Source organism: Rhizobium sp. 57MFTsu3.2 (assembly GCF_012932765.1).
GTDB lineage: Bacteria > Pseudomonadota > Alphaproteobacteria > Rhizobiales > Rhizobiaceae > Rhizobium > Rhizobium altiplani.
The window spans coordinates 1-115,343 of the sequence record NZ_JDWI01000012.1; the positions used below are offsets into that span (position 1 = coordinate 1).

A 115,343-nucleotide genomic window follows, 5' to 3' on the forward strand; every position below is an offset into this window, starting at 1 on the left:
CGGTCGAGCGCTCGTTTGCCGATGCCAAGCAGCTTCACGGGCATCGCTATGCCCGCTTTCGAAGTCTCACCCGCGTCGCATGCCAGTGCCTGCTGGCTGCAGCCGCCCAAAACATCAAGAAGATCGCCATGGCGCTCACCAAGCCACCCAGACCAGCCATGGCATGAGGGCCAGAGGCCGCCAACTTCGCCCCGCCTCAGAACCCAACTAAAACAACCAACGTCCAAAAAACAAACCCGCCGAAAATATCGACGGGTTTGTCAGCAGTCTGAGGGCGGCCCGAAGGCCGCCCTCTTTTTGTCCTTCGCATCTTCGTCAGCCCGCGTAGCTGACCAACAGATCCTTGGCGTCGATCTGGTCGCCGGCTTTGACAAGCACTTCCGCGATCGCACCGTCCTTTTCGGCGTGGATCGCCGTTTCCATCTTCATAGCCTCGATGGAAACAAGCACGTCACCGGCATTGACCGCCTGCCCGGGCGAGACAAAGACGCGCGAGATGACGCCTGGCATCGGCGCACCGACATGCGCGGCATTGCCCGGTTCCGCCTTGCGGCGGGCGGCGGCACCGGTCGCACCATGGGCGCGATCCGGCACCTTGATGCGGCGCGGCTGGCCGTTGAGTTCGAAGAAGACAGTCACCATGCCTTGCTCGTCGGTCTGGCTCATCGCCTGGTTGACGACGACAAGCGTCTTGCCCTTTTCGATATCGGCAAACAGTTCCTCGCCATCGGCAAGGCCGTAGAAATAGGCCGGCGTCGGCAGGACGGAGACCGGGCCGTAGGTGTCGGAGGCCAGCGCAAAGTCGGTGAAGACTTTCGGATACATCAGGTAGGACGCGAATTCGAAGTCATTGACCTCGCGCTCCAGCTTGGTCTCGATCGTCTTGCGCTCGGCATCGAGGTCAGCGTCGGCAAGCAGCGAACCCGGACGCACCGTATAGGGCGCATCGCCCTTCAGTGCCTTCTTCTGCAGCGCCTCCGGCCAGCCTGATGGAGGCTGACCGAGATCGCCCTTCAGCATCGAGACAACAGATTCCGGGAAGGAGACTTCCTTGTCGGCGCTGACGACATCGGCAACCGTCAGGTCTTGCGAGACCATCATCAGCGCCATGTCGCCGACGACCTTCGAGGACGGCGTCACCTTGACGATATCGCCGAACATCTGGTTGGCGTCGGCATAGGCCTGCGCCACTTCGTGCCAGCGCGTCTCGAGGCCGAGCGAACGGGCCTGTTCCTTGAGGTTGGTGAACTGGCCGCCCGGCATTTCGTGCAGATAGACTTCGGAGGCCGGTCCCTTGAGGTCGCTTTCGAAGGCCGCGTACTGATGGCGCACCGCTTCCCAATAGAAAGAGATCCGACGGATCCATTCCGGATCGAGACCGGGATCGCGCTCGGAGCCGCGCAGGGCCTCGACGATCGAGCCAAGGCAGGGCTGCGAGGTGTTGCCGGACAGTGCATCCATTGCCGCATCGACCGCGTCGACGCCGGCATCGACCGCCGCGAGAACCGTCGCCGCTGCAATGCCCGAGGTGTCGTGCGTGTGGAAGTGGATCGGCAGGCTGGTGGCGTCGCGCAACGCCTTGAACAGCACCTTGGCGGCAGCCGGCTTCAGCAGGCCCGCCATATCCTTCAGCGCGATGATATGCGCACCGGCCTTTTCGAGCTCAACGGCGAGGTCGGTGTAGTACTTGAGATCGTACTTCGGGCGCGCCGAATTCAGGATATCGCCGGTGTAGCAGATCGCCGCTTCGCAGAGCTTGTTCTCCTCGGCCACCGCATCCATCGATACGCGCATATTCTCCACCCAGTTCAGGCAGTCGAAGACGCGGAAAAGGTCGATGCCACCGGCAGCAGCCTGCCGGACGAAGTATTTGACGACGTTGTCAGGGTAGTTCTTGTAACCGACGCCGTTTGCGCCGCGCAGCAGCATCTGCAAAAGCAGGTTAGGCGCGGCTTCGCGCACGAGCGACAGACGTTCCCATGGATCTTCCGTCAGGAAGCGCATCGAAACGTCAAACGTCGCGCCGCCCCAGCATTCGAGCGACAGGAGGTTCGGCAAAGCGTGCGCATAGGTGCCGGCGATCCGCGCGATGTCATAGGTGCGCATGCGGGTCGCAAGCAGCGACTGGTGGCCGTCGCGCATCGTCGTATCGGTCATCAGGATGCGCTTTTCGTTGCGCATCCACTCGCCGAACTTCCTCGGGCCGAGCTTGTCGAGAAGCTGCTTGGTGCCGTCGGCGATGCCGCTGCCGTTGGTATAAGGGACGATCGGCTCGGCGATATCGGCGGACGGCTTCGGTCGATCCTTGGCTTCCGGATGGCCGTTGACCGTCACATCAGCGAGGTAAGTCAGAAGCTTCGTCGCGCGATCCTGTCGCTTGACCTGCTGGAAGAGCTCCGGCGTCGAGTCGATGAAGCGCGTGGTGTAGCTGTTATCCTTGAAATTCGGATGCGTGATGATCGCTTCCAGGAAGGTGAGGTTCGTCGCAACGCCGCGGATACGGAACTCACGCAATGCACGGTCCATGCGGGAGATCGCTTCCAGCGGGTTCGGGGCCCAGGCAGTGACCTTGACCAGCAGCGGATCGTAGTAGCGGGTGATGATCGCGCCGGAATAGGAGGTGCCACCATCGAGACGGATGCCGAAGCCGGATGCCGAACGATAGGCGGTGATGCGGCCGTAGTCCGGAATGAAGTTGTGCTCCGGATCCTCTGTCGTGATGCGGCACTGCAGGGCATGGCCGTTGAGGCGGATGTCCTTCTGCTCGGGAACGCCCGATTCCGGTGTACCGATCGCAAAGCCATCAAGGATGTGGATCTGCGCCTTGACGATATCGATGCCTGTAACGACTTCGGTGACCGTGTGCTCGACCTGGATGCGCGGATTGACTTCGATGAAGTAGAATTTGCCGGTGTCGGCATCCATCAGATATTCGACGGTGCCCGCACCGATGTAGTTGGTGGCACCCGCGATCTTCAGCGAGTACGCCGCCAGTTCCTGGCGCTGGGCTTCCGACAGGTAAGGCGCCGGCGCACGCTCGACGACCTTCTGGTTGCGGCGCTGGATCGAGCAGTCGCGCTCGAAGAGATGAACGACATTGCCATGCGTGTCGCCAAGGATCTGGCTTTCGACATGGCGCGCACGCTCGACGAGCTTTTCGAGATAGACCTCGTCCTTACCAAAAGCCGCCATCGCTTCGCGCTTGGCCTCCGTCACCTCGCGTGCAAGGTCGGCTTCCGAGCGGATGACGCGCATGCCGCGTCCGCCGCCACCCCAGGAGGCCTTCAGCATCACAGGGTAGCCGATCACCGCCGCCATCTTGGCGACCTCAGCCATATCATCCGGCAGTGGCTCGGTTGCCGGCACGACAGGCACGCCGACCGAGATTGCCAGATTGCGTGCTGCGACCTTGTTGCCGAGCTGGCGCATGGTATCGGCCGTCGGGCCGATGAAGATGATGCCCGCCTTGTTGCAGGCATCGACGAATTCCGGACTTTCCGACAGCAGACCGTAGCCGGGATGGATCGCATCGGCGCCGGAAAGCTTGGCGACGCGGATCACCTCATCGATCGACAGATAGCTCTCGATCGGGCCGAGGTCGCGGGCGAGATGCGGGCCGCGGCCGACCTGATAGCTTTCGTCTGCCTTGAACCTGTGCAGCGCCAGTTTGTCTTCTTCCGCCCATATCGCGACCGTTTTTATCCCGAGCTCATTGGCCGCGCGAAACACGCGGATGGCAATTTCCGAACGGTTGGCAACAAGTATCTTGGATATGGGCAATGCAGTCTCCTCACGGCATCGAAACGGGCAATGCTGCACCCGCGAAGAGAAGTCTTAACGCGCTGTCACGGAAAGTTCAATTTCCGGAGCCGTCCGAAATAGAATTTCTCTAAGACTAGGTGATCAGCCCATGCCGGAAGGCGACAGCGACCGCGTGCTGTCTATTCTTTGCCTTCAGCTTGTCTTGCAGGCCGTTCATGTACCAGTCGACGGTGTGGTTTGAAATCTTGAGGCGTTTGCCAATCTCAACCGAGGTCATGCCTTCCGCGAGATATTGAAGTATTTCCATCTCCCGGCGCGTCAAACGCGTGTCGATGCCGGAAACTTCTTCAAGCGCATCCGCCTCCCCCTTAAGCTCAAGAAGACGCCAGAAAGCCTTTCGGGCAACGGCATCAAAGAGCGAGATCTCGACAGGAGAGAGGTCTACCGGTGTCCCGCCTATGCTCATATTACCAAGGATGCCGTTTCTGCCCTGGATGGGGAAAATGTAGCCGTCCTTCAGGCCATGGCTATGCGCGTCGGCCATCATTTGCTCCATCCGGCGGTGATGCGGGTCCTTCCGGAAGGCCGCCAGACTATCCTTCCAGCGAAACGGCCTTTGCGCATATGCGAGATAGCGAACCGTCGGATCGCTGAGAACGTATTTTTTCGAAATATAGATCTGCGGCCATTTCTCTGGCCAATGACCGGCAAACATCAGACTGATTGGATCTTCAGTCGCTTTCAGGTGTCGCAAAAGGCCATAATACTGGAAGCCGTAGGCGTGGATGACATGCTCCAGTTCGCCAACAACTCCTTCGGGTCTTCGACACTCTTCCAGAACGACAAGCAATTGAATTAATGAATGAATACTCAAAATAAATGCCCCTACGCCAGTTGGGCTCCTAGCGGAATGATCACGACCAAGGGAAGTGTTTGGTTGGGCGCCCCTGCGACGCATTTAGACGTCAATCTATGGTGTGCCAGCGCGACCATGCAACGCAAGTGAAAATTGCGAGATTTGCGATACGTCCCAAAAAAGTTCAGTCCCTCGGAATGGATTGCTGTGGGTGCGCTCCGTAAAAGAATCTTGCCGCGACCGCTCGTCTGAACGCTTCGTTAATCGCTGGTTCAGGTATCTTTTTGTAGCGTTGCAGCGTCCATTATTTCGCAAATGCACAAGAGGTATCGCCGTGTCGCTATTCAAGGTCTATGCTAGAGCTTTGCGCTATCTCGGCGCCTACAAGCTCCGCGTATCCCTGGTCGTTATTGCGAACATCGTGCTTGCCGCGATCACAATCGCCGAACCGATTTTGTTCGGTCGCATCATCGATGCAATTTCAGGCAAGGGCGAAGTCAAACCCATCCTTTTCATGTGGGCCGGCTTTGCCGTTTTCAACACCATAGCGTTCGTTCTTGTCGCTCGTGAGGCCGACCGGCTGGCCCATGGCCGCCGCGCCACACTGCTGACGGAAGCGTTCGGCCGTATCATCTCCATGCCGCTGTCCTGGCATCATCAGCGTGGCACGTCGAATGCGCTGCATACGCTGCTGCGCGCATGCGAAACGCTCTTTGGCCTTTGGCTCGAGTTCATGCGCAACCACCTGGCGACTGCCGTTGCCATCGCGCTTCTGGTGCCGACTGCGATGTCGATGGACCTGCGTCTTTCGGGCGTGCTGGTCGTGCTCGGCGTCGCCTACTGGCTGATTGGTCGTCTCGTCATGAGCCGCACCAAGGATGGCCAGGCGTCGGTCGAAAACCACTACCACACCGTTTTCTCACACGTCAGCGACTCGATCAGCAACGTATCGGTCCTCCATAGCTACAATCGCATCGAAGCAGAAACCAAGGCACTGAAGTCGTTTGCCGAGCGCCTGCTGCAGGCTCAGTATCCGGTTCTCGACTGGTGGGCTCTCGCGGGCGCCATGAACCGCATGGCTTCGACCATTGCGATGATGATCATCCTGGTCATCGGCACGCTCATGGTTCAGTCCGGCGAGCTGCGCATCGGCGACGTGATTGCCTTCATCGGCTTTGCGAACCTGCTGATCTCGCGTCTCGACCAGATGCGCCAGTTTGCCACGCAGATTTTCGAGGCCCGTTCGAAGCTCGAGGATTTCTACTCGCTCGAAGACTCCGTGCGTGAACGCGAAGAGCCTGCCGGCAATGACGATATCGCCGACGTGAAGGGTGAAGTCGAATTCCGCAACGTGTCGTTCCGCTTCGGCAACACCGCGCAGGGCTTGCACAACGTGTCCTTTACCGCCAAGGCTGGTCAGACGGTTGCGATCGTCGGTCCGACCGGTTCGGGCAAGACCACGATGATCAACCTGCTGCAGCGCGTGTATGACCCGGATAGCGGCCAGATCCTCGTCGATGGTCACGACACGACGAAGATCACCCGCAAGTCGCTGCGCCGCTATATCGCGACGGTGTTCCAGGATGCCGGCCTGCTCAACCGCTCGATCAGCGACAACATTCGCCTCGGCCGGGAAGGCGCCTCGGATGAGGACATGCGTCGAGCAGCTGAAGCGGCCGCTGCCGCCGACTTCATCGAGACGCGCGAAGAGCAGTACGACACCCATGTCGGCGAACGCGGCAACAGGCTCTCTGGCGGCGAACGTCAGCGTGTGGCGATTGCCCGCGCCATCCTCAAGGATGCCCCGATCCTCGTGCTAGACGAAGCGACAAGTGCGCTTGACGTCGAAACCGAAAATCGCGTTAAGGCCGCAATCGACAACCTGCGCCAGAACCGCACGACATTCATCATCGCGCACCGTCTTTCGACTGTTCGCGAAGCGGACAAGGTCCTGTTCCTGGACGGTGGCCGTGTCGTCGAAGAAGGCAGCTTCGATGAGCTCAGCCATAGCAACGGCCGGTTCGCGGCGCTGCTGCGCGCCAGCGGCATCCTCACGGACGAAGAAGTTCGCAAGGCACACACGACCGAGGCCGCATAAGACGGATCGCTCAAGGGAAAAACAGAAGCCGGACGGTACCTGCCGCCCGGCTTTTTTCTTGCCCGCGGGGAGTTCGCGCATAGCTTAAGGGAAACGGTATTGCCGGAGGCGATATGAAGGTCCTGCGAATCGTAGCGAACATCGAAACAGCCGATCCGGCCGCTGCCAAGGTCTTCTATAAGGATATCCTTGGCCTCGACGTACTGATGGATCACGACTGGATCTCCACCTATGGCTCAAACCAATCAATGCGGGTCCAGGTGGGCTTTGCGAGCGAGGGCGGCTCAGACACACCGGTTCCAGGCCTCTCGATCGAGGTCGACGATGTTGACGAGGCCTTCGCAGCCATGAGTGCATCAGCCTTCGAAATCATCTATGGGCCGGCCAATGAGCCCTGGGGTGTTCGGCGCTTCTACGTGCGCGACCCCTTTGGAACAATCGTGAATATTCTTTCTCATAGACCGTGAAGCCGGCAACGCCCGACTCCTCGGGCGGGACGCGCTGCGCCATCCAGCGGCAATTCGCGCGAAGGTGTTAGACTAAAGTCATAATCCCAAAGCCGCTCTCTGTATGGATGAGCTTTTCTGTCACACTCTTGTCAGGCGAACCGCGACCCGAGGGTATGCTTTGAGGAGAGCATGGTGGTCGCGCGCCGCGTTTCACATCATTCTGTGGAGGACAGAAAATGGCAAATATCGCAAGCGTCGACGGCCCCAAGGCCGGTCCGATGACGGGCGAGGAGAAGAAGGTTATCTTCGCTTCATCGCTCGGCACCGTTTTCGAATGGTACGACTTCTACCTTTACGGTTCGCTCGCAACCTATATCGGCGCGACCTATTTTACCCAGTATCCGGAAGCAACGCGAAACATCTTCACGCTTTTGGCCTTCGCTGCCGGCTTCCTCGTGCGTCCGTTCGGCGCACTGGTCTTCGGGCGTCTCGGCGATCTCGTCGGACGCAAATACACGTTCCTGGTGACGATCCTTATCATGGGCCTCTCCACCTTCCTCGTCGGCATCCTGCCGGGTGCGGCGACGATTGGTATCGCAGCACCGATCATCCTGATCGGACTTCGCCTCTTGCAGGGTCTTGCGCTCGGCGGTGAATATGGCGGTGCGGCGACTTACGTGGCCGAACATGCCCCGCATGGACGCCGCGGATACTTCACGTCGTGGATCCAAACCACGGCTACGCTCGGCCTCTTCCTGTCACTTCTCGTCATCGTCGGCGTCCAGTTCCTGATGGGCAAGGAAGCCTTTGCGGCATGGGGCTGGCGCATTCCGTTCCTCGTCTCCGTCGTGCTCCTCGGGATTTCCGTCTGGATTCGACTGAAGATGAACGAATCTCCGGCATTCCAGCGCATGAAGGCCGAAGGCAAGGGATCCAAGGCACCGCTGACGGAAGCTTTCGGTCAGTGGAAGAACGCCAAGATCGCCCTGATCGCGCTTCTCGGCGCAACGATGGGTCAGGCGGTCGTCTGGTACGGCGGCCAATTCTATGCGTTGTTCTTCCTGCAGAACGTGCTCAAGGTTGATCTGCAGTCGGCAAACATCATGGTCGCCATTGCGCTCTTCCTGGGCACGCCCTTCTTCGTCATCTTCGGCGCCCTGTCCGACAGGATCGGCCGCAAGCCGATCCTGATGGCCGGCCTCTTGATCGCCGCCGTTACCTACACCCCGTTGTTCAAGGCCATGACCTGGACTGCCAATCCGGCGCTTGCGGAAGCCCAGGCTTCTATCCGTGCAACCGTGACGGCCGATCCGGCGGATTGCAAATTCCAGTTCAACCCAACTGGAACGTCGAAGTTCACCAACTCTTGCGATGTGGCCACTGCCTTCCTGACCAAGAACTCGGTGCCTTATGATGTCGTGCCCGGCCCGGCAGGCCAGCCTGCCACGATCAAGATCGGTGACGAAACCATCCCCAGCTTCGACGTCGTCGCCGCCGGCGACAAGGCAAAGGCAATGACGGGCGCGTTCGAAAAGGGCGTCAACATCGCCCTTCATGATGCCGGATACCCGCTGAACCGCGGCGCCATCAAGGTGCCGGATGCGAAGCTGGACGCCTTCATCGCGGCCAACCCTGAGCTTGCCCTCAACGCTGACGCAGTACGCGCCGGTGAAAAACAGACCGTACCGGTCGACAAGCTGGTTGCCGACAAGCTGCTGACGGCCGATGAAGCAAAGGGCGCCACCGACATGGCGGTCTATAACATTGCCAAGGGTGGCAGCTTCTCCATGGTAGCCGACCCTGCCCGTGTCAACTGGATCGGCACGATCGCCATTCTGTTCGTGCTCGTTCTCTATGTGACGATGGTCTATGGCCCGATCGCAGCCCTGCTGGTCGAACTCTTCCCGACCCGCATCCGCTACACCGGCATGTCGCTGCCTTACCATATCGGCAACGGCTGGTTCGGCGGCTTGTTGCCGGCGATGGCCTTTGCAATGAGCGCGGCCAAGGGCGATATCTACTTCGGCCTCTGGTATCCGATCGTCTTCGCAGCCATCACGCTGGTCATCGGCCTGATCTTCCTGCCGGAAACGAAGGACCGCGATATCCACGCCATGGATTGAGCCGATTGAGGACTGCAAACATCTGCCCGGCGCTCTCAAGGCGCCGGGTTTTTTATTTATGGAAGGCTAGAGAAGACGGCTCAGCCGCGGCGTCGGCCAGCCGCCATCGCGATCGATGGAGAACACCAAGCCGAAGCGCGCGAAGAGGACCGAGGTGGCAAAGGCGAACCAGGCGCCCAACGCAAGGCCGGCCACGACATCGCTTGGATAATGCACGCCGATGATGACGCGTGTGGCGCCAAGCCAAAGGCCTATGCCGATAAAACCAAGGCGAAAGCGCGGGAAGAGAAGTGCGAGCGCCACGAACAGCGCGCCGATGTTGGCCGAATGGCCCGACGGAAAGCTCTGATGCAGGAAGTCAGCATTGAAAGGCGCGAAGCTGAAGATACCCTCCTGCTCATAGATCAGCGGTCGGGCCCGGCCGATTGCAAACTTCAACACGTTGGCAATGATGCTGGTGACCAGCACAGACAACCCGACATAGGCCGTCATCTGTGTGAAATAGACCATGCGGAACCGCCTGCGCACCTTCCAGAGTCGGCGGCGAACGAGATAGCCGGTGGCAAAGATCGTGCAGAGGCCTGCCAGGATCCAGGCGAGCCTGCCGATATCGGTAATGTCCCCGGCAACGGTGATCAGCCGCGGCGCCAGGTCCTTGGCCGCCTGTCCGAGCGGACGGTCGAAGACGAAGAACGCAATGGCAACCGCGTTGATGGCGGTGAACACGAAGCCCTTCCAGGGAACCCGCCGATGGATCGTACGCCGCGCCTCGTAACGCCTTCGCAGATAGTTCCAGAAACTTGGCTTGCGATCGACGGTCCCGCTCATTCCACTCCGCTCTTTCCTCAATGCAGAAGGGAGATAGGGGCGACAATAACTGCCTTCAAGCAAAGGCCCTCCGCATCAACAGATGCGAAGGGCCAAAAGCGTGTTTCACGTGAAATATCAGGCAGAAAGCGCCTTGAACTCGGCGAGGATCGCGTCGCCCATCTCAATGGTTCCAACCTTCGTGCAACCTTCGGCCATGATGTCGCCGGTGCGGATGCCCTTGTCGAGGACGTTGGCGATCGCCTTTTCGAGGTTGTCGGCTTCCTTCACGAGGTTGAAGGAATAGCGCAGGCACATGGCGAAGGAAGCGATCATCGCGATCGGATTGGCGATGCCCTTGCCGGCAATGTCAGGAGCCGAACCATGCACCGGCTCATAGAGCGCCTTGCGCTTGCCGGTCTTGGCATCCGGGGCGCCAAGCGAAGCCGAAGGCAGCATGCCGAGCGAGCCCGTCAGCATGGCGGCAACGTCGGACAGCATGTCGCCGAACAGGTTGTCGGTGACGATGACGTCGAACTGCTTCGGCGCGCGCACCAGCTGCATGCCACCGGCATCCGCTAGCATGTGCTCGAGCTTGACGTCGGAATACTTGTCCTTGTGCGTCGCTGTGACGACCTGGTTCCACAACACGCCCGACTTCATGACGTTGCGCTTTTCCATCGAGCAGACGCGATTCTGACGCGTGCGGGCCATTTCGAAGGCCACGGCCGAGATGCGCTCGATTTCGTATGTATCGTAGACCTGCGTGTCGATCGCGCGTTTCTGGCCATTGCCGAGATCGGTGATGGTCTTCGGCTCGCCGAAATAGACGCCGCCTGTCAGTTCGCGGATGATCAGGATATCGAGGCCTTCGACCAGCTCCGGCTTCAGCGAGGAAGCGGAAGCGAGCGCCGGGTAGCAGATGGCCGGACGCAGGTTGGCGAAAAGCTCCAGATCCTTGCGCAGGCGCAGCAGGCCGGCTTCGGGGCGTACTTCATAGGGAACATCATCCCACTTCGGACCGCCGACGGCGCCGAAGAGAACGGCGTCGGCTGCGAGCGCCTTCTGCATGTCGCCTTCGGAGATCGCCGCGCCGTGCGCGTCATAGGCGCTGCCGCCGACCAGACCTTCGTCGGTGACGAAGCCGGCATTCATTGCCTCGTTCATATAGGCAATGATCTTGCGGACCTCGCCCATGGCCTCTGGGCCGATGCCGTCGCCCGGCAGCAGGAAAAGATTGCGCGCTGTCATGAAACCCTCCGCGGAAAAACAAGTTGCGGCTTCTTAGACCTGCAAAAACGGCATTTCAAGCGAGTGGGCGGCCGATTCGGTACGGTTGCGGAATTACTGCCGCGATCCCTCGTTGACCGATCGGCGCATGCGGGTCCACAAGAAGAGCCTCCATCGCCACGGTCATCGGACACCGTCATGCCATCTGCACCGCTCCACCTCGACACGCCGCTTTTCCGCACCTCCGCCGACTACAGCGCAAGCAACAAGCCGCTTTGGCTGAAGCTCGACGCGCTGCAGCCCTCTGGAAGCTTCAAGCTTCGCGGTGTTGGCAGGCTTTGCCAGCACGAGATCGAGAACGGCGCACGGGAGATCTTCTGCGCCTCCGGCGGCAATGCGGGGATCGCCGCCGCTTATACGGGACGGGCGCTCGGCATTCCGGTGACGATCGTCGTACCGGAGACGACGTCGCCGGAAGTGCGCCAATCGATCGAAGCAACCGGCGCCACGGTTCTCGTGCATGGATCGGTGTTCGACGAAGCGAATGCCTTCGCAATAGAACACGCGAAGGCCAGAAACGCAGCCTACGTGCACCCATTCGATCATCCCCTTCTGTGGGAGGGGCACGGCACTTTGATCGACGAGGTTGTCGCAAAGGGCGCCGAGTTTGATTGCGTCATCACGAGCGTCGGCGGTGGCGGCTTGCTGGCGGGCATCGTAGCCGGTCTCGAGCGAAACGGCCTGTCTGATGTGCCGGTCATTGCCGTCGAGACCGAAGGGGCCGCTTCGCTTTATGCCAGCCTTGCTGCAGGCGAGCGCCTTACCTTGCCGGCGATCACCTCAATCGCCAGTTCGCTTGGCGCACGTCAGGTGGCGCAGCACGTCTTCGATCTGCCGAAGCACCACCCGATCGAAAGCGTCACGGTCACGGATGCGCAGGCGGTCACCGCCTGCCTGAAGTTCGCCGATGCCTATCGCATTCTGGTCGAGCCCGCCTGCGGGGCCGCCCTGGCGGTGGCCGACGTGCATTCCGATATTCTCGCCCGCTTCAATAATCCGCTGATCGAAGTCTGCGGCGGCATCGGTGTCTCGCTGGAAAAGCTGAAGGTTTGGAAAGAACGGTTGCTGTAAGCAGCAAAAGAAAAGCCGGGCGAAAACCCGGCTTTCTCGAATGCTATGTTTTTAAGACTTAAGCAGCCCAGGGGCGCGATGCCGCGTTCTTGGCTTCGAAGCTGTCGATTGCCTTGCCCTTCTCGAGTGTCAGGCCGATATCGTCGAGGCCGTTCAGCAGGCAGTGGCGCTTGAACTCGTCGAGATCGAACTTGATCGAACCGCCGTCCGGACCGGTGATCTCAAGGTTTTCCAGGTCGACCGTCAGGATCGCATTGGAGCCGCGCGAGGCGTCGTCCATCAGCTTGTCGAGGTTTTCCTGGCTGACCTTGATCGGCAGAATGCCGTTCTTGAAACAGTTGTTGTAGAAGATGTCGGCGAAGCTGGTCGAGATTACGCAACGGATGCCGAAGTCGAGAAGCGCCCATGGCGCATGCTCGCGCGAGGAGCCGCAACCGAAATTGTCACCGGCAACCAGGATCTTCGCATTCTGATAGGCCGGCTTGTTCAGCACGAAATCCGGGTTCGGAGAACCGTCTTCATTGTAACGGGCTTCGGCGAAAAGACCCTTGCCAAGACCGGTGCGCTTGATCGTCTTCAGGTAATCCTTCGGAATGATCATGTCGGTGTCGATGTTGACAACAGGCAGAGGGGCAGCAACGCCCGTCAGCTTTACGAATTTGTCCATGGCCTGGCTCCAATGTCAGCAGACGTAGTTTTGTTGATCAGCGTTTAGTCCAGATTTCGGCCAAAATGAAGGAAAATTTACACCGCGGAAAAGGCTGCGCGCGGATTCGACGCGCAGCCATCCATGGATATCGTGAGATCAACTTGCATTCGCTGGCGCATTCATTGCCCAGAGAACCCCGAACGGATCGCGAAGCTGGCCATACCGATCGCCCCAGAACATCAGCTGAACGGGCATGATCACCTCTACGCCAGCCTGAACCGCGCGCTCCCACCAGAAATCGATATCGTCGATAACAAGCTGGAGACTGAAGCCCTGGTGCTTTTCGAAGGGATGACCATGCTCGGGGTAGGCATCGCAGAGCATCAGCGAGCTTCCGTTGACGTAGAGGTGAACATGCATCGTCCGCCCGTTTTCGTCAGGAGGAACGACAAAAGCCTCCTCGGCGCCGAACGCACGCTTGTAGAATTCCGCCGCCTTCAAAGCACCGTCGACGGTGACATAAGGCAACAAGCCATTCTTGACCGGCGGCATTTTCGTTGCGCCGGTTTCCGTTGCGGTATCCATTCTGTCCTCCATTGTTTGATTTGGTTTGGGCAAAAGCCCTGGCCTTTCAAAGACGCGGGAAGATCAGCCGAGCCGACAGCGATGTCGAAATTTTTCTGGAAACGACCCGACGGTCAGAGGTCGATGATCGTGCCGCGCCCGTCATTCCAGATACGCATGCTCTCGCCGGAATGTGACTTCGTTCTGGCGGTGGCGCGAACGGGGGCCGGTTTCATCTTCAGCGAAAGCGCGCGGCCAACCATGAGCACCGTCAGGATACCGCCAACTGCGAGCGTCACAGAAAATGTGAGGAGCGCCAACGCAATGAAGGCTGTGATGCCTGCGAGCAGGAGGAAGACGGAACGAATGCTTTGCATGGTTTAGACCTTTCTTCGGAAAGGAATGTGGTCCTTCATTTCTTTCTCTGCAAGGTGAGCATGGCTTTTTGTTGTCTTGCCACCCATCACAAAGCTTGGCACAGATTTGTGATGACCCGCAACTCTCCGACTCGTTCCTTGAATCTCCGCCGTTCGGTGCTAAGCGTTCCGGCCATCAATGCACGCGCCTTGGAAAAGACCCATGCGCTCGATTGCGACGCCGTGATCTTCGATCTCGAGGACTCGGTGGCGCCGGAGCGAAAGGCGGAAGCCCGCGACAATCTGAAAGCCTTTTTTTCGGGCCCTCCTCTGGTGAACAAGGAGCGGATCATCCGCATCAATGCGCTGGCTTCCACATTCGGCAATGCCGACATGGAGCTGGTCTTGGCATTGGAACCGGATGCCGTGCTTCTGCCGAAAGTGGCCGAGCCTCAGGATGTGATGTCCATCAGCGACCGGCTTGCCGATGCCGATGCGCCGGAAAGCCTCCGCATCTGGGCGATGATCGAAACGCCCCGCGGCATTCTGAACGCGGCGGCGATCGCCGAAGCCGGACGCACGCCGGGCTCAAGACTCGATTGTTTCGTCGTTGGCCTCAACGACCTGCGCAAAGAGACCGGTGTCTTGCCGCAGCCCGGCCGCACCTATCTCGTGCCCTGGCTGATGCAGGTGGTACTTGCCGTGCGTGCCTATGGCCTCGACGCGATCGACAGTGTCTTCAATGATTTCAAGGACGCAGATGCCTTCGACGCCGAATGCGCGCATGCCCGGGCCATGGGCTTCGACGGCAAGATGCTGATCCATCCTGCTCAGATCGAAGCGTCAAACCGGCATTTCGGCCCGGACAATGCGGCAATTGCCGAGGCGGAGGCAATCATCGCCGCCTTTGCCGACCCGGCTGCCGAAGGTCTGAACGTCATCAATGTCAATGGACGGATGATCGAGCGGCTGCATCTTGTCCAGGCGGAAAGTCTGGTTCATAAAGCCCGCCTGATTACTGAGCGCCAAACGGCGAAGTGAAAGACGACTCTAGATGAAGCTTTATCGCCTTCTGACCGGCCAGGATGATGCCGCTTTCTGTCATCGCGTAACCGACGCCCTCAACAAGGGCTGGTCGCTGAACGGCTCGCCGTCGCTGACCTTCAACACCCAGACCGGCCAGGTGATGTGCGCTCAGGCGATCGTCAAGGAAGTCGAAGGCAAGGACTACCACCCGGACATGAAGCTATCCGAACAGTAAGCGAAGGCTTAGCGTTCGGCCGCCTCTTCGGCACTTGCCTCGATCCGTTCCATGTCGTCGTCGCTGAGACCGAAATGGTGGCCGATCTCGTGGATGAGGACGTGGGTGATGATATCGCCCAGCGTCTCGTCGTTCTCGGCCCAGTAGTCGAGGATCGGCCGCCTGTAGAGGCGGATACGGTTCGGCAGTTCGCCGGTTTCCATCGTGAAACGCTCCGAGATGCCCCGGCCTTCAAAGAGGCCGAGAAGGTCGAATGGCGTTTCCAGCGCCATGTCCTCGAACACGTCGTCGTCAGGGAAATCCTCGATCTCGATGGTCAGATTGGTGGTCAGCGAGCGGAATTCTTCCGGCAGGTGGCTATATGCCTCCATCGCCAACGACTCGAAGGTACTGATCGTCGGCGCGTGGCGATCCCGCCAATCCTCGCTCTGGTCTATGCGGGCCATTAATATTCCTTCCTTTGCCGCCCATATAGAACCTTTGCGCACGATTTTCGAGAGCGGAATCAAAGGCAGGAATAAATTCACATCAAATGCCTGTTGACTCTTTCGCCCGCCTCTGGAATCCATAAGAACATAACAGGAACATCTGAGACTTGGAGAACGTCATGGCACAGTCGGCCGTGACGCGCGAGCGGCTTTTTGCGCTCCGCGAAACCATTGCAAAGCTTGAAGGGAAGCCCGCGCCGGCCTTGGCGGCCGCGCAAAGCGAAGCCTTGGCCGACAAAGGCCTCGCCGCCAAGAACGACAGCGGCCCGCGTCTTCCTCTTGGAATACCCGCACTCGACGAGGCGATCGATGGCGGCTTGCCGCTCGACGGGATCACCGAGGCTCGCACCGACCTCTTGCGGGAGGCCGGTGCCGGCAGCGGCTTTGTGCTGGCGCTTGCCGCCATGCTGCAGCGTCAAGTCGAGGAGAGCCACAGTGCGCCGCTACCGATCCTGTGGATCGCGGACATGGTTTCCACGATGGAAGCAGGCGTCCCCTACGCCGTAGGGTTACGAGATTTCGGTCTGAAACCGGACCAGTTCTTCTATGCCAGTCCGCGCAAGCTTGAAGACGCTCTCTGGCTTGCGGAATCTGCAGTCGAAAGCGGCGTTTTTCCTGCGACGGTTCTGGAGATCCGCGGCAACCCAAAGCCCTTCGGCCTGACGGAGAGCCGTCGTTTGAGCTTGCGGGCGAAAGCATCGAAACGCCCGCTTTTCCTGTTGCGGCAGGCTGGAGAGGAAGAAGCCAGCAGCGCTTATTTCCGCTTCCTTGCAGCACCCGCGCCGGCACAGGCGCGCCCCTTGCCGGATGGCACGATGCTGGGCGGTAGCATCGGCAATCCGGTTTTTCATCTCACCCTGGAGAAGAGCCGCAACCCGGCTCCCCTCTCCTTTCTACTGGAGTGGAACCCCCATGACCGCCGTTTTTTCGCCGTCTCCCAATCAGCCAACCCTCGCCTTCCAGACGAACGCGCAACGCATTCTGGCACTCCACTTTCCGCACCTTCCAACCGACCGGATCGCAAGAAAGAAATGGGGGCTCTCCTGGCGTTCGCACGGACGTCCTGAAGCCGCACCGATCGTCTGTTCCAGCCGCCTCAACAATACGATGCGGCTGACGGCACTGGACGAGGCTGCCGAAACACTCAATCTCCGAAAGCATATGGGTGTCGCCGAAGCCCGCGCCATCTACCCCACGCTTGATGTGATCGAGGACGACCCAGCCGCCAACCGGCGCTTCCTGGAAGCGATCGCCGACTGGTGCGATCGCTATACCCCGCTTGTTGCTCTCGACGGCGTCGATGGCTTGTTCCTTGACACTACCGGGTGCGCCCATCTGTTTGGCGGTGAGACGCCCCTTCTCAAGGATATTCTCGCACGGCTCTTCCAGATGGGAATTGACGCCCGCGGCGCCATCTCTTCCTCGCCTGGATTGTCCTGGGCCATCAGCCGTTTTGGCCAAGGCGGCATCATCGAGCATGGGGAGGCAGAACAGGCGTTGGCTCCCCTGCCCGTCGCGGCCCTGCGTCTCGAGGACGAAACCATAGGGGGCCTGGACAAGATGGGCCTCAAATATGTCGGCGATTTGCTGACCGCGCCCCGCGCCCCCCTCGCCCGCCGCTTTGGGGGAGCTGTGCTCTTGAGGCTCGATCAGGCGCTTGGGACCGATGAAGAGCCGGTCTCTCCACGCCTGCCGGTCGCAAGCCTCTCGGTCGAACGTCGCCTGATTGAGCCGATCGGAGCCGAAGACGATATCCTCGCACTCACGGGTCAGGTTGCCGTCTCCCTGAAGCCCTCGCTGGAAGCCCGCGGTGTCGGCGGCCGTATCTTCGAGTTGGTCCTGTTCCGTGTCGACGGCAAGGTTTTTCGCATTTCTGCCGGGACCGCGCAGCCCTTGCGGGAGCCCAAGCGCATTGCCGCCCTCTTTGCCGAACGCCTGCAGGCAATTCACGACGATTTCGATGCGGGTTACGGATTCGAGATCCTTCGTCTCAACGTACTCCTGCACGAAGATTTCGTGACGTCACAGGGAGACTTCGAACACCGCCAGCGGAAGGACGCGTCTCTTGCTGCCTTCGTGGATCGGGTTTCAGCTCGCCTCGGAGAAGACTGCCTGCAAACCTTCCAATTGCGGGAGAGCCACATACCGGAAAGAGCCTACACTACAGTGCCGGCAATCGAACATCTGTCCGCCCCGAAAACCCGGGAGGGGCATCTGCCACCAGCCAGGAGCGAACGGCCCATCCGGCTATTGCGGAAAGCGGAGCCGATGGATGCCTTTGCCATCGAAATCCCTGATGGCGCACCAGCGAGCTTTCACTGGCGGCGCATGCAGCACCGTGTCTTGAAGAGCGAGGGCCCGGAGCGGCTGGCAATGGAATGGTGGCTCGATGGCGTAGATGGAAAGGATGCTGGGGATCGGGACTATTTCCGGATCGAAGACGATAAGGGGCGCCGCTTCTGGATCTATCGCCAGGGTCATTATGAGCGTGACACAACACAGAGTTGGTTCATGCACGGGGTCATTGCCTGATGTCCGCCTTCTTCGAAATCGGCGCCAAGACCAATTTCTCGTTTCTGGAGGGCGCCTCCAAGCCCGAGGAAATGGTCGTTCAGGCTGCCGTTATGAAGCTTGGAGGCCTTGGCATTGCCGACCGCAACTCAGTTGCAGGTGTCGTCCGGGCCCATGCCCAGGCAGAGGCGATCCGGAAGAAGTTCGAACGAATGAAAGCCGGGCTTCTGGAGGAGCGCGAGAAGAAGGACATCATTCCCGACCCGATCCGTTTCCAGCCGGGAGCCCGCCTCGTCTTTGCGGATGGAACGCCTGACATTCTTGCCTACCCCCGAGATCGCCAGGGCTGGGCGCATCTTTGCCGGTTGCTGAGCGCTGGAAACCTGAGAGCCGAGAAGGGTAAGTGCATTCTGTCGGAAGCAGATCTGATGGAATGGGGCGACGACATGATGCTTGCAATCATTCCGCACCCGTCCATTGCCGACGATAACAATCACGCCGCGTTCGAAGCCTGTCTGGAGCGCTTCAGAAAACGCTTCCGGAAAAACATCCACATGGCGCTCGCTCCCGCCTATGACGGCCGCGATAGGCGCATGTTTGCGACCATCTCCATGCTAGCTGACCGTAGCCGCATCCCGCTGATCGCCACCAACCAGCCACTCTACCACGATACGGCCCGCCGCCCCCTCGCCGATATCGTTACGTCGATCCGGGAGCATATTCCCATTCCCGAGGCTGGCTTTCTCCTGGCTCCGAATGCCGAACGCTATCTCAAGAGTGGCAACGAAATTCTGCGCCTCTTCAGAGACTATGCGCACGCCGTAACAAACACAGGGAAGTTCTTTGAAAGCCTTTCCTTTTCGCTCGACGAACTGGAGCACAACTATCCCTCCGAGAATGACGAGGGGGAAACACCCTATGAAACACTGGAACGCCTTACCAATTCAGGTGCAGCAAAGCGCTTCCCCAACGGCGTGCCTGAGAAAGTTCAGAATAACATCGAATACGAGTTGGATCTCGTTCGTCGTAAGCAATATGAACCATACTTCCTGACGGTCCACAGGATCATCCAGTACGCCAGGCATGAGAAAAAAATCCTCTGTCAGGGTCGCGGCTCCGCGGCAAATTCCGTCATTTGCTACTGCCTTGAGATAACCGAGGTGAATCCCGAGAAAAGCACCCTGCTTTTCGACCGCTTCCTGTCGATGGACCGCGACGAACCGCCGGATATCGATGTCGATTTCGAGCATGAGAGGCGCGAAGAGGTCATCCAGCATATCTATGAGAAATACGGCAAGGAGCATGCGGGTCTCACCGCAGGGGTGACCACTTATCGCACCCGGTCCGCCGGACGTGAGGTTTCCAAAGCCTTCGGTCTCTCAGAAGATGTCCAGTCCGCGATCGGCAGCTTGGTCTGGGGCTGGTCGGAAGAGAAGCTATCCGAACGGGAAGCAAAGGCGGCCGGGCTCGACATTTTCGATCCCATGACCAAAAACGTGCTGAAATATGCATCCGAGCTTCTCGGTTTTCCCCGCCATCTCACCCAGCATGTCGGGGGGTTCGTCATCACTAGGGACAGGCTGGATGAAGTCGTTCCGATCATGAAGACGGCAATGCCCGGACGCTACATGGTCGAATGGGACAAGGATGATCTCGACAATCTGAAGATCCTCAAGGTCGATATCCTGGCGCTCGGAATGTTGACCGCCCTGAAGCGGGCATTCGATCTGCTTCTCCTGCATTACGACGTGAAGAAGACCCTCGCCGATCTCGGCAACGATAAGCATGAGGATGAGGAGCCCGTCTATGCGATGATGTGCCGGGCCGACACGCTTGGCGTCTTTCAGATCGAGAGCCGAGCGCAGATGAGCATGCTGCCGCGCCTGAAACCCCAAAAATTCTACGACCTCGTCATCGAAGTCGCCATCGTCAGGCCAGGCCCCATTCAAGGAGACATGGTCCACCCCTACCTGAAACGCCGGGAGGAAAAAGCGCGCGGTATCCCAACGACATATCCAAGCGAGGAACTGAAGGGAGTTCTGGAGCGAACGCTCGGCGTGCCGCTCTTTCAGGAGCAAGCCATGCAGATCGCAATCACCGCTGCGGGATTCAAGCCGGCCGAAGCAGACCAACTGAGGCGGGCCATGGCGACCTTCAAACGAACAGGCACCATCGGCAATTTCGAAACGCGGTTCATCGAAGGCATGGTCGCGAAGGATTACCCCCGCGACTTTGCCCAGCAATGCTTCAACCAGATCAAGGGTTTTGGCGAATACGGCTTCCCGGAAAGCCACGCGGCCTCGTTCGCACTACTGGTATATGCCTCTTCCTGGGTGAAAGCCTACTATCCTGATGTCTTCTGTGCTGCGATGCTGAATTCGCAGCCAATGGGTTTTTATGCCCCCGCGCAGCTCGTCAGGGATGCAAGGGAGCATGGGGTTGATATCCGGCCCGTCGACATCAATGAATCGAACTGGGATTGCTTGCTTGAGGAGGCAGAATTTAACAAGCGTTCAGTCGATTTCCGGCATGCCAGCATGCGGGATGTCATCAAGACAAAGCGAGCCGTTCGGCTTGGCTTCCGGCAGATAAAGGGCCTTTCGGAAGCGAGTATGGAACAACTCGTCGCCAACAGAGGCAGGGGCTATTCTTCCATTCGCGATCTCTGGCTACGCTCAGGCCTGCAGAAAGCGGATATAGAGCGGCTTGCTGATGCGGATGCCTTTCGTTCCATAAAACTGTCGCGGCGGGAAGCGCTCTGGGCGGTGCGGGCGCTTGATGCGAAGAGCGCTGCCGAAAAGCTTCCTCTGTTCGACCAGGTGAGCCACATCGACTTGCAGGTCGAGCCTGAGACGCGGCTGCCGCAAATGCTGCCTGGCGAACAAGTCATCGAGGACTATCGCTACCTCTCGCTTTCCCTGAAAGGTCATCCGGTCTCGTTCCTCCGCGACGAATTCCGCAAAGCCGGGGTCGTGCGGAGTGTCGATCTTCTCACCGTCCCGAACGGCAGAAGGGTGACGATCGCCGGCCTGGTTTTAGTGCGTCAGCGCCCGGGCTCCGCCAAGGGCGTCATCTTTATGACACTGGAAGACGAAACGGGCGTTGCCAATGCCATTGTCTGGCAAAGGGTCTTCGAGAAATATCGCCCGATCGTCATGGGAGCACGACTCGTGAAGATTCATGGCAGGCTTGAGAGCCAGAGCGGCGTGATCCACACCGTCGTCGATCATATCGAGGATATGACCCCCGCGCTCGGCATCCTGCAGAAGGAAGCCCGTCGTTTTGGCGTTAGCGATCGTTCGGATCAAGCGCTCAATCCGACGATGGATCCGCGTCAAAGGAAACTCGCAAACTCAGTTGAGAACGCCGTGATGGAGAAGAGCCTCATCTCCGGCAGTTATGGAGCACGGGAAACAGCTCAGATCATGCCAAAGGGCCGCAATTTCCATTGAGAACGCGCATCAGAACGCCGGATTTGAGGCTTTGCAATGTAGCGGAGAGTACCTTCGACAGTCCCACAATGTGCGACGAATGGCCTATTCCGCGAGTCGATTTTTTCTTGACACCTATCATCTTCTTTTGCAGAAAAGGGGATAGTGAATGTCATGTTTGGAATGACGCCGTGCTTGTCTGCAGCTGCAACTACATAACCGATCACGAAATCCGGGAAGTCATCAAAGAACTTCTCGATGAGGATTGTTGGCAGCTTATCGTGCCTGCAAAGGTATACCACGCCATGGGGAAACGGGGCCGCTGCTGTGGCTGCTTCCCGAACGTGGTCGACATCATCATCCAGACGACCGAGGAATATCACGCCCGTCACCACTCGACGGAAGCCGAAATATTTGATTTCATGTCCCGCCTCAGAGAATTCCATGAAGAAAACAGGAGAGCGGACATTGAAAGGCGACAAAAAAGTCATCGAGCGGCTTAACGAGGCCCTCTTTCTCGAGCTCGGCGCCGTCAACCAATACTGGGTCCATTACCGACTTCTTGAAGACTGGGGCTACACCAAGCTCGCCAAGAAGGAACGGGCAGAATCCATCGAGGAGATGCATCATGCCGATCGTCTGGTCGCGCGCATCATCTTCCTCGAAGGTCATCCCAACCTTCAGACTCTTGCCCCGCTTCGGATCGGCCAGAACGTCAAGGAAGTTCTGGAAGCCGACCTCGCCGGCGAATACGATGCCCGCACGGCCTACAAGAAATCACGCGACATCTGTCATGAGGCCGGGGACTACGTCTCGATGAAGCTTTTCGAGGAGCTCCTGGCAGACGAGGAAGGTCACATCGACTTCCTCGAAACACAGCTGGAGCTGCTCGGCAAGATCGGCGAATCGAAGTACGGCCAGCTCAATGCCGACTCCGCCAACGAGGCCGAATAACGATTGACATGACCGGCAGCCCTGGCCGCCGGTCATTCACTCTGCGGCGCTTAGGCCAGCCAAGTGCCTGAACTCGTCGACCACCTGCTCATAGACCGCCCGCTTGAAGGGCACGATGAGACCGGGCAGGCTTTCCATCGACTTCCAATCCCATGCATCGAATTCCGCCGCATGGCCGCCGGGCGGCGGATTGATTGCGATCTCCTTCTCATCTCCATCGAAACGGAAGGCAAACCAGCGCTGCGTCTGACCCCGGAATTTCCCCTTTAGCCCAATGCCCACCAATTGGGGTGGCAAATCGTAGTTGATCCAGTTCCTGGCTTCCGCAAGCAGCGTCACCGTGCGAATGCCCGTTTCCTCGTAGAGTTCCCGATAGGCGGCATCCAGCGGATCCTCGCCCTTGTCGATGCCGCCCTGCGGCATCTGCCAAAGCTGCGGCGATCCATCATATTCGGAATTCTCTTCCGGAATCCGCCGCCCCGCCCATACGAGACCCTGGCGGTTGAGGATCATAACGCCGACGCAGGGGCGATACGGCAGGTCTTCGGCGTTGACGATCAGCTTGCTCATCAGCTCTCTCTATTTCAGGGTCTCTTCGGGTCGTTGGTCAGCGCAGCGACACCGACGATCTCAATGCCTCGCATCGCGGCCTCCTGCGTCCATTGCGCGATGGCATCAATACTCTCATCGAAGGCGGCGGCAACACCGATTGCCTGGCCATTGCGCTTTGCGACGCGTTCAAGCTCGTCCAGCTTCTGGATGATGGCGTTCACATCAAGCTGCTTGTCCAACTGCACATCAGCAAAGGCGTAGGGCGCCTCCGTTCCCTTTGCGACTGCCGCGGTTTTGGACTGGGCCGACGTTCCGTCGTCAAGAAACAGCAACCCGCGCTTTCCGATATCCCGCATTACCGGCTCCATGGCGTTGGGGTCGGAAAGGAAGCGCCCGCCCTGATAATTCATGATGCCCGTATAATTGGTGATCTCGCCCATCGCCCGGTGCAGGCTTTCAATATTCTTCGCAGCCGACGTCGACGTCAGCAACGTATCCGGCCCGGGATCGTTTGCCGGGTAATCAAAAGGCTCGAATGGAACCTGCAGCAGGATTTCGTGGCCGCCGCGGCGCGCTTCCTGCATCCAGCGCTGCAAGCTGTTGCCGCTGGCGGCAAAAGCGAAGGTGACCTCCTCCGGCAACTGCTGGATCGCCCGCTGCGTGCCTGTCTGGCTTAACCCTAATCCGCTCACAACGATCGCGATACGTGTTCCGTGTGCACCGGACCATGGTCGCGCGTACTGGTCCATCGGGCGACGTCCGTCCGGCCCGACGATCGGGAGCCGCCCCAACGGCGTATTTTCCAGAAGCGCATCGTTCGGCAACGCCGCCATCCGTGGGTCCTGCCCGACCTGCGAGGCATCAACTAGCACCGGGCCATTTCCGTCGCGTTGTCTCGGGGAGTATTTCGTGACGACAGATCCATCGCCCGTGACCATCTGCTCCACATTGGCACCCGATCGGGGATCGGATGGCACCATACCATTTGGAGCGGCAGGGGTCGAAGACCGCGACGGCACCTGATTCTGAATAGTATCGGATGGCGGCAAAGCCGCCTGGTCTTGAACTGGCGGCTTCTCGCGCTTCAGCCCATCTCCGCGGAATGCCGTATAAAGCGACGAAACCCCGATCAGAACGAGGCAAATCCCGGCGACGACACGGCCCGTCCGCAGAATACCCGGCCGCTGCCGCTTAACCTTACGGCCCTGTCCTAGTGGTGCGTGCAGATCGGTATTCAAGCTCGTTTCCGCTTCAGAATCAGGACAGCAAAAAGGCGTCAGGCCGGATACACCATCCGGCCTGACGCCTCAAATTGCAATTACTTGGCGCTAACGGCCTTGTCCGGATTGGGCGGGAAGGACGGGTCCGTCTTCTTGCCGCGAAGCAGGTCAAGCGCGTAGTTGAGCTGAACGTCGTCCTTCGGATCCGGCGGAATATAGGCAACCGAACCGGAGCCTTCGTCCGTCTCGCTCTGGCCCTTGATGTGCCCACGCAGGCTGGACTCGCCTTCGGTGGTCATCTTGCCCTTCAGATCGTCCGGCAGCGGCTCTTCGACCTTGATATCCGGCGTGATGCCGGTGCCTTGGATCGAGCGGCCCGACGGCGTGTAGTAGAGCGCCGTCGTCAGTCGCAGCGCGCCGTTTTCGCCAAGCGGGATGATCGTCTGAACCGAGCCCTTGCCGAACGAGCGCGTTCCGAGAACGGTAGCACGACGCAGGTCCTGCAACGCGCCGGCAACGATTTCCGAAGCAGATGCCGAACCGCCGTTGATCAGGACGATTACCGGCTTGCCGTCCGTGAGGTCACCCGGACCAGCGTTGAAGCGGCGGGTCTCATCGGGATTGCGGCCGCGGGTGGAAACCACTTCGCCACGCTGCAGCAGCGCATCCGACACCTGGATCGCCTGGTCGAGCAGACCACCCGGGTTCAGACGAAGGTCGAGGACGTAGCCCTTCAGCTTGTCAGCCGGAACCGTCTTCTTGATCTTCTCGATCGCCTTCTCGAGATCGGGGTAGGTCTTCTCCGTGAAGGAGATGACGCGCAGATAGCCGACATCATCCTCGACGCGCGACTTCACGGCCTGCACAGCCACAACGTCGCGAACGATCGTCAGCTCTATAGGCTTGTCGGCACCCTTGCGGATCAGCGTCAGCTTGATCGGCGTGCTGACCGGGCCACGCATCTTTTCGACCGCGTCTTCCAGCTTCAGGCCGCGAACGGACTGACCGTCGATCTCGGAAATGTAGTCGCCAGCAAGAACGCCAGCCTTTGCCGCCGGCGTGTCGTCGATCGGCGTGATGACTTTGACGAGCTCGTCTTCCATGGTGACCTCAATGCCGAGACCGCCGAATTCACCCTTCGTCTGGGTCTGCATGTCAGCCGCATCCTTGGCATTCATGTAGCTCGAATGCGGATCCAGCGAAGAAAGCATGCCGTTGATGGCATTTTCGATGAGTTTGTCCTCGGCCGGCGGCGTCACATACTGTGCGCGCACACGCTCAAAAACGTCACCAAAAACGGAAAGCTCCTTGTAGGTGGAGGCTCCGGCCGCTTCCGCAGGCACGCCTGCCGAATAGATGACGCTCATCGCGGTCGCACCCATCAATGCGCCGACCAGAACAAGAGAAGCCCTACGAATCATTGCGTGCCTTTCCAGTGTCTTTAGCGGTCCACCAAGGCCGGGAATCGACCGGTTTTCCATCTTTTCGAAATTCAATGTAAAGCGTCGGACGGTTGGTTTCCAGCGCCAATGCTGTCGCGCTCGCCACTCTTTTCGCGCCCATGGCTGCAAGTGGCTCGCCGGAGAAGACGAACTTCCCCTGGCGCGTGCTGATCGTCTCCATTCCGGAGAGGACAAGGTGGTAGCCGTTGCCGGCATCGAGGATGATCATCTGGCCGTAGCTGCGAAAAGCACCCGCGTAAACGACAAGCCCATCTGCGGGAGCGGTAACCACCGTTTCCGGATTGGTGGCAAGCGTCATTCCCATCGCCTCATGGCCGGTTCCGTCGGCATCGCCGAACTGGCGGAGGATATCGCCTGCCACAGGCAATTCCAGCTTCGCCTTCAATTCTCCGAAGGGATATGCGGGCGCAATGCGGTTTTTATCAGGCACGCCGCTCTCCGCGAGGGCCTTGGCCTGGGCACGCTGCTCGTCGGTTAAGAGCTTGCGGTTTTCCTCGGCCTGGCGGGCCGCGGCGGCGGCGTCGCGAACCGATGCGATCTCGGTTTCCATCGATGCCACCAGTCCCTCGAGACTTGTTGCCTTGCTGGCAAGAACCTCCGACCGCTTCTTCTCCGCATCCAGTTCCGCCACGCTGCTGCGGCTCAGCTTCTCGTTTTCAGCGAGAAGCAAATCCATCCGGCGCTCTTCCTCGATGCTATTGGTCATCGTCGTGGTGAGCGCCGTTTTCTCCGCAGCGCTTGCCGTTTGCAACGCAGACAGGTTGGCAAGATCGGCGACGAGCTTGTCAGTTTCCTTTCGGATACCGGGAACCACCGCGCCGAGCAGGATTGCGCTGCGAACCGAAGCGAGCGCGTCGTCAGGTGTCACGAGAAGGGCCGGCGGCGGATTGCGGCCCATCCGCTGCAGGGCACCCAGCACCTCGGCCAGCAGGCCACGCCGCTCATGCAATGACCGGCGGACCGCGTCTTCCTTGACGCCGAGATCGGCCAGTTTCTTCTCGCTCTCCAGGATCTGCTTCTCGAGCGACTTGCGCCGCGCCGCGGAATCGATCAGCGCCTGGCGAACGCTGCTGGTGCTCTTGTCCAGATCCGCGATGCTCTTCTGAAGCTCCGCAACCTTATCGGACGAGAGGCTGATGGTCTTCGATAGGGCTTCAAGCTCGGCGCGCGTCTCGTCTTGCTTCTTCGCAAGGTCGGCCGCCGGATCGGGCGGCGGCTGGGCAACCGTTGCGCTTGCCAGGGCAGGGGCCTCCGGCGGCGAGATCCGCGCAGCTTCCGGCGCATCCTGCGCGAAGGCGCCGGAAGCGAAGGGGCGGTTCGCAACTGCCGCCACAGACACGCTCAAGCCTGCAGCCAAGGCCGACAGAATGATGTATTTTGGCTTGAACGCGCGTGTCGGCATACGAGCTTGAAATCCCTTCAAATCGCGCGGAGATTAAGCTGATTTGACATTCTTTGCCAGATCGATTGAGGGACTGAGCACACCAGGACGGACACGCTCACGTGAGCAACGCAATCCATCAGACGCGATGATAGGGGTGGCCGGAAAGGATCGTGACGGCTCGATAAAGCTGCTCGGCGATGAGCGTGCGAACCAACTGATGCGGCCAAGTCATCTTGCCGAGACAGAGGGTTGCATCGGCAACGTCGTATAGCGACGGATCGAGGCCATCGGCACCGCCGATGGCAATCATCAGGTCGCGCTTGCCCTGGTCGCGATAGTTTCCAAGGAGATTGGCAAAGCCTTCACTGTCCAGCGCCTTGCCGCGCTCGTCCAACAGGATGAGAACACTCCCCTCGGACAACGACTTCTGCAGCATCGCCGCTTCATCGCGCTTGCGCGTATCGGCATTCGACGCACGACTTTCAGCCACTTCGGCCACGCGGGAGAATTCGAGGCCGACCGCAGGACCGGTCTTGGCAAAGCGATCGAAATAGCGGGCCGCAAGATCCTTCTCGGGGCCGGACTTCAGCCGCCCCACCGCAAAAAGACCAACACGCATCATCCGCTCCCGCAGTTCGGCAACCGGCGGCACACACCTGCCGCCAGCCGGATTCGTCCGGCCAATAAATGCCGTCTATCAGGCCGCGGACACAGCGTCCAGCAGCCTGTTAGTGCACCGTTTCCTCGTCCATATCGGGCGCGGCCCACATCTTTTCGATGTTGTAGAACTCGCGTATTTCTGGACGAAAGACATGGACGATGACATCGCCGGTGTCGATCAGGATCCAATCGCCGCCTTCCTGACCCTCGACGCGGGCGCTTCCAAGGCCCTCGTCTTTGAGATCAGACAGCAGGTGGTCCGAGATCGCCATGACATGCCTGCTCGAGCGCCCGGAGACGACGACCATGAAGTCTCCCAGTGCCGATTTTCCAGCAATGTCGATGGTGACGATATCTTCAGCCTTAGAGTCCTCAAGGCTAGTGAGGACGGCGTGCAGGGCGCGGGCGGCAGCATCGGCGCCACGTTCCGGGCTCTTCGGGACAACGGCAAGCGTTTTTCCCTTGGCGTGTACTGTTGTCAGTGCTTTCCCTTTCTCGGAATGACAAAACATGCACATCACTGATTTGGTGACCAAATCATAGTTAAGATAGGCACCAAACCATTAACGTTTCAAGACGCGCACAATCACAAAGCGTGAACGACCATTTGACGCGATAGATCATCTGTGGATGAAAGACCGAATGTGGCCCGGCTGTGTACAGTCCTTGCAACCACACGTAAAGTAAGATCGTTTTCGACTATAGAAGACTTGCCGATGAAAAGCCCCGCCGTTGATACGCTCACACCGATACTCCGCATCAGTTTTCCTCATGAAGACCGCCTCGGGCGCGGCAAGATGGAACTGCTCGAACATATCAGGGAAACGGGATCGATTTCCGCGGCAGGCAGGGCGATGGACATGTCCTATCGTCGCGCCTGGTTGCTTGTCAGCGATATGAACCGGATGTTTCGCGAGCCCGTCGTCGAGTCCCAGCGCGGCGGCCCAAAAGGTGGAGGTGCGGCGCTGACGCCGTTCGGCGATGAGCTCCTCGCCCGCTTTCGCAAGATGGAGCAGATGATGAAAACCACTCTTGCGGAAGAACTGGCATGGCTGGAGGCCAACCGATCGCCTGAAAGCAATCGCTGATCATGGCTCAAGCGCGACCGTCTTTATCACAGCAAAAACAGGCGACCCAATCCGCACGCCCAGCCGCTCTGCCGAAAAGCTTGTGATCCGGGAAAGAATGGTGTCCCCACCGCAATCGACGAGAACGTCAATGGTCGCGTCGTCTGCCTGCGTCATGTTCTGAACGGTACCTTCAAGCACGTTGAGCGCGCTCAGCGCTTCCGGCTTTCTCATCGCCAGCATCACGTCGCGAGATGGAATGCGGACGCGAACGGGCTTACCGAGGTTTAGCATCGCTCCCGGGACGTGAAGCCGAGCTGATTTCAGGGCAATTGTCGCAATGCGGTGCTGCACGTCGAGGCTCTCCACCGTCCCTTCAAGAAGAGCCCCCGCATCACGCCGCTCGAATGATGCAGGCGGATGGCTTAGCACATCCACGGCTGAGCCGACTGCCTCCACCTTTCCGTCGCGCATGACCACGACCTGATTGGCGAGGCGGGCGACTTCGGCGATCGAATGACTGACATAGACGATCGGAATGTCCATCTCGTCGCGCAGGCGCTCGAGATAGGGCATGACCTCGGCTTTCCGGGCGTCATCCAACGCCGCCAGCGGCTCGTCCATCAACAGCAGACGGGGAGCCGAAAGCAGGGCTCGCCCAATGGCAACGCGCTGCTTCTCGCCACCGGAGAGCTTTTCCGGCCTGCGCTCGAGCAGGCTTTCGATGCCCAGCAACGAAACAATATGATCCAATCCCTCTGCCGAACCGGTGGCTCTGGCAAACCACCGGCCATAGGACAGGTTGTGACGGACACTGAGGTGCGGGAACAGCCGCGCCTCCTGGAAGACATAACCGAACCTCCGTCGATGCTTGGCGACAAAGATCCGCCGCTCGGTATCTGTCAGGACTTCGCCATCGAGGACGACCTGGCCCGCGTCGGGCCGCGCCAACCCGGCAATGATACGGATCATAGAGGTCTTACCAGAGCCGGAACGGCCGAAAAGCGCGGTGATCCCGCGCCCCGAGGTAAACGCGGCATCGAGCGCGAATGCACCAAGCCGCTGTTTTGCTTTCACGACAAGCGTCATTCCGGATCAATCCTCCGGCCGACGATGCGCGACAGCAATTCCGAGGCAAGCAAGGCAGCCATTGAAATCACGATAGCGACGAGCGTCAACCGCAGGGCGCCGGCATCACCACCCGGGACCTGCGTGAAGGAGTAGATCGCCGCCGAAAGCGTCTGCGTTTCCCCCGGGATGTTGGAAACGAAGGTGATGGTCGCTCCGAACTCCCCCATGGCCTTCGCAAAGGAAAGGATCATTCCTGCTATGATGCCAGGCAGGGTAAGCGGCAATGTTATCGTCATGAAAACCCAGAATGGGCTGGCTCCCAAGGTGCCGGCTGCCTCTTCCAGCTTTCGATCGACCGCTTCGATCGACAGCCGGATGCTGCGCACCATCAACGGAAAGGCCATGACCCCGCAGGCGAGCGCGGCACCCGTCCAGCGAAACGAAAACACGATGCCGAAGTAGTGATCGAGAAAGCTGCCGATCGGTCCGCGCCGCCCGAAAAGGATCAGCAAAATGAAGCCCGTGACGACAGGCGGGAGGATCAGCGGCAAATGAACGACACCGTTGAGAACGGACTTACCCCAAAACCGCCCCCGCGCCAGCAGCAGCGCAACGCCGATGCCGAATGGCAGGCTGGCCAGCATCGCCACCACCGACACGCGCAGGCTGAGCAAGATTGCCGTCCATTCATCATCGCTCAGGCCGAGTGCGTCCAAGCCATTCTCTCCAAAAATAGAAGGCCCGTATCGACGGGCCTTCTCACGCTATGTCTTCGTGCGAGAATTCGCAATCATTTCAAGATGGTGAAGCCCTGCTCGGTAAAGAAATGAGCCACCTTTTCCGATTTCAGGAAGTCGAGGTATGCCGCGGCGTCTGGGTTCTTGCTCTCGGACAGAATAGCGACCGGATAAATGATCGGCGGGTGCGAATCCGCCGGGAAGGTGCCGACAACGGCAACGCCCCGGTCCGCGGAGGCGTCGGTCTGGTAGACAACGCCATAGGGCGCCTCGCCGCGCGATACCAACGCGAGCGCGGCGCGAACGCTTTCAGCTCCGGCAACCTTCGCCTCAACCGAGGGCCAGACGCCCAGCGCTTCAAGCGCAGCCTTGCCGTACTTGCCGGCCGGAACCGACTTCACCTCACCCATGGCGAGCTTGCCATCACCGAGCAGCGTGGCGAGCTCGAAGCCCTTTTTGATCTCGACCGGCTTGGCGTGGTCCCTGGTTGCGACAAGTACGATTCGGTTGCCCAAAAGATTGGACCGGCTGTCGGCCTTGATCAGATTCTTCTTCGCAAGATAGTCCATCCAGTCCAGGTCGGCGGAGATGAAGATGTCGGCGGGTGCGCCGCCTTCAATTTGCTTTGCAAGCGCTGAGCTCGCAGCATACGAGGCGACGGCCTCCTTGCCGGCTTCCTTCGCCCACGCGGCATTCGCTGCATCAAGGGCGTTCTTCAGGCTGGCCGCTGCAAAAACGCTGACCTTTTCCGCAGCGGCGGCTGGCGTTGCGGCAACGCCTAAGAAGACAGCCGAAATGGCTGTGACGGCAAACTTCATCCATTGGCGACGACTGTGCATGATCTCTCCCGAAGCTTTGGAAATATCTGTAGAAATATAACGTCGCTTGCGACTTGGCTAGCGCTATATTTTGGCAAGCATAACCGTCTGCGCGTCTCAGACTTCACACATACGTGATGCGCATGACTGCGGAGATCCCAGTTCCAAAAACGGCGAAAATTCCCCGCCATTTTAGGGGGGAAACCGACAGGAGTTTGAAATCTCGACGAAAATCGTCTCGAATGCCAAAGAATTGGGCAAAATAGAGGAGGGTTTTGGCTACGGCCATGCTTGTAGCGCATTGCTGCAATGCAATGGACCCGCTTCAAGAATCCGGGGACTATGGTACAACACAATCATCGAACGGCGATCTCCTCCTCCCAAAGCCGTTGGATAGGATCGACAACACTCCTCCTCCCAGTTGTCGATCGAGTTTACGAAGCCCGACGGATCTCCTCCCCCGTCGGGCTTTTCATTTGTACGTCTTCCCTGAAAAGTCGAACTATTTTACGGCGCTGTTGGTCGCGCGGATAGCGGTCGAGCTATGACCGGAGCGGGGACCGTGTATGAAGGTCCAGGCTGGTGCCTGGCGCTTCCAGAGCGCGCGGGAATCGTCTTCGTCAACGCGGGCAAAATCGAACGTCCTCGCCATCTTCGATGACAGGAACGACAGCGTGGAGCCCGGGCGGTCGATCACGGCAATCGGAAATGTGTTGACGATATCCTGCCAGCGTTGCCACTGATGGAAGGTCTTCAGGCTGTCGGCCCCCATGATCCAGATGAAATGGACATGTGGGTTGCGCGCCTTGACGCGCGCCAGCGTGTTTGCCGTGAAACTCGTCGCGAAATCGCGTTCGAACGCGGTGACCTTGATCGAAGGGTGTCGGGCTAGCCGCTCGCTCAGAGCGATGCGCTCGGCAAGCGGCAGCAGATGTCGCCGATCCTTCAGCGGGTTCCCGGGCGTGACCATCCACCATAGCTGGTCGAGGCCGAGCCGCTTGATCGCGATTTCGGCGACCAGCGCATGTCCGTCATGCGGCGGATTGAAGGAACCGCCGAAAAGACCGACCACCATGCCCCGCTCGCTATGTGGCATGCGAAGATGGCGCCGGTCGATTTCGTCGTTGATCACGTCAGGGCCGGGTCTGTCCGGTGCCGTGCACGCGGTATTTGAAGGAGGTGAGCTGCTCGACGCCGACAGGGCCGCGGGCATGCATCTTGCCGGTCGCAATGCCGATCTCGGCACCCATCCCGAACTCGCCGCCATCGGCAAACTGCGTCGATGCATTGTGCAGCAGGATCGCGGAATCAACCTCGGTGAAGAACCTCTGCACCACATCGGGATCGTCGGCAATCACCGCCTCGGTGTGGTTCGAGGAATAGGTCTGGATGTGCTCGATCGCACCCGAAATGCCATCGACGACAGCAACCGAAACGATGGCATCCAGATACTCGGTCGACCAGTCCTCCTCGGTGGCTGCCTTCGCGCCAGGCATTGCCTGGACGACCGCAGCCGAACCGCGGATTTCGCAACCGGCTCCAGCAAGGGCCTCCAGCAGCGGGCGAAGATGGCTCTTGGCCACGGCGCTGTCGACGAGAATCGTTTCCACCGCACCGCAGATACCGGTGCGCCGCATCTTGGCGTTGACGACGATCTCCTTGGCCATGCCGAGATCGGCCGATGCATCCACATAGATATGGCAAAGCCCCTCAAGGTGCGCGAAGACGGGCACCCTCGCCTCGTTCTGGACACGCGCAACAAGGCTCTTGCCGCCGCGCGGAACGATAACGTCGATCGCACCATCCAATCCGCGCAGCATCGCGCCGACGGCAGCTCGATCGGTTGTCGGCACGAGATGAATGGCATGCTCTGGAAGTCCCGCGGCCTTCAGGCCCTGCACGAGGCAGGCATGAATTGCGTGCGATGAGCGCCGGGAATCCGAGCCGCAACGCAGAATGACCGCATTGCCGGCTTTCAGGCAGAGCGCGCCGGCATCCGCCGTGACGTTCGGACGGCTCTCGAAGATCACACCGATGACACCGAGCGGCGTCCGAACGCGCTCGATCTTCAGTCCATTCGGGCGTTCCCAGGCGGCGATCACCTCGCCGACCGGATCCTTCAGCGCCGCGATCGCGCGGATACCCTCGGCCATCTCGGCAATGCGCTTGTCGGTCAGTGTCAGACGATCGACGAAGGATGCGAGCATGTCCGTGCCGGCGACATCTTTCAGATCCTTGGCATTCTCGGCGAGGATGTGATCCTTGTTGGCGAGGATCGCATCCGCCATGGCGTTCAGCGCCTTGTTTTTGGCTTCAGTGGACGCAAAGCCTAACGGTCGCGCCGCGGCCTTGGCCTTGCGGCCGATGTCATTCATCAGCGCGTCAATGTCAGGGCTCGGCGCAACTGTATCAAGCATAGCTTGTGTCCTTCTTCTGCCTTTCCGATTTTGAACTGATCTGCGACGTCATCACCATGTCATCGCGATGGATCATTGCCGCACGTCCCGCGTAGCCGAGGATTGCCTCGATCTCCGTCGACTTGCGGCCGGTAATCTGCCGCGCCTCTTCGGCATCGTAGCCAGCAAGTCCGCGCGCGATCTCCCGGCCATGCGGGCCGACGATCGCCACCGTATCGCCGCGGCTGAAAAGCCCGACAACCTTGCGAACCCCGGCAGGAAGCAGGCTCTTGCCGGCGCCGAGCGCAACAACGGCACCCTCGTCGACGTGGAGTTCGCCCGCCGGCTGCAACTGACCAGCAATCCAAGTCTTTCGCGCCGTGACGGGCGTCCCTGAAGGAGCAAACCAAGAGGAGCGCGCCCCATTCTCGATCGCCGAGAGCGGGCTGTCCGCCTTGCCTGAGGCGATGATCATTGCGCAGCCGGCCGTCGTCGCAATCTTGCCGGCGTCGATCTTGGTGCGCATGCCGCCACGCGACAGCTCGGACGCAGCGCCACCCGCCATCGCTTCGATTTCAGGCGTGATCTCGGCGATCGTGGCAAGAAATTCCGCCTGCGGATCGAGGTGCGGCGGCGCCGTATAGAGACCGTCAATATCGGACAGCAGAATCAGCAGATCAGCACCGGTCATGGTCGCGACCCGCGCAGCCAGGCGATCATTGTCGCCGTAGCGAATTTCGCTGGTAGCAACGGTATCATTCTCGTTGATAATCGGCACGGCGCCGATCTTCAGGAGCTGATTGATGGTGGCACGCGCGTTGAGATAGCGACGGCGCTCTTCCGTATCGCCGAGCGTCAAAAGGATCTGACCAGCAACGATCTCGTCGCGGGACAGACTTTCCGACCAGGCACGCGCCAGAGCGATCTGGCCGACGGCTGCCGATGCCTGACTTTCTTCGAGCTTCAGGGCTCCCGAAGGAAGATCGAGGACCGATCGGCCGAGAGCAATCGCGCCGGACGAAACAACAAGGACGTCGACGCCCTTGGCCTTCATGGCCGCAATATCGCGGCACATTGCGTCGAGCCACGCCTTCTTCAGACCGGTCTTGCGATCGACGAGGAGAGCCGAGCCGATTTTAATGACGATGCGGCGATAGCGCTCAAGCGACCTACGCGTCGTCATGGGCCTCGCCTTCATCATCCAACACCGTATCGCGATGGCGGAGCTTCGGTGCCTTGGCGAGCTTTTCCGCCCCGCCGGCATTCGCCTCGACAATGACATCCCGCAAGGCTCGCAGCACTTCCGTCATGCCCTTGCCCGTCGCCGCGGAAATCTGGAACGGCGTCTTGCCGCAGGCCTTGGCCAGTTCCCTCGTCTTCTTCTTCAAGGTGGCGTCATCGAGAACGTCGATCTGCGACAGGGCGACGATCTCGACCTTTTCGCCAAGATCACTGCCATAGGCCTCGAGTTCGCGCCGGACGGTCGTGTAGGCCTTGCCGACCTTTTCCTCTTGCGAGGAAACGAGATGCAACAGAACGCGCGTACGCTCGACGTGGCCGAGGAAGCGGTCACCGATCCCGACGCCTTCATGCGCACCTTCGATCAGCCCCGGAATGTCGGCAAGGACGAATTCCTGACCGTCAACGGTCGCGACACCCAGGTTCGGGTGCAACGTCGTAAAGGGATAATTTGCAATCTTCGGCCGGGCACGGGTGACGGCTGCAAGGAACGTGGACTTGCCGGCATTCGGCAATCCAACAAGGCCAGCGTCTGCAATCAGCTTCAAGTGCAGCCAGATTGTCTTTTCCTCACCGGGAAGACCGGGATTGGCCCAGTCCGGCGCCTGGTTGACCGAGGATTTGAAGTGCGCATTTCCGAAGCCACCATTGCCGCCGGTAGCGAGCCGGTAGCGTTGGCCTTCCTCGGTGAGGTCGCAAATGAGCGTTTCCTTGTCTTCCTCGAAAATCTGCGTGCCGACGGGCACCTTAAGCGTCACGTGCTCACCATTGGCGCCGGTACGGTCCCTGCCCATCCCGTGCGTACCGATCTTGGCCTTGAAGTGCTGCTGGTAGCGGAAGTCGATCAGTGTATTGAGACCGTTGACCGCCTCGACCCAGACATCACCGCCGCGTCCGCCGTCACCGCCATCGGGGCCACCAAACTCGATGAACTTCTCGCGTCGGAACGAGACGCTGCCCGCGCCGCCGTCTCCGGACTTGATGTAGACTTTTGCTTCGTCGAGAAATTTCATCTTACTTCCATTGTGGCCGTTCATCGCTCCTCTTGCCGCTTTCGATATAGGCGGTTCAATCGGAGGTCAAAGGATTATCGTGAGGTTTGCGAGCTATAGCATACAGTACGGCTGCGGTCTTGATGGTATCTACGACCTCGACCGTTCGGCAACATCATCGCATCCAGCAACCTGAAATCCGCGAAGATCGACATAGCTCCGACCATTTCCGCATCTGGGTCGTTATTCGGTAGTTGGGGTTGAGGCGCCCCGACGATCGGGACGCCTCGCGTTCGTCTCAAGCAATCCTGGCCTGTTGCAGGGCACCCGGCTTCAGCATCGTCTCGACATGCGTGACCATGGTGTTGCGGGCGAAGCTGTAGATTTCGCTGCAACCGGTCATGCGGAAGCCGAGCCTTTCCTGCAGCTTCAACGAAGCCGGGTTGTCCGCGAAGACCCCGGAATGAACCGTCGTCTCCGGCATACGGCGCGAAAAGCGCTCCAGCACCGCCGTTACCGCCTCGCTCATATAGCCGCGCCGCCAGTAGAAGCGGTTCAGCCAGTAACCGAGGTGCCAAAGGCCATGGCGAAGCTCGATGGCGGCGACGCCGATATGAGCGTCGTCGCCAGTCGTGATGGCAAACTGCCAGTCGGCCATGCCACCCGCCGTCACCGGAACCAGCCAGTCGAGTGCGTCCTGCCTGTCATAAGGCGCAGGAACGCGCGCGAGCATGCGGGTAACGGCGAAGTCGGACAGCGTGTCCGCGATCGCATCGGCATCGCTCAGCCTGTGCGGGCGGAGCACCAGCCGGTCGGTGGTGATGACCGGCAATGGGCCGGGCGTCATCGACTGGCTCCTGGGTCTCTGAAGGCTGATCGCGTTCATAGGACGCTCCCCCAGCTTCTCAGCGACATCCAGGTCTTGCGGTCGAGCCTGTACCATTCGACGGGCACATTGCTGCCGAGAGCCAGCGATGCCGCCAACCCCGATCCCTGGAACTGGAAACCGCACTTCTGGATGACCCGCCGCGAAGCGACGTTCATCACCCGGCAACGAGCATCGATCTGATCGACATCCTGCCGCGTGCGAAAGACCATATCGACCAAAGCATGGCATGCCTCGGTCATAAAGCCTTGATTCCAGTACGGTTCTCCAAGCCAGTACCCGATCTCGACGGTCCGCCCGTCAAGATGCGGTTCGACCCCGCAGCACCCTACAAAGGCGCCGTTCTCGGCTTTGGTGATCGCATAGACGCACTTGCCAATCTCGCCGTTTTTCGTGCGTCGCACGAAGTCGGCGGCATCATTGGCCGTATACGGGTGCGGCATGCGCGACACCATGGTGGCGACTTTGGCGTTGTTGGCGAGATGGGCAAGGGCGTCGATGTCTTCTTCGTGCGGTGCGCGCATGACGAGCCGCTCCGAGAGTAAGACAGGGCAATCGGTCCTTAACCGCTCCGGCCTCAGCCGTTCCTTGGGAGACCGCTGGTCTTCCCTGAAAGACCGCGATTGGCCTTCCCTCAATAGTTCGCCTTGCATGTTCAGTCCTCCTTCGTTGGACAAGAAAAAAGGGGAGATGGCGCCCCATCTCCCCTGTTTTCTGGACTGAACCTGATACGCTCAGCCGGGTCGATGAGACGCCGGCTGTTTTAGAGCGCTACCGGCTTATTCCGCTGCTTCCGCTTTCGGCATTACAGACACGTACACGCGGCCATTGGCCTTCGTACGGTAGTTCACATTGCCGGCCGTAAGCGCAAAAATGGTGTGGTCCTTGCCGAGGCCGACGTTGGCGCCCGGATGCCACTGCGTACCGCGCTGACGCACGATGATGTTGCCTGCGATGACGGTTTCGCCACCGAACTTCTTCACGCCAAGGCGCTTGGATTCGGAATCACGACCGTTGCGCGATGAACCGCCAGCTTTTTTGTGTGCCATTGGTGTTCTCCTTTAAACCTAAAAGTCCCGTGATCTTACTTGGCAGCCACGATGTCCGTGATACGGACAACAGTGTGGTGCTGGCGATGGCCGCGCGAACGCTTCGAGTTCTGACGACGGCGCTTCTTGAAGGCGATGACCTTCTTGCCGCGGTTGTGCTCGACCACTTCGGCCTTGACGGAAGCGCCCTTGACGAAGGGAGCACCAATCGCAGCATCGGCGCCTTCGCCGATTACGAGGACTTCGGTGAATTCAATTGCGTCGCCAGCGGTTGCTTCAAGCTTCTCGATGGTCAGCACGTCGTTTGCCGCCACACGGTACTGCTTACCGCCGGTCTTGATGACTGCGAACATTTTTTATCCTTTCATGTTCGTTCCGGCTCGTGCCCGCCAATCAGCAGGTGGCCGTCTTTTTATCAGTCGAGGTTAAGCAGGGATTTCAAAGGCTTTGACCCAGAACTCTCGCTGCCGGTGATCTGCCTCGCGAGCGCGAAGCAGGCAAGGCGCGGACTTATCCACACCTATTGCGCAGCCGAGATACGCGAGCATAAAAAAACTGTCAAGGCAAAAGGATGAAAAGCTTTGAGATTTCGTCTTGCCAGCCCGTCATTCTGTCGCTATGTAGCCCCCCGCGCCGAATAAGCGCCGACCTGACCGCGGAGAGGTGGCAGAGTGGTCGAATGCACCGCACTCGAAATGCGGCATACCTGCAAGGGTATCGTGGGTTCAAATCCCACCCTCTCCGCCATAATCTATCATCCCGTCATATACTTATCGTTAAGCCGCTGCGGGCTGGCTCATGGTATTGCGCTAGTGTGCGACTGAGTCTTTGGTAGGGCCACGCTATAGGCGCGTCCCGGGTAGATATCACCGGGCGGGACGCCTCTCATTTAAAATCTCGGTTGCGATCAATTTTAGCGAAACTCGCATGGGTTTTGTAATTGACGTCATTTAGTTCACGCGGCAGTTTTGATGGAGCTTGATATTGTATGGCTGATGAAAAGGATTATCCGGCGGTTCTGGGAGCTAAAGCTTTCTCTGAAAATCTAACCGACCGTTATAATAGTCTAAAGTATGTATCCGACTACGCGGGTGCCCTAACCCGATTGGCTTTTCTGATCGCGGCCATCAATGTTATTTGGATCAGACTTGTATGGTCCGAGGGGGTTTTCGAGAATCATACGTGGATCTGGTATGTTGGCCTGGTTGCCGCCGCATTTTTATCTCTCCTGGCTCTGGCCCTTGCCCTATCCATGGTATCCCTTTCATGGGCGATTTTGTCGGACTGGCTGATTGGAAAACCTCCCAAGGTGCCCCACAACAGCTGTGTGAGAAAATTTGCGGTCGGAGCGCTGACCACTCTACTGGCGGTTCTTGTCCTGTCTGTAAGTGCGTGCTTGTTTGCCTTGTTCATATATCAAGCGCAAAAAATCTCTTGAGAGGTGGCTATAGCTTGCTTCCCGCAATAGTCCTCGGCTCTCCGCTCGGAGCATCATACGCGTGATCTTCAATAGTCGTTGGAGATCAAATGGCAATGATCCTGAAGCTCTGAAGACGCTGACAAGCTCAGGTTCGCCATGTCGCCGCCCTCATAGCTCGCTATTCGCTATTCGGCTTCCCAGTTCTGCTCCAGGCGGCGTCTCGCAAGCCGATTCTCTAGGGCTGTCTGTAGATGGGGATATCTATCGAGGACGATGCCTGCCGATAGAAACGCTCCCCTGACACGATCGGGCGTAACTATTGCGGGAATGGGCGTTCTCGAACCTCGAGCAAACCCATATGCGTCAGATATCAGACCATATATGACCGCCCACCCGATTGCATTTGAGATCGCAGTTAATTCATTTGCACTGGCTGGGGGTGGCTCATCAACGTAACAGGGCCGTAGTGTCCCGCGTGTCCTATTTCCACGCCGCGCATCGTAGACCTGAAAATGGCGGAGGATGTTCGCTAATCTTTCTTGTGAGATTGGGTCAGCATGTTGAATGCATTCCTTGTATGCGGGAAGCAGTTCTGCCGGTAACCGACGGAAATCTGTCGGTATTGGCGTGTCGTTTCCGATCGGGGCCGTATTGTTCGGAAAGAGGAGCAGTAGGTTATTTTGAGCTATCGCTGTGAACTCAGAAAGGATCCCCGGCAGGACCGCCTTTGCGGCGATGAGGGAATTCAGTCGTCGCTCATCTTCCAGGTCGTTGGTCTGTGCGATTTGGATGCGGTTACCTCGAAGGGCCACCCAAGCAGCAGCAATTGTAAGGGCTGCGACCACAAAGCTTCCGAAGACTCCAACCCAAGCCTCACTGCCGATCTTGAAGTCAATGAGAAGAAATAGAAAAAGGAAAAGGACTGTTGTTGAGAACATACCGTCGATAAATCGTCTAAGGGATGATAGTTCAGTTTCTCTTTTTTTGGGGTTCATTGATCGGCCTAGAATAATAGCGAAGAGATTGTTGTTCGGTTCGATGCTGATGCTGACGCTTCCACATCGTTTTTATCTATGAGCGCATGGAAGGACGATGAGCGCGCCCCTGTTCGAAAGAGACTGCGGACTTGGCGGGCATCAGCCCGGGAGTCAGCGGACTTTGCCCCATTTTTCGTGAGCGTTCTGCCGGTGCCTCGCTAAAAACTCATGGTGTTTCGGCTGCAGACCGACAACTTTTCGCTGCTCCAGATTGCGCAGACCGGCCCGTTCTAGCTCATCGTCACTTAGGCCTGCGACATTTTCCCATTTCCCAGTGGCGGAAAGGGTAATGAGATGAGCATCGAACGCCGCGTCGAACGCCGCAGACAGAAGAAGGCCATTATAAGGGTTTAGCCGTTCCTCCTCGGTCCCGGCGGCCCACCCAACAATATGAGACGCACGAAGCAATCGAAGTTCCTGTAGTCCTGTGGTGCAGCATCTGCCTGACCACATATCTATGAGCGACTGGCGAAATTGCCCCTGACCAATTCGGGCCTCGACCAATGCGCTCCGCGTCGTGGCCTTTTGCTCTTTTGTAGGGTCATCCTGGTCTTTTGCCGCTCTTTCTAGAGCGCGATCAAGCTCTCCTGGACGTTGTATCTCAAGAGCTATCCGAACTCGTTCAAAAAACTCCGGCGCATCTGCGCCGGGTAGCAGTGCTAAATAAACTTGATTTCCCTCTAGGACGCCGTCTTCGTTGACAAAGAATGGGCTGCGATGCGCTTTGTAGCGGAACAGCCCTTCGATCAAATCCGCCCTGGAGACTCGCCGATCGAAACGCACAAAATCGATAGGCAACGACCAACCAATGGAATTCCAGGTGTCGGTTTCAGGAAACGTCGCCGGCCTGACGCTGTCTGGTGTCGCGACGCTTTTTGCGATCGCTATCCCCTCAATAAATCCGTCTCGCGCTACGATTACGAATTCACCGGCTCTAACGTCTTGGATAATTGCCCAATGCCATTGCGGTGAACCTAGTGTTTGATCCTTGCGCACAGTCCTATTGGGGCACCATAAGACCCCGGCGTCCATTTGCGCTTTGAATCGTGCGCCAGTGTTTACCCACCAAATGCTCATCCCTGCCCCTGCAAATTCTCACTACTTTGTTGTTAACCGAGAATACAACCTCTAGGAGACGGTTCGGCTGACTTCAAGCTGATATTTGCCCCGGGATAATCCTTGGCTCCCTGGCGGGGGCATCCTACGCTTTTGATCAACGACATCGAATGAGGACCAGCGTGGCGACGATCAGAAGCTTAGAGGCCGCTGGCAAGCACAAGTGCCGCGACGCGGTATGAAACCGCGGGCAAAAAGCTTTGACAGCAAGGCGGAAGCAGAGAAGTGGGCAATCGCTTCGAGAGCAAATACCTCGGGCCGTTGCACGGTGAACGACCCGAGGCATTGCGTTATTTCTTCACAGTCTCGACAGTATGCGTGCGGGGCTTCGCTTTGGCCGTGGAGACCTTGGTAAAGCGACCGGTGACCGCGCTGCGGCCGATTTTCGTTGATTTAGCCACTCTGAATTCACCTCCTTCCGGCAAGTATCTGTTACTACCCTAGGAGACACGGAACGATCGCCGTCTCTCCAGTTAAGTTGCCGGAAAGTCTGGAGGTAGTTGTTTTGCTGGGGGGATTTCAGGGAACATCCGCCCCTTCATAACATCGGCAATGCGGCCGAAGTTCAGCCCTGCGTAATAGCCCGAGATCCAAGAGTATGGGATCTTCTTTATCCGAGCCAATTTGATGACCGGAACCATGTCCGGAGTCACCCTACGGTCGTGCATATCCTTTCCTTTCTAGAAAGGCTGTGACCGAATAACGGTTGACGAGATTCCCAAAATGAATCATGGTCAAATTGCAAATATGTCCGTTACGCGGTCATTGTTCTGACCCCAAACCATTTTGGGATCAGTTTTGAATCGAGGCGCACACGCCCCGGCTCCGACGCCCTTGTGGCGACTGCTGAAATAACCGGGTGGCTAGACCCCGTTAGATCAGGAAGCGGTTTACACATGGGAACTAACGCTTTTCGGAGGACTGCTGGCCCGGTCTACCTGCTTTCAGTCCTCCGAATTCATCTCATTTGATTCTTCCCTCTTTCACGTATTTTGACCACATGACGCGGGCAGCGGCAGGGTTCATGTTGCAGCCATCAGCCGCAGCGTCAGCATTAGCGAACAGGTGGACGTGTCGCGACGATAGCATCAACGTTCCAGCGAACTCATCCGCTTGCCATTCGCTATCTGTGTAAATCTTGTCCGTATCCTCTCGCGATCTCGCAAACTTGATATCCCGATGCATAAGGAAGTGTGCAAACTCATGACACGCGGTAAATCGATCGCGCCGATTTCCTCGGCATGCGCCTTCATAGACGTCTTCCCGAAAGATTATCGAATTTGAGCCGGCTAATACCCGACCCTCGTCGTCGCCCATCACCGCCGCCGTTTCGACGTCTATGAAGAAGTCGGGAAGGATCTTGTTAAGCTTGAATTCCAGAACCTCCATAATTGGAAACTCAACCTGGTCGTCGGAAACGAAAACGTCCCGAATCTTTTCCGCAAATCTCCGCAGCTTGTCGGTTGACATAGGGGGCACCACGATCCCCCGACGCTTCCGAAAGAATGGCAATTCCCCGCCGATCGACTTCAAGACAATTTTCTTCAAAGCCTCCATGAGATCGTTAGGAACGTCGTCAAGCTTGCGAGCAAATGCCGCGACTAGCTCGCGTTGTTCTCCGCGCAAGTTGTCGACTCTGACTTCTTTCCGAGTCTTCTCAGCAGCCCCACGCAGCCGACGGATCTCCTCGGCCGACAAATTCATCGCCTGTGAGATCTTGTGAAGATAGCCGTCCGGGATCTGTTTGCGCCCCGTCTCAATCGCGGAAACAAATGCTGTGCTCTGGTCGAGCTTCACAGCAAGGTCCAAGAGGCGCATGTCTCTGTCAAGGCGTAGCTTTCGAAGCTCGACGCCGAATGGCGTAAGCTTTGCCATGGCGAATCTCCTTACAATCGTTCTCTTGGACAGAAGAAACCATCCGCGGAGAAAAATCAACCCAAAAGGAAGAAAAGTATTTGTGTGCGGTTGAGGCACCTTAAGCGATCAACAACCAATTCGTCACAGGGCTTATCAGTCGGAGCCGCCCCTTGCGTGTTCGACGCTGGCTTTCGCATCGCCGCTTTTGACCACTCATATAACCGTCTCGATCTGTCGGTAGATTCCCATCCGGGAGAATCCTTGGCTCACCCGCCGGGGCGTCCTACGCAGGTCTTCAGCTGCAACTGGAGACAAACATGGCGACGATCAGAAAGCTTAGGGGACGCTGGCAGGCGCAGGTGCGGCGGCGAGGGATGAAGCCTCGCGCCAAAAGCTTTGACAGCAAGGCAGAAGCCGAAAAATGGGCGCGCGATCTGGAAACTCAGGTCGACCGCTTCGGCGCTGCTTCGGATACCAAGATCTTGGAGAGAACGACACTCGACGACCTGCTCAAGCGCTATAAGATCGAGGTATCTCCGACGAAACGCGGCGCCGTCCAGGAGATCCAGCGTATTGATGTGCTTCAGCGCCACGATATCGCACACCGGACGCTAATAGGGCTTTCTCAGCAGGATATGGCGTCGTTTCGTGATGAACGACTTCGTTCGGTAGCTCCATCAACCGCCGTCCGTGAAATGGCCATTCTTAGCCACGTTCTTGAAGTGGCGATCCGCGACTGGGGAATGCCGCTCGCAAAGAACGTCGTGAAGCTAGTGCGGCGTCCAGTGATACGGAACGAGCGCAGCCGCCGGCTTACCGGCGATGAGGAGCAGCGCCTGCTCGGCAGCTGCGAAGGCGGAAAGATCCCCTTTTTCAAAACGCTGCTCGTCTTAGCGATTGAGACCGGGATGCGTCGCAGCGAGATTCTCGGATTGCGATGGAGCGACGTCTCGCACAATCGCCGTGTAATCACGTTGACGATGACTAAAAACGGGTCTGGACGCGAGGTGCCGCTTTCACAGCGAGCATTCGATGCACTTACCGAATGGAAGACACTTGCCGAAGACGATCGGCCAATGGTTTTTCCGATGAAAGCTGGTTCCCTGGAGCAGGTCTGGCGCCGTCTCCTTGTTCGTGCCGAGATTAAAGGACTTCGGTTCCATGATTTGCGACACGAAAGCGTCAGTCGAATGTTCGAGCGTGGTTTGAACATGATTGAGGTAAGCAGCATCTCCGGTCACAAGGAGCTCCGGATGCTAAAGCGCTACACCCATCTCAGCGCAGATGACCTGGTCGGACGTCTCGGATAGATTATGTCCGCCAACACCCACACACGCATAGGGATGTTGCGAAAAGTTGACACTCTCTCTGTGATTGCGACAAAAGCGACAACTTTTGAGACCGCAAGCCACTGAGACGTCAACTTTTCATCCATTCTTGTGCTCAAGATCGCCAATTTGGTTGCGCTAAGTTGACAGAGCTTTACGTTTGGTTGGCACTTTTGCGCCGAAATCGTGGTTTTCCGAAAGTGTCAACTTGAGTGAAATCTAAAATACCCTTTAGCACCGGCGACACACCTGAGGGGCTGAGGTGGTCGGTTATGATTCATCTGAAACCGCGTGGAACAGAGTAACCGCTCGCTCACCACCATTGCCGGAAACCTTGGCTGGTCGCACCAAAAACGTATTCATCTGTCTATCCGGGGCGCTTTCAAGAATGACGTGCCGAGCGCGCTTGGCTAGCTCTTAGGTCAGGGTCATTGTCTCGAGGGACACCATTGCCCGATGGGATCTCACCTTCCGTCGCCAACGAGGACGTTGCGGATTTCGGCACCTTCCTTCTCTGTGCAGCCTGCTGGGCGCCGCTAACCTCCCTCACCGGCGAGAGCTGGGCTTCCTTACCGCAGACTTGGCGTCGCCGAAATCGAAGTCCTAGGGAAAATCAACAGACTCGATGGGGATGGCTTTTGCGTCCACCGTGGCCCGGCGACCAAACCTCCCATATCACGAAAATCGATAGAGGAGCTCGTAGGCGCGCTCGAGGCTGCTGCGAGTGCTGATCTGCGAAAAGAATCAACGATCGCGCCAGGGCGAATCCTCGAGTCACAGTCAGCGATCACACGTGACGGTGCTGGTCGCCGTGCGGCGTCGGTGCCGCGACCCACTGGCGAGTTTAGTGTGCGACGCGATGCATCCTCGTCATCCGGCATGTTGAACGCCTTCAGGTGACGCTCTACGGCGGAAGCGCGGAGCAACCCTCATCGGCCGGAGATGGGGTTCCGACCGGGAGCATAGCAACCGGGCCGGAACGCTCTCATGCCGGGAGGTTGCTATCGTTTGCAGTCTGGCTTGTCGTTCGCCGAAGCGGATCTTCAAAAGCGTGACCAAATAACCGTGACGTCTATATATGTATATATACATTCTTACTTACAAACTTATGGTAGCTAGAACGGTTTCTCCGTCACGTTTTAACAATCAGACCCCAAAACGCTGTTCTCGTCACTCTCTCGAGTGCCGGCAAACCAAGAAGCTTTCCCGGTCACGTAAAAAATAGTTCCGGCTATTTGTGCGTTCGCATGTAGCGGTTCGCTATAAAGAAAATGTGACGAAGAGCAGGAGACACTATTGCCTAGACCGAAGCTGAATATGACGATTGAAGAACGGAGGGTATACGACCGTCAGGAGGCAACCAAGCGCAAGCGTAAGCAGCGCGAGAACGAAGAGAAGTTGCGGACTGTCGTCATGACGCCTGAACTTGAAGAATTTGTTGATGAGCTGGTGTCGCTGCGGCTGGATGTTGCGTCGATGGCCCTGGCGATTTGGCAGAATGAGAACCGGCAGAAGTTTCCTTTGCTGGCGAAGCCTGAATATCGAGCGGGCGAAGAACAGGCGGCCTTCACCGCGCGCTCGAAGCGCTGGGAGCGCTGGGGGCTTATTCGCATGTTCGCAACAAACGCCATAGCCCGATACAAAGGCCGCGATCGCAAGAAGCGCTTTGACGACAAGGAAGCAAAAACGGCCGCTGAACTTGGCATGACCGTCGATGCCTTTCGCAAGCACAAGCGCGGTCAGAAGCTCGCGGAAAAGATGGCGCAGATCGCGGCGAACCACTACGTGGTGTAATTAAGGAAACTGAAAATGCTGAGCGAAGAATTGAAGATGCGCGTCAGGATGATGGCTGAAAAGTATCGCCAGCGCGAACTGGATTTTCTGGAAATGCTTGGGAAGATCCCGAACCACGTGCCGGTGCCGCGGAAGCCTCGGATCCGAGTAAAGGCGATTTCTCAGGCTTGGTCGCGGCCGACCGAGTCATAGTCCCGGATCTCGGGGGAGGAGCACACTTCGCTTCATTCCCCGCAAGAGAGTGCGGGAGTGAACCTTGTAGCGCTCGGCGAGGTCGTCGAGCGAGACCTTGTCGATCATGAAGGCGTCTCTCGCCTCGAGGATCTGCTTCGGCGTGAGCGCAGGCGGCCGGCCGATGAAGCTTCCCCTGGACCGCGCGGCAGACATTCCCGCCTTTGTGCGTTCGCTGATGATGGAGCGCTCGAATTCGGCCATCGCCGCCATAATGTGAAACGTCAGCCGGCCGCCGGACGTAGATGTATCAATGGCCTCATTGAGCGAACGGAATTCGACCTCTCGTTTTCCAAGATCGTTGATGACCTGGATCAGGTCTATCAGCGACCGGCCCAGCCGATCGAGCCGCCACACTATCAGCATGTCGCCGCTCTGCACTGTGCTCAGCGCTTCAACAAGACCAGGCCGATCGAAAGTCGAGCCCGAAACTCCCTGGTCGGTGAACACGAGCTCACAGTCATCCGCTTCCAGCGCTTTCAATTGGAGGTCCAGGTGCTGCTCGTTCGTTGAGACCCGAGCGTATCCAATTTTCCGCATCACATGCCTACAATTCCATGACGTTCCAGCGGGCATAATACCCGGTAACCCATTGACTTAAAGGAACCTTTTTGTCCGGCGCGGGGTTTTCTGTAGGCCGTTGAAGCGACCTGAAAAGAAACAGTGGCTTATGGCGGGCCGGATTCGTGAGAGCGAGCTATGGGATAAAGGTTCCCTTTTGTCGGCGTGATAACAGCAGAAAACCGTATGAGATCCGTCATCACAATTGCCGCCATTGCGACGCTCATCTGTTCGGTCTCGATCGCCAACGCTGGAAGCGCCGATGTTTTTCTCTTCATTGATGCCGGCACCGTGGAGACCAAAATCGAGGGGCTGGACGTCCGCCTAGGAGGAGAACTCACCGACAAGGACCAGACTGAGCGGGATTTCATGCGCCGTCCACGTTTCAGGATTAGCTGCCAGGATGGTGGTCGGCAGCTCCTCTTCATAGACACGGCCGACGACCTGGACCCGTGGCCCGATCTCAAGAGCGACGCATCGATGGATGCCGACGCAAAGCTCGTGTCACAGACCGGTGCTTTCGAACCGCTTGCCACGCGACTTAGAGCTTATCGAGTAAACGACCTTTTGACACTCGCTGTGGACATCACCGGTCGAGCCGCAGAGATCGTTCAAACATGGGCGCAGGGTCTCCCAATCAAATTGACGAGCTCGCCGGGTAATGCGTTGTCGAACTTGAATCTCGTGGTCTTCCCCGGTGAAAACAATGCTCGTTTCCGCACCGAGGTCAGCACTGCCGCAAAGGCGTGTGCGTTATTGTCCGGTTCTTGACCTCGACGCTTCGACATTACCCAGGTTGGTGTCGCGATGAAGTGCATCCTGGGCCACAGTGCGCCTGCTCACGGCTCATTGAATTATCCCGTCGTGCATCGTCGCCCAATCGATAGAGAGACTCGCTGGCGCGTTTGGCATGTTGGACGCTGCGACGCAACGTTAGATCGCGTGGTGCGAGCCAGCAAGCTTCCGTGAGTCAAAGAACGCATGTTAGCTGGCGGTCTTCCGGCTCTGCGACTTCAAACGGATTCGGAGAGGTTTGCCATCAAGCTGGTCGAGCTCGAAGGCCCCAGTCTTTCGGATAAGATCGCTCAGCTTGCGAAAGCCGTAAGTTCTCGGATCGAAGTCTGAAGCCAGATTGGCGAGTTGGGTTCCGACCGCTCCAAGCGTCACCCATCCATCCTCGCTCTCCATCTGCGCGAGGACCTTCTTGATGATCGGAGTGGCCGCACTCGGTGGCTGAAGCGACTTCAAACCGCCGCCGTCGTCATCGCTCTGGGGTGCCGTGGTCGGCAGTAGGTTCTCCGTGTAGATAAATCTACGACATGCTTGCCGAAAGCTTTCAGGCGTCTTCTGTTCGCCAAAGCCGAAGACGTCGACGCCCTGCTCGCGGATACGCGATGCGAGGCGCGTGAAGTCGCTATCGGATGAGACCAGGCAGAAACCATCGAAGCGTCCGCTGTGCAGCAGGTCCATCGCATCTATCACAAGGGTGATGTCGGACGCGTTCTTTCCGGTCGTGTAGGCGAACTGCTGCTGCGGAATGATCGCATGCTTTGCGAGCACATCGATCCAGGCCTTTGAGCGTGCGCTAGCGAAGTCGCCATAGATCCGACGGACGCTCGCCTCGCCGATCTTCGCTATTTCCTCGAACAGGCCGTCGACGATCTTGGCTGACGCATTGTCGGCGTCAATCAAGACGGCAAGTCGTGGTAAGCGGGGTTCAGCTGGCATTGTGCGGCTCCAATTTTTCCCACCCAAGCATATGCTCATTCTGATCGAGCCAGGCTTTCCTCGTCTCCCAGTCCGGCAATATCGAGCCGACGAGCTGCCAGAACTCCGGATCGTGGTTGCGATACCGGAGGTGGCACATCTCATGGACGACGGCATATTCGAGAACCGGCTTCGGCGCGAAGATCAGGTGCCAGTTGAGATTGATTTGCCGATCCTGGCCGCAACTGCCCCACATGTGCTTCTGGTCCTTGATCTGGATGCCGAGCGGCTTCGGGCCTTGGCTTTCGCCGTGGCGCCGAACGAATTCGCGTGCGTCGTCTCGCACGCGACGCTTCAGCCACAGTCGCAGAGCGCTCTCAATCACGGCATCGGCGGAGTCGGGCGTGAGATGGGCAGGCTTCCGGATAAGGAACCCGCTTCGATAGCTGACCTCGACGAGGGAGCCGTCGAAGGGCTCGATCGTCAGCTTGGTCATCCGGCCACGATACGGAATCTTGGCACCTGTCACGAAACCGTAGACGCGCACTTGGGCCTTGGCGCGCGTCTTCATATGTCGGGCTGTCTCCAAGATCCAGGCGCGGCGACGATGTAGCACGGCCTCGATCTGGCTCTCGGTGGCGTCCTGCGGCACAAGCAACTCAAAAGACTGAGGCGTGACGGTCAGGCTCGCCTTCTTCGCCGTCGGCGAGCGTCGCAGGGAATAATCGAGCTCGGTCTCGCCGATCCGGAATACGGGCATGATCAGTCGTCCACGAAGTGCTTCAAGGCATAGGCCTCGACCTGGTCCGGAATATCCTTCAGCTGCGTGAGGCCGGCATGGTGTGCCATCGAGCGCACCTGCTGACGCAGGTTCTTCTTCAGCCCGTCCTTCTCCCACCAGCCATTGGGCGCCGTCTCCGGGCTCGTGTAGAGCCCCTCAAGCCTAATGGCGAGATCTTCGGCCCCATCCACGGCGCCGAATGTTGTAAGGATCCGCATCACCCCATAGGCGCCAGGTGACAGTCCTGCGTTGACATGTGCCGCGTCCTCGGCGGCTATGTCCTTTGCCAGCTCTTCGGCAGCCTTGAGCTTGTCTGCCCAACCCAGCTGCGCGCTCTCCAGGCGTTCGAGCAACTGCCGCAGCCGCTCGGAGAACTTGCCATATTGATGAGGGCTGTCGTCGATCCGTTCGCTGACGGTTTTCCGCAGCTCGGTGGTCTTGCGGATCGCCGCGGTCATCAGGTCTTCGTCGGTCTTGCCCTCGATGTCGAAATCTTCCCAGAAGTCAGGATCGGTAATGTGGCGCAGCTTCACGGTGACGCTCAGCCCCGTTGCCTTGAGATGCGTGTCGAGCATCTCGCGGATCTTCTGGCTGTAGTTCATCTGGTCGAAGGCCTGGCGCTTCTCGAAATGCTGGGTGCCATAGAGCAGGAACGTCGCCACCCATTTCAGATCCTGGGTGAACTCGAGCACGCTCGGGTCCGGGCTCAGCGTCTCGTAGAGCGCGATGAAGCTACGTGCACGAGCCTTGAACTCGAACCACTTGTCCTCGCTGCCCAGCGCCTTGACGAAGGCATCATACTCCTTCTTCAGGCCGGCCTTGTCAGCGGCAGCTCGCTTGATCGGCTTCAACATCACGACCACGGCGGCATGCGCCGTGCGCAGCTGGCTGCGCAGATCGTCGAGATCGCGCATGGCATTCTTCACATCGTCGGCGCGGTAGCTGGCCAGCGCCTCCTCGAGATGACCCGACACGCCAATGTAGTCGACAATCAGACCGTTGCGCTTCTTGGCGTCGGAGACACGGTTGGTGCGCGCGATCGCCTGCAGCAGTCCATGCTCCTTCAGCGGCTTGTCGAGATACATCACGCTCTCGATCGGGCAATCGAAGCCAGTCAGCAGCTTATCGCAAACGATCAGGAACTGCGGATCGTCGCCTTTGCGGCCGAAGGCCTTTTTCGCCAGCTTCTCTGCCTCGGCATCCACATAATTGGCCCTCAATTCCTCGCGGATCACCTGCTTTACCGGGTCTTCGCTCGGCTTGCCGTCTTCCTGGTTGATCGAATAGACGCACGCAGACATCGCATCGGCTCGCGCAAGAGCTTCAACAGCATCCACGCCCTCGGCCTGCAATTCGTCAGCGATCACCTGGGTCAGAGCCCGCTTGAAGAGGATCACCGCCTCGCGATCGATGGCGACAATCTGCGCCTTGAAACCATCTGGCTGGGCATAAGCCTTGAAATGGGTCCAGATGTCATAGGCGATCAGTTCGATCCGGCGCGGATGTTTGACGAGGTCCTCAAGGCGGACGCCGTGCTTCTTGATCTCGTTGAGCTTGTCGTCATCCAGCTCGGCAAACCAGGTGTCGAACAGTATGTCGATCCTGGCCTCGTCGACATGCCAGTCGGTCTTGCGGCCGGTATAGTAGATCGGCACCGTGGCGCCATCGGCCACGGCATCGTCGATGCCATATTTGTCGAGATAGCTCTCGCCGGCCACGCCAAAGTTTCGATAAGTGTCCTTGTCGTCCTTTTTGACAGGTGTGCCGGTGAAGCCGAAGAAGCGGGCATTAGGCAGCGTGGCGCGCAGATAGGCGCCGAGATCCTTTTCCTGGGTGCGGTGGGCTTCGTCCACCATCACGATCCAGTTTTCGGAATTCGGGATTGCCTGCTTCGAGCCCTGGAACTTGAAGATAGTCGAGAGCGCCGTGTGTCCGTCTTTGCCGCTGCCTATCAGCGCTTGCAGATCTTTGATACTCTCGATCGGCGTCGGATTCGGCAGGCCGCAGGCGATGAACGTGCCGCTGATCTGGCTGTGCAGGTCGACGCGGTCGGTCAGCACCATGATATTGGGGTTGGCCAATGCCGCGGACTGGATGGTCCGGTGCGTCTTCAGTTTCAGCGCTGCGAATACCATGGTCAAGGATTTGCCGCTGCCCTGGGTGTGCCAGATCAGCCCCTGTCGGTGCTTTCCGTCGATCACACGTTCGACGATACGGTTAACGGCGCGGAACTGCTGGTAGCGGCAGATCTTCTTGATCGTGCCGTCCTCGGTCTTCTCGAACACTGTGTAGTGGGCGATGAGATCGAGCAGCCGCGGCGGCTCCAGCAGGCACCAGAGGCCCTTGGCGAGCGTATCGGGGAAATCGGCGTCCAACTTTGGCCAGGGATCACGCCATTCGGCATAATATTTCGAGCTGGAGCCGGTCGCGCCATAGAGCACCAGGGCGCCACCATCAGTGACGATGTTGAAGACATTGGAGAAGAACAGGCGTGGAATGTCCTGCTCATACTGTTTGATCTGCTCGAAGGCCTCGCCGGTCTTGTCCTTGATGTTGAGTGGGCTCTTGGCCTCGATCACCACAAGCGGGATACCGTTGACATAGACGACGACATCGGGCTTGCGCGTCTTCTCCGCCTTCACCCTGAGCTGATGGGTGACGGTGAAGGTATTGTTGTTTGGATCGAGAAAATCGATCACCCTCAGCGTCAGTCGCGTGTCATGGCCGGAGACCTTGCGGCTGTAGTCGCCACGCAGCACCTTCAGCCAGGCCTCATTGTCGTTGATCGCGGCCAGCTCGCCATAGGCGGCCTCGGCAGAGGCGCGGTCGATGCCGTTGATCCGCATCAGCGCCTCGATCAGATGCGGCCGAAACAGCACCTGGTTTTCGCTATCCCGCAGTCCGGCATGCTCCGCCGGTGCCACGAAGCCATAGCCCATGGCCCGCAAATGCTCGATCGTCGGGCGTTCGGCGAAATGCCATTCGGGACCGTGGCTCATCGGCAGCTCACTCCGCCGCTATGGTCAGTGCGTCGGTGACGCGCTTGCGGCCGGTGAGAAGGTCGGACATCAGGGCGGATTTCGCCTCCAATAGAGAAAGCAGTGAACGTTCAGAGCTTCGCAAACCTGCTTCAATGTCCTCAATGCGATGGGCTAATAGCTGTTGCTCCTCTACCGGAGGTAATGGCACCCGGATCTTCTTCAATGAGCCTAGGGTAAGCTCTTGAAACGTGGAGCCCTTGATTTCACGTTTATATTGTCTTTCAGACTGTGGGGAGCGCAGTGCCCACAGAAGAAACTCGCTTATGATCCGTCCCCCGCAAGCAATTCTGGCGGTTCCTTGCGTGAGATTCGCACCTATTAAGGACTCTGGTGTCCTCAGAACATGCCCAACTTTCCCTCTGAGGGCGAACACAATGTCGTCACGCTGCAACTCTGATCGAAGATACTTGCTTGCTATTTCGGGAGACGTTCGAAGCACGCTCCCTTCGTCGATCTGATATTCCCCCATATCGCTTACCCGGATGTAGGGAACACCTTCAGGGTAATCCGGTCCAGCCTGGACGATCCCATAAGTGATTTTCCGGTCCGGTGGAGTGATGCCATCCAATTCGACAACCCCCCACCCCTCCGGGATCTCCCCGATCTCCGTCTGCTTGAAGCGCGTGTGGCCGATGCCTTTGGTGAGCAGGCGCTCCAGCACGCCCTGCTTGACCTTTCTGGTCTGCTCGATCACCGCCCGCGTTGCAGCAATGGCTCCATCAACGCTGGACAGGATCTCGGCGACGCGGCGTTGTTCGTGGAGTGATGGGAGATGGATCTTAAAGTCCAGCCAGCGCTCGCAATCAAAGATCATTTTCTCAACATCAACGCCTACGCTTGCGTGGAAGCATGTCTGCTGAAAGTAGATCGAGTGACTGAGGTAGGCCAAGAATTCGAGCAAGAGCTTCGAATTCGGTCTAAGCACCGAATATTCGTTCGACACGACAGCGCCGTCGAGGGCAGGAGGAACGATGCCGCAGCCTCCGTGGATAATCTGACGGTTCGACATCAGAAAATCGTCTCGCGCGATCTGGAACTGCGTCTTCGTGAGGACGTCGCGACCCAGGAGGCGGCTACGTGCCACCACGCCACCGCGCGAGCGTTTCGCCGTGACAAGCTGATATTCCACATCATCGTTGAGATTGACCGGCCGTTCCACGACTTCCAGAACATCGCCGAATGTCACGGTCGTCCACCCAGGTGGGCAGGGGGGAAGGATGGGCTTGCCCGGTTGGACACTGGCCGGGAACAATGAACTACGCGCCATAGCCGAGCTCTCGCAGGTGCATGTCCAACACGGCTTCTGCATCGTTCCGCTCGGCACGCAGCTCTAGCAGTTTGGCATATTCCGTCGCTATGTCTGCCGTGTCTTTATCGCTTCCCAAATCCACGTATTGCGGAATGTTCAGACTGAAATTGTTGCCCTCGATTTCAGCATAGTCCGCGACGTAGGAGAATTGCTCAATGACTTTAAAGCCGTTCAGGCAATCCACGATATGACCAAGGTTTTCCGTCGTCAGCAGGTTCTGCTTCTTGCCCGCGATGAATTCGTCGGCCGCGTGGATGAACAGCGTCTTGCCCTTGCGCGCCGCCGACTTCTGTTTGCGCAGGATCAGGACGCAGGCCGGAATGCCCGCGCCATAAAACAGGTTGGGTGCAAGGCCAATGACCGCCTCGACCAGATCATCCTTGATCAGCCCCTCGCGGATCTTACCCTCCGCGCCGCCGCGAAACAGCACACCATGCGGCAGCACCACGCCGCAGACGCCGTCTTCCTTCAGGCTCGCCACCATATGCTGCACGAAGGCGAGGTCGCCGTAAGATTTCGGCGGGCAGCCATAACGGTCGCGGCCATAGGCATCGCCCTTCGACCACATATCATGCCCCCAACTCTTCAGCGAAAACGGTGGGTTGGCCAGCACCCGGTCGAAGGTGCGGATGGCCTTCACGCTATCGCCCGTCAGATGTTTCGGCTCCAAGAGCGTATCGCCGCGCGCCACAGCTGCGTCGTCGATATCATGCAGGAACAGGTTCATCTGGCAGATGGCCCAGGTGTTGAGGTTTCGCTCCTGGCCGAACAGCGACAAGCTCTTCGGGTTCTTGCCCTGCCGCTCTAGGTGATGCACCGCCTCCAAGAGCATGCCGCCCGAGCCGCAGGTGGGGTCATAGATCGACATGCCTTCTTCGGGCTTCAGGCATTCGACGATCAGCCGGACGACCATCTTGGGCGTGTAGAACTCGCCCCCCTTCTTGCCGGCATCATCGGCAAATTGCGCGATGAGATATTCATAGGCCTGGCCCAGCACGTCCGGCTCTACATCTAAGTTGCGCAGGCGATAGGTCTCGAAATGCTGGAGCAGCTTTTCCAGCCTGGCATCTGGAAAGCGCTCCTTGTTGTTGAAGTCGACATCCTGGAAGACGCCGCGCAGCTTCATGTTCGCATCTTCAATGGCGCGGAAGGCGGCGTTCAGATGCGTGCCGATGTCGGTCGTGTGCTTGCGCACATCCCTCCAGAAATGGCCCTTCGGTATATCGAAACGGTGCTCGTCCGGATCGGCAGCGAGATCCGCGTCGCGATAGCGCGCCAGCCTCTCTTCATACTCTTCTTCCCAGACATCCGAGAGGCGCTTGAAGAAGAGGAGACCGAAAATGTAGTGCTTGTAGTCGCCGGAATCGATCGATCCCCGCAAGATATCCGCCGCCCGCCAGAGATGGGTTTCCAGCTGCGAGAGGGTGAGTGTGGTCATCATTCAAATCCAAATATCTGTGCGGGCAGTCGAAAATGCATTACGCGGCAATCTCCTGTGAGATCCCCGCTTCGTCCAGCCACTCGTTCCAGGCATACAGAAAATTGCGGAAGTCCTTGGTCGAGATTCTTAACAACCGCAGCGCTTCGGTGACGGGCTGCGGAACCACAATTCTCTTGGTGCTTTCATCAAAAAATGGCTCAGGGCGTGATTGCTTGGCGCTGACAAAAAGCAACATCTCAGCAGTCGAGCGCGAAGTGTATCCATTCTCGTCGAGATACATCACACCTCCGTGCGCCAGCGAGTTCCGCAAGCAAGACACGAACTGATCCATGGACATATGTTGTGCGGCCTGTTGACTGGGCCCGCCACTTAATAGGTCCGCTACATCGTCTGGGATCCCTTTTGAGGTTGGGAACACTTCAGCCTTAGGTATGAATGACCAACTGAATTCTGCTAGTTGAGCATTGTCACGCAGACTTCGTCCGCGGATCTTCTTCCGGAGAGCCTCGCTTACTTTCGGCGATAGCTGGCGATCATCTGTATAGCCTACCACCTCGTCGCCCAAATGTTTCACAATGCGCTCGATCGGTAAGAGTATCATCTGAGATGCCAGCGCAATAAGAAGCGTAGTATCCAATGGCCCACCATATCGACGGGCATGCGCTTCGTTTACTGCAATCTGTTTCTCACATGCATCAAGCAGAGCAAGGCAGCGTGTCGGAATGTCCAAGCTATACTGTAGTGGTATCCCCATCGTTTCCCCCCAAGCGGTATCGTCATAAGCTATGAATGCGAAAACATCCATCATCGGGTTTGATTCTGCGTGGACCGACAATCCCAAAGCTCCCGGGGCAATATGCGTCATCCGTCTGGATCATGGCCGCATCGATCTTCATCTTGCGCCTAGGCTTGCCTCGTTTGCGGAAGCGCTCTCTGTTATCAAAGACGAGACAGATGAAGCGCGAAAGTGTGTGATAGCTCTCGATCAGCCGACGATAGTTCCGAACCTTACCGGCTCGCGCCCGGTCGACAAAGTAGCGGGGTCGTTAATTTCCTGGATCGGAGGCGGCGTCCAGCCTGCAAGCCGGGCGAAAATAGGTATGTTTGATGACGCTGCACCAATCTGGACCTTCAAGGAGGCTTTGGGTGCGGCAGAGGATCCTGAGCTGGCACGAATTGCGCCGAGCGGCACGTTCCTGCTCGAAGTCTTCCCGGCTTTGGCGCTCGCAGCAGTCGAACGCGCTTTTTGTTCTCGGCTAGCAGCCCCGAAATACAACCCCGCCAACCGCAAGCGTTTCAAGCTCACGGACTGGCAGGCGGTCGTTGAGGCAGTCCGTCGCTTCGGTTCATCAGCCTCTTTGCGGCACCTGGATGAATGGTGCTCGATCGCGGCGAGACACGAGACGCCGAGCAAGAGCGATCAAGACAAGCTTGACGCATTGCTATGTGGTCTGATCGGGCTGCATTGGATGGTCGCACCTCGCGATCAATCGGTGATGATCGGAGATTTGCGGCGTGGCTACATGATCTCGCCGGCGATCGGCGGCGTTCATGAGCGTCTGATTGCGGCTGCAAAGCTTCGAGGCGTTCCTCTTTCTTGAGACGGCACGCTTCGGCCACATCGCCGGTGCCGGAACACAAATTGCCAGCCCGTCATTCTGTCGCTATGTAGCCCCCCGCGCCGAATAAGCGCCGACCTGACCGCGGAGAGGTGGCAGAGTGGTCGAATGCACCGCACTCGAAATGCGGCATACCTGCAAGGGTATCGTGGGTTCAAATCCCACCCTCTCCGCCATTTTCCCCAATTAGCTGCCTTGTTGTGGTTTTCTCTAACTCCGGCGGCGGAGCCCGTCTTGGTAACGAGTCGGATCCAGCGCGTGAAGTGCGCCCGGCGACCATGCTCGCGGCGACCGCGTGAGCTGCACGCTGAATGGCACCGCTCACGCCAACATGCATGCGCCAGCAGAACAATCCTCGTTATCGCTAGTCGACGGTATCAGGATGCGTCGATGCCTTCAGATCGGCCAGACCGCGGTTTGCATCCTTGTTGCCGATCGCGGCCGCGGCAGTGAATATCCGCTCGGCGTCGCCGTACATCTTCATGTTCAGGTAGGCATATCCGCGGAGCACCATCAGATCGATGGGTTCCTGGCGAAGCTGGGCGCGCTGATCGAGGTATATCAAGGCCTCACGATAACGCTTTGCGTCGAAGGCGGCGAGAGCCCGGTCGGCCAGGATCGCAATCTGCAATTCGGCCGCGCGCTGTTGCGTCTGCGGTGCCTTCGTCGCGGCGACGGCAGCATTGTTGGATAGGCCGGCGCGCAGGTAGGCGAGGCTCTGGCCATAGGCTGCGTCCTCGCGCGTCTTGCGGTTTGGACTGGCGAGCGCTGCCTCGAAAGCCTTGGCTGCCTCCATCGGACGATTGATGTCCATCAGGCACCAGCCACGTGACAGTGCGGTTTCCGGATCGAGCAGTTGCGCATTGACCGTGGTCGTACATCCGCGCAGTTGCCGTGCACCGCGACGAACCGTAACGGTTTGCATCGGAGGCTGGCGTACGACCTCGGTGACGGCTGGCGGGTTTGCACTTTCGATGCGCTCCGGCGGTGCCCGGACGATCTCCGGTGACGCGGCCGTTGGACCTTGCGGCACCATCTGCCCGGGAGGGGCGGGCAGGGGAGGTGTTGTGGTCCGTTGGTTCGTGGCCTCACCCAACTGTGCGATGCGCTCGGACCTGCCAGCCCACAGGCGCTGGATCTCAACTACGCCCGCCCGGTCCCGCAACTGCTGGCGCGTGATGGCCAATCCGTAAGCGGACGGTTCGTCATCCGGCTTCCAGCGTAGCGCCGTCTCGAACCAGCGCGCCGCTGTTTGCGGTTGATTGAGAGTGCGGGCAAACCAGCCGAATTGCTGTGCCGTCGGCACATATTTCTGGGCAATGATTTCGCTGGCGATGCGCGAAAGTACCTCTTCGCTGAGGTTGGCAGGCGGCTGCAGGGCCATCAGGTTCGCCGTCGCAGCAAGATATGTCGCGGTCGCATCCTTGGAGGCACCACGCCACTTGTACATGACGCCCTCCGCCTCTTGCGGTTTCTTCTCGGCAATCAGCGCCAGCGCCAGACCCTGGGAAGCGATTGCCGAGTCTTCCTTCTCCCGCGCTGCCCGAAACCATCTTTCCGCATCGGGATAGTTTTCCCGGCGAAGCTGGTACCAGCCGAGAAGAAGGCTGTCGGATGCCAGCCGCTCCGTTTCAGCAAGTCGTTGCACGATTGAAAGATAAGCCGGCGCCACAGCCAGATCGGGGTCATCGTTGCCGGCGGCGACAAAGCGGCGGGCAAGCTCATTGCGAATGCCATCGAATTCGCGGCCGCCGTTGCCATCGGGGCGTTCAAGCGCCAGGAGATCCTGCATCACTGCGTAGGAAAGCAAGGCGGCCGCCTTCTGAATGGTCGCCACACGCTCTTGCGGATTTGTGCAATTCTTCAGGATATAGACATAGGCATCCCGGGCGCGCGGTGCGCGATCGGTCTTCGCGAAAGCTTCGGCAACCCGCCATAGCACGTCGATGTCGCTGCATGTCAGGAGGCTCGGTGTATTGGCGCCGATCTGGACGACGGTTGCATATTGCTTCAGGTCCGACGCATTGACGAGGCGCGCGCGGGCCTCGGCGACATCCAGTCGGTCAAGCAGGTCAGGCGGCGGCTGCCATCCCGATTCGGACGCCTGCCGGTCGGCAATCGCCTTGCGGAGTTCCGCGTAGCGTCCCTCCGAATACAGTTGCCACATCTGCTCCAGCTGCCTGTCGCCACTCTGCGGAACGGCCAGAGGATCGGCGGGCGGCACCCAGTTCGGGTACAGCGCCTGAAGCCGCGCGATCTCGGCCTGCAGGCGCGCCTTGTCGCCGCGGCTGGCGAAATAGCGCAAGGCACTCTCATCGACTTTCGGCTGGGCTGACTTGGCTGGCTGAGCCGCCGTAGGCTGCTGTTGAGGCGCCTGCGCGACCATCAACGACTTTTCGGCCTCGTCACCGGCGGTCTCACCCTGTTGAGGAAGCGGCGGAACCAGTGTTGCTGCGTGTAGCCGATCGGCAATGGCCTGGACGTCGATCTGCGGCTTGGGACTGGTTTCCGGTCCCGTGACACGACCCATGAGCATGAATTGTGGCGCAGCTGCGTGACCCGACTGCCCGAAGCCCAGCATCTCCTGAAGTGCCACGCGGTCCCTCAGGGCGGTCACCAGACCAGCCACCGCCACCGCAACGACAATTGCAACGGATGAGGATTTCACAGACACTCCGGATGCTTCTCCCCGACAAATGCCAACCCAAGAAGATGAAGGGTCGATGGATAGTAGAGCGACGGCTCAAAATGCTGCGACGACTCAGGCAGCTTGGTTCCTTCCGTCACACAGGCCACGACATCGTTAACAATTCGATAACCCGGGTCCGACAGCAGCGCCTTCGGCTTGCCGGACGAGAGGTCGATTGTCGCCGGAGTGCCCTCCTCGGCGGTCATTCCCTTTCGCAATCTTGACAGCAGAGCCTTGTCCGAAACTCCCGCGCGCACGAGATAGAGCGGGATGCGCAGGCTGTTGTATCCGAATTCCGCGTCGAAGCCGGCTGCGGGCTCCGGCATGCGATTGAGGCTCACCCAATCGGCGGGCAGTTTTCGTGGTCCGAACTGCATGGCCTGCAGCAGCTGCAGACCGTCGTCCGACAGCTTCTGCCAGGCGTTGGACGGGGCCAGGAGCGCCATGACCGGGATCGCCTCATACACCCAGTAGGAGGGATTGATGACGGGGCCGTCCTTGCGATCAGGGGAATTGAAACCGCTGACGCCAGGGAGCAACAGGGTGTGTCCGTTTGAACTGATGACGACATGCGAAAGAAGGGCCTGAGCCATCTTCGCAGCCGCCTCCATATAGTCGGTCTTGTTCCACGCAGACCCCGCAAGGGCCAACGCATAGGCGATCAGCAGATCGCCATCCGATGCATTGTTGCTATCGGTGACATGCGGCGTGACGGCAGGATCCCATCTCCAGGCGGCCAGGCCGTCATCGCGCAGCAACAGTTCGGTGCGCGTGAAGTACCATATCTGTTCGAAGTCAGCTGGGTTGTTGGCAAGGTAGGCAAGCAGCAGGCCGTAACCCTGGCCTTCGCTGTGGCTGATATTGCCGTTGCCATCATCGACGATGCGGCCGCTGGCATCCAGGAACTTCGCCTTGTAGGCGCCCCATGCCTGCGGGCTAATTCCGGGACCTTGCGCCTGCGCGGGCTGGCAGACAGCAACAACCGCGAAGCTTGCGGCGCAGAGCAGTTTCAGCAACCTCTTCATTCGCGCCTGCCCAGCCGGGAAAGCATGCTTGCCGTGGTAACACCGATCAGCAGCGAAAGGACGACCAGAAGGAAGGCGTAGGACAGTATGTTCGTTGATAGCCAGTTCGCAGCAATCAGGCGATAATTTGAGAGGGACCAGGGCTGAGAGGCCACGAAATCGAAGCGACCGACCGGGACGCTTTCGACCTTGCCGGTCTTGCTGGAATAGGTGGTGATATGACCTGCGATCTGCGGCCAGTTGACCTGTGTGGTCACGGCTTCGGCGCCCTCGCGCAGGTCCTTGGCGGAAGGAGCCGTTACAATCGTCCAGGAGGATCCCCCGGCAGCGCTCTTGCCCTGAGCGATCAAGAAGCTGTCGTCGTTCGAGGGCGTGAAGACTTCCTCGGACCCTGGTACGAACTGCAGTGAACTCAGCGAAATGTCGAAGTTGCGGCGCAGCCACTCCTGAAATGATGTGATCTGCCCGCGCCATACCCCGCCGCTGACCTTGGAGCGCCAATCGTCAAAGGTCACAGAAGGCTCGGTCTGGTTCGATTGGACGGCGGCGGGCGGTCGCCAGGACGCCTGACTGGTCGTTGCTACATTCAACTGCGTCAACACGGCCGGCGGCATCTGCGAGATCGAGCCGATGAAAATCGCATCCCGTTCGCCGATGGCGCCCGGTGTCGCCGCCGGTTCAATGTCGAGCGGGCGGCCGGCAACCACTGCCATTTGCCCGAGTAGCGTGGCCGTCGCCGACAGCGTGTCGCTATCAATCCGGTCGATGAACAGCGGAATGGGCTGTGTCGCGCGATTGTAGGGATAGCCAGTCCCTGACAGTCCGGCGAGGTTCGGTCGCTGCCCGATGCGGGCAAAGTCCGGAATGTGAATCTCGCTGGTGTCGAAGAGCGCAAAGCGCGGCGTGGTACCGGCCGTCGTGCCCGGCACGCAGATGTCGTCCTCTTTCGTCATCAGGATGGCTTCGAGGGACAGTGTGTTTAAGCCCGGTTTGAAATGCCGCATCGTCACGCGAATGGGCAAGTGCCGGAAGATGCCCCCACCCGTTGATGAAATCGGCACCGTTGAAGCGATGTTGCCGTTGACGTAGATGTCGATATGGCTGCCGGGCAGGACATTCTGCGTGAAGGCGGCGTCCAGCAGTACCGTCGCATCGCCATAGGCGTTCGCGTAGAAATCAGACGGCACGGCGATGTTGAAACTGGTCCGGAAGCGTCGTCCCGAAAACTCCGTTGTCTTCACGCCCAACTGCGCAAATGTCAGGTTTGTGGCCGAGAGAACAAGCGGTGCATCCGGTGCGCTCCAACGCTGGGTTACCAACGTATCGCGAATGGCGGTCGCGGGCCGGTCCACCGTCGACACAATGGTTTCAATCGCGGCCGAAATTGCGGGCCAGGACGGGCCGCTGATCAAAAGAACGGGTGCCCCCGACTTCGGGTCGGTCACAAAGGAGGCCAGCGGCGCCGCTTGCGCGGCCGGCGGGGGGGCGAAGAACGGTTGGAGCTCTGCCGGCGTTCCGACAACCACAGTCATGCGCCCGGGACCAGACTGGGGCAGTGCATCCGCGCTGAAGGAGAATGTCTCGTTCGGCATGCCGCTCAGAACCGAGAGTCCCTGGGCAAGGCGCAGAAGAGGTTTTGTCGTGCCTGGCTGCTCGAGTGCCGGTACGACAAAATTGAACTGCGTCCTGCCGGTTTCATCGACGCCGATCGCGCGAATGGCGTCCGTGCTGGAAAACTTCGCTGCCTCTTGACCGCTGAAGCTCAGATAGGTCTTTGCCGGGTCGATATCCGTCCAAAGCTCGTAGGTCGATTCAATGGTACAATCGGTGCGGTGGCGTTGTGTGGCTTCGAATGTCAGAAGATTTGCGCCCGGTTGCAGCAGTCCCGCTGGGACATCAAACGAGACATTCGATGGTGCATCCGGTGAGGCGATCGCCTGTTGGCCGACGATCCGATTGTTCAGAAGAACGGTCAGTTGTGACGCCTCCGGGGCGACAACAACCGCATTCTGATAGGCGAAGTTGAACTTTGCAGGCGCGGCGGCCTGCTCCGGCGTGATGTAGACCGACCACGACTTGCGATCATACTCGCCATCCAGGCCGAGCTTGGCGAACGGAACAACATATCTCCGAAGCGCGGCGCTTAGGCTTGATTGGACGGCAGGCAGAGGGGGTGGCGTGGCAGTTTGTGGGCGAGGCGCTTCCACCTGCGCGGGCGGCGGTTGAGCCGCGGCTGGCGGTGAGGCGGGTGCGATGGCGAATGGTGGCGTCGGGTTAGCAGCGGGTGCAGGCGGCGTGGGGGGTGATGTTTGCGGGCCGGTCGCCGGCGCAGGCGTGGCCGGTAATGTCAGGCGCGGCACCATCGGGGCGCTCCCTTGCTCACGCTCGCCCGACATGTCGAAGGGCGCGGTCTGTGCATAGGCAACCGCGGGGGCGGAAAGGAGAAACGCCAGGATTGATGTGATCTTCCTCATCAGTTTCCTGCCTTCGCGACCTGATGCGGGCGCTCGCGCTCAGATCTCGTGCTCCGGAAGAGGTACACGAGGCCACGGCTTGTCTGATAGAGCGAAAGGCCGAGAAACCAGATTGTTCCTCGAATGAGGCCTGGGTTATGGCGTCGCGCCTGCTGGAACTGTGTCCACTGATTGGAATTCGCAAAGATCAGGTCGGCGATCAGGCGGTGGTCGAGCGCGCGCTTCGGAATGTATTGGCAGCCAACGGCCAGGATCTCGCCGGACGGCTGGATATTGCGGACGATTAGGGGGAGTGTTTCCATGCTTGCGCCGCTATGAGGCTGAAAGCGAATTTCCCCCTCGGTCCCGATCACCATGGGATCCAGCTGCTTGTTGAAAACATGCAGTCGCGCGCCGTGCACCGACACGTCTTCGATCGATGCCGTGTACCACTTGCCACCGACCCCGAATTCACAACGCCGGTTCACACGCACGCGTCGGGACGCAGCCCGCTCGCCACGTTCGGACACGACCCCGAGGGCACAGCCGGCCATAATGAGGTTGATGACGTTCCAGCCACCGACCACCAAGGTCACATCGGCCTTATATGGCTCGGCATAGATGCGATAGATGGTCACCGCCAGAGCAATCAGCTGGACAGCAAAGATCACGAAGAACGGCCGGCTGATTTCCGATAAGCGGCTGACGGCAATCGACTCGTCCTTCGCCGTCACCTTGAAGGTTGGCTTGCGCGGATTGAGCATGACCGAAACCACCGCCGGGAGCAGGTGGACCGTCTGGACATACTCGTAGAGCTCCGAGATCCACGGCCAGCGGAAGGACCCGTAGAGGTAGTTCTGCATCATCAGGTTCACGAGCATATAGGCAAGCGTATAGGCCAGGAACTCGCCGCCCGATGCCGTGAAGATCTCAAGATCGAAGAAGAGATAGAAAAGCGGCGCGAACAGGAAAATCGTACGCGGGAAGGGGAAGAGCCAGAAGAGCGTCGACGACATATAGCAAAGGCGTTGCGGCAGTGTCAGGCCACGCTTCAGCAGCGGGAAACGGAAACGCAAGATCTGCATCATTCCCTGCGCCCAGCGGCTGCGCTGGCCGATGAAGCTCGCAAATGTCGCGGGCTGCAGCCCGGCGATCAGCGGCTTGTCCACATAGATGCTGTTCCATCCGCTGCCATGAAGCGCAAGCGCGGTTTCGCAATCCTCGGTGATGCTGATGCCGCTGAAGCCTCCCTGGGATTCGAGCGCCCTCCGGCTAAGGACGGCGGCTGAACCGCAGAAGAAGGCGGCATTCCATTTGTCGAGACCGCGCTGGATGATGCCGTAAAACATCTCGTTCTCGCTCGGCATCCTCTCGAAGGTTCTAAGATTTCGTTCGAGCGGATCCGGATTGATGAAGAAATGCGGGGTCTGGACAAGAAACAGCTTCGGATCGTCGTCGAAATAGCCGACGGTTTCGAGCAGGAAGTCGCGTGCCGGCGCGTGGTCCGCATCGAACACGGCGATCAGCTCGCCGCTTGATTGCTTCATTCCGTTGTTGAGGTTGCCCGCTTTGGCATGCTCATTGCGGTCACGCGTGAGGTAGCGGACGTCGAGATCCTCGCAAAGCTTCTTGAGTTCGTCATGGCGCGCCACCGCGGCCTGGGCTTCGAGAAGCTTGTTGGAATTGCGCTTCTGCAGTGTACCACCGTCATCCAGCAGCCAGACGTGCAGTCTTTCGGCCGGATAATCCATGGCCTTTGCCGCAGCCAGCGTGTTGGCGAGAAGGTGGGAGTCCTCGTTGTAGGAGGGGACGAACACGTCGACATGCGGAAACCGCTCTTCCTTGCTCGCGCGCGATGGACGCGGAGGCAAGGGCGTGGCGACGATGAACAGGCTGAGCGCCAACATCGCCACGCTATACATTTCCGCGAGATAGAGCAGCAGGCCAGGGATGAAATTCTCCGGCTGGTTGATCGGCGGCAGCGTATTGGTCGTTCGCCAATAGACATAGCGAAGAACGATGGAGGTGCCAAAGGCAAGCGCAATCAGTCTCCAGGTGCCTTCAGCCTTCAGCCCCTTGATGATCGCCATCACGGCGACGACAACAAAGCTCGCGATCAGCTGTGTCTGCAGGTTCACAGGCAATGTGATCAGAACGATCACGCACAGAGAAACGAAGGCCCACGTAATGATGCTTCGGGCTTTATGCATCAACATCCCTTTGACAATGCGGGCCGGGCGCTTAGGAACACCGCAGCCGTCTCACGTCTACTTCTTCTGGCACGCGGCCGTCATGGCCGAATCCCCTATGCACTCCGGTGACGGCACCGTCAGGCCGCTCGCCACCGCGGTTCTCGGTTGCGTCTGTTCGGCCGAAGGCGCGGCTGACATGTCTGGCTGCGGCAGACTGCTCGAGCCATCAGGCAACGGAACGCGAGGGCCGGTCGGCGGCGGCAATTGCACGGGCGCCTCCTCGACTCTCGGCTGAACGCTGCGTACGCGAACGACACGAGATTGGATTTCCGGACGGGCTGGTTCATAGCCAAAAGCCATCGGCGTGTTTCTATAGCCGCCCTCGTCTGGATAGATCGGATTGCCGGGGCGCCCGAGCGTCGGATCAGTGCCCTGCGGATGCCCGAACGGATTCCAGATTTCTCCATCCAGCATCCCAACGATCGTGTAGCCATACATGATTCCGAGCAACTGTCTTTCGGTTGCCCGGGCATCACAGAGGCGCAACCGTACCTGGATCATTCCGAAGTTGCGCACTTGCGTCTGCGCGGATCTGCTTGAGCGGATCTGCTGCCAGCCATAAATACAGGTATCGCCCGAACCGCTCTGGCCCGAGGCATAGCCGAACGGTCCATAGCTGTTTTGCAGATAAGTCGCCGAGCGCGTCATCTGCACGCCGGGAACGGCCGCAAAGGCTTCGCGGATTATCCCGTCCTCGCTGACCATCCTAAAGGAGGCGTTTCCGATGCCAGGATTGGCTCCTGATGCCCCAAAAAACTGCACCCCGAGAAAATTCTGACCGGACACGGAAGACGACGTGTAGAGCGAAATCGTCTGCTCTGTGCCATTGCCACGCTTGCGCTCGACGACACTGACGATCGAGGGACCACCAGGCGGAGGCAAGGCCAGCGCCCTTTCGGCGGGCACCGTCTCGGAGACGTTTGGGCGCCTGACATTTCCTGACGACTGACATCCGACCACAAGCCCGGCAAGCAGTGCCAAGCATGACGCCTTCAGTACACTGGACGTTTCGGGTCGCCGCAATCGTCTTTCCTCACGCCCATGCGAGATTACGCATTGGACTTCCGAATCAACGACCCTTGAGGCCGCTACCTATGGTAAACGACGATTATGGTTAACCCATAGTTAATGTGCGACAGCGAGTGTTGATCTGGGAAGGGAATGGCACTCGGTGCAGCTGTCCGGCAACGTCGTCGACGGATTCCGATCCTCGCGGTGTTCTCCGTCTGGCGTTGAACACAGTGTGTCGATCATCCTGGATAGACTGCGAAATCATCTCGCGAAACTGATTTGCATTTTATTAAACATGTAACCAAATCGCATTCTTCCTTGAGGACCGATTTGCTCTCCTGGCGCGTTAGACCGGCATCCGAAACGGAGTATGCGAGTAGTGGCAAAGATCCTTATCGTGGAAGATGAACCCCTCATTCGCTTCGTGCTGGCAGACCAACTGCTTGAGGAAGGTTATAGCGTCATCGAATGCGGGAACGTGCTTGAGGCGATCGCGGCACTTGGAGTGAACGATGACGTTGATGCGATCGTGACCGACGTGGAGATGCCTGGGGCACTCAACGGCCTGGATCTCGCGAGGCTCATCAAGGCGACAAAGCCGTTCATCCACGTCTTGGTGACGTCTGGTCGTGAAATCGATCTTACTGACCTGGATTGGGACGCGAGCTTCTTTCCCAAGCCTTACGATCTAAAGGCTATCGCCAACGAAATCGGGCGACGGGTCGGTTCCCACGCGTCGCGTTCTTTGCCGAAGCGGCCAAACGCTGCCAGATAGCGCGAGGATGTCGTGACCATCCTGAAGGTCATGCGGACGCGGAGTCTGGCTGCCCCCATACAATTGATGCCAGCGCCACAACAGAAGCGTTAGCGATGCTGGCGCGAACTCTCAAATCCCTGACCCGTCGAGCTCCTGTGCGTCGTCGCCTTCCCAGGGTGAGGGCATCGACGCACGATTGAGATTGGCCGAGGGCATCGGCATCCAGCACTTCATTTCCGGCTCGGCATATTCAATGATTCGGCCTGGCGAGGAATCAGAGGCACGCCAGCCTTCCGCACCGAACTGATCGCCATTCGACCAATAGGCGAGGTCGACTTCTGCCGGCCCCTGTTCGGACTGGCGGATCGTGACGAGGATCCGACTGCCGTCTTTCGGCGCGCTTGCCATGTGACGCCAGCGGTCTTGCTCGTCCATCGTTCTCTCTCTCCCACCTTGCTGCAGGTTGCAAGTGTCGTCCCGCCATCGAAAACGGTCAACTCATTCTTTGTGGAATCCGTCCTCTATCGGATCTGCTGGTTTACGATCTCCACTGTGACGAAGATGAACGGTTGCGGAGGGGCGGGGGTGCACCAGCATGCTTTCACCTTTCTCACAAAAAAAGCTTGCCAGAATCTCCGGCTCCTCCCAGCAATACCCCGGCGACGGGTGCACTTACTGTCCGTCGAACGGACTTTCCGCCGCAGGAAATTGGCGATTTGATCGATTCGATTGTCAAAAAACCATAATTTGCTTGACCTAGATCGCACATTGACTCTCGGCATTAAGAATTGGATCAACGCTGAATGCGCATAACCTATGTTTTCCTTGGTGCAGTTCTTGCAATCGTACAGCCTGCATATGCTGACGTCGCGTCCCCGCCTGTTTTGCACCCGCAAAAGCAACAGGCACAAGCCGCTCAGCTAAGTGCGCAATTCCTCACGCGGTTCAGCTATAAACCCATTCCTCTTGACGACGCCTTGTCGGCCAAGGTCCTGGATCGGTACATCAAGTCCCTCGATCCGGACCACATGCTCTTTCTGCAAGCGGATATCGACAAGTTCATGTCTGAACGGAACGAGATCGACGATTCCATCAAACGGGAGGACTTGAAGATCCCGTTTGCGATCTTCAACGTGTATGAGAAGCGCGTTGTCGACCGCATGAACTACGCGCGCACCTTGATTAAGCAGGACTTCGATTTCGGTGCGAAGGAAGATTTTTCCGTCCTGCGCGATAAGGAACCTTGGCCGCAGTCGGAAGCCGACAGCAACGAGCTTTGGCGCAAGCGCGTCAAAAGCGACTGGTTGCGGTTGAAACTAGGCGGTAAAGCCGACGCGGCTATTCGCGAGACGCTCGACAAACGGTACGCAAACACGCTCGAGCGCGCTTACAAGTACAAGAGCGACGACGTTTTCCAGTCGTTCATGGACGCCTATACGACCTCGGTCGACCCGCACACGGACTATTTCGGCGCGACCGCTTCCGCCGACTTCGATATCGCGATGAAGCTTTCGCTGGTTGGCATCGGTGCGGTGCTACAGGAACGCGACGACTACACGACAATCCGTGAACTCGTGCCTGGGGGGCCGGCGCAGCTATCCGGTAAGCTCTCGGTTGGAGACCGCATCACCGGTGTCGGTCAAGGCAAGGACGGGGCGATAAAGGACGTGATGGGTACACGCCTCGATGAAGTCGTGCAATTGATACGAGGCAAGAAAGGCTCCGTCGTGCGCTTGGACGTCCTGCCGGCGGATGCCGGAGCAGATGCCACCCATCGCACTATCAGCCTGGTGCGCGACAAAATCAGCCTCGAGAAGCAGGCTGCCAGCAAGACCGTGCTGCCCGCGAAAGTGGGCGACGCCACGCGTAAAGTCGGGGTGATCACCCTACCGGCATTCTATGAGGATTTTGAAGCCAAGCGCAAAGGCGACAAGGACTATAAGAGCGCAACCCGCGACGTCGCAAAGCTTCTCGGCGAACTGGAGCAAGAAAAGGTCGACAGCGTTCTTATTGACCTGCGCAACAATGGCGGCGGCTCACTAGACGAAGCGGTCGATTTGACCGGTCTGTTCATCGGCAAGGGTCCGGTCGTTCAACAACGCGGCAGCGACGGCAAGGTCGCGGTGAGACGCGCTGATTTTAAGGCGCCAGTCTGGACAGGCCCCGTGGGCGTCCTGATCAATCGCGGATCAGCATCGGCGTCGGAGATCTTTGCCGCGGCGATCCAGGATTACGGTCGAGGCGTGATCGTCGGCGAACCAAGCTTCGGTAAAGGTACCGTTCAAACCGTCGTCGATCTTGATGACATGGTTCGCAACAGCAAACCGGAATTCGGCGAGCTGAAAGTGACGATTGCCCAGTTTTTCCGGATCAATGGCGGTACGACGCAGCTGCGGGGCGTGACGCCTGATATCAGCTTGCCGGGGTTCTCGGATCCGACAAGCTTCGGCGAAACAAGTTATGATAACGCCCTGCCCTGGGCGCAAATCAAGCCTGCGAACTATACGCCCGCAAACGTTGTAGCGGCATCGCTGCCGACGTTGCAAAGCCGCCATGATGCACGGGTCGAGAGCGACCCGGACTTCCAACGACTGTTGAAAGACATTGCTGACCTGAAGGCGCAGCGCGAGAAAGGGGTTATCTCCCTGAATGAAGCCGAACGTCGCAAGGAAGCGGCTGCTCGCGAGGAGCGGCTCAAGTCTCAAGCGCAAGCAAGCGATAGCGAAGATCCTGGTTCAGATGATGGACTGCAGTCAAACGAGCGCAGCCTGAGCGCTGATATTGCCATGGAAAATGCCCGCAAGAACGCAAAAGACGTCTTGCTGAACGAGACCGCCGCCATTCTTGCCGATGAGGCCGACTTACAGGGGAAGGCAAACACTGCGGCAAAACTATCGGGAAGGACCGACGGAAAATAGCTCTATCCGATGGCGTGGCAGGCGGTAAACCGAACCGAGTTCGGCAAGCGAGATCTCGTGACTGCCTGCGGCCCCATCGGATACACTTGCGGCTGCCCGCGCTCGTAGCTGGCCGAACGGTAGGCGAAGCCGATTTTATCTTGAGCTGCATTGCTCTAAGCTGTCGGCTGAGCACTCCGTTGGGTTAGTGTATCATGGTCGGCCAGCTAACCATCAAGGTATTGGGCGAACTTAACGTCACGCAGCAGGGACAGCTTTTGCCTCTGCCGCAGTCAAAGAAAACCCGTGCCCTTCTTGCCTATTTGGCTGTCGTCGGAAGAGCCCAACGTCGCGAGCATCTTTGCAAGATGTTCTGGGAAGTTCCGGACGACCCTCGGGCTTCCTTAAGGTGGAGCCTTCACAAGCTGAGGCCAATCGTGAATACGGAAGGTCATGTGCGTCTGCATGCGGACCACAATTCCGTTCTCCTCAGCCCCCAGACGGTCGAGGTGGACTTCAAGGGTATGGCTTCTCTGAGGCCCGCGGACCTCGACCGCTTGGACACGGAGAGATTGGAGTCGCTTGCCGCGACATTTCGTGGTGAATTTCTCGATGGCCTATGCCTCCCGCACTGCCCAAACTTTGAAGCGTGGCGGCTATGTCACCGGGATATTGCGCTTCGGGTGCACATGGAGATTCTGCGCGCCCTTGTTCGACGCCTGCAAGACCGACCTGAGCGAGTAAACGTCTATTCCCTGGTGCTCGATCGCCTTACCAACGAGATTGCCGCCGTCGATCGCCCCGAACAGTGGCCGGAGCCTTCAGTCTCCGGCGTGAGCAACGGGTCTCGCGATGTCCCACTCCGGTCACTTCCACCTTCACAGCCTGGATCAGCTTTCATCTCGCGGAACTTTGAAACGGATGTCCCGTGGCCAGCAGTGACGCCCAGCAAAAGATCGCAGGAAATTCGCTTCTGCAAAACCGCGGATCGGGTAACAATCGCTTACGCGGTGTGTGGGCGGGGATCACCGATCGTAAGAGCCGCACATTGGATGTCGCATCTCCAGTATGATTGGGAAAGTCCGGTGTGGACGCATTGGATCGACGCCCTGTCGGAGAAGACGAAGCTGATACGCTACGACGAGCGCGGCACCGGACTCTCGGACTGGATTGCCGAGGATATCTCGTTTGCGGCGATGATTGCGGACCTGGAGAGCGTGGTCGACGCGGCGGGCCTCGATCGGTTCACGCTGCTGGGCGTATCGCAAAGCTGTGCCGTCTCCGTTGCCTACGCTGTCCGACACCCCGAACGGGTTTCGGGGCTCATCCTGTACGGAGGATTTGTAAAAGGCTGGCGAAAGCGAAGCGACAGCCATGAGGTGGCCACGCATGAGGCAATGACCGCTTTGATCAGGGAAGGATGGGGTCAGAACAATCCGGTTTTTCGACATCTGTTCACTGCAATGTTCATTCCAGGGGCGGACGAGGTGCAGATGGATTGGTTTGACGAATTGCAGCGCATTTCTGTCTTGCCCAGCAACGCAGGTCGCCTGCACGAGGCGTTCGGAGAGATCGACGTTTCGGATGTCCTGTCGCAGGTGACGATTCCGACGCTGGTCTTGCACGCAAGAAAAGACATGGTCGTTCCCTTTCAGTGCGGAAGGGAGTTTGCGACCGGCATCCCCGGGGCTCGATTTGTCGATCTCGATAGCGCCAACCACATTCTCCTCGCCAACGAACCCGCCTTTGAGCGGTTTGTACGTGAAGTAACGCGCTTCGTCGCCGAAACAGCGTAGCCTTGTGACTGGCGCCTTGGCGCGCCCGACGGTCTTGGAGACGCTATCAACCGAGTTTGGCTCCCGCCTCTCGTTCAAGCGCGATCGCAGCCGAGGGGCGCATTTTCAACGATCCGCCCGGCATTTTCAACGATTCCTCCCACACTCCTTCTCACGCCGGCAGAATAAAGTGCTTCCTACAGTTCTCGACGCTGACGAGGAGGCACGACGATGAAGGTTCACACTGTAACCGGCGGCGCAGGATTGCGACTGCATGTTCGCGAGTGGGGAAAAGAGGACGCTCCTTCGATCCTCTTCATCCACGGGTGGTCGCAGAACCATCTCTGCTGGAAGAACCAGTATGAGAGCATGCTTGCCGAGGATTTTCGCCTTGTAGCCCTGGACCTGCGCGGTCACGGCATGTCGGAGGCCCCGCTCGAAACGGAGTATTATACTGAGCCGCAGCTTTGGGCCGACGATATCGCCGCTGTCGTAGATCAACTCAACCTCGGCAGTCCCGTTTTTGTGGGCTGGTCCTACGCCGGCTTCATTATTTGCGACTACCTCCGCGCCCATGGAACGGCGAAGGTTGCGGGCATCAACTTTGTAGGCGCGGCGACCACGCTCAATAACGCCGGGTTCGGCACCTTGATTGGCCCGGGCTTCCTTGATCATGTAATTGGTGCCACGAGCGAGGACCTGCCTGGCAACATCGAAGCAATCCGCAATTTCGTGCGCGGGTGTACTTATTCGCAACTGCCTTCCGAGGTATTCGAAACGGCGATCTGCTGGAACATGGCCGTGCCAGCGAAAATCCGGGCTGCGCTGCTGGCCCGCGAGATCGATTCTGACGATGTACTGACCGCTCTTGCAGTGCCCGTCCTTGTCACGCACGGCCAAGAGGACACGGTGATCCTGCCGGCGATGGGGCGGCACCTTCTAGCGTTATGTCCTGAAGCCACGGCATCGTGGTATGCGGCAACGGGGCACGCACCTTTTTTGGAGAACCCTACCAGGTTCAACGATGAGCTATGTCGTTTTGCAGATGACGCAAAGGTGTCCCGGAAAGGTATCTCTTCGAGGCTGGAAGGGAGCACATTGGCTGGAACAAGTCCCGCTTACAATCGCACTTGACCGCGCGGACGAGTTTCAGTTCCTCCAACGGCGAAGGATACGGCACCAGTACACACACAGCTGGCTTCGAATGTCGGATAACTGGCGCGCCCTCTCGGCCATCCGACCTCACACGCCGCCTTCACCGTGCCGCCACTGACCGGTCTCGAAGCTTCCCGTTATGGATTCGACCGCCGCTTTTCGAAGAAGGCGGTTATGCCCGCCTGCGCCTCTGTGGTCTCCCAGCTATCTGCAAGCTGGGAAATCACGCTCTCGATGATCTTTTCCGTGATGGGCGGCGCAAGAGACCGCGCAAGGGCCTTGGCGCGTGTCGCTGCCTCCGGTGAGGCCGCGATGAATTCCGCGATCTCGAGGTCGACAGCACGGTCGAGGTTCGCAGCGGGAACAACAGAGGCGACGAGACCGATGGATTTGGCATGGGCAGCATCGAAGGTTCGACCGGAGACGAAGAGGGATCGTGCCGCAGAGCTGCCGATCCGCGCTACGACGTAAGGGCTGATCGTTGCCGGTATCAACCCAAGCCGAACTTCCGTCAGGCCGAAGCGCGCCGCCTCCGAGGCAATCACTGTATCGCAGACGCTGATCAGCCCGATACCGCCGCCAAAGGCGCTCCCGTGGACGCAGCCAATGAGCGGCTTCGGAAGCTCGTTCAGGGCCTTGAACATCATCGCCAGCCGCCGCGCTTCGGCGATTCTCTTCGCCCGGCTCGCCTTGAACTGGGCTCTCATCCACTCCAGGTCACCGCCGGCACAGAAGCTCTTGCCCGCTCCAGCAAGCACGACGACTCGCACCCGTCCATCCGACCCGAGCGCGCTTGCGGCCTCCGTCAACTCGTCGATCATTTCGGCGGACATGGCATTGTGCTTGTCCTCACGGGTGAGCGCAAGCCGCGCAACGCCGCGTTCGTCGATCGAAATCATCAGCGTTTTCGGCATTATGCCTCGCTCCTTAGGCTCTGGGCAAAATCGGCGGCCTCTTCCAGCTTCTCGGGCGCGAGCCCGGTCCGATAGCCCTTGCGGGTAAGGAACTCAGCGACAGCCAAAGTATCGACATTGCCCTTTGCGCCCGGAGCATAGGGGCAACCGCCCAATCCGCCGACCGACGCGTCGAAAACCCGCAGCCCGTGCTTCAAGGAAACCCCGATATTGTCCAAGGCCCAGCCGTCGGTGTCGTGGAAATGACCCGCAAGCATCGTCGCCGGCGCACAGGAGAGGACCGTTACCAGCATCTGATCGACCTCTTCCGGTCGTCCCTTGCCAATCGTGTCGCCGAGACTGATCTCGTAGCAGCCCAATGCATGCAGGCTCTCGACGACGCGCGCCGTCGCATCCGGCGAAATGGCCCCCTCATAGGGACATTCGACCACGCAGCTGACATAGCCACGCATTGGAACGCCACGTGCACGGCTTGCTTCGGCAACCGGCTTGAAGCGTTCGATACTCTCGGCGATGGAACAGTTGATATTCTGTTGCGAGAAGCTCTCCGAGGCGGACGCAAAGATCGCGACTTCGTCCGCGCCCGCGGCCATTGCAGCCTCAAACCCCTTCATATTCGGGGTCAAAACGGCATAGCGGACCCCCGGCCGGCGCTTGATGCTGGCCATCACTTCGGCGGCGTCAGCAAGTTGCGGCACCCACTTCGGGCTGACAAAGCTCGTCGCCTCGATCCGCTCGAAACCACATTCCGAGATCATGTCGATGAGGGCGATCTTCGTCGCCGTCGGGATCAGGTTCTTCTCGTTCTGGAGGCCATCGCGCGGTGCCATCTCGACGATCGAGACGTCCCGGGGCAGCAATGACGATTCTCCGGGCTGCATCACGTCTCCTCTACCCGCAGCGTCAGAAGTACGGCGCCTTCGTCGACTTGCTGCCCTTCGCTCACCTCGACGGCTTCCACCGTCCCATCGCGGGCTGCGACAAGCGTCAGCTCCATCTTCATGGCTTCCATGACGACAAGCGCATCACCCTTGGCGACCTCCGCCCCCGAACTCGTCCGCACGATCTTCACAAAGCCCGGCATCGGCGCGATCAGTCTGTTGCCATCAGCAACATCCGTGGCACTGAAATCGAGCGGGTTACCGAGATGGAACACATGCGTTCGGTGGTCGACGCTGACGACCAGGTGATGCGCCGCCATACTGGCCTTGACCTGCACCTGCCGGGCATCGACCTCCACCCGGCAACCATCGTCCTGCCGGCTGACGATCTTCACGGGAATGACCCGCCGTCCATCATGCACGGCGAAGAAATCGAAACCCTTGGCCGCAATCCGTAGCGTTGAATGCCCTCCTTCATAGGTCAGAACGACGATGCGCTGCATCTCGCTCCAAAGCTGCCAATGTCCCAGCGTCAGCCAGGGATCGCCATCCGATGATCGCGCAAGCGTACCCAGTGACAACACGCCAGCAAGCGCGATCACCGTGTCCGCAGGCGGCTCGAGCGCGGTCAGAGATTGAAGATTGCGATCGATCAGCCCGGTATCCGGATGGCCAGCGACAAATTCGTCCTGCTCGCTCAATCTGGCGAGGAAGTCGAGATTGGTGGTGACACCGACGACATGCGAGCTCTGCAAGGCCCTGGTCAGTCGCAACAGGGCGACACTCCGGCTGGGCCCGTGTACGACCATCTTGGCGATCAGGGGATCGTAGTGAGCCGAGACGGTATCGCCCGGACGGATCCCGGCATCGATCCGCGCCGTAACCTCCGGAAAATCCAGATGCCTGATCGTCCCCGTCGCGGGCAGGAAGCCTTTGGCCGCATCCTCCGCGTAGATCCGGGCCTCGAAGGCCCAGCCATAGATCTCAAGCTCCGACTGCTTCTTCGGTAGCGGCTCGCCGAACGCCACACGCAATTGCCACTCGACGAGATCGACCCCGGCAATCGCTTCGGTAACGGCATGCTCGACCTGAAGACGGGTATTCATCTCCATGAAATAGAAACGATCCGGCCAGAGGCCGTTCGAGACATCCGCGATGAACTCGACGGTGCCGGCACCACGATAAGAAATGGCACGCGCCGCGCGTACCGCGGCTTCACCCATGGCACGACGCATCTCCGGCGTCATTCCCGGCGCCGGCGCTTCTTCGATCACCTTCTGATGGCGGCGCTGGAGCGAACAATCACGTTCGAAAAGATGCACAACATTGCCGTGCCGATCGCCGAAGATCTGAACCTCGATATGGCGCGGGCGAATGAGGTAGCGCTCGATCAGAACGGCATCGTCGCCGAATGCGGCCTTCGCCTCTCGCCGCGCAGCAGCAAGTGCTTCGGGAAAATCCTCCTCGCTGTCGACGCGGCGCATGCCCTTGCCGCCGCCACCCGCGCGTGCCTTGATCAGCACGGGGTACCCGATCAGGGTCGCCTGATCGGCGAGAAACCCGTCGTCTTGTTCCTCGCCATGGTAGCCGGGAACGACCGGCACGCCCGACTGATCCATCAACGCCTTTGCGGCATCCTTCAATCCCATGGCACGAATGGACGACGGCTGCGGCCCAATGAAGACAATGCCTGCCGCCTCTACGGCTGCGGCGAAGTCTGCATTCTCCGAGAGAAACCCGTAACCAGGATGAATGGCTTCGGCGCCAGTTCGCTGCGCCGCAGAAAGGATCCGCTCGATCGAGAGGTAACTCTCCTGCGCGCTCGCGGGCCCCAGCCGAACCGCTTCGTCGGCCATCTCGACGTGCAGCGCCCCAACATCGGCATCCGAATAGACCGCCACCGTGGCGATCCCCATGCGCCTGGCGGTTCGGATCACCCGGCAAGCAATCTCGCCACGGTTTGCGATGAGAATTTTCTGGAACATCGCTACCTCACATCCGGAACAGGCCGAAGCGCGTCTCTTCAATCGGTGCATTCAGCGCCGCAGACAGCGAGAGACCGAGCACGTCGCGGCTCTTGGCCGGGTCGATCACCCCATCGTCCCATAGCCGCGCCGACGCGTAGAGCGGATGGCTTTGCCGTTCGAAAAGATCGAGCACCGGCTGCTTGAAACTGGTCTCCTCCTCCGGTGTCCATGGCGTGCCGGCACGGGAGAGCGCCTCGCCCCGCACAGTCGCAAGCACGCCGGCCGCCTGCTCTCCGCCCATGACCGAGATGCGGCTGTTCGGCCATGTCCAGAGAAAGCGCGGCGAGAAGGCGCGACCGGCCATCCCATAGTTGCCCGCACCGAAGGAACCGCCAACCAGCATCGTCACCTTTGGCACCCCGGTCGTTGCGACCGCGGTAACGAGCTTCGCACCATTCTTCGCGATGCCTTCGATTTCGTATTTGCGGCCAACCATGAAGCCGGTGATGTTCTGCAGGAAGACGAGCGGTATCCTGCGCTGCGAGCAGAGCTCCACGAAATGGGCGCCCTTCAGGGCCGACTCGGAGAACAGCACGCCGTTGTTGGCGACAATGCCCACCGGGATACCATGGACATGTGCAAAGCCGCAGACCAGCGTCGTCCCGTAGCGCGCCTTGAATTCATCGAAACGCGAGCCGTCGACGATACGGGCGATAACTTCGCGCACGTCGTAGGGCACGCGCAGGTCGGCCGGGACGATCCCTGCGATTTCCGAGGGATCGAACAGTGGTGCCTCAACCGCCTGGCGCTCGACGCCACCCGCCTTGGATCGATTGAGATTGGCGACGGCGCGCCTCGCCAATGCCAGGGCGTGCGCGTCATCTCGCGCAAGATGGTCTGCGACACCGGAGAGCCTTGTGTGCACATCGCCACCGCCAAGGTCCTCGGCCGAAACGACTTCGCCCGTTGCGGCCTTCACCAGCGGCGGGCCGGCGAGAAAGATCGTCCCCTGCCCCTCGACGATGATTGCCTCGTCGGACATGGCTGGCACGTAGGCACCACCTGCCGTACACGAGCCCATGACGACGGCGATCTGTGGAATTCCTGCCGCCGACATATTGGCCTGATTGTAGAATATCCGGCCGAAATGATCGCGATCCGGAAAGACCTCGTCCTGATTCGGCAAGTTCGCGCCGCCCGAATCCACCAAGTAAATGCAGGGCAGATTGTTCTGGGCCGCGACTTCCTGCGCGCGCAGGTGCTTCTTTACCGTCATCGGAAAGTAGGTGCCGCCTTTGACGGTCGCGTCGTTGCAGACGATCATGCAATCGCGCCCTGAAACGCGGCCGATGCCGGTTATCAGCCCAGCACCCGGCGCCTCATTGCCGTACATGCCGTGGGCTGCGGTCAATCCGATTTCGAGAAAAGGCGTAGCCGGATCGAGCAGGGCGGCGATCCGATCCCGTGGTAGCATCTTGCCGCGGGCAACGTGACGCTCGCGCGCTGCAAGTCCGCCCCCATTCGCCGCACTCAAGGCTGCGTCCTCGATGGCACGGATAGCTTCGGCCATCGCCGCGCGATTTGTCCTGAAGCTCTCCGAATTCGTCGAAATCTGCGACTTCAAAACCGTCATTGGTCACCAGGATGGTTGTCGGATGAAACGTTCGGATCAGGCCGTTTCGGAAAAGAGCTCGCGGCCAATCAGCATGCGTCTGATCTCAGAGGTTCCGGCACCGATCTCGTAGAGCTTGGCGTCACGCAGCAACCGGCCGGCGGGATAATCGTTCGTGTAGCCATTCCCCCCGAGCGCCTGGATTGTCTCAAGCGCCAACAGCGTCGCCTTCTCGGCGGCATAAAGAATGCAGCCGGCAGCATCCTTGCGCGTCGTCTCGCCGCGATCGCAGGCCGCCGCAACCGCGTAGACATAGGCGCGCGCCGTGTTCATGGTCACGTACATATCGGCGAGTTTTCCCTGCATCAGCTGGAATTCGCCGATCGCCTGGCCGAACTGCTTTCTTTCGTGAAGATAGGGCACGACGACATCCATGCAGGCGGCCATGATGCCGATCGGTCCAGCGGAGAGGACGACACGTTCATAGTCGAGCCCCGACATCAGAACGCGTGCACCACCGCCGAGTGTGCCCAGCACATTTGCCGCGGGAACCTCGCAGTCCTCGAAGATCAATTCGCAGGTGTTAGAGCCGCGCATGCCAAGCTTGTCGAGCTTCGGGCCAGTTGAAAAGCCCTTGAAGCCTTTCTCGACGAGGAAAGCCGTGATGCCACGCGGACCCGCATCAGGGTCTGTCTTCGCGTAAACCACCAGCACATCGGCATCCGGGCCGTTGGTGATCCACATCTTGTTGCCGTTGAGGAGGTAGCTGTCGCCTCGCTTCTTCGCCCGAAGCTTCATCGAAACGACGTCGGATCCGGCGCCCGGCTCGGACATGGCGAGTGCGCCAACATGTTCGCCGGAGATGAGCTTCGGCAAATAACGCGACTTCTGCTCGTCCGTTCCATTGCGGCTGATCTGATTGACGCAAAGGTTGGAATGGGCGCCGTAGCTGAGGCCGACGGAGGCGGAAGCGCGGCTGATTTCCTCCATCGCAACGCAATGGGCCAAGTATCCCAAGCCGGCGCCGCCATAGGCCTCCTCGGCCGTGATCCCGAGCAGTCCCATCTCACCCATCTCGCGCCAGAGTGGCGTTGGAAAACTGTTGCTGCTGTCCGTCTCGGCAGCGAGCGGTGCAATGCGCTCCGTCGCGAAACGTCGAACGCTGTCACGGAGCGCCTCGATCTCGTCCGCCAGACCAAATCTCAAACCACCGGAATACATGCCTTCCCTCCCAAGTCCGGCGCGCGACTACAACAGCGTCCGGTATGCGTGTGTCGTCATTCTCCCGTCATTGTTCTTCACGCGTGTATCTTGTCGGCAGCTCCTCCACTGCCGGTCGGCCTGATAAATCTCGTTGAAGAACGCGAAAATGGCAAGCATTTCCGGTCGGCCAGACGTTTCTGACCGCCAGTTTGCCCCAGCGACTATTCGATCGATCTTCGGCCGGCATCCGCCCTTCCTCCCGAGATAGGCGACGCACGGGATCTTTAGAGATCCGCGTGAGAATAAAGGGATGCTAGCACCGGGCGCGCGGAATTTCTGAACCAAGACGGTTCATCCTGCGCAAACTATGGAAAGAATTCGCCGCTGGGACGACGCGTTCAACCGCTGAGGGCCGTCCGACAAAATCGACGGCCCAAGTGGCGATATGAGCCACCTATGACGCTAGCGCTTTATGGCGCGGCCACTGCGGCTTTCGGCGATTGCCCGCACTTGATGACGGCGAACCAGCTCGGCCTGTACCTCGGCCTGAAACGTCATGACATGTTCGCGGACCTTAGCTTCGGAGCAGCCAAGCGACGTCAGCTCATCAGCCAGTCGGCGGCATTCTGTCTTCCAGAAGCGTACTGCATCCTCGCCGTGGCGACGGTCCAGTTCGGTCGCGCACCGTTCAATGTCTCCGGCGCGTGAAGCGACCGGGAAAAGTACGATCTCGCTTGTCGTCATTGCTTGCAGATTCTTGTTTGACTGTACTGACATCGACTCATTCCGTTGCGTCCGACTCATTCCTAGCTGACCATGGTTAACGCTTTCCTCTTCGCCCCCACAAACGCGGCGTTCAATTCATCGCGGCGGTCAAAGCGGGCATCGACACGGTCTCCGCCACAAGCAGGACTTCCGAACCATCGGAAATGCCGCTAGGCTTCTGCAGGCTGCTTTATTGATGCAGCGAGGGGGCTGAAATCAGTGAGACGTGTAGTTGCGAAGCCTGTTGCGGCGGCAATCGTGGTGTTCGCGCGCGCCATTACCGCGGTTCGCGCTATCTGGCCGAATGACGGCATTCCCCAGGGCCAGTGTGTTTACTTCGCCAATCACTCCAGCCATGGCGATTTCATCCTGGTCTGGGCCGTCCTTCCGCCGAGCTTGAGACGGAAGACACGCCCCGTCGCTGGCGCGGAATATTGGCTGAAGTCATCGATCAACCGCTTCATCGGCTGCAACGTCTTCGACGCAGTTCTTATCGAGCGGGACCGCGACAAGCGCACACGCGATCCGATTGAAGTCATGGCCGAAGTGGTCGATTCCGGAGCGTCGCTGATCCTCTTTCCCGAAGGAACGCGCAACCAGACAGATGCGCCGCTGCTGCCGTTCAAGAGCGGACTGTTCCATCTCGCCTCGACCCGGCCGGACATTCAGCTTGTGCCGGTCTGGATCAACAATCTCAATCGGGTCATGCCAAAAGGCGAGATCGTCCCGATCCCCTTCATCTGCACCGTGACCTTCGGCAACGCCATTCGGATCGAAGCCGGCGAGACCAAGGAAACCTTCCTCGACAGGGCGCGGACGGCGCTGCTTGATCTGTCACCAAAACACCTGGGCGGTAAAGAATGAACGCAGCGAACGCCGACTTGTGGACACTCGTCCTTGGCATCTTCACGCTCCTGATCGTTTCGTCGACCATCGGCTACCTGCTGCAGCGGCGACTGCCGGCCGGCCAGTCGAATGCCGCGATCGAGAACCTGAACGCACGCATCAAGGCGTGGTGGATCATGGCCATCCTGATCGGCCTTGCCTTTCTTGCCGGTCGGATCGGCGTGCTGCTGCTGTTTGGCTTCTGCTCTTTCGCGGCACTACGCGAGTTCATTACGCTGACCGACACCAAACGCGCCGATCACTGGGCGCTCGCAGCCGCCTTCTTCGTCGTCCTGCCGCTGCAGTATTGGCTGTTGTGGGAGAGGCAATACGGCATCTTCTCGATCTTCATTCCGGTCTACGCGTTCCTCTTGATGCCGATCATCTCCGTACTGCGCGGCGATACCGAGCGTTTTCTGATACGCATTGCCGAAGTCCAATGGGCGCTGATGATTTGCGTATTCTGCGCCTCCCACGTTCCGGCGCTGCTGACGCTGACGATCCCCGGCTACGAAGGCCGCAACGTTCTGCTGATCGCTTTCCTGGTGATCATCGTGCAGCTCAGCGACGTGCTCCAATATGTCTGGGGCAAGCTGTTCGGTCGAACAAAAATCGCACCAAGCCTGTCGCCTTCAAAGACCGTGGAGGGCTTTGTCGGGGGCGTCTTGAGCGCGACGTTGATCGGTGCCGCCCTATGGTGGATCACACCTTTCACGCCGCTCCAGGCCGGGGTCATGGCTTTCGTTATCACCATGATGGGCTTTTTCGGCGGCCTCGTCATGTCGGCGATCAAGCGAGATCGCGGCGTCAAGGACTGGGGTCACCTGATCGAAGGGCACGGCGGACTGATTGACCGGCTCGATTCCGTCGTCTTTTCCGCGCCGATCTTCTTTCACATTGTCCGCTACTGGTGGTCGATCACATGATGACGCCGGTCCGTCGGCTGGCCCAGAGCAGTGCGATACATGTGCTTTTCGCATTTGTCGCCATGGGCGGCTGGGCGGTCTTCGCCAACAGCAGCCATCCGCCGCAGCGAGCCCTATTTGCCGGCCTTGTGCAGGGCGCACTCTCGGCCGGCCTCACCTTCTTTCTCAAGACGGTTATCGAGCGGCTCGCAAAACAGTTCAAAGGGCGCGCCGGTCTCTGGGCACCGCCGCTGATCGCATGTCTGGCATCGACTGCCGTGCTGATCTCGATCCATGCGTTGAGCGGCACCCCGGAAATCCTGAAAACCATAGCGGTGCCGCTAACCGTCTCGACGACCTACGCGGCAGTCTACAATTACTTTGTCTACCAAGAGAGGATCGTGGCATGACGGAAACGGGCGATCGCCGGCCGCTGGCAAGCAGAGACACGCAATGGGCAAAGCGCATTGCGAAATGGCTGGCGACACGGTCGGTCACGCCGAACCAAATCTCTCAGGCAAGCATGGTCGCCGCGGCATTGGCCGGCGGCGCGTTCTTCCTTGCGGGACGGGATGACGGGTGGACAAGACCGCTCCTCCTCGTTCTCGCGGCCGCGTTCTGCCAATTGCGGCTGTTGTGCAATCTCTTCGACGGTATGGTTGCCGTTGAGGGCGGCAAGGGCGCGGCGGACGGCCCCTTCTGGAACGAATTCCCCGACCGCGTCGCCGACATCCTGATCCTGGCCGGTGTTGGGTATGGCATCGGATCGCCCGGCCTTGGCTGGGCGGCGGCATCTTTTGCCGTATTGACGGCCTATGTTCGCGAGCTCGGTCGAGCAACCGGGACGCCGAGCGACTTCTCCGGCCCGATGGCAAAACAACACCGAATGGCGACAATCACGGCTGCGACAATCCTCTCGATCCTCGAGCCGTTTTGGAGCGGGCACAATCAGGTTCTACTCGCTGCCCTCTGGCTGATTACGATCGGTGCTGCCTTCACGGCGCTGCGACGGGGCAGAAACGTCGTTCGGAATCTGAAAGGTGGCCACGCGGGCAATTGACGCCCTTCACTCAATCCTCGTCAGGCGTACCGAAAAGCTCGAAAGTGCGCTTTGCAGTCGAGCGCACCAGCAATACAACAACCGCGCCGCTTCTTCTTTTCCCCGAAGCGGCCTTGGACTAGCCTCGCTTCGGCGAGGCATTTTTCTTCCATCGGCATTTATAAGATTTTTATATCCGCGGCCCGCCGCCGATCTCGAACGCTTATGCGGTTCGACCGCATATTAATGTCCGAGAGATCCAAGGATCATCTCCAGCCAGAAAGCATAAAAGGTGCCATCCTGAGGATGGCGCCCTTTGTCTTGTCTGACTCCAGAAGAACAACAGGAGTCACGATCGATGATGGACATAGTTCTACTCGCCACAGCAGTCGTTTTTTTCGCCCTCTGCTTTGCTTACACCAAAGCCTGCGACCGACTTTAACCGGAGAAGCGCCATGACACTCGACTATATTCTCAGTAGTGCCGTCACCGTGTTCCTCACGGTTTACCTCACCTACGCTCTCATTCGCCCCGATCGCTTCTAGCATCGCGCCTCCTCCCAAGGCGCGACCGGCGAAACAAATCGGGTATTGAAAGTTACCTCCCATGACCCTCAACGGATGGCTTCAGATCCTGCTTTACTGCGGGATCATCACTGTGCTCGTCAAACCGCTCGGCGGTTACATGACACGCGTCTTCAATGGCGAACGCACGTTTCTCTCACCCGTCCTCGTTCCGATTGAACGGGGACTTTATGCGCTTGCAGGCACCAGCGAACGCGACGAACAGCACTGGACTTCATATGCGTTCGCCATGCTGATGTTCAACCTGGTCGGCTTCATCGTCCTCTACGCGCTGCTGCGTATGCAGGACATCTTGCCCCTGAACCCGGCCGGAATGGCTGCGGTTGGCCCCGAACTCTCTTTCAACACCGCCACAAGCTTCGTCGCCAACACCAACTGGCAGAACTACGGCGGCGAAAGCACGATGTCCTATCTCACGCAGATGGCTGGCCTCACCGTACAGAACTTCGTATCTGGCGCGACCGGCATGGCAATCGCCATCGCCCTGATCCGCGCCTTTTCGCGCGCATCCGGTAAGGCGGTCGGCAATTTCTGGGTCGATATGACCCGTGCGACGCTCTACATTCTCCTGCCGATCTGCATCGTGCTGACGCTGGTCTATGTCTACCTCGGCGTGCCGCAGACGCTCGGCCCTTATGTCGACGCGACGACGCTCGAAGGCGCCAAGCAGACGATTGCTCTTGGACCGGTGGCCTCGCAGCTCGCCATCAAGATGCTCGGAACCAACGGCGGCGGCTTCTTCAACGCCAACTCCGCGCACCCCTTCGAAAACCCCGACGCGATTTCCAACCTCCTCCAGATGGTCTCGATCTTCGCAATCGGTGCTGCCTTCACCAATGTCTTTGGACGCATGGTGGGCAACCAGCGCCAGGGCTGGGCAATCCTCGCCACCATGGGCGTACTCTTCATTGTCGGCGTCGGCGTCACCTACTGGGCGGAAGCCGCAGGCAATCCGCTGATGCACGCCTTCGGCCTGCAGGGCGGCAACATGGAAGGCAAGGAAGTGCGCTTCGGCGTCACGTTGTCCTCGCTCTTTGCGGTCATAACAACCGCTGCCTCCTGCGGTGCGGTTAACGCAATGCATGGCAGCTTCACGGCACTCGGCGGGTTGATCCCTCTCATCAACATGCAGCTTGGCGAAGTCATCGTCGGCGGTGTTGGCGCGGGCTTCTACGGCATCATGCTTTTCGTGATCATCGCAATCTTTGTCGCAGGGTTGATGGTCGGCCGCACGCCCGAGTACCTTGGCAAGAAGATCGAAGCCAAGGAGATGAAGATGGCCGTGCTTGCCATTCTTTGCCTGCCGCTTGCGATGCTCGTGTTTACTGCGATCGCCAGCGTGCTGCCCTCCGCCGTCGCCTCGATCGGCACGGCAGGACCACATGGCTTCTCCGAGATCCTTTATGCCTACACGTCCGCTGCGGCGAACAACGGCTCGGCTTTCGGTGGCCTGACCGGCAACACACCCTGGTACAACATCACGCTCGGCCTCGGCATGCTGATGGGACGCTTTCTGGTGATCGTCCCGGCGCTCGCAATCGCAGGCTCCCTGGTCGCCAAGAAGACCGTCCCCGCCTCGGCAGGCACGTTCCCGACCGATGGCCTGCTCTTCGTAGGCCTCCTGACGGGCACGATCCTGATTGTCGGCGGACTGACCTTCTTCCCGGCCCTGGCGCTTGGCCCGGTTGTCGAGCACCTGGTCACGATCGCCGGCCAGACCTTTTGAGGTGAAGCAATGATCCTTCGTCACAAGCTTCGCAAATCCTTCAACGCACGTCCCGGTTCGCCGGGACGTGACAACCAGCGGATGACCCGCGCCTCCGACATCATTCTAGTGATGCTCGCCGGCCTCCTCGTCATCGCCGCGGTACTTCGGATCCTACACGGCTGATCGCAACACGGTCGCCTTACTCTTTTCAAGCTGGAGTCTCTTATGAGCCAGGCAAAATCAGCGAGCATCATGGATTCTCGCATTCTCATTCCGGCCGTGGGCGCCGCCTTCAAGAAGCTGAACCCGCGCACCCTTGCCAAGAACCCCGTCATGTTCGTCGTAGCAACGGTTTCGGCGCTGACCACGATCCTGTTCGTCCGTGATCTCGTCACGGGCGGCGGAAATCTTGGCTTTTCCTTCCAGATCAACCTTTGGCTCTGGTTCACCGTGCTTTTTGCCAACTTCGCCGAAGCCGTTGCCGAAGGCCGCGGCAAGGCGCAGGCGGACTCGCTGCGCAAGGCTCGCACCGAAACCCAGGCAAAACTGCTGACGGCCAACAACGGCACCGGCTACCGCCTCGTTCCGGGCACGAGCCTGAAGGTCGGCGATCTTGTCCTCGTCGAGGCTGGCGACATCATTCCCTCGGACGGTGAAGTCATCGAGGGCGTCGCATCTGTCAACGAGGCCGCGATAACAGGCGAGTCCGCCCCTGTCATCCGCGAGTCCGGCGGCGACCGTTCGGCCGTTACCGGCGGTACGCAGGTTTTGTCCGATTGGATTCGCGTTCGTATCAGCGCGGCCGCGGGGCACACCTTCCTCGACCGCATGATCTCGCTCGTCGAAGGTGCCGAACGTCAGAAGACCCCGAACGAGATCGCCCTCAACATCCTGCTTGCCGGCATGACGCTGATCTTCGTTCTGGCCACCGCGACCATCCCCAGCTTTGCAAGCTATGCCGGCGGCTCGATCCCGATCATCATCCTCGTCGCGCTCTTCGTGACGCTGATTCCGACGACCATCGGCGCGCTTCTCTCGGCGATCGGCATCGCCGGCATGGACCGTCTGGTACGCTTCAACGTGCTGGCCATGTCCGGTCGCGCCGTGGAGGCAGCCGGCGACGTCGACACGCTGCTCCTCGACAAGACCGGCACGATCACGCTTGGCAATCGCCAAGCCACGTCCTTCCGCCCCGTTCACGGCATCTCCGAACAGGACCTTGCCGATGCCGCGCAACTGGCATCGCTCGCCGACGAAACACCGGAAGGCCGCTCGATCGTCGTGCTCGCCAAGGAGAAATACGGCATCCGTGGCCGCGACATGGCCAGCCTGAAGGCCGCTTTCGTGCCCTTCACCGCGCAGACGCGCATGAGCGGCGTGGATGTCGAGGGCTCTTCGATCCGTAAGGGGGCCGTCGATGCCGTACTCGCCTATGTTGGCGCCGCATCGGCACCGGCTTCAGGCAATGCAGCGATCGCCATCCGCACCAACACCGAGACCGTGCGGGAACTGCAGGCAATTGCCGACGAAATCGCCAAGGCAGGCGGCACGCCGCTTTCAGTCGCCCGTGACGGCAAGCTGCTCGGCATCATCCAGCTCAAGGACATCGTCAAGGGCGGTATCCGCGAGCGCTTCGCCGAACTGCGCCGGATGGGTATCCGCACGGTCATGATAACAGGCGATAACCCGATGACGGCAGCAGCAATCGCCGCCGAAGCCGGCGTGGACGATTTCCTGGCGCAGGCGACACCGGAGAACAAGCTCTCGCTGATCCGCGAGGAGCAGGCCAAAGGCAAGCTCGTCGCCATGTGCGGCGACGGCACGAACGACGCCCCTGCCCTCGCCCAGGCCGACGTCGGCGTGGCCATGAATACCGGCACGGTCGCCGCTCGCGAAGCCGGCAACATGGTCGACCTCGACAGCGATCCGACGAAACTCATCGAGATCGTCGAGATCGGCAAGCAGCTGCTGATGACCCGTGGCGCGTTGACGACCTTCTCGATCGCCAATGACATCGCCAAGTATTTTGCCATCATCCCGGCGATGTTCCTGGCCTTCTACCCGCAGCTTGGCGTCCTGAACATCATGGGACTGGCCACGCCACAGAGTGCCATATTGTCGGCCATCATCTTCAACGCGCTAATCATCGTCGCGCTGATCCCGCTCTCCCTGAAGGGCGTGAAATACCGCGCAATCGGCGCCGGCGCGCTCTTGTCCCGCAATCTGCTGATCTACGGTGTCGGCGGTATCATCGTCCCGTTCATCGGCATCAAGGCGATCGACATGGTCATCACAGCCATCGGTCTCGCCTAAGGAGTTGACATCATGTTGAAAGAACTTCGTCCGGCAATAGTAATGATCGTTGCCACCACCGCCATCACCGGACTGCTCTATCCGCTCGCAATGACGGGCGCTGCGCAGGCACTCTTCCCGTCGCAAGCCAATGGCAGCCTGATCGAGAAGGACGGCCACGTGATCGGCTCGACCCTGATCGGCCAGGCCTTCACCGGCGAGAACTACTTCCACGGCCGTCCCTCGGCAGCCGGCGACGGCTACAATGCCGCCAGCTCCAGCGGTTCGAACCTCGGCCCAACCAGTCAGAAGCTCATCGATCGCGTGAAGACTGACTACGAAGCAGCCAAGGCGACCAACCCGAATGTGGAGGTGCCGATCGATCTCGTGACGGCTTCCGGCAGCGGCCTTGATCCGCACATCTCACCCGAAGCCGCCTACTTCCAGATACCGCGCGTCGCCAAGGCGCGCGGCATGGATGAGGCAAAGCTCAAGACGATTGTCGATGCCGCCGTCAATCACCCCGAACTTGGGTTCCTCGGTGAACGCACGGTCAATGTTCTGGCATTGAATCAGTCTCTTGATGCTTCTATCTCTCAGTAAAATTGAAGGCCCCGGGCGTCTGCGCGCACCGGGGCTTGCTCTTCAGAAAGATTGACACGCATGCCGGAAGACAACCGCGACAAGGTTGGAAGGCCCTCGCCCGACGCGCTGCTAGAGAAAGCGCGCCAGGAGACACGTGGCCGTCTGAAGATCTTCCTGGGCGCCGCGCCCGGCGTCGGCAAGACCTACGAGATGCTGGAATCGGGCCGTGCCAAGATGTCCGATGGCGTTGACGTGGTGATCGGCATTGTCGAGACCCACGGGCGCAAGGAAACGCAAGCGCTCGTCAATGGCTTTGAAGTCATTCCGCGCGTCAAGATCGACTACAAGGGCCGCCCGCTTGAGGAGATGGATATCGACGCTATCCTCGCCCGCCAACCGCGCCTCGTCCTCGTCGACGAACTTGCCCATACGAACGCCGAGGGCAGCCGCCATCCGAAGCGCTATCTCGACGTGAAGGAGCTGCTTGACCGCGGCATAGACGTCTATTCGACACTGAACATCCAGCACGTCGAGAGCCTGAACGACGTCGTCTCGCAGATTACCCGCATCCGAGTGCGAGAGACCGTCCCGGATTCGATCATCGATATGGCCGATGACGTCGAGATCATCGACCTGACGCCGGATGATCTGATCAAGCGGCTGCACGACGGAAAGGTCTATGTTCCGAAGACTGCCGAACGGGCTCTGACCAATTATTTCACGCCCGGAAACCTGACTGCGCTGCGCGAACTGGCATTGCGCAAGACCGCGCAGCGTGTCGACGACCAACTCCTGACCCACATGCAGGCGCATGCCATCGCTGGTCCCTGGGCCGCAGGTGAGAGGGTCCTTGTATCGGTTGATCAGCATCCACGCTCGGCCTCGCTGGTACGCTATGCCTCGCGAATGGCCTCGCGACTGCGGGCACCGTGGGCGGCCGTCTATGTCGAGACCGGTCGTTCCATCAATCTGACTGAAACCGACCGTGACACAATTGCGGCCACACTTCGATTGGCCGAACAGCTCGGCGGTGAGGCGATCACCATTCCCGGCCGTGAGGTCTCCGAAGAGCTGGTCCGCCACGCCGCAGCCAACAACGTTACCCACATCGTCATCGGCGCCCCCAACAAGCCGACGTGGCGTGACTGGCTTCACCGCTCCATAGCCGACGATCTGATCCGGACGTCAGGCAATATCAGCGTCCATGTGATTTCCGGCAGCGAGACGGTGGGAACATCCGCGCGCGGCGTCGGAGCCGCACCGTCCGTGCCCGACTTCAACATCCAGCCCTATCTCTCCGCGACAGCCTATGTGGTTGTCGCGCTCATCGCCGGCGTGGTGCTCGATCAGGTTCTTGATGTCCGCAACCTTGCCCTCGTGTTCTTGATGGCGGTGCTAACCTCGGCGGTCATCCACGGGCTGCGCCCAGCGCTCTATACCTGCATCATCAGCGCGCTGTCCTTTAACTTCTTCTTCCTGCCGCCCCGCTACACGCTGACGATCAGCGATCCGGAGAGCGTGCTTGCGTTGTTCTTCTTCCTGGGCGTCGCTGTCATCGCCAGCAACCTGACGGCAACGGTCCAACGCCAGGCGGCTGCTGCCCGGCAGCGTGCCAGGACGACGGAAGACCTCTACCTCTTTTCCAAGAAATTGGCCGGCACCGGCACGCTCGACGACGTTCTCTGGGCCACCGCATTCCAGCTGGCATCGATGCTCAAGGTCCGCGTTGTCCTTCTACTGCCGGAAGAAGGCACCATCGCCGTCAAGGCCGGTTATCCGCCGGATGACACACTCGACGAGGCAGACATTGCCGCCGCCCGTTGGGCCTGGGAGCACAATCACGCCGCAGGCCGTGGCGCCGATACCCTGCCCGGTGCCAAGAGGCTCTATGTACCGCTGCGAACCGGTCGTGCCGCCGTCGGTGTCATCGGCCTGGACAATGACCGACGCGACGGCCCTCTGCTGACCCCCGAGCAGCAACGCCTTCTCGACGCATTGGCCGATCAGGCGGCGCTTGCGATAGAGCGCATTCAACTCGTGGCGGACGTTGACCGCGCCAAGCTGGCTGCCGAGGCCGATCGTCTGCGCTCTGCGCTCCTGACCTCGATCTCGCACGACCTGAAGACGCCGCTCGCGGCCATCCTTGGCGCTGCGGGCACTCTGCGCGATTACCGCGATTCCATGTCGGTTGAAGATCGTCTGGATCTGTTGTCGACCGTCGTCGACGAGTCGGAACGGCTCAACCGCTTTATTGCCAACCTGCTTGACATGACGAAGATCGAGTCCGGTGCAATGGAGCCGAACTATGCGCTTCACTACCCGGGTGACATTGCCGGAAGCGCGTTGCGCCGCGCCGAGAAAATTCTCGCGCACCACAAGACCGTCATAACGATTCCTGCAGATCTGCCGATGATCCGCGTCGATCCGGTATTGTTTGAACAGGTGCTGTTCAATTTGCTCGACAATGCGGCCAAGTATGCGCCGCAGGGGTCGTCGATCCGTATCGATGGGCGGGCGGACGAATACAATGTTGTGATTGAGGTTTCAGACGAGGGTCCGGGCATTCCGCCGGCGGACTTGGACCGCGTCTTCGATACATTCTATCGGGTAAGCAAAGGGGACCAGGTTCGCGCGGGAACGGGCCTTGGCCTGTCCATCTGTCGCGGCTTTGTCGAGGCGATGGGCGGCACGATCACGGCCCGAAACCGCTCCGATGGTTCGGGTGCTGTCTTCACCATCCGTCTTCCAAAACCAAACGAGATTCCGAAATTGGATGAGCTAAAATGACCGGTTCAGCCGTAAAAATCCTCGTCGTGGACGACGAGCCTCCAATCCGCAAGCTGCTTCGCGTTGGCCTCACCGCACAAGGCTACGAGGTGCACGAAGCGCCAAACGGCGTGGCGGCGCTGCAGGCAGCGAAGGATGATCCACCGGATCTGATCGTGCTCGACCTTGGCCTGCCGGACAAGTCGGGCCATGAACTCCTTCAGGAATGGAGAGGCGCGGGCCTTGCCTTGCCGATCGTGATCCTTTCCAGCCGGACCGATGAAACCGGCATCGTCAAGGCGCTCGAAGCGGGAGCGGATGACTATCTGACGAAGCCATTCGGCATGAACGAGCTCGGAGCCCGGCTGCGTGTCGCCTTGCGTCATCGCTTGCAGCAGCAGGGTGAGCGGGCGATCTTTCAGGCTGGTGGCCTGTCGATTGACCTCGTCAAGCGCATCGTCAAGATCGACGGCAGGGAAATCAAGCTCTCGCCGAAGGAATACGACATTCTGCGGGTCCTCGCCCAGCACGCAGGAAAGGTCCTCACCCACCAGTTTCTGTTGAAGCAGATCTGGGGGCCCGCTGCCGACGTACAATACCTGCGTGTCTACGTGCGACAGCTGCGCCAAAAGATGGAGCAGAGCCCGGACCAGCCCCAATACATCACGACTGAAACCGGCGTCGGATACAGGCTGAAAGAAGCGGATCCGCCAGCAGCCTGAATCGGCCTATCGGTAAGCGCGCTCCGACAGTGCGCGCATGCCCAATCCGACCATCACTTCATGAGCGATGCGGCGGCGCATCGGATTGTGCAACCGGATCGCCGTCGAACCGAGGAAATCCGTCTCTATGTGATCGAACGCCTTCAGCTCCTGTGAAGTCATGATCGAATGCGAGTAGAATGCGTGGAAAGCGTTGCGGCAGACATAGGTCTTGTATTTCGTCAGGCAGAAAACCGAGAAGCGGCCGGCCTCTTCACGCAGGAAATCGGTCACCCCGACCGTGACCTCCGGCCAGGCGGGATTGAAGGTATCGTCGAAGACGATGATCCCATGCTCCGCAAGCGACCCGGCAGCAAGACGACTGTCGGCCGCGACGTGGTGCAGCATGTGGCCGCCGTCGATACTGAAAAGGCGGACCTTGCCGGCCCTTTCAATGATGTCCTCCGGCCTGAGCAGCGTGCTGTCGCTCTTGACGACGCGCTCTGCATCCACGGAAAGGCCCAGTTGGCGGCCACCCGCCACGAAACGGTCATATTGCGTCGCGCCGTGCTCGGGTTTCAGGATATCGAAGGGATCGATCGCCACGATCTTCTCGGCCTCTCCGCAGATCTTTCGCATCAGGAAGTAGGATCGGCCGTAGTAAACGCCGATCTCGGCCAAGCCACCTTGCAAGGATGCTGATTGCTGTGCCCGCAGAACGGCAACAAATACCAGCGCGTCAGGCGGATCAATGTATCCTTCAATCGCCTGAAGATCATGGAAGATGAATTTTCTTATCGATGAATTCATTGAACTGTGCTTCCAGATTCATCAACAGAGGCACCGAAGAAGACAATTTCTTGCAGAAATCACGAAGAGAAGTCAATTCTATTTAAAATCATGCGAAAGCAGTATTTATAGATACGCTTGGTTGCAGGAATGATCAAAAGGGGTCTGCTGTTCTATTTAAAAATATTGTCGTGTCGAGCATTGCCGAACAGTAGATCGCGCCTGAAAAGCTTTGCGCGATCAATTTGCTAATGCCATCGTCGACAAAACGAGGCCAGCGTCCCTCCCCCGTTCGTTTCTTTCTTTTTCTTGCCATCGACCTGCCTTAAGTCTTCTCTTCATCCGAAACGAGAATTGAAGGTGGTGCATGGCAGGTGAAACGGTTCTGGTCGTTGGCGGCGCTGGGTATATTGGCTCGCACACGTGTCTCGATCTTGCGAACAAGGGCTTCAAACCGGTCGTTTTCGACAATTTCTCAAACGGTCACCGCGAGTTCGTAAAGTGGGGACCCGCGGAAGAAGGGGATATCAGGGATCGGGCGCGCCTTGACGAGGTCCTGGCAACGCACAAGCCAGCCGCCATCTTGCACTTTGCCGCGCTCATCGAAGTCGGCGAATCGGTCAAAGATCCGGTTGCCTTCTACGAGAACAACGTCATCGGCACACTGACGCTCCTGGCCGCTGCCCAGGCGGCTGGCGTCAAGGCATTCGTCTTCTCGTCGACCTGCGCGACCTATGGCTTGCCGCAGAGCGTGCCGCTCGACGAGACGCATCGTCAGGTGCCGATCAATCCGTACGGCCGCACGAAGTACATCGTCGAGCAGGCGCTTGCCGACTACGACAAGTACACGGGCTTCCGATCGGTCGTGCTTCGCTATTTCAACGCTGCCGGGGCCGATTTCGAAGGCAGGATCGGCGAGTGGCACCAGCCGGAAACGCACGCCATACCGTTGGCGATCGACGCCGCCCTTGGCCGCCGCGAAGGCTTCAAGGTGTTCGGAACCGACTACGAGACGCGCGACGGCACCTGCGTCCGCGATTACATCCACGTCCTCGACCTCGCCGATGCCCATGTCCGCGCCGTCGAGCATCTGTTGCGCGGCGGCGAGTCGGTTGCTCTCAACCTCGGCACCGGCACCGGGACGACCGTGAAGGAGTTACTCGGCACCATCGAGCGCGTCTCCGAGCGTCCGTTTCCTGTGGAATATGCCGGCCGCCGAGAAGGCGACTCGCACACGCTGGTTGCCAACAACGACAAGGCGCGGGAGATTCTCGGTTGGACGCCGCAGTATGATTTGTCTCAGATCATCCGATCGGCGTGGAACTGGCACGCAAAATCAAACCAACACTAAAATGCAACCATGACCGGTCGACCGAACATTCTCCTGATCACCGCGGACCAGTGGCGTGGTGATTGTCTGTCAGCGACCGGGCATGCCTGCGTCAGGACGCCGAACATAGATGCGCTGGCGGCGGTAGGCGTATTGTTTGCACGCCACTACGCCGGCGCCGCTCCATGTTCGCCGGCACGAGCCACGCTCTACACCGGTCTCTATCAGATGAACCACCGGGTTTGCCGGAACGGCTCACCCCTCGATGCCCGATTTGACAATCTGGCGTTGGCGGCGCGGCGGGCGGGCTATGATCCGACGCTGTTCGGTTACACCGACACCGCACCCGACCCCCGCGGCCTGGATCAAAACGACCCGCATCTGACGACCTATGAGGGATTGTTGCCCGGTTTCACGGCCCGGCAACTCCTTCCCGAACATGAAAAGCAATGGCTCTCCTGGTTGCGCTCGCGGGGGCACGCTGAAGCGCATACCCGCGACATCCACATTCCTGTTGGCGCGCGGCGCGGCGAGATCTCGAACGCGGCAACAGCCTATTCGAAGGACGAGACGCAGACGGCGTTTCTCGCAGGAGAGTTTATCCGCTGGCTGGGCGAGCAAGATGCGCCTTGGTTCGCGCATGTTTCGTTCCTGCGTCCCCATCCGCCATTTTCGGCCCCGCCTCCATACAACGACCTGTTCAGCCCGGAGGACGGTCCGCATTTCGCCCGGGCGAAAAACCATGAAATAGAACAGAGCGCACATCCTTACCTGTCCTATGCCATGCCGAGGGCAAGGAAGGGTAACTTCATCTACGGCGCAGCCGGTCGCGTCAACGACTGGGAAGACAGCGACTTCGGCGCGATCCGCGCCATCTATTATGGCATGATTGCCGAGGTCGACGCGCAGCTCGGGCGTGTTTGGAGCGCATTGAAGGAAGCCAGGGCCTGGGATAACACGCTGATCATCTTCACCTCCGACCACGCCGAGATGGCGGGCGATCACTGGACGCTCGGCAAGGGCGGCTTCTTCGACGGCAGCTATCATATCCCGCTTGTCATCCGCGACCCGCAGGCCGCCACGCGGGGCAGCGTTGTCGAGCGGTTTACGTCCGCGGCAGACATCTTCCCGACATTGTGCGACCGCCTGAATATCGAGCCGGAGAATGGTGTGGACGGACAATCGCTCCTGCCGCTCATGCGGCGCGAGCCGGGAAATTGGCGCGAAGCAGCCTTCTGGGAATTTGACTTCCGCGATATCGCCACGCAGGAGCCGGAAACTCATTTCGGATTGCGGTCGAACGAATGCAATCTTGCCGTCATCAGGGATGAGCGCTTCAAATACGTGCATTTCACAGCACTGCCACCGCTCCTTTTCGATCTGCAGGCTGATCCGATGGAATTGAACAATCTCGCGTCAGACGAAGCCTATCTGCCGGTGCGGCTTTCCTATGCCGAGAAACTTCTCTCGCTGCGTGCCCGCCATCTGGATCAGACGCTAGCCTTCACCGAACTTACCGAGAAAGGGCCGGTCAAGCACCGGCCCTGAGCTTCGTCACGCGAAGCGACCGAGATAGTCCATCTTGCCGACCGGAACGCCCTGGTTGCGCAGGATCGCGTGAGCCGTCGCAATATGGAAGAAGAAGTTCGGCAGCGCGAAGGTCATGACATACTCGTCGCCGCGGAACGTGATCTTGTTGCCTCCTGGAGACAGAGTGATCTCACGCGTTTCCGTTCCCTCGAGTGCAGCCGGCACAACGGCCGCAAGGTAGGCTTCTGTCTTGGTAACACGCGCACGCAACTCGGCGATCGTCGCTTCGTTATCCTCGAATTTCGGAGCCTCGCTGGCGGTCAGTCGCGCAATCGCCAACTTGGCGCTGTCGGTCGCGCGCTGATACTGGCCTGCAAACGGCAGCATGTCCGAAGATAGCCGCGCCGCAACGAGATCCGCGCCATCGATGCCTTTTTCTTTGGCGAAGGCCTCGGCTTTGTCGAGATAGGTCTTCAACGTCTCAAGGCCACGTTGGAAGACGGGAACGGTTGATCGATACATCGAGATCGGCATCAGTTTCTCCTTGGAAGGGCAGCGAAACTGCTGCCGCTGGCGCGGCCAATATAGTCATCGACATCGCGCTTTTCAGTGCCTGGCAGCTATCTTGGCGAGATTTTCGCCAAGCGCCGGCGGCCTCATCCTTCAATTGGACTTGACGCCTCCCATAGAAAATGGAATGAATATTCCGTGATACAAATTTCACGGTTCGTTTGTTCCGTTTCTTGACGGATGGCCAACGGGAGATGGCACGCAGCGAACAAGATACTGGCTTACGGGCATGGCCCGAAGCTCCGGCGTGAGGAGGGTGCAGCCGGACACCGCTTTGTGGAGGAAAACAAAATGAAGAAATTTATCATGGGTACTGCCATGGCGCTCGTCCTGTCGACGGCCGCTCACGCTGAAACCGTTGGCGTCTCGATGGCGCTGTTTGACGACAACTTCCTGACCGTCCTGCGAAACGGGATGCAGGACTATTCCAAGACCCTGAAGGGCGTGACGCTGCAGGTTGAAGACGCCCAGAACGACGTCGCGAAGCAGCAGAGCCAGATCCAGAACTTCATCGCATCCAAGGTTGACGCGATCATCGTCAATCCGGTCGACACCGACGCTACCGCCGCCATGTCGAAAATCGCGGCTGATGCCGGCATTCCGCTCGTTTACGTCAACCGCGAACCGGTCAACGTCGACAGCCTTCCGGATAAACAGGCCTTCGTCGCTTCGAACGAGCAGGAATCCGGTACGCTTGAAGCCAAGGAAGTTTGCCGCCTGTTGGGAGGCAAGGGTAAGGCCGTTGTCATGATGGGCGAACTCTCCAACCAGGCTGCACGCATGCGCACCAAGGACGTCCATGACGTCATTGCGACGGACGAATGCAAGGGCATCCAGATCATCGAAGAGCAGACGGCCAACTGGTCCCGTACTCAGGGGTCCGACCTTCTGACCAACTGGCTCTCCAGCGGTCTCGAGTTCGATGCCGTCATTTCGAACAACGACGAAATGGCGATCGGCGCCATTCAGGCCCTCAAGGCGGCCGGCAAGGACCTCAGCAAGATCGTGATCGGCGGCGTTGACGCAACGCAGGACGCACTCGCCGCGATGCAGGCCGGTGATCTCGATGTGACGGTCTTCCAGGATGCCGCAGGGCAGGGCAAGGGCGCGCTTGATGCGGCCCTGAAGCTCGCGAAGGGCGAAAAGATAGAGAAGAAGGTTTACATTCCTTTCCAGCTCGTCACGCCTGAGAACGTCAAGGACTTCGTCGCGAAGAACTAACGTTCGGAGAAATCGGGATGCGGGACAGGGTTCCGCATTCCTTCCCTCAGTCCGTGTCCGGGAGGAGATGAGATGGTTGTCAGCCCGTCTACAATGGCCGCAGTGCGCCAGAGCGGCGCTGTTCCGAATGCGGAATACCTGTTGAGCGCCGAAGGTGTCCGGAAGGAGTTCCCGGGCGTTGTCGCACTTGATGATGTTCAGTTCCGGCTGAGGCGCGGCACCGTGCATGCCTTGATGGGCGAAAACGGCGCCGGCAAGTCGACACTGATGAAAATCCTCGCCGGCATCTATATTCCTGACAAGGGCGAAGTACGCCTCAAGGGCGTTGAGATCCAGCTCAAATCGCCGCTCGACGCCTTGGAAAATGGCATTGCGATGATTCATCAGGAGCTGAACCTGATGCCCTATATGACCGTCGCCGAGAACATCTGGATCCGTCGCGAGCCAACGAACAAGTTTGGCTTTGTCGACCACGCAGCCATGTTCCGCCAGACCGACGAGCTGTTTCGCCGGCTGAACATCGACATCGACCCGGAGATCCAAGTCCGCGAACTTTCCGTCGCCAGCCGGCAGATGGTCGAGATCGCCAAGGCTGTCTCCTATAATTCCGACGTCCTGATCATGGACGAACCAACGTCGGCGCTGACCGAGCGCGAGGTCGAACACCTCTTTCGGATCATTCGCGACCTCAGATCTCAGGGAATCGGCATCGTCTACATCACACACAAGATGAACGAGCTGTTCGAGATTGCCGACGAGTTCTCGGTGTTCCGCGATGGCCGCTATATCGGCACTCATGCATCAACAGATGTCACCCGCGATGACATCATCCGCATGATGGTCGGCCGCGAGATCACCCAGATGTTCCCGAAAGAGGACGTGCCGATCGGCGACGTCGTCCTCTCGGTCAAGAACCTGTCGCTCAACGACGTCTTCCGTGACGTTTCCTTTGACGTGCGATCGGGCGAAATCCTCGGCGTGGCCGGCCTTGTCGGCTCAGGCCGATCAAACGTCGCCGAGACCTTGTTCGGCGTGACGCCCGCAACATCGGGCACGATCGAACTCTTCGGCAAGAAGACGGCGATCGCCTCGCCGACCGTCGCAATCCGGAACCACATGGCGTTCCTGACTGAGGATCGCAAAGACACGGGCTGTCTGCTGATCCTCAGCGTTCTCGAGAACATGCAGATCGCCGTTCTCCAGGACAGGTTCGTCAAGGGGGGCTTTGTGCAGGAAAGCTCGATCGAGGCGACCTGCGAGGACATGGCCAAGAAACTCCGAGTGAAGACGCCCAACCTCGATGAGCGCGTGGAAAACCTGTCCGGCGGCAATCAGCAGAAGGTTCTGATCGGTCGCTGGCTGCTGACGAATCCGAAAATCCTCATTCTCGACGAGCCGACCCGTGGCATCGACGTCGGCGCGAAGGCTGAAATCCATCGCCTGGTGACAGAGATGGCGAAAAACGGAGTGGCGGTGCTCATGATCTCGTCGGAAATGCCCGAAGTGCTGGGCATGAGCGACCGCATCATGGTGATGCACGAGGGTCGGGTGACCGGTTTTCTCAATCGCGACGAAGCAACGCAGATCAAGGTGATGGAGCTTGCCGCGCAGTAACGCGGCCTCCGGCAACCGAAGGGAGGATATCATGAATACCAACGCAGCTGAGGTAGCAGCCCCGCTTGCAACGCGCGCGCGCAGGCGGCGTGTCCCGCCCGAGCTCAGCATTTTCCTTGTCCTGGTCGGCATTGCACTTGTCTATGAAATTCTCGGCTGGATCTTCATCGGCCAGAGCTTTCTGTTCAATTCGCAGCGCCTGACGATCATGATCCTTCAGGTCTCCGTCATCGGCATCATCTCGGTGGGTGTGACGCAGGTCATCATTACCGGCGGCATCGACCTCTCATCCGGCTCCGTCGTCGGCATGACGGCGATGATTGCGGCAAGCTTCGCGCAGGCATCGACCTGGCCACGGGCGCTCTATCCTTCGCTGACCGACCTGCCATTCTTCATCCCGATCGGCGTCGGCCTCCTCATCGGCCTTGCGGCCGGCTTTATCAACGGGCAGCTGATTGCAAAGACCAAGATCCCGCCATTCATCGCCACGCTCGGCATGATGGTTTCGGCACGCGGCATTTCGAAGTGGTACACCAAGGGCCAGCCGGTCTCGGGACTCACCGAGCAGTTCAATTTCATCGGCACCGGCATTTGGCCCGTCATCGTCTTTCTGGTCGTGGCGCTAATCTTCCACATTGCGCTTCGCTATACGCGCTACGGCAAGTTCACCTATGCGATCGGTGCCAACGTCCAGGCTGCGCGCGTTTCCGGTATCAATATCGAAGCTCACCTGATCAAGGTTTACGCCATTGCCGGTCTCCTTGCGGGCCTTGCGGGCGTCGTTACGGCAGCCCGCGCCCAGACTGCGCAAGCTGGCATGGGCGTCATGTACGAACTGGACGCCATTGCCGCGGCTGTCATCGGCGGTACGTCTCTGACCGGCGGCGTCGGCCGCATCACCGGCACGGTTATCGGTACGATCATTCTTGGCGTGATGACCTCTGGCTTCACCTTCTTAAGAGTCGACGCCTACTACCAGGAGATCGTCAAAGGCCTGATCATTGTGGCCGCCGTCGTGATCGACGTCTACCGCCAAAAGAAACGCGCCAAGCACTGATAGAAAACCCTTCGGAACGGGAGCCTCGGCTCCCGTTTCTCGTTTCTGCTAACTATTGCTGCGGAACAGCAAAATTTCTGAAAAAAGAGGTGGCGTATTCTGCCAGCTTTTCTATTCTGCGCTCTTCGTATCGCCCGCCCGGGCACACAGGAACGCAGATGCAATTCGTATTCGACGGCCATAACGACGTCCTCCTTCGGCTTTGGACACATGAAAGGGATGGCGGCGATCCAGTCGCTGAATTTTCAAACGGAACAGATTTGGGCCACATAGATGGCCCGCGCGCCAAAGCTGGCGGACTGGCCGGTGGCCTCTGCGCAATCTACGTGCCCTCCGGCGATCTCGTTTTTGCCGATCCCGACAAGAACGGCCACTACGTCACGCCGCTCGCTGCGCCCCTCGAGCCGCTGTCCTCGCTGAACATCGCCGCGGAAATGGCCGCCATCGCGCTTCGCCTGGACCGCGCCGGCGCCTGGCGCCTTTGCCGCACGGTAAAGGATATCCGCAAGGCCATGGCTGACGGGCTCTTCGCGGCCGTGATGCACATGGAAGGCTGCGAGGCCATCGGACCTGACCTGGCGGCGCTCGAAGTATTTTATGCCGCCGGCCTGCGCTCGTTGGGACCGGTATGGAGCCGCCACAATATCTTCGGACACGGCGTGCCCTTCGCCTTCCCTATGTCCCCGGACACCGCGCCCGGTCTTACCGAGGCAGGCTTTGCCCTCGTGCGCGAATGCAACCGCCTAGGCATCCTGATCGATCTGGCGCACATCACCGAGAAGGGCTTCTGGGACGTCGCCAAGACGACCGATCAGCCGCTTGTTGCCAGCCATTCCAACGCTCACGCGTTGACGCCAGTCGCCCGCAACCTCACCGACAAGCAGCTCGACGCCATCAGGGAAAGCCGCGGTCTCGTCGGCGTGAACTATGCGACCGCGATGCTGCGCAGCGACGGTCGCTCCGATGGCGATACGCCGCTGATCGATATGGTTCGCCACATCGACTACCTCGTGGAGCGCGTCGGCATCGACTGTGTGGCGCTCGGTTCGGACTTTGACGGCGCAACGATCCCCGAAGAAATAGGGGACGCCGCAGGGAACCAGAAGCTGATTGCCGCCCTCCAGCGCGTTGGCTATGGTGCGCGAGATCTCGAAAAATTGGCCAGCGGGAACTGGCTGAGGATTCTGGCTTCGGCGTGGGGAGAAGAAAACGCCTGAGCCCGCCTAAAGCTTTGCATTGAAATGGAAAACAGGGGAACCAAAAACCATGATAGTCAGCAAATTCAACCGCACATTCCGTCAACTTTCGGCAGGCGCTGCGCTGTCGATCATGATGGCAGCTGCACCTGCCGCTTTCGCGGAAACGCCGAAGGACACGCTGGTTGAAGGCTTTGCCTTCGACGACATCATCACCATGGATCCGGGCGAGGCGTTCGAACTGTCGACGGCCGAAGTCACGAGCAACACGTACAGCTTGCTCGTCCGTCTTGACATGAACGACACTTCCAAGGTCAAGGGCGACCTCGCCGACAGCTGGACGGTATCGGATGATGGCCTGACCTACACCTTCAAGCTCAAGCCCGGTCTGAAGTTTGCCTCCGGTAACCCGATCACTGCTGACGACGTCGCATGGTCCTTCGAACGCGCCGTGAAGCTCGACAAGAGCCCCGCCTTCATCATCACCCAGTTCGGCATCAATGGCGACAACGTCACCGAAAAGGCGAAGGCGACGGATGAAAACACCTTCGTCTTTACCGTCGACAAGCCCTATGCGCCGAGCTTCGTGCTGAACTGCCTGACGGCAACCGTTGCCTCTGTTGTCGACAAGAAGCTCGTTATGGATCACGTCAAGTCCGTGACGCCGAGCGCCGATTACAAGTATGACAACGACTTCGGCAACGAATGGCTGAAGACCGGTTACGCGGGCTCGGGCGTTTTCAAGCTGCGCGAGTGGCGCGCCAATGAAGTTGTCGTGATGGAGCGCAATGACAACTACTACGGCGACAAGGCGAAGCTCAATCGCGTGATCTATCGCTTCATGAAGGAAAGCTCGGCGCAGCGCCTGGCGCTGGAAGCCGGCGATATCGACACCGCCCGCAACCTGGAGCCCGGCGATCTCGATGCAGTCGCCAAGAACGCCGATCTGACGACCGTCAGCGCCCCGAAGGGTACGGTCTATTACGTCAGCCTGAACTCCAAGAACGAAAACCTGAAGAAGCCGGAAGTCCAGGAAGCCTTCAAGTACCTCGTCGACTATGACGCGATTGGTTCGACGCTGATCAAGGGCATCGGCGAAATCCACCAGACCTTCCTGCCGAAAGGCCAGCTCGGTGCGCTGGATGAGAAACCGTATAAGCTCGATGTGGCCAAGGCCAAGGAACTGCTGGCGAAGGCTGGCCTGAAGGACGGCTTCTCGGTGACGATGGACGTTCGCAATACGCAGCCGGTAACGGGTATTGCCGAATCCATGCAGCAGTCGCTCGCCCAGGCTGGCGTCAAGATGGAAATCATCCCCGGCGACGGCAAGCAGACCCTGACGAAGTTCCGCGCGCGTACACACGACATGTACATTGGCCAGTGGGGCTCGGACTATTTCGATCCGAACTCGAATGCCGATACCTTCACCACGAACCCGGACAACTCGGACGCCGGTACCGTCAAGACGCTCGCATGGCGCAACACCTGGGAAGCGCCCGAACTCGACAAGGAAACGAAGGCTGCACTGCTGGAACGTGACGGCGCGAAGCGCGCGGCCATGTACGAGGACATCCAGAAGAAGTTCCTCGCCAACAGCCCCTTCGTGATCATCTTCCAGCAGATCGAAGTGGCAGGCGCCCGCAAGAGCCTCAAGGACTTCAAACTCGGCCCGAGCTTCGACACCAACTATGTCGGCCCGGTCGGCAAGGAATGATCCGGCAGGATTGATCCGTTGAGCATCGTTGAAACAAAGATGGAGGCACGGCCCAAACGGGGCCGTGCTGTTCCCATTGCCAAGGCGGTCGGGCGATTTCTTGTCGCCGCCGTCACGACTTATCTTGGCCTTCTGGCCGTAACCTTTTTCATCGGCCGCGTCGTACCGATCGATCCCGTCCTTGCCATTCTCGGTGATCGTGCGCCTACGCATGTCGTCGAGCGCGTCCGTCGCGAGCTCGGTTTCGACCTGCCGCTCTACCAGCAGTTCTTTATTTATCTGAAGAGCATCCTGTCGGGTGACTTCGGGACCTCCGTCCTGACCACCAATCCCGTCATGGTCGACATTAAGCGCGTGTTTCCAGCAACGATCGAGCTCGCGACACTCGGGACCATCATCGGCTCGGTCATCGGCGTGCCGCTCGGCGTGCTGGCTGCCGTTCGGCGCGGCAGCGTCGCCGACCAGGTTGTCCGCGTCATAGGTCTGATCGGTTATTCCGTTCCGATCTTCTGGCTTGCGCTGATCTCGCTCGTGATCTTCTACGCGCAATTGCGATGGGTGGCCTTCCCGGGCCGCATCGATATCGTATTCGAGTACAGTTTTACGCCGGTAACTGGCTTCTATCTGATCGACAGCGCCATGCAGGGGCAGTGGGACGTCTTCTACGATGTCTTCCGCCACATCATTCTGCCGGCCTCGCTGCTCGGCTACTTTTCGCTTGCCTATATCAGCCGCATGACGCGCAGCTTCATGCTCAATGAGCTCAGCCAGGAATATGTGGTTGCCGCACGCGCCAAGGGGTTGTCGGAGACCCGAGTGATCTGGGGCCATGCACTGCGCAACGCCGCCGTGCCGCTCGTCACCGTCATCGCGCTTTCCTACGCCGGTCTGCTCGAGGGTTCGGTACTGACAGAGACGGTTTTCTCTTGGCCGGGCATCGGGCTCTACATCACGAATTCCCTTCAGAACGCCGACATGAACGCTGTTCTCGGTGGCACCATCGTCATCGGCACGGTTTTCATCGGCATCAACCTTTTGTCCGATCTTCTTTATCGGACGCTCGACCCTAGGACCCGAAGCCGATGACGGTTCCCGCAAATCAATCAGCGCCGATGAGCCGCCGCGAGTGGCTGCTTTCCGATCGGCCGCAGTCGCGCAGACAGGCGCGATTGGGCCGAGCCTACGTGACCTGGCGCCAGTTCACCGCAAATCGCCTGGCCGTCGTCGGTTTGCTGATCATCATCGCCCTCCTGTTCGTGGCTGCGTTTGCGAACGTGCTGGCAACCCATTCGCCTATCGTTGGCGACCTGAAGAATGCGCGTCTTCTGCCGCCCGGCTCTGAGGGCTACTGGCTTGGCACAGACGACCAGGGCCGTGATATCTATTCGCGCCTTGTCTATGGCGCCCGCTTGACGTTGCTGGTCGTCGTTCTCGTTGCTGCCATCTCGGCGCCGATCGGTCTGATCGTCGGTACGGTGTCGGGCTACGCTGGCGGCTGGGTCGACGCCACGCTGATGCGCATCACCGATATCTTCCTGGCTTTCCCCAAGCTGGTTCTGGCCCTCGCCTTCGTTGCGGCGCTCGGACCTGGTATCCAGAACGCGATCATCGCGATTGCGATTACATCTTGGCCGCCCTACGCTCGCATTGCACGCGCGGAAACGCTGACCGTTCGTCGCTCTGACTACATCTCCGCGGTCAAGCTGATGGGCGCATCGCCTCTGCGGATTGTGGTCCGGCATGTGATGCCGCTTTGTCTCTCCTCGCTCATCGTGCGCGTGACGCTCGATATGGCTGGCATCATCCTGACAGCCGCCGGTCTCGGTTTCCTCGGTCTCGGCGCGCAGCCCCCGCTTCCGGAATGGGGCGCAATGATCGCGTCTGGCCGGCGTTTCATCCTGGACCAGTGGTGGGTGGCAGCCATGCCGGGCTTTGCGATTCTCATCGTCAGCCTCGGCTTCAATCTTCTCGGCGACGGCCTGCGCGATGCGCTCGACCCCAAGGAGAGCGGCCAATGACCGATCTCCTCACCGTTCAAAACCTCAAGGTCAGCTATCCCACACGCACGGGCGTGATCGAAGCCGTTCGCGGCGTCTCGTTCACCCTTGGCAAGGAACGCCTCGGCATCGTCGGCGAATCTGGTTCCGGCAAGTCCCAGACGGGGCGCGCCATTATGGGCCTGACGCCGAAGCACGGCATCGTGTCGGCCGACAAGCTGGATTTCAACGGCATCGATCTTCTCGCCACATCCGCCAAGCAACGTCGGCAACTGCGCGGCAAGCGCATCGCGATGGTCCTGCAGGATCCGAAATATTCACTCGATCCCGTCATGTCGATTGGCCGGCAGATCTGCGAAACGCTGAGGACGCACGAGAAAGTCGGCAAGGCGGAGGCGCGCGACCGCGCTCTCGCGATGTTGGAGGCAGTGCAGATCCGCGATCCGAAGCGAGTGTTCGACCTCTATCCGCACGAGGTCTCGGGCGGCATGGGTCAGCGCGCCATGATCGCCATGATGCTGATCGCCGATCCGGAACTGTTGATTGCCGACGAACCGACCTCCGCACTGGATGTCACGGTTCAGCTCGACGTCCTCAGGATTATGGACCGGCTTGTGTCGGAGCGCGGCATGGGGCTGATCTTCGTGTCTCACGATCTGCGTCTTGTGTCGTCCTTCTGCGACCGAGTCATTGTTATGTATGCCGGCAAGGTCGTCGAGGAACTCAAGGCATCCGATCTCAAGAATGCGCGCCACCCGTACACGCAGGGCCTGTTGAACTGCATGCCCCAAATCGGAGAAAGCAGGCATCCCCTGCCGGTTCTGGATCGCAAGCCGGAGTGGGCCGCATGAGCATTGCACTTTCTGTCGACAAGCTGAGCGTGATCTATGATCACTTCCACGCCCTGAAGGACGTCAGCGTCGATATCGAGACCGGCGAGTCATTCGGCCTGGTCGGCGAATCCGGATCCGGAAAATCGACGCTGCTCCGTGCCGTTGCCGGCTTGGCGCCGGTAGCAAGCGGTTCCATCAAGATCCATGGCGATCCGCTCGTCGGCACGAAGCGATCGAAGCCCTTTTACAGGCAGGTGCAGATGGTCTTCCAGGATCCATACGGATCCCTGCACCCGCGCCAGACCATCGATCGCCTCCTGCTCGAGCCGCTGGCAATCCACGGCATCAGCGACAGCGACACGCGGATCGCGCGCGCCCTCGACGAGGTCGGACTTGGAAACGGCTTCCGCTTCCGCTACCCGCACCAGCTTTCCGGCGGTCAGCGCCAACGCGTTGCGATCGCCCGTGCGTTGATTGTCGAGCCCTCCATCCTCTTGCTTGACGAGCCGACCTCGGCGCTTGACGCTTCCGTGCAAGCCGAGGTTCTGAACCTCCTCGAACAAGTGCGGCGTGATCGCAATCTGACCTTCGTTATGGTCAGCCATGATCTCGGCGTCGTCACCCATATGTGCGATCGCCTTGCTGTGATGCGAAATGGGACCGTCGTCGAGCGCCTGACCTCGGCCCAGCTGGCGCAGGCGGCCGTGACCGAGGACTACACGCGAAATTTGATGGTTGCCAGCAAGGGCTTCGTCAAAGCCTGAAAGGCAATCCTTTCAACGAATTGATTTTGCTGAGGCTCGCCGGGCCTCAGCGTTAACAATTAGCTAAAACACGACCATTCAACTAGACTATTGACACTCGCCTTACTTCTGTCATGATCCGGTTAACGCCCGTTAATTTTCGTGATCATGGAGATCAGGCATGTTTTTTCTCGGCGGCATGACCATGGGATACCTGCACCCCCCGGCCAAGACCGATAGAGAAGCTGCAACCACGACATCCATTCCCGCGGAGAAGGATCGGCGGCTTTTGGAAACACAGGCGGCAACGGTCAAGCCGCACCAGGGTGCAATAGAGGACCGTTCCTTGCTTTGGGCGTGGCGAACCCTCGTCTGATCACCGGAGGCAGATTTTTTATCGCGCACTGGCAGGACAGAATTTTATCTCTACTTATCAGATAGAGAAAATACGAAAATACGATCTACAAAAAAGAAAAGCGGAGAAAACGGAGGCAGCACATGGCAGATCTGGGTATCTCGCACGCTCATGTAAATCAGTATCGTCCCGCGCAGACCGCGCGACCGGTCACGAGGCGCGGCAAGATTCAGCTTGTTGTTCACGCTACGCTTGTTACGGCGGCATTTGTCTTCGTTGCTGCTCTCGTCTTTGGCATCTTAGGATAAGGCAAGAGCGCTGCGGCTGCTGCGCTGAAGATGCCGCTTCGGGAACCATCCGTTCCCCCGTTCATTCCCTTAGCACACTCGATGTGAGAAGGAGAATGACGATGAAAGGCATTTTACTCTGGTTGATCGGCATCCCAATCCCTGTGATTATTCTGCTCTATCTCTTCCATGCCTTTTAGAGCGGCGTTCTTTTCCCAGATTTTTGTGAAGGCGCGTCCATCTCGGCGCGCCTTTTTCGTTGACGGATCCAGCGGGCCTGAAGTTCCGACGGAACCAATAAGGCGACCTGCCGTTATTTGAGCAGCAAAAACAAAGGAGATCGCCATGCTTTACTATGCACTCGTATTTCTCGTAGTGGCGCTCATTGCCGGCGTATTGGGCTTCGGCGGTATTGCAGGTGCATCCGCATCCATCGCCCAGGTTCTTTTCTTCCTGTTCCTGATCCTTTTCGTTGTCTCGCTGATCATGCGCCTCGTGCGTCGCACCTGAGGACGAATAATATAGGAGTTGAAAGCCGGCGCTCTTGAGCGCCGGTTTTTTCGTCGGCACGCGAGATTAGCCGAGCGAGCTCCGCATCCTTTGAAACATCTTGACTTGAATTATCGCAATGGTGTCCAACTTTCCCGGAATGGCTTCAGAAGGGTGGAGGGCGCAGCGGAGCCGTTTACGCAAATAGCCCACACAGGTCGCGTTTAAACCGATTCGCATCGTCGGTTGATCGTCGTTTTGATTGTGTTGTCCGGGATCAAGAAACCCCGGCGCTGTTCATGCGGCAGTCATATTTGGCAGTGCAAAAGGCTACGCAAATCATCATAACTTTGCTTGGATCCAGAACCGAACCCATGTCAATTTCCGCCACGTCTCCGAGCCCGTCCCGCGAGTCCGAACCGAAGCAGATCGACCACAACGACTCGATCCGCTCGACCTACCTTTCCATCGAGAACATCAAGGCGATGGCCGCCACCGTGGCCGCCCGCGGCGTCGACTCGCTGCCCGCCTTTGCGCCCTTCGATTTCTTCGCGCGGCATAAGGAAAACGAGAAGGAGATCCTGCGGGTCTACCGCACCACGGCAACGGACGTGGAATCCGGGGAAACGATCACCCCCGCGGCGGAATGGCTGCTCGATAACCACTACATCGTTGAGGAAGCGATCCAAGAGATCCGTCGCGACTTCCCGCGGCGCTTCTATCGGGAACTGCCGACGATCAACGTGAACGGCGTCCAGATCCCACGCACCCTGGCGTTGGCTTGGCTTTATGTTGCCCACACTCAAAGCACGATTTCGCAGGAAAGCCTGACGGCCCTTGTCGATGGCTTCCAGCAGGGTGAAACGCTGAGGATCGGTGAGCTCTGGGCCCTGCCGTCGCTCGTGCGCTACGTGCTCGTTGAAAACCTGCGCCGTATTTCGATCCGCGTCGAACGCAGCCGCCGGATGCGCCGGCGCGCCAATGAGGCTGCAGATGAGCTTGTGCGGCTGACCGAGCCGGCACAGGCGGCCGACTATCTCAGGTCGCTCGAGTCGCTCGCCGAAGACAATACCTTCGCGACGCAGTTCCTCTACCGCATGCGCGATGGCTCCCAGGCGTCGAGCGTGGCGATCGCATGGCTGGACGAACGCCTTGAAGCGCTCGGTCGCGACACCGAAGAGACGACGATGGCGGAGCACAGCCGCCTGTCCTCCGGCAACGTCACGATGGGCAACATCATTCGCAGCCTTCGCGAGATCGACGACACCGAGTGGTCGGTCTGGGTTGAACAGGTCAGCCACGTCGACAAGCTGCTCTGGGATCATTCCGACTACGGCGATCTCGATTCCGGCTCACGCAACAAATATCGCAAGCAGATCGAAAAACTGGCCAAGCGCTCGCAGCTCTCGGAAATGGAGATCGCCCAGCTGGCGCTCGACATGACCGAGGAGGCAAAGGCCTCCGACGAGCCACAACCGCACGAACCGAACGTCGGTGGCTTCCTGACCGGCGCGCAAAGACCCAAGCTCGAAGCACGGTCGAACTATCGCCCAACGCTGACGCAGCATTTCGTCCGCACGGTCCGCCGATTCAATTGGCTGTCGATCGCCGTTCCGGTGATCCTGCTCACCATCATCGCGATGGCGATTGTTGGGAAGTTCATGGCGCATGCGGGCATGGGACCGCTTGAGATCGCAATCCTGCTGATCATGTTCTCCCTTCCGGCTTCCGAAGGAGCAACCGGTCTCTTCAACACCGTGCTGTCGTTCTTCGTCACGCCGGCCCGCTTGGTCGGCTACGAGTTCAAGGAGGGCATCCCCGAGGAAGCCCGTACGCTTCTGGTCGTTCCCTGCCTCATCTCGAACCGCGACAGCGTCGATGAACTGGTCCGCAATCTGGAAGTTCATTACCTCGCCAACCCGCGCGGCGAAATCTACTTTGCACTGCTCAGCGACTGGCCGGATAGCCAGGTCGAAGAAACCTCGGCCGATCTCGAGGTTCTGGACTATGCCCGCCGCGAGGTCGCGAACCTCTCGGCACGCTATGCCTTCGATGGCAAGACGCGCTTCTACCTCTTGCACCGCCGTCGTCTTTACAATCCATCCGAGGGCGCCTGGATGGGATGGGAGCGCAAGCGCGGCAAGCTGCACGAATTGAACCTGCTGCTTCGCGGCGACCGCGATACGACTTACCTTCCCGGTGCAAATATCGTACCCGCAAACATTCAGTACGTAATGACGCTCGATGCCGACACGCGCCTCATGCGCGATACGGTCACGAAGCTCGCCGGCAAGCTCTACCATCCGATCAACCGTCCGGTCATCAATCCGGCAACGGGTCGCGTCGAAAGCGGCTACGGTGTGCTGCAGCCGCGTGTCACCCCATCGCTGACTACGGGCAAGGATGCATCGGTCTTCCAACGTGTCTTCTCGATCAACCGCGGCCTCGACCCATACGTCTTCACCGTCTCCGACGTCTATCAGGATCTGGCAGGTGAGGGCACGTTCACCGGCAAGGGCCTCTATCATGTCGACGCCTTCGAAGGGTCCTTGAAGGGTCGCATCGAGGAAAACTCGGTGCTCAGCCACGATTTGCTCGAGGGCTCGATGGCCCGGTGCGCGCTCGTCACCGATCTAGAACTCGTCGAAGATTTCCCGACCCGCTACGAGGTCGAGACGTCACGCCAACATCGCTGGGCGCGTGGCGACTGGCAGCTGCTGCCGTACATGTTCAACCCGACGCACGGTGTGACCGGGCTCGGCCGCTGGAAGATGTTCGATAACCTGCGGCGCTCGCTGACGCCGATCGCATGGTTCTTCGCTTCGGTGCTCGGCTGGTATTTCATGAGCCCGCTCGGCGCGCTGGTCTGGCAGATCCTTTTGATTTTCTGCCTTTTCGTCGCTCCAACCCTCTCGCTGATCCATGGCATCATTCCGCGCAGCAGCGATATCGTTGCCAGTGCTCACCTTTACACGGTCTGGTCTGATATTCGCGCGGCCAACGCTCAGGTAGCCTTGCGGATCGTGTTCATTGCCGATTCCGCTTGCATGATGGCTGATGCCATCGCTCGTTCGCTCTATCGCCTGCTTTTCAGCCACAAACTGATGCTGCAGTGGCGAACGGCAGCGAGCGTTCAGGCCGGCAAGCAGGGAACGATCCCGTCTTACTACAAGGCAATGTGGCACGCGCCAGTGCTGGCCCTCCTCGCACTCGGTTTCGCGGCCCTCTCCGGCGACAACGCCTACCTCGTCGGCGTTCCTTTCGCGTTCCTCTGGATCATCTCGCCGCTGGTCGCCTACTATGTCAGCCAGTCCGCCGAGACCGAGGACCGGCTTGAGGTTGCCGATTCCGTTTCCAGCGAGCTCCGCAAGATCGCGCGCCGCACCTGGCGCTATTTCGCGACGTTCACCACCGCCGAGCAGAACTATCTACCGCCGGACAACGTTCAGGAAACGCCGCACGTGATCGTGGCGACGCGCACGTCGCCGACCAACATCGGGGTCTATCTGCTGTCGGTCGTCTCGGGCCGCCATTTCGGTTGGTTTTCCTTTGAGGAAACCATCGAGCGGCTCGAACAGACGATCGCAACAATCGACAAGATGGAGAAATTCCGCGGGCATCTCTTCAACTGGTACCACACGGATACGCTGGAGACGCTTGGACCGCGTTATGTTTCCGCCGTCGACAGCGGCAACCTCGCCGGCCACCTCATCGCGATCTCGTCTGCCTGCCGCAACTGGGCGGAAGCGCCTTCGGCGCATATGCAGGGCAATCTCGATGGCGTCGGCGATACTGCCGGCATCCTCGCGGAAGTGCTGTCGGAGCTGCCGGACGATCGCAAGACGGTCCGTCCGCTGCGCCGTCGCCTGGAGGAACGGATCATCGGCTTCCAGAATGCGCTGGCTGCGGTCAAGCGCGAGCATGAGTTCGCATCCATCCGCATCATCAACCTGGCCGTACTGGCGCGCGACATTCAGAAGCTCGCCGCCAACCTCGATCACGAGGTGAAGTCTGCTCTGAGCGCCGAAGTCACGCGCTGGGCGGAGTCTCTGGTCAAGGTCTGCGAAGCCCACATTTCAGACAGCACCTTCGATCTGTCCAACATCGATGCATTGCGTCCGCGCCTGATTGCCTTGCGCGACAAGGCCCGTGACCTCGCCTTCTCGATGGATTTCGGCTTCCTGTTCAGACCTGAGCGACGCCTGCTCTCGATCGGATATCGCGTGGAAAGCGGTGAACTCGATCAGGCCTGCTACGACCTCCTGGCGTCGGAATGCCGGCTCACCAGCCTGTTCGGCATCGCCAAGGGCGATCTGCCGACGGAACATTGGTACCGCCTCGGCCGCCAGGTCGTCCCGGTTGGCTCGCGCGGTGCGCTTGTCTCCTGGTCCGGCTCGATGTTCGAATACCTCATGCCACCGCTCGTCATGCAGGAGCGTGGCGGCGGTATCCTCAACCAGACCAACAATCTGGTCGTGGTCGAGCAGATGAACCATGCGCGCAAGCTGGGGATTCCGTGGGGTATTTCAGAAGCGGCCTTCAATGCCCGCGACCATAACCTGAATTACCAGTACACCAACTTCGGCGTACCGTCGCTCGGCCTGAAGCGTGGCCTCGGCCACAACGCAGTCATCGCGCCCTATGCGTCGATCCTTGCCAGCCAGTACGATCCTGACGCGGCGCTGGAGAACCTGCAGCGTCTGCGCAAGCTCGGCGCGCTCGGCAAGTTCGGCTTCCACGATGCCGTGGACTTTACGCCGACGCGCCTGCCGGAAGGCAAGACTTGCGCGGTCGTCTATAACTATTATGCTCACCACCACGGCATGTCGATCGCCGCTGTCGCGAACGTTGCCTTCAACGGCCATCTGCGCGAACTATTCCACTCGGATCCAGTGATCGAGGCTGCCGAGCTCCTTCTGCAAGAGAAGGCACCGAGGGATATTCCGGTCATGAGCGGCAAGCACGAGTCCGATACCCCAGCCAGCATCCAGGACGATCTCTTGCGCCCTGAACTGCGCAAGATCTACGACCCCGCCTCGCGCGATCGCGAGCTGGTCTTCCTCTCGAACGGCCACTACTCGCTGATGCTGACCGCAACAGGCGCCGGTTATTCGCGGTGGAACGGCCAGTCGGTCGCCCGCTGGAAAGCCGATCCGACAGAGGATCGCTGGGGCACCTTTATCTTCCTTCGCGATACGGCGACCAACGAATGGTGGTCGACAACGACGGAGCCAAAGAGTGTCGAAGGCGAACAAGCTAAAGTTCTCTTCGCCGACGAAAAGGCGGAGTTCACCAAGACTGTCGGAGATATCACCAGCGAAGTCGAATGCATCGTTGCGACCGAGCATGATGCCGAGGCTCGACGCCTGACGCTCGTCAACACCGGAACGGAAGATCGCTTCATCGAGGTGACGTCGTATCTCGAACCGGTTCTGGCGACGGACGATGTCGATAACGCCCATCCGGCATTTGCGAGGATGTTCGTCAAGACGGAGATCGGCAAGCGTGGTGACGTCATCCGGGTCGAGCGCAACAAGCGTGATCCGAACGAGCCGAATATGGCCGTTGCCCACCTTATCGTCGACAACTCCGGCTCGACGCGGGACACGGAGTTCGAAACCGATCGCCGCAAGTTCCTCGGTCGGGGACGCAGCCTCGCAAACGCTGCTGCCTTCGATCCGGGCGCGACCCTTTCCGGCACGGACGGCTTCACCCTTGATCCGGTTCTCTCGCTTCGCCGCATCGTCCGCGTACCGCCCGGCAAGAAGGTCACGGTCACTTTCTGGACCATTGCCGCCCCGAGCCGCAATGAGGTGGACCAGGCAGTTGATCGCTACCGCCACGCCGACGCCTTCAACAACGAGCTCGTCCAGGCCTGGACCCGCACGCAGGTGCAGATGCGCCACGTCGGTGTCACGTCGCAGCAGGCAGCAGCCTTCCAGCACCTCGGCCGCCACCTGGTTTATCCGGATATGTATTTGCGAGCCGATGCTGCCGCGGTCGCGGCCGGGATGCAGTCGCAGTCGTCGCTTTGGCCGCTTGCGATCTCAGGCGATTTCCCGATCTTCACGTTGCGCGTCAACGATGACATGGATCTCGAAATCGTCAGGGAGGCCTTGCTTGCGCAGGAATACCTGCGCTCGCGCGGCGTCACCGCCGACTTGGTCATCATGAACGAGCGCGCGTCGTCCTACGCACAGGACATGCAGCACGCCGTCGACCAGATGGCCGAGAATGTCCGCCGCTTGGGTCAGGCCGATGGCTTGCGCCAGCACATCTTCACGGTCCGCAAGGATCTGATGGAAGAATCGACGTATCACGCGCTGATCTCGGCCTCCCGCGTGACGCTCCATGCCAAGAACGGCAAGATTATCGATCAGATCAATCGTGCCGCCGCACTCTTTTCTCCAAGCAAGGAAGAGCAGCAGGAACTGGAGCGCGCCGATCGCACGAGGACGTCAATCAAGCGGAGCGCCCCGAAACGCGCCGCACGGCCATCGAAGGTGGTCATCGAGGAAGAAGGCGATCTCAACTACTGGAACGGCATCGGCGGTTTTGCCGGCGACGGTCGCGAATACGTCGTGCGCCTTCCCGGGGGCCACGCAACGCCGCATCCGTGGATCAATGTAATCTCGAACGAAAAGTTCGGCTTCCATGTCTCCGCGGAAGGTGCGGGGTTCACCTGGAGCGCAAACTCCCGCGATTATCAGCTGACGTCGTGGTCGAATGATGCAGTCATCAACCGCGCCGGTGAAGCGATCTACGTCGTCGATCAAGAAAGCGGCGCGGTCATGACCCCGTTCGCAAACCTCTCAGATCGCCAAGACATACGATTCGAAGCGCGACATGGTCTGGGCTATTCGGCCTTCTCCAGCGTCCAGAACGAGATCGCACTCGAGGTTACGCAGACCGTCGATCGCGAGAAACCGGTCAAGTTGCAGCGAATCCGGCTACGCAATACAGGCTCCAAGCCAAGAAAGCTGCGGATCTACGGCTACGTCGAATGGATTCTCGGCAACAATTCGCAAAAGTCCGCACCGTTCATCCTCTCGGAACACGACGCGGAAACCGGAGCGCTGTTTGCAAGCAATAACTACAGCATCGACTATTCCGGTCGTGTCGCTTTCTTTGTGGCCAGCGAGAAACCATCGAGCTTTACCGCCAGCCGCCGGGAATTCATCGGCAAGACAGGTACGATCCAGGCACCGCGTGCACTGAGCTTGGGAACTAGCCTTTCAGGCGCTACAGAACTCGACGGCGACCCGGCAGCGGTTCTGGCGTTCGATATCGAGATCGCACCGGACGAGGAGCGCGACGTCTGCTTCTTCCTCGGCGATACCAAGACGAAGGC

Annotated in this window: 97 protein-coding genes and 2 tRNA genes (1 of these 99 running past the window's edge); 50 read left to right on the forward strand and 49 right to left on the reverse strand. The window is 59.3% G+C overall.

The annotated features are described in order from the left end of the window. Positions 1-167: transposase (locus AF71_RS14595; protein ID WP_037214703.1), on the forward strand; the 167-nt coding region annotated here is incomplete at its 5' end. A gap of 148 nt (positions 168-315) precedes the next feature. On the opposite strand, the gene pyc is transcribed toward AF71_RS14595, so the two are convergent. Both pyc and AF71_RS14605 read right to left on the reverse strand, forming a co-directional pair. Beyond that, positions 316-3,780, reverse strand: a complete 3,465-nt coding sequence (gene pyc / locus AF71_RS14600; protein ID WP_169681843.1) for a pyruvate carboxylase — start codon at positions 3,778-3,780, stop codon at positions 316-318. 115 nt (positions 3,781-3,895) lie between these two features. Continuing rightward, positions 3,896-4,636: a LuxR family transcriptional regulator gene (locus AF71_RS14605; protein WP_026371612.1), complete on the reverse strand. Its 741-nt coding sequence runs from the start codon at positions 4,634-4,636 to the stop codon at positions 3,896-3,898. A 316-nt stretch (positions 4,637-4,952) separates the two neighbouring features. Here AF71_RS14605 and AF71_RS14610 point away from each other — a divergent pair, with 316 nt between their 5' ends. The 3 genes from AF71_RS14610 (at position 4,953) to AF71_RS14620 (ending at position 9,288) form a co-directional block, all read left to right on the forward strand. Then, the gene (locus tag AF71_RS14610) at positions 4,953-6,716 is read left to right on the forward strand and encodes a glucan ABC transporter ATP-binding protein/ permease (protein WP_018855922.1); all 1,764 of its coding nucleotides are present in this window, start codon (positions 4,953-4,955) and stop codon (positions 6,714-6,716) included. Between the two features lie 113 nt (positions 6,717-6,829). Further along, complete coding sequence (locus AF71_RS14615; RefSeq protein WP_018855923.1) at positions 6,830-7,183, forward strand: VOC family protein; 354 nt, start codon at positions 6,830-6,832, stop codon at positions 7,181-7,183. A 218-nt stretch (positions 7,184-7,401) separates the two neighbouring features. Then, positions 7,402-9,288 carry an MFS transporter gene (locus AF71_RS14620; RefSeq protein ID WP_025658023.1) on the forward strand — a complete coding sequence of 629 codons (1,887 nt, stop codon included), beginning with the start codon at positions 7,402-7,404 and terminating at the stop codon, positions 9,286-9,288. A gap of 66 nt (positions 9,289-9,354) precedes the next feature. On the opposite strand, the gene AF71_RS14625 is transcribed toward AF71_RS14620, so the two are convergent. Then, on the reverse strand, positions 9,355-10,116 hold the full coding sequence (locus tag AF71_RS14625) for a phosphatase PAP2 family protein (protein ID WP_169681845.1): 762 nt from the start codon (positions 10,114-10,116) through the stop codon (positions 9,355-9,357). A 117-nt stretch (positions 10,117-10,233) separates the two neighbouring features. Beyond that, positions 10,234-11,346: a 3-isopropylmalate dehydrogenase gene (gene leuB, locus AF71_RS14630; RefSeq protein ID WP_018855926.1), complete on the reverse strand. Its 1,113-nt coding sequence runs from the start codon at positions 11,344-11,346 to the stop codon at positions 10,234-10,236. Between the two features lie 177 nt (positions 11,347-11,523). Here leuB and AF71_RS14635 point away from each other — a divergent pair, with 177 nt between their 5' ends. Then, complete coding sequence (locus tag AF71_RS14635) at positions 11,524-12,456, forward strand: pyridoxal-phosphate dependent enzyme (protein WP_025658021.1); 933 nt, start codon at positions 11,524-11,526, stop codon at positions 12,454-12,456. A gap of 58 nt (positions 12,457-12,514) precedes the next feature. Here AF71_RS14635 and leuD read toward each other — a convergent pair whose 3' ends face one another. From leuD to AF71_RS14650, 3 genes are all read right to left on the reverse strand, one after another. Next, positions 12,515-13,123 carry a 3-isopropylmalate dehydratase small subunit gene (gene leuD / locus AF71_RS14640; protein WP_018855928.1) on the reverse strand — a complete coding sequence of 203 codons (609 nt, stop codon included), beginning with the start codon at positions 13,121-13,123 and terminating at the stop codon, positions 12,515-12,517. 138 nt (positions 13,124-13,261) lie between these two features. Continuing rightward, positions 13,262-13,690 (reverse strand): glyoxalase/bleomycin resistance/extradiol dioxygenase family protein, encoded by a 429-nt coding sequence (locus tag AF71_RS14645; RefSeq protein WP_018855929.1) that lies wholly within the window; start codon positions 13,688-13,690, stop codon positions 13,262-13,264. Positions 13,691-13,803: 113 nt separating this feature from the next. Further along, complete coding sequence (locus AF71_RS14650) at positions 13,804-14,046, reverse strand: hypothetical protein (protein ID WP_018855930.1); 243 nt, start codon at positions 14,044-14,046, stop codon at positions 13,804-13,806. 111 nt (positions 14,047-14,157) lie between these two features. Here AF71_RS14650 and AF71_RS14655 point away from each other — a divergent pair, with 111 nt between their 5' ends. Together AF71_RS14655 and AF71_RS14660 are read left to right on the forward strand one after the other, a co-directional pair. Then, positions 14,158-15,066, forward strand: coding sequence for a CoA ester lyase (locus AF71_RS14655; protein WP_026371613.1), 909 nt, complete (start codon positions 14,158-14,160; stop codon positions 15,064-15,066). A gap of 13 nt (positions 15,067-15,079) precedes the next feature. Continuing rightward, complete coding sequence (locus tag AF71_RS14660; protein ID WP_018855932.1) at positions 15,080-15,286, forward strand: DUF1737 domain-containing protein; 207 nt, start codon at positions 15,080-15,082, stop codon at positions 15,284-15,286. An 8-nt stretch (positions 15,287-15,294) separates the two neighbouring features. On the opposite strand, the gene AF71_RS14665 is transcribed toward AF71_RS14660, so the two are convergent. Continuing rightward, entirely contained in the window at positions 15,295-15,732 is a 438-nt protein-coding gene (locus AF71_RS14665) for a metallopeptidase family protein (RefSeq protein ID WP_018855933.1), read from the reverse strand. 161 nt (positions 15,733-15,893) lie between these two features. Here AF71_RS14665 and AF71_RS31680 point away from each other — a divergent pair, with 161 nt between their 5' ends. From AF71_RS31680 to bfr, 5 genes are all read left to right on the forward strand, one after another. Beyond that, on the forward strand, positions 15,894-16,841 hold the full coding sequence (locus AF71_RS31680) for a hypothetical protein (protein ID WP_018855934.1): 948 nt from the start codon (positions 15,894-15,896) through the stop codon (positions 16,839-16,841). A 10-nt stretch (positions 16,842-16,851) separates the two neighbouring features. Next, entirely contained in the window at positions 16,852-18,306 is a 1,455-nt protein-coding gene (locus tag AF71_RS14670; protein ID WP_348644135.1) for a DNA polymerase Y family protein, read from the forward strand. After that, on the forward strand, positions 18,306-21,737 hold the full coding sequence (locus AF71_RS14675) for an error-prone DNA polymerase (protein WP_169681849.1): 3,432 nt from the start codon (positions 18,306-18,308) through the stop codon (positions 21,735-21,737). Before AF71_RS14670 ends, AF71_RS14675 begins: the two co-directional genes overlap by 1 nt. Positions 21,738-21,805: 68 nt before the next feature. Next, a complete protein-coding gene (locus AF71_RS14680) occupies positions 21,806-22,219 on the forward strand; it encodes a (2Fe-2S)-binding protein (RefSeq protein ID WP_018855937.1) in 414 nt (137 codons plus the stop codon). Beyond that, complete coding sequence (bfr, locus tag AF71_RS14685; protein WP_007528518.1) at positions 22,185-22,670, forward strand: bacterioferritin; 486 nt, start codon at positions 22,185-22,187, stop codon at positions 22,668-22,670. The genes AF71_RS14680 and bfr overlap by 35 nt, the downstream gene beginning before the upstream one ends. Before the next feature lie 36 nt (positions 22,671-22,706). Here bfr and AF71_RS14690 read toward each other — a convergent pair whose 3' ends face one another. The 6 genes from AF71_RS14690 to rsfS form a co-directional block, all read right to left on the reverse strand. Continuing rightward, positions 22,707-23,240, reverse strand: a complete 534-nt coding sequence (locus tag AF71_RS14690) for an RNA pyrophosphohydrolase (protein ID WP_018855938.1) — start codon at positions 23,238-23,240, stop codon at positions 22,707-22,709. Between the two features lie 14 nt (positions 23,241-23,254). Then, positions 23,255-24,460, reverse strand: coding sequence for a divergent polysaccharide deacetylase family protein (locus tag AF71_RS14695; RefSeq protein ID WP_018855939.1), 1,206 nt, complete (start codon positions 24,458-24,460; stop codon positions 23,255-23,257). An 80-nt stretch (positions 24,461-24,540) separates the two neighbouring features. Beyond that, positions 24,541-25,863, reverse strand: a complete 1,323-nt coding sequence (locus AF71_RS14700; protein ID WP_169681850.1) for a S41 family peptidase — start codon at positions 25,861-25,863, stop codon at positions 24,541-24,543. Then, positions 25,853-27,277 (reverse strand): murein hydrolase activator EnvC, encoded by a 1,425-nt coding sequence (locus tag AF71_RS14705; protein WP_348644136.1) that lies wholly within the window; start codon positions 27,275-27,277, stop codon positions 25,853-25,855. Before AF71_RS14705 ends, AF71_RS14700 begins: the two co-directional genes overlap by 11 nt. A gap of 148 nt (positions 27,278-27,425) precedes the next feature. Next, positions 27,426-27,908 carry a 23S rRNA (pseudouridine(1915)-N(3))-methyltransferase RlmH gene (gene rlmH, locus AF71_RS14710; protein ID WP_026371615.1) on the reverse strand — a complete coding sequence of 161 codons (483 nt, stop codon included), beginning with the start codon at positions 27,906-27,908 and terminating at the stop codon, positions 27,426-27,428. Positions 27,909-28,017: 109 nt separating this feature from the next. Continuing rightward, entirely contained in the window at positions 28,018-28,461 is a 444-nt protein-coding gene (gene rsfS / locus AF71_RS14715) for a ribosome silencing factor (RefSeq protein WP_018855943.1), read from the reverse strand. 204 nt (positions 28,462-28,665) lie between these two features. Here rsfS and AF71_RS14720 point away from each other — a divergent pair, with 204 nt between their 5' ends. Then, positions 28,666-29,037, forward strand: a complete 372-nt coding sequence (locus AF71_RS14720) for a winged helix-turn-helix domain-containing protein (protein WP_018855944.1) — start codon at positions 28,666-28,668, stop codon at positions 29,035-29,037. Here the strand turns inward: AF71_RS14720 and modC are convergent, their stop codons facing one another. From modC to rplU, 11 genes are all read right to left on the reverse strand, one after another. Next, the gene (modC, locus tag AF71_RS14725; RefSeq protein WP_018855945.1) at positions 29,038-30,105 is read right to left on the reverse strand and encodes a molybdenum ABC transporter ATP-binding protein; all 1,068 of its coding nucleotides are present in this window, start codon (positions 30,103-30,105) and stop codon (positions 29,038-29,040) included. Then, a complete protein-coding gene (gene modB / locus AF71_RS14730) occupies positions 30,102-30,803 on the reverse strand; it encodes a molybdate ABC transporter permease subunit (RefSeq protein ID WP_018855946.1) in 702 nt (233 codons plus the stop codon). The genes modC and modB overlap by 4 nt, the downstream gene beginning before the upstream one ends. A 74-nt stretch (positions 30,804-30,877) precedes the next feature. Beyond that, positions 30,878-31,663, reverse strand: a complete 786-nt coding sequence (modA, locus tag AF71_RS14735; protein WP_169681854.1) for a molybdate ABC transporter substrate-binding protein — start codon at positions 31,661-31,663, stop codon at positions 30,878-30,880. A gap of 481 nt (positions 31,664-32,144) precedes the next feature. Beyond that, positions 32,145-32,738 carry a nicotinate-nucleotide adenylyltransferase gene (locus AF71_RS14740; RefSeq protein WP_245267919.1) on the reverse strand — a complete coding sequence of 198 codons (594 nt, stop codon included), beginning with the start codon at positions 32,736-32,738 and terminating at the stop codon, positions 32,145-32,147. 37 nt (positions 32,739-32,775) lie between these two features. Then, a complete protein-coding gene (locus AF71_RS14745; RefSeq protein WP_018855949.1) occupies positions 32,776-34,059 on the reverse strand; it encodes a glutamate-5-semialdehyde dehydrogenase in 1,284 nt (427 codons plus the stop codon). Further along, positions 34,052-35,221, reverse strand: a complete 1,170-nt coding sequence (gene proB, locus AF71_RS14750) for a glutamate 5-kinase (RefSeq protein ID WP_169681856.1) — start codon at positions 35,219-35,221, stop codon at positions 34,052-34,054. The genes AF71_RS14745 and proB overlap by 8 nt, the downstream gene beginning before the upstream one ends. After that, the gene (obgE, locus tag AF71_RS14755) at positions 35,208-36,290 is read right to left on the reverse strand and encodes a GTPase ObgE (protein ID WP_169681858.1); all 1,083 of its coding nucleotides are present in this window, start codon (positions 36,288-36,290) and stop codon (positions 35,208-35,210) included. The genes proB and obgE overlap by 14 nt, the downstream gene beginning before the upstream one ends. A 277-nt stretch (positions 36,291-36,567) precedes the next feature. Continuing rightward, positions 36,568-37,155, reverse strand: a complete 588-nt coding sequence (locus AF71_RS14760) for a GNAT family N-acetyltransferase (RefSeq protein ID WP_026371617.1) — start codon at positions 37,153-37,155, stop codon at positions 36,568-36,570. Further along, complete coding sequence (locus tag AF71_RS14765) at positions 37,152-37,808, reverse strand: GNAT family protein (RefSeq protein ID WP_026371618.1); 657 nt, start codon at positions 37,806-37,808, stop codon at positions 37,152-37,154. The genes AF71_RS14760 and AF71_RS14765 overlap by 4 nt, the downstream gene beginning before the upstream one ends. Before the next feature lie 126 nt (positions 37,809-37,934). Then, a complete protein-coding gene (gene rpmA / locus AF71_RS14770) occupies positions 37,935-38,204 on the reverse strand; it encodes a 50S ribosomal protein L27 (protein WP_018855954.1) in 270 nt (89 codons plus the stop codon). Positions 38,205-38,239: 35 nt separating this feature from the next. Next, positions 38,240-38,557: a 50S ribosomal protein L21 gene (rplU, locus tag AF71_RS14775; protein WP_007528566.1), complete on the reverse strand. Its 318-nt coding sequence runs from the start codon at positions 38,555-38,557 to the stop codon at positions 38,240-38,242. Between the two features lie 304 nt (positions 38,558-38,861). On the opposite strand from rplU, the gene AF71_RS14780 reads away from it, so the two are divergent. Next, a tRNA-Ser gene (locus AF71_RS14780) sits at positions 38,862-38,951 on the forward strand. A 241-nt stretch (positions 38,952-39,192) separates the two neighbouring features. Continuing rightward, a complete protein-coding gene (locus tag AF71_RS14785; RefSeq protein ID WP_169681859.1) occupies positions 39,193-39,642 on the forward strand; it encodes a hypothetical protein in 450 nt (149 codons plus the stop codon). Positions 39,643-40,772: 1,130 nt separating this feature from the next. On the opposite strand, the gene AF71_RS14790 is transcribed toward AF71_RS14785, so the two are convergent. Together AF71_RS14790 and AF71_RS14795 are read right to left on the reverse strand one after the other, a co-directional pair. Further along, on the reverse strand, positions 40,773-41,738 hold the full coding sequence (locus AF71_RS14790; protein WP_169681861.1) for an HNH endonuclease: 966 nt from the start codon (positions 41,736-41,738) through the stop codon (positions 40,773-40,775). Positions 41,739-42,740: 1,002 nt separating this feature from the next. After that, entirely contained in the window at positions 42,741-43,652 is a 912-nt protein-coding gene (locus AF71_RS14795) for an XRE family transcriptional regulator (protein ID WP_169681864.1), read from the reverse strand. Positions 43,653-43,951: 299 nt separating this feature from the next. On the opposite strand from AF71_RS14795, the gene AF71_RS14800 reads away from it, so the two are divergent. The 3 genes from AF71_RS14800 (at position 43,952) to AF71_RS14810 (ending at position 46,948) form a co-directional block, all read left to right on the forward strand. After that, positions 43,952-44,944 carry a site-specific integrase gene (locus AF71_RS14800; RefSeq protein WP_169681866.1) on the forward strand — a complete coding sequence of 331 codons (993 nt, stop codon included), beginning with the start codon at positions 43,952-43,954 and terminating at the stop codon, positions 44,942-44,944. A 1,335-nt stretch (positions 44,945-46,279) separates the two neighbouring features. After that, positions 46,280-46,756 (forward strand): hypothetical protein, encoded by a 477-nt coding sequence (locus tag AF71_RS14805; RefSeq protein WP_169681868.1) that lies wholly within the window; start codon positions 46,280-46,282, stop codon positions 46,754-46,756. 15 nt (positions 46,757-46,771) lie between these two features. Then, positions 46,772-46,948, forward strand: a complete 177-nt coding sequence (locus tag AF71_RS14810; RefSeq protein ID WP_169681870.1) for a hypothetical protein — start codon at positions 46,772-46,774, stop codon at positions 46,946-46,948. Here the strand turns inward: AF71_RS14810 and AF71_RS14815 are convergent. Further along, the gene (locus AF71_RS14815; RefSeq protein ID WP_169681872.1) at positions 46,943-47,527 is read right to left on the reverse strand and encodes a recombinase family protein; all 585 of its coding nucleotides are present in this window, start codon (positions 47,525-47,527) and stop codon (positions 46,943-46,945) included. The genes AF71_RS14810 and AF71_RS14815 overlap by 6 nt on opposite strands. Before the next feature lie 207 nt (positions 47,528-47,734). Between AF71_RS14815 and AF71_RS14820 the strand changes: the two genes are divergently transcribed. Next, positions 47,735-48,319, forward strand: a complete 585-nt coding sequence (locus AF71_RS14820; RefSeq protein ID WP_169681874.1) for a hypothetical protein — start codon at positions 47,735-47,737, stop codon at positions 48,317-48,319. A gap of 213 nt (positions 48,320-48,532) precedes the next feature. Here the strand turns inward: AF71_RS14820 and AF71_RS14825 are convergent, their stop codons facing one another. The 6 genes from AF71_RS14825 to AF71_RS14850 form a co-directional block, all read right to left on the reverse strand. Continuing rightward, positions 48,533-49,276 (reverse strand): NYN domain-containing protein, encoded by a 744-nt coding sequence (locus AF71_RS14825; protein WP_169681875.1) that lies wholly within the window; start codon positions 49,274-49,276, stop codon positions 48,533-48,535. Then, positions 49,266-50,015 carry a SprT family zinc-dependent metalloprotease gene (locus AF71_RS14830; RefSeq protein ID WP_169681877.1) on the reverse strand — a complete coding sequence of 250 codons (750 nt, stop codon included), beginning with the start codon at positions 50,013-50,015 and terminating at the stop codon, positions 49,266-49,268. Before AF71_RS14830 ends, AF71_RS14825 begins: the two co-directional genes overlap by 11 nt. Positions 50,016-50,017: 2 nt before the next feature. Beyond that, positions 50,018-53,035 (reverse strand): type I restriction endonuclease subunit R, encoded by a 3,018-nt coding sequence (locus AF71_RS14835; protein ID WP_169681879.1) that lies wholly within the window; start codon positions 53,033-53,035, stop codon positions 50,018-50,020. A 7-nt stretch (positions 53,036-53,042) separates the two neighbouring features. Beyond that, positions 53,043-54,263: a restriction endonuclease subunit S gene (locus tag AF71_RS14840; RefSeq protein ID WP_169681881.1), complete on the reverse strand. Its 1,221-nt coding sequence runs from the start codon at positions 54,261-54,263 to the stop codon at positions 53,043-53,045. A 70-nt stretch (positions 54,264-54,333) separates the two neighbouring features. After that, positions 54,334-55,824 carry a type I restriction-modification system subunit M gene (locus AF71_RS14845; RefSeq protein WP_169681882.1) on the reverse strand — a complete coding sequence of 497 codons (1,491 nt, stop codon included), beginning with the start codon at positions 55,822-55,824 and terminating at the stop codon, positions 54,334-54,336. 40 nt (positions 55,825-55,864) lie between these two features. Further along, a complete protein-coding gene (locus tag AF71_RS14850) occupies positions 55,865-56,692 on the reverse strand; it encodes a hypothetical protein (protein ID WP_169681841.1) in 828 nt (275 codons plus the stop codon). Between AF71_RS14850 and AF71_RS14855 the strand changes: the two genes are divergently transcribed. Next, complete coding sequence (locus AF71_RS14855) at positions 56,613-57,428, forward strand: DUF429 domain-containing protein (RefSeq protein WP_169681884.1); 816 nt, start codon at positions 56,613-56,615, stop codon at positions 57,426-57,428. The genes AF71_RS14850 and AF71_RS14855 overlap by 80 nt on opposite strands. A 104-nt stretch (positions 57,429-57,532) precedes the next feature. Next, a tRNA-Ser gene (locus tag AF71_RS14860) sits at positions 57,533-57,622 on the forward strand. Positions 57,623-57,810: 188 nt separating this feature from the next. On the opposite strand, the gene AF71_RS14865 is transcribed toward AF71_RS14860, so the two are convergent. From AF71_RS14865 to bcsN, 5 genes are read right to left on the reverse strand one after another with little or no spacing between them, the layout of a single operon-like run. Further along, on the reverse strand, positions 57,811-60,114 hold the full coding sequence (locus AF71_RS14865) for a cellulose synthase (RefSeq protein WP_169681887.1): 2,304 nt from the start codon (positions 60,112-60,114) through the stop codon (positions 57,811-57,813). Further along, positions 60,111-61,160 carry a glycosyl hydrolase family 8 gene (locus tag AF71_RS14870; RefSeq protein WP_018855956.1) on the reverse strand — a complete coding sequence of 350 codons (1,050 nt, stop codon included), beginning with the start codon at positions 61,158-61,160 and terminating at the stop codon, positions 60,111-60,113. The genes AF71_RS14865 and AF71_RS14870 overlap by 4 nt, the downstream gene beginning before the upstream one ends. Further along, positions 61,157-63,634 (reverse strand): cellulose biosynthesis cyclic di-GMP-binding regulatory protein BcsB, encoded by a 2,478-nt coding sequence (locus AF71_RS14875; RefSeq protein ID WP_169681888.1) that lies wholly within the window; start codon positions 63,632-63,634, stop codon positions 61,157-61,159. The genes AF71_RS14870 and AF71_RS14875 overlap by 4 nt, the downstream gene beginning before the upstream one ends. Beyond that, positions 63,634-65,823 carry a UDP-forming cellulose synthase catalytic subunit gene (gene bcsA / locus AF71_RS14880; protein WP_169681890.1) on the reverse strand — a complete coding sequence of 730 codons (2,190 nt, stop codon included), beginning with the start codon at positions 65,821-65,823 and terminating at the stop codon, positions 63,634-63,636. Before bcsA ends, AF71_RS14875 begins: the two co-directional genes overlap by 1 nt. Positions 65,824-65,880: 57 nt before the next feature. After that, complete coding sequence (bcsN, locus tag AF71_RS14885) at positions 65,881-66,846, reverse strand: cellulose biosynthesis protein BcsN (protein WP_245271616.1); 966 nt, start codon at positions 66,844-66,846, stop codon at positions 65,881-65,883. Positions 66,847-67,246: 400 nt separating this feature from the next. On the opposite strand from bcsN, the gene AF71_RS14890 reads away from it, so the two are divergent. Beyond that, positions 67,247-67,651 (forward strand): response regulator, encoded by a 405-nt coding sequence (locus AF71_RS14890; RefSeq protein WP_037214600.1) that lies wholly within the window; start codon positions 67,247-67,249, stop codon positions 67,649-67,651. Positions 67,652-67,762: 111 nt separating this feature from the next. On the opposite strand, the gene AF71_RS14895 is transcribed toward AF71_RS14890, so the two are convergent. Continuing rightward, on the reverse strand, positions 67,763-68,068 hold the full coding sequence (locus AF71_RS14895; protein WP_018855961.1) for a hypothetical protein: 306 nt from the start codon (positions 68,066-68,068) through the stop codon (positions 67,763-67,765). 368 nt (positions 68,069-68,436) lie between these two features. On the opposite strand from AF71_RS14895, the gene AF71_RS14900 reads away from it, so the two are divergent. From AF71_RS14900 to AF71_RS14910, 3 genes are all read left to right on the forward strand, one after another. Beyond that, positions 68,437-70,551 (forward strand): carboxy terminal-processing peptidase, encoded by a 2,115-nt coding sequence (locus AF71_RS14900; RefSeq protein WP_169681893.1) that lies wholly within the window; start codon positions 68,437-68,439, stop codon positions 70,549-70,551. A 551-nt stretch (positions 70,552-71,102) separates the two neighbouring features. Then, positions 71,103-72,326, forward strand: a complete 1,224-nt coding sequence (locus AF71_RS31685) for an alpha/beta hydrolase (RefSeq protein ID WP_246733660.1) — start codon at positions 71,103-71,105, stop codon at positions 72,324-72,326. A 210-nt stretch (positions 72,327-72,536) separates the two neighbouring features. Continuing rightward, positions 72,537-73,439 (forward strand): alpha/beta hydrolase, encoded by a 903-nt coding sequence (locus AF71_RS14910; RefSeq protein ID WP_169681894.1) that lies wholly within the window; start codon positions 72,537-72,539, stop codon positions 73,437-73,439. A 158-nt stretch (positions 73,440-73,597) separates the two neighbouring features. Here the strand turns inward: AF71_RS14910 and AF71_RS14915 are convergent, their stop codons facing one another. The 6 genes from AF71_RS14915 to AF71_RS31690 form a co-directional block, all read right to left on the reverse strand. After that, the gene (locus AF71_RS14915) at positions 73,598-74,374 is read right to left on the reverse strand and encodes a crotonase/enoyl-CoA hydratase family protein (RefSeq protein WP_210258273.1); all 777 of its coding nucleotides are present in this window, start codon (positions 74,372-74,374) and stop codon (positions 73,598-73,600) included. After that, positions 74,374-75,255: a hydroxymethylglutaryl-CoA lyase gene (locus tag AF71_RS14920; protein ID WP_112644052.1), complete on the reverse strand. Its 882-nt coding sequence runs from the start codon at positions 75,253-75,255 to the stop codon at positions 74,374-74,376. The genes AF71_RS14915 and AF71_RS14920 overlap by 1 nt, the downstream gene beginning before the upstream one ends. Then, positions 75,255-77,240 (reverse strand): acetyl/propionyl/methylcrotonyl-CoA carboxylase subunit alpha, encoded by a 1,986-nt coding sequence (locus AF71_RS14925; protein WP_169681895.1) that lies wholly within the window; start codon positions 77,238-77,240, stop codon positions 75,255-75,257. Before AF71_RS14925 ends, AF71_RS14920 begins: the two co-directional genes overlap by 1 nt. A 7-nt stretch (positions 77,241-77,247) precedes the next feature. Further along, on the reverse strand, positions 77,248-78,855 hold the full coding sequence (locus tag AF71_RS14930) for a carboxyl transferase domain-containing protein (RefSeq protein WP_169681897.1): 1,608 nt from the start codon (positions 78,853-78,855) through the stop codon (positions 77,248-77,250). A 36-nt stretch (positions 78,856-78,891) separates the two neighbouring features. Next, positions 78,892-80,055, reverse strand: a complete 1,164-nt coding sequence (locus AF71_RS14935; RefSeq protein WP_025657988.1) for an isovaleryl-CoA dehydrogenase — start codon at positions 80,053-80,055, stop codon at positions 78,892-78,894. A 444-nt stretch (positions 80,056-80,499) separates the two neighbouring features. Further along, positions 80,500-80,814 carry a DUF6074 family protein gene (locus AF71_RS31690; protein ID WP_025657987.1) on the reverse strand — a complete coding sequence of 105 codons (315 nt, stop codon included), beginning with the start codon at positions 80,812-80,814 and terminating at the stop codon, positions 80,500-80,502. 207 nt (positions 80,815-81,021) lie between these two features. On the opposite strand from AF71_RS31690, the gene AF71_RS14945 reads away from it, so the two are divergent. The 11 genes from AF71_RS14945 to AF71_RS14995 all read left to right on the forward strand — a co-directional run bounded on the left by AF71_RS14945 (position 81,022) and on the right by AF71_RS14995 (position 92,288). Then, positions 81,022-81,666 carry a lysophospholipid acyltransferase family protein gene (locus AF71_RS14945; protein ID WP_025657986.1) on the forward strand — a complete coding sequence of 215 codons (645 nt, stop codon included), beginning with the start codon at positions 81,022-81,024 and terminating at the stop codon, positions 81,664-81,666. After that, the gene (locus AF71_RS14950; protein WP_018855973.1) at positions 81,663-82,613 is read left to right on the forward strand and encodes a phosphatidate cytidylyltransferase; all 951 of its coding nucleotides are present in this window, start codon (positions 81,663-81,665) and stop codon (positions 82,611-82,613) included. Before AF71_RS14945 ends, AF71_RS14950 begins: the two co-directional genes overlap by 4 nt. Further along, complete coding sequence (locus tag AF71_RS14955) at positions 82,610-83,002, forward strand: hypothetical protein (protein ID WP_025657985.1); 393 nt, start codon at positions 82,610-82,612, stop codon at positions 83,000-83,002. The genes AF71_RS14950 and AF71_RS14955 overlap by 4 nt, the downstream gene beginning before the upstream one ends. Next, positions 82,999-83,652: a CDP-alcohol phosphatidyltransferase family protein gene (locus AF71_RS14960; RefSeq protein ID WP_025657984.1), complete on the forward strand. Its 654-nt coding sequence runs from the start codon at positions 82,999-83,001 to the stop codon at positions 83,650-83,652. Before AF71_RS14955 ends, AF71_RS14960 begins: the two co-directional genes overlap by 4 nt. Before the next feature lie 434 nt (positions 83,653-84,086). Next, complete coding sequence (gene kdpF / locus AF71_RS14965) at positions 84,087-84,176, forward strand: K(+)-transporting ATPase subunit F (RefSeq protein ID WP_169681899.1); 90 nt, start codon at positions 84,087-84,089, stop codon at positions 84,174-84,176. A 61-nt stretch (positions 84,177-84,237) separates the two neighbouring features. Next, positions 84,238-85,941 (forward strand): potassium-transporting ATPase subunit KdpA, encoded by a 1,704-nt coding sequence (gene kdpA, locus AF71_RS14970; protein WP_169681901.1) that lies wholly within the window; start codon positions 84,238-84,240, stop codon positions 85,939-85,941. A 9-nt stretch (positions 85,942-85,950) separates the two neighbouring features. Further along, positions 85,951-86,106 (forward strand): hypothetical protein, encoded by a 156-nt coding sequence (locus tag AF71_RS14975; protein ID WP_169681903.1) that lies wholly within the window; start codon positions 85,951-85,953, stop codon positions 86,104-86,106. Positions 86,107-86,148: 42 nt separating this feature from the next. Then, positions 86,149-88,236, forward strand: a complete 2,088-nt coding sequence (gene kdpB / locus AF71_RS14980; protein WP_025657982.1) for a potassium-transporting ATPase subunit KdpB — start codon at positions 86,149-86,151, stop codon at positions 88,234-88,236. Positions 88,237-88,248: 12 nt separating this feature from the next. Then, the gene (gene kdpC, locus AF71_RS14985; protein WP_025657981.1) at positions 88,249-88,818 is read left to right on the forward strand and encodes a potassium-transporting ATPase subunit KdpC; all 570 of its coding nucleotides are present in this window, start codon (positions 88,249-88,251) and stop codon (positions 88,816-88,818) included. 60 nt (positions 88,819-88,878) lie between these two features. Beyond that, positions 88,879-91,587, forward strand: coding sequence for a sensor histidine kinase KdpD (locus AF71_RS14990; RefSeq protein ID WP_169681905.1), 2,709 nt, complete (start codon positions 88,879-88,881; stop codon positions 91,585-91,587). Beyond that, the gene (locus AF71_RS14995; RefSeq protein ID WP_025657979.1) at positions 91,584-92,288 is read left to right on the forward strand and encodes a response regulator transcription factor; all 705 of its coding nucleotides are present in this window, start codon (positions 91,584-91,586) and stop codon (positions 92,286-92,288) included. The genes AF71_RS14990 and AF71_RS14995 overlap by 4 nt, the downstream gene beginning before the upstream one ends. A 6-nt stretch (positions 92,289-92,294) precedes the next feature. On the opposite strand, the gene AF71_RS15000 is transcribed toward AF71_RS14995, so the two are convergent. Next, positions 92,295-93,077 (reverse strand): class I SAM-dependent methyltransferase, encoded by a 783-nt coding sequence (locus AF71_RS15000; protein WP_169681907.1) that lies wholly within the window; start codon positions 93,075-93,077, stop codon positions 92,295-92,297. A gap of 346 nt (positions 93,078-93,423) precedes the next feature. Here AF71_RS15000 and galE point away from each other — a divergent pair, with 346 nt between their 5' ends. Together galE and AF71_RS15010 are read left to right on the forward strand one after the other, a co-directional pair. Next, positions 93,424-94,407 (forward strand): UDP-glucose 4-epimerase GalE, encoded by a 984-nt coding sequence (gene galE / locus AF71_RS15005; protein WP_062373811.1) that lies wholly within the window; start codon positions 93,424-93,426, stop codon positions 94,405-94,407. A gap of 9 nt (positions 94,408-94,416) precedes the next feature. Beyond that, the gene (locus AF71_RS15010) at positions 94,417-95,934 is read left to right on the forward strand and encodes an alkaline phosphatase family protein (protein WP_025657976.1); all 1,518 of its coding nucleotides are present in this window, start codon (positions 94,417-94,419) and stop codon (positions 95,932-95,934) included. 6 nt (positions 95,935-95,940) lie between these two features. On the opposite strand, the gene AF71_RS15015 is transcribed toward AF71_RS15010, so the two are convergent. Then, positions 95,941-96,450 carry a DUF1993 domain-containing protein gene (locus tag AF71_RS15015; protein ID WP_025657975.1) on the reverse strand — a complete coding sequence of 170 codons (510 nt, stop codon included), beginning with the start codon at positions 96,448-96,450 and terminating at the stop codon, positions 95,941-95,943. A 327-nt stretch (positions 96,451-96,777) separates the two neighbouring features. Between AF71_RS15015 and AF71_RS15020 the strand changes: the two genes are divergently transcribed. From AF71_RS15020 to AF71_RS15065, 10 genes are all read left to right on the forward strand, one after another. Next, positions 96,778-97,707, forward strand: coding sequence for a sugar ABC transporter substrate-binding protein (locus tag AF71_RS15020; RefSeq protein WP_025657974.1), 930 nt, complete (start codon positions 96,778-96,780; stop codon positions 97,705-97,707). Between the two features lie 72 nt (positions 97,708-97,779). Then, entirely contained in the window at positions 97,780-99,321 is a 1,542-nt protein-coding gene (locus AF71_RS15025) for a sugar ABC transporter ATP-binding protein (protein ID WP_025657973.1), read from the forward strand. Positions 99,322-99,352: 31 nt separating this feature from the next. After that, positions 99,353-100,378 (forward strand): ABC transporter permease, encoded by a 1,026-nt coding sequence (locus AF71_RS15030; protein WP_018858914.1) that lies wholly within the window; start codon positions 99,353-99,355, stop codon positions 100,376-100,378. 158 nt (positions 100,379-100,536) lie between these two features. Further along, positions 100,537-101,595, forward strand: coding sequence for a dipeptidase (locus AF71_RS15035; protein WP_018858915.1), 1,059 nt, complete (start codon positions 100,537-100,539; stop codon positions 101,593-101,595). 49 nt (positions 101,596-101,644) lie between these two features. After that, the gene (locus tag AF71_RS15040; RefSeq protein ID WP_169681908.1) at positions 101,645-103,288 is read left to right on the forward strand and encodes an ABC transporter substrate-binding protein; all 1,644 of its coding nucleotides are present in this window, start codon (positions 101,645-101,647) and stop codon (positions 103,286-103,288) included. Positions 103,289-103,306: 18 nt separating this feature from the next. Continuing rightward, positions 103,307-104,374, forward strand: coding sequence for an ABC transporter permease (locus AF71_RS15045; RefSeq protein ID WP_026372011.1), 1,068 nt, complete (start codon positions 103,307-103,309; stop codon positions 104,372-104,374). Next, positions 104,371-105,306 carry an ABC transporter permease gene (locus AF71_RS15050; RefSeq protein WP_018858917.1) on the forward strand — a complete coding sequence of 312 codons (936 nt, stop codon included), beginning with the start codon at positions 104,371-104,373 and terminating at the stop codon, positions 105,304-105,306. The genes AF71_RS15045 and AF71_RS15050 overlap by 4 nt, the downstream gene beginning before the upstream one ends. Further along, positions 105,303-106,136, forward strand: a complete 834-nt coding sequence (locus AF71_RS15055) for an ABC transporter ATP-binding protein (protein WP_018858918.1) — start codon at positions 105,303-105,305, stop codon at positions 106,134-106,136. The genes AF71_RS15050 and AF71_RS15055 overlap by 4 nt, the downstream gene beginning before the upstream one ends. Next, on the forward strand, positions 106,133-106,882 hold the full coding sequence (locus AF71_RS15060; protein ID WP_018858919.1) for an ABC transporter ATP-binding protein: 750 nt from the start codon (positions 106,133-106,135) through the stop codon (positions 106,880-106,882). Before AF71_RS15055 ends, AF71_RS15060 begins: the two co-directional genes overlap by 4 nt. Positions 106,883-107,042: 160 nt before the next feature. Further along, a complete protein-coding gene (locus AF71_RS15065) occupies positions 107,043-107,237 on the forward strand; it encodes a hypothetical protein (RefSeq protein WP_018858920.1) in 195 nt (64 codons plus the stop codon). Positions 107,238-107,637: 400 nt separating this feature from the next. Here the strand turns inward: AF71_RS15065 and AF71_RS15070 are convergent, their stop codons facing one another. Further along, complete coding sequence (locus tag AF71_RS15070) at positions 107,638-107,850, reverse strand: hypothetical protein (RefSeq protein WP_162763371.1); 213 nt, start codon at positions 107,848-107,850, stop codon at positions 107,638-107,640. Here AF71_RS15070 and AF71_RS15075 point away from each other — a divergent pair. Together AF71_RS15075 and AF71_RS15080 are read left to right on the forward strand one after the other, a co-directional pair. After that, positions 107,849-108,013 carry a DUF1328 domain-containing protein gene (locus AF71_RS15075; protein ID WP_018858923.1) on the forward strand — a complete coding sequence of 55 codons (165 nt, stop codon included), beginning with the start codon at positions 107,849-107,851 and terminating at the stop codon, positions 108,011-108,013. The two genes, AF71_RS15070 and AF71_RS15075, sit on opposite strands and share 2 nt — an antisense overlap. 353 nt (positions 108,014-108,366) lie before the next feature. Next, a protein-coding gene (locus tag AF71_RS15080; RefSeq protein WP_169681910.1) for a glucoamylase family protein crosses the window boundary here: on the forward strand, positions 108,367-115,343 show its 5' portion. The gene runs 1,543 nt beyond the window's last position; the window shows 6,977 of its 8,520 coding nt (coding positions 1-6,977); the start codon lies at positions 108,367-108,369; its stop codon lies beyond the right edge, outside the window.

Bases quoted from the DNA above. Each gene is read 5' to 3' on its own strand.
- AF71_RS14690 (WP_018855938.1), bottom strand. From the start codon at position 23,240: ATGAGCAAGCTGATCGTCAACGCCGAAGACCTGCCGTATCGCCCCTGC.
- AF71_RS14790 (WP_169681861.1), bottom strand. From the start codon at position 41,738: ATGAGCATTTGGTGGGTAAACACTGGCGCACGATTCAAAGCGCAAATG.
- AF71_RS14815 (WP_169681872.1), bottom strand. From the start codon at position 47,527: ATGCGGAAAATTGGATACGCTCGGGTCTCAACGAACGAGCAGCACCTG.
- kdpB (WP_025657982.1), top strand. From the start codon at position 86,149: ATGAGCCAGGCAAAATCAGCGAGCATCATGGATTCTCGCATTCTCATT.
- AF71_RS14675 (WP_169681849.1), top strand. From the start codon at position 18,306: ATGTCCGCCTTCTTCGAAATCGGCGCCAAGACCAATTTCTCGTTTCTG.
- modC (WP_018855945.1), bottom strand. From the start codon at position 30,105: ATGACGCTTGTCGTGAAAGCAAAACAGCGGCTTGGTGCATTCGCGCTC.
- AF71_RS14740 (WP_245267919.1), bottom strand. From the start codon at position 32,738: ATGCCACATAGCGAGCGGGGCATGGTGGTCGGTCTTTTCGGCGGTTCC.
- AF71_RS14655 (WP_026371613.1), top strand. From the start codon at position 14,158: ATGACCCGCAACTCTCCGACTCGTTCCTTGAATCTCCGCCGTTCGGTG.
- AF71_RS14810 (WP_169681870.1), top strand. From the start codon at position 46,772: ATGCTGAGCGAAGAATTGAAGATGCGCGTCAGGATGATGGCTGAAAAG.
- AF71_RS14620 (WP_025658023.1), top strand. From the start codon at position 7,402: ATGGCAAATATCGCAAGCGTCGACGGCCCCAAGGCCGGTCCGATGACG.
- AF71_RS14845 (WP_169681882.1), bottom strand. From the start codon at position 55,824: ATGACCACACTCACCCTCTCGCAGCTGGAAACCCATCTCTGGCGGGCG.
- AF71_RS14910 (WP_169681894.1), top strand. From the start codon at position 72,537: ATGAAGGTTCACACTGTAACCGGCGGCGCAGGATTGCGACTGCATGTT.
- AF71_RS14745 (WP_018855949.1), bottom strand. From the start codon at position 34,059: ATGCTTGATACAGTTGCGCCGAGCCCTGACATTGACGCGCTGATGAAT.
- AF71_RS14625 (WP_169681845.1), bottom strand. From the start codon at position 10,116: ATGAGCGGGACCGTCGATCGCAAGCCAAGTTTCTGGAACTATCTGCGA.
- AF71_RS14995 (WP_025657979.1), top strand. From the start codon at position 91,584: ATGACCGGTTCAGCCGTAAAAATCCTCGTCGTGGACGACGAGCCTCCA.
- modA (WP_169681854.1), bottom strand. From the start codon at position 31,663: ATGCACAGTCGTCGCCAATGGATGAAGTTTGCCGTCACAGCCATTTCG.
- AF71_RS31680 (WP_018855934.1), top strand. From the start codon at position 15,894: ATGGCACAGTCGGCCGTGACGCGCGAGCGGCTTTTTGCGCTCCGCGAA.
- AF71_RS14805 (WP_169681868.1), top strand. From the start codon at position 46,280: ATGACGATTGAAGAACGGAGGGTATACGACCGTCAGGAGGCAACCAAG.
- AF71_RS14800 (WP_169681866.1), top strand. From the start codon at position 43,952: ATGGCGACGATCAGAAAGCTTAGGGGACGCTGGCAGGCGCAGGTGCGG.
- AF71_RS15065 (WP_018858920.1), top strand. From the start codon at position 107,043: ATGTTTTTTCTCGGCGGCATGACCATGGGATACCTGCACCCCCCGGCC.
- rpmA (WP_018855954.1), bottom strand. From the start codon at position 38,204: ATGGCACACAAAAAAGCTGGCGGTTCATCGCGCAACGGTCGTGATTCC.
- AF71_RS14925 (WP_169681895.1), bottom strand. From the start codon at position 77,240: ATGTTCCAGAAAATTCTCATCGCAAACCGTGGCGAGATTGCTTGCCGG.
- AF71_RS14645 (WP_018855929.1), bottom strand. From the start codon at position 13,690: ATGGATACCGCAACGGAAACCGGCGCAACGAAAATGCCGCCGGTCAAG.
- AF71_RS14720 (WP_018855944.1), top strand. From the start codon at position 28,666: ATGAAAAGCCCCGCCGTTGATACGCTCACACCGATACTCCGCATCAGT.
- AF71_RS15020 (WP_025657974.1), top strand. From the start codon at position 96,778: ATGAAGAAATTTATCATGGGTACTGCCATGGCGCTCGTCCTGTCGACG.
- leuD (WP_018855928.1), bottom strand. From the start codon at position 13,123: ATGGACAAATTCGTAAAGCTGACGGGCGTTGCTGCCCCTCTGCCTGTT.
- AF71_RS14635 (WP_025658021.1), top strand. From the start codon at position 11,524: ATGCCATCTGCACCGCTCCACCTCGACACGCCGCTTTTCCGCACCTCC.
- kdpC (WP_025657981.1), top strand. From the start codon at position 88,249: ATGTTGAAAGAACTTCGTCCGGCAATAGTAATGATCGTTGCCACCACC.
- AF71_RS15055 (WP_018858918.1), top strand. From the start codon at position 105,303: ATGACCGATCTCCTCACCGTTCAAAACCTCAAGGTCAGCTATCCCACA.
- proB (WP_169681856.1), bottom strand. From the start codon at position 35,221: ATGACGACGCGTAGGTCGCTTGAGCGCTATCGCCGCATCGTCATTAAA.
- AF71_RS14950 (WP_018855973.1), top strand. From the start codon at position 81,663: ATGAACGCAGCGAACGCCGACTTGTGGACACTCGTCCTTGGCATCTTC.
- AF71_RS14850 (WP_169681841.1), bottom strand. From the start codon at position 56,692: ATGACGCATATTGCCCCGGGAGCTTTGGGATTGTCGGTCCACGCAGAA.
- AF71_RS14615 (WP_018855923.1), top strand. From the start codon at position 6,830: ATGAAGGTCCTGCGAATCGTAGCGAACATCGAAACAGCCGATCCGGCC.
- AF71_RS14825 (WP_169681875.1), bottom strand. From the start codon at position 49,276: ATGCCAGCTGAACCCCGCTTACCACGACTTGCCGTCTTGATTGACGCC.
- obgE (WP_169681858.1), bottom strand. From the start codon at position 36,290: ATGAAATTTCTCGACGAAGCAAAAGTCTACATCAAGTCCGGAGACGGC.
- AF71_RS14930 (WP_169681897.1), bottom strand. From the start codon at position 78,855: ATGACGGTTTTGAAGTCGCAGATTTCGACGAATTCGGAGAGCTTCAGG.
- rsfS (WP_018855943.1), bottom strand. From the start codon at position 28,461: ATGTTTTGTCATTCCGAGAAAGGGAAAGCACTGACAACAGTACACGCC.
- kdpF (WP_169681899.1), top strand. From the start codon at position 84,087: ATGACACTCGACTATATTCTCAGTAGTGCCGTCACCGTGTTCCTCACG.
- AF71_RS14855 (WP_169681884.1), top strand. From the start codon at position 56,613: ATGAATGCGAAAACATCCATCATCGGGTTTGATTCTGCGTGGACCGAC.
- AF71_RS14915 (WP_210258273.1), bottom strand. From the start codon at position 74,374: ATGCCGAAAACGCTGATGATTTCGATCGACGAACGCGGCGTTGCGCGG.
- AF71_RS14785 (WP_169681859.1), top strand. From the start codon at position 39,193: ATGGCTGATGAAAAGGATTATCCGGCGGTTCTGGGAGCTAAAGCTTTC.
- AF71_RS14680 (WP_018855937.1), top strand. From the start codon at position 21,806: ATGTGCGACGAATGGCCTATTCCGCGAGTCGATTTTTTCTTGACACCT.
- AF71_RS14875 (WP_169681888.1), bottom strand. From the start codon at position 63,634: ATGAGGAAGATCACATCAATCCTGGCGTTTCTCCTTTCCGCCCCCGCG.
- AF71_RS14870 (WP_018855956.1), bottom strand. From the start codon at position 61,160: ATGAAGAGGTTGCTGAAACTGCTCTGCGCCGCAAGCTTCGCGGTTGTT.
- AF71_RS14895 (WP_018855961.1), bottom strand. From the start codon at position 68,068: ATGGACGAGCAAGACCGCTGGCGTCACATGGCAAGCGCGCCGAAAGAC.
- AF71_RS14700 (WP_169681850.1), bottom strand. From the start codon at position 25,863: ATGATTCGTAGGGCTTCTCTTGTTCTGGTCGGCGCATTGATGGGTGCG.
- AF71_RS15010 (WP_025657976.1), top strand. From the start codon at position 94,417: ATGACCGGTCGACCGAACATTCTCCTGATCACCGCGGACCAGTGGCGT.
- AF71_RS15070 (WP_162763371.1), bottom strand. From the start codon at position 107,850: ATGGCGATCTCCTTTGTTTTTGCTGCTCAAATAACGGCAGGTCGCCTT.
- AF71_RS14975 (WP_169681903.1), top strand. From the start codon at position 85,951: ATGATCCTTCGTCACAAGCTTCGCAAATCCTTCAACGCACGTCCCGGT.
- AF71_RS15040 (WP_169681908.1), top strand. From the start codon at position 101,645: ATGATAGTCAGCAAATTCAACCGCACATTCCGTCAACTTTCGGCAGGC.
- galE (WP_062373811.1), top strand. From the start codon at position 93,424: ATGGCAGGTGAAACGGTTCTGGTCGTTGGCGGCGCTGGGTATATTGGC.
- bcsA (WP_169681890.1), bottom strand. From the start codon at position 65,823: ATGCATAAAGCCCGAAGCATCATTACGTGGGCCTTCGTTTCTCTGTGC.
- AF71_RS15060 (WP_018858919.1), top strand. From the start codon at position 106,133: ATGAGCATTGCACTTTCTGTCGACAAGCTGAGCGTGATCTATGATCAC.
- AF71_RS14835 (WP_169681879.1), bottom strand. From the start codon at position 53,035: ATGAGCCACGGTCCCGAATGGCATTTCGCCGAACGCCCGACGATCGAG.
- AF71_RS14660 (WP_018855932.1), top strand. From the start codon at position 15,080: ATGAAGCTTTATCGCCTTCTGACCGGCCAGGATGATGCCGCTTTCTGT.
- AF71_RS14760 (WP_026371617.1), bottom strand. From the start codon at position 37,155: ATGAACGCGATCAGCCTTCAGAGACCCAGGAGCCAGTCGATGACGCCC.
- AF71_RS15075 (WP_018858923.1), top strand. From the start codon at position 107,849: ATGCTTTACTATGCACTCGTATTTCTCGTAGTGGCGCTCATTGCCGGC.
- AF71_RS14650 (WP_018855930.1), bottom strand. From the start codon at position 14,046: ATGCAAAGCATTCGTTCCGTCTTCCTCCTGCTCGCAGGCATCACAGCC.
- AF71_RS14990 (WP_169681905.1), top strand. From the start codon at position 88,879: ATGCCGGAAGACAACCGCGACAAGGTTGGAAGGCCCTCGCCCGACGCG.
- AF71_RS14795 (WP_169681864.1), bottom strand. From the start codon at position 43,652: ATGGCAAAGCTTACGCCATTCGGCGTCGAGCTTCGAAAGCTACGCCTT.
- AF71_RS14765 (WP_026371618.1), bottom strand. From the start codon at position 37,808: ATGCAAGGCGAACTATTGAGGGAAGGCCAATCGCGGTCTTTCAGGGAA.
- AF71_RS14890 (WP_037214600.1), top strand. From the start codon at position 67,247: ATGCGAGTAGTGGCAAAGATCCTTATCGTGGAAGATGAACCCCTCATT.
- AF71_RS14955 (WP_025657985.1), top strand. From the start codon at position 82,610: ATGATGACGCCGGTCCGTCGGCTGGCCCAGAGCAGTGCGATACATGTG.
- AF71_RS14830 (WP_169681877.1), bottom strand. From the start codon at position 50,015: ATGCCCGTATTCCGGATCGGCGAGACCGAGCTCGATTATTCCCTGCGA.
- AF71_RS14665 (WP_018855933.1), bottom strand. From the start codon at position 15,732: ATGGCCCGCATAGACCAGAGCGAGGATTGGCGGGATCGCCACGCGCCG.
- AF71_RS31690 (WP_025657987.1), bottom strand. From the start codon at position 80,814: ATGTCAGTACAGTCAAACAAGAATCTGCAAGCAATGACGACAAGCGAG.
- AF71_RS14920 (WP_112644052.1), bottom strand. From the start codon at position 75,255: ATGCAGCCCGGAGAATCGTCATTGCTGCCCCGGGACGTCTCGATCGTC.
- rlmH (WP_026371615.1), bottom strand. From the start codon at position 27,908: ATGCGTGTTGGTCTTTTTGCGGTGGGGCGGCTGAAGTCCGGCCCCGAG.
- AF71_RS15000 (WP_169681907.1), bottom strand. From the start codon at position 93,077: ATGAATTCATCGATAAGAAAATTCATCTTCCATGATCTTCAGGCGATT.
- rplU (WP_007528566.1), bottom strand. From the start codon at position 38,557: ATGTTCGCAGTCATCAAGACCGGCGGTAAGCAGTACCGTGTGGCGGCA.
- AF71_RS15030 (WP_018858914.1), top strand. From the start codon at position 99,353: ATGAATACCAACGCAGCTGAGGTAGCAGCCCCGCTTGCAACGCGCGCG.
- AF71_RS14960 (WP_025657984.1), top strand. From the start codon at position 82,999: ATGACGGAAACGGGCGATCGCCGGCCGCTGGCAAGCAGAGACACGCAA.
- AF71_RS15035 (WP_018858915.1), top strand. From the start codon at position 100,537: ATGCAATTCGTATTCGACGGCCATAACGACGTCCTCCTTCGGCTTTGG.
- AF71_RS14820 (WP_169681874.1), top strand. From the start codon at position 47,735: ATGAGATCCGTCATCACAATTGCCGCCATTGCGACGCTCATCTGTTCG.
- kdpA (WP_169681901.1), top strand. From the start codon at position 84,238: ATGACCCTCAACGGATGGCTTCAGATCCTGCTTTACTGCGGGATCATC.
- AF71_RS15025 (WP_025657973.1), top strand. From the start codon at position 97,780: ATGGTTGTCAGCCCGTCTACAATGGCCGCAGTGCGCCAGAGCGGCGCT.
- AF71_RS14935 (WP_025657988.1), bottom strand. From the start codon at position 80,055: ATGTATTCCGGTGGTTTGAGATTTGGTCTGGCGGACGAGATCGAGGCG.
- AF71_RS14900 (WP_169681893.1), top strand. From the start codon at position 68,437: ATGCGCATAACCTATGTTTTCCTTGGTGCAGTTCTTGCAATCGTACAG.
- leuB (WP_018855926.1), bottom strand. From the start codon at position 11,346: ATGACAGCGCGCAATCTTTTCCTGCTGCCGGGCGACGGCATCGGCCCA.
- AF71_RS15050 (WP_018858917.1), top strand. From the start codon at position 104,371: ATGACGGTTCCCGCAAATCAATCAGCGCCGATGAGCCGCCGCGAGTGG.
- AF71_RS15015 (WP_025657975.1), bottom strand. From the start codon at position 96,450: ATGCCGATCTCGATGTATCGATCAACCGTTCCCGTCTTCCAACGTGGC.